The organism is Nonomuraea sp. NPDC050783, assembly GCF_040802095.1.
In the GTDB taxonomy this organism is placed as follows: domain Bacteria; phylum Actinomycetota; class Actinomycetes; order Streptosporangiales; family Streptosporangiaceae; genus Nonomuraea.
The window spans coordinates 54,578-142,912 of the sequence record NZ_JBFAHK010000023.1; the positions used below are offsets into that span (position 1 = coordinate 54,578).

An 88,335-nucleotide genomic window follows, 5' to 3' on the forward strand; every position below is an offset into this window, starting at 1 on the left:
CGCCTGCCGGTAGGCCATGTGCCCGCCCAGGTACGCCCCCACCGTGCCGATGCCCAGCCCGGCGAAGGAGAGCGCCTTGCCGGCCCGCTCGCGCCCGCGCAGGCGGGCCAGCAACGAGGCGGACAACAACCCGAGAGCGGTCAGGTTCGCGGCCATGTGGACGAACCCCACGCGCTGCTGCTCGCGGTGGAGCGAGGACCAGTCGGTGATCCCCGCCGCCGCCGTCGGCAGCGCGTTGGCGATGCCCACGGCCAGCAGCAGCCGCGCCGCCCGCGAATCGGCTCCGGCCGCGTCCAGCACGCCCACCGACACCCAGCAGCCCAGGGTCACCGAGGCCATCGACGGGTGCAGCGGCTCACCGATCGGCACGCCGTGCAGCACGTCGCGCAGCCGGCCGGGCTTGACGCGCTCCCGTACGACCTTGGCCAGCCCCCTGATGGGCCGGTCCAGTGCCTTCGACTTCTCCAGCCGATCGGTCAGAGCGACCGGACCGGCGAACCCCTTCAATTGCCGACGCTTCGCTCGTACTGTCTCTTTCACGACAAGTCCCCTACCCCAGGCGTACGGGGATCACTCGGACAGGTGACCCCTGGCCACGGAGAGTTCCACCAGCTCCAGGGCGTACCTGCCGAGCGTGGGCGAGCCCTCCTCGATGATGCGTACCTTCTCCCGCACCTGCGCGGCCCTGACCTTGAACAGCGGCCAGGTGCCGCCCTCGGTGTGGTGGTTGGCCAGGATCGGCGCGAAGCGGTCGAGCGCCTTGGCGAACCTCGCCTCCGGCGTCTCGCGCGCCTCGAACTCCTCCCACAGCTCCCGCAGCCGCGCCCCCTGGTCGGCGGGCAGCAGGCCGAAGATGCGCTCGGCGGCGGCCCGCTCGGCCCCGGCCTGGGCGGCGACCTCGACCGGGTCGTAGATGAACGTGTCGCCGGCGTCGATCTCCACCAGGTCGTGCACCAGCAGCATGGCCACCACCCGTTGGAGGTCGGTCCCCGGCGGGGCGTGCTCGCCCAGGACCATCGCCAGCGTGCCCACGTACCAGGAGTGCTCGGCGGTGTTCTCCCGGCGCGAGCCGTCGATGAGATGGTTGCGGCGGATGATCCGCTTCAGCTTGTCGATCTCGACGGCGAAGGCGATCTGGGCGTTCAGGCGGTCCTCTTCTGGCGCGATAGTCACGCGCAGCACCCTAATGTGCGGTGATCACCCCGGTTGGTGAAATCGTGACCGGAACTCCGTTGAACACTGCGTTACCACTCGGGACATCGACGGTGCCGTCGTCGGTGAGGACGTTCGCGCTGACGCCCGCGTGCTCGGCCGCCACGCTCTGCGTGCTGCCCGCGTGACCCCAGCCGTGCGGCAGGCTGACCACGCCCGGCATGATCGTGTCCGTGGGCTCCAGCGTCACCGTGAGCTGCCCCCTCGCCGAGCGCACCACCGCCTCGCCGCCGAGGCCGAGCCGGGCCACGTCGGCCGGGTTGATCTGCAGCGTGCAGGTGTTGCTGCCGCCGACCAGCGGGCCCACGTTGTGCATCCAGCTGTTGTTGGAGCGCAGGTGGCGCCGGCCGATGAGGACCATCTCCGGCGGCTCCTCCTCCAGCCGGTCGCGCAGCCGCTCGACGTCCTCCAGGAGTTGCGGCGGGGCCAGCTCCACCAGGCCGGAGGCCGTCCGCAGCACCTCGTCCAGGCGGGGCTCCAGCGGGCCCAGGTCCAGGCCGTGCGGGTGGTCCAGGAGCTTGCGCAGCGACAGGTCGCCCTTGCCCGCCCACTCGCCGTACGGGCCGAGGCGCAGCATGAGGTCCAGCCGGCGCTCGCCGCCGCTGCCGCCCTCCAGCGCCGCGCGCAGCTCGGCCACGTCCCGCCCCTCGACGCCGGAGCCGGGCGTCTCGGTGGCCCTGCGCAGCGTCTCGTCGATCACGAACGCGTCCAGGTCGCCCTCCACGCCGCCCTCCACGCCGCCGGCGATCATCGCCAGCCGGGCCAGGATCTGGGCCTCGGAGGGCCGCTCCTCCAGCGGGAGCAGCGGCGGCGAGTAGCGGGCGTAGTTGCGTACCGCGAAGCCGAGCAGCGCGAAGTCGTAGTGGCCGGACTGCAGCACGCGCGGCGGCGGCAGGATGACGTTCGCGTGCCTGGTGGTCTCGTTCAGGTACGGGTCCACGCTCACCATGAAGTCGAGCCGCGCGAAGGCCGCGTCCAGCCGGGCCCCGTGCGGCGCCGACAGCACCGGGTTGCCGGCGATCGTGAGCAGGAACCTGACCTGGCCCTCGCCGGGCGTCTCGATCTCGTCGGCCAGCGTGGCCACCGGCAGCTCGCCGTTGGCCTCGGGCAGGCCGCGGACCCGGCTGCGCCACCGGCCCACCGCGTACGGCCGCCGCCGCCCCCCGGACTCGGTGGCGGGCTTGGGGAACATCGCCCCGCCCGGGCGGTCGAGGTTGCCGGTGAGCACGTTGAGCACGTCCACCAGCCACTGGGCCAGCGTGCCGAACTCGGCCGTGCAGGTGCCGATCCTGGCGTACACGGCGGCCGTGCGCGCCGCGGCCAGCTCCCTGGCCAGCCGCTCGATCACCGCGGCCGGCACCCCGGTGCGCCGCGCCACCGCCTCCGGCGGGAAGTGCTTGGCCGCCTCGCGTACCTCGGCCAGCCCGTTGACCTCGCGGGCGGGCCTGACCAGGCCCTCCGCGAACAACGTGTGGACCATGCCGAACAGCAGGTAGGCGTCCGTGCCCGGCCGGATGAACACGTGCTCGTCGGCCAGCGCGGCCGTCCTGGTGCGGCGCGGGTCCACCACGACCAGCCGCCCGCCGCGCCCGCGCAGCGCCTTGAGCCGGCCGGGGAAGTCGGGCGCGGTGCACAGCGAGCCGTTGGACTCCAGCGGGTTGGCGCCGAGCATCAGCAGGTGGTCGGTGCGGTCCAGGTCGGGCACCGGGACGGCCATCGGGTGGCCGAACATCAGGCCGCTGGCCACGTGCTTCGGCATCTGGTCGGCGGTGCTGGCGGAGAAGACGTTGCGGGTGCCGAGGGCCTTGATCAGCGGGCCGGCGTAGAGCGCGCCCGCCATCGTGTGGGCGTTCGGGTTGCCCAGGTAGACGGCGACGGAGCGGCGGTCGGCCACCCGGTCGAGGCCCGCCTTGACGGCGGCGAACGCCTCGTCCCAGCCGACCTCGCGCCACAGCTCGCCCTCGCGCACGATCGGCCTGCGCAGCCGGTCCGGGTCCTCGTCGAGCCGGCCGAGGCTGGCCCCCTTCGGGCAGATGAAGCCCTTGCTGAACGGATCGTCCTTGTCGCCGCGGACGCCGGTGACGTGCCCGCCCTCGTCGAGGGTGAGCGTCAGGCCGCAGACGGCCTCGCACAGGGGACAGGTCCGGTGGACGGTCGACGCCATCACGCCTCCTGAGTTCGCCAGATGAACTCATCTTGGCCCGTACCGCGCTCATGGGGAAGCCCCGGAGCCCCCGCGGTCTCCGGGGCTTGCCCCCTGGGGAAGGCCCCTTCATCCCCAGGCTTCTAGCCGATCCGCACCGCCTCCAGAGGGCCGCGCAGATCAGGCGGCTCCTTCAGGTCGGGGCGGACCGGGACCCAGGCACGCCGGCCGAAGAGCCGGCCGAGCCCGGGGGAGAGCGCGCCGGGAGCCTCGTGCCTGCGGACGATCTCCACGACGACGAACTGCGCCCGCCTGCGGTGCCGGTAGACGCTCGCGCTCCTGGCGAAGCAGGCCGCGGCGATCTCCTCGCCGTACGCCTCGAACTCCTCGGCGCAGATGCCCGCCCGCGTCAGGACCAGCGCCTTCTCGCCGACGGCGGTCGGCGTGATCCACAGGATCAGCGGGATGCGCCCGGCCCGGGTGTGCATCGTCGTCTCCAGGCAGACCCGCTGCAGGCGGTGCCGGGAGACCACGCACCAGTAGTGGGCGGCGATCCAGCCGCGGCCGGTCCTGGTGGCCACCGCCGGGACCGAGATCGCGCTGGTCGCCACGGCGAGGGTCAGCAGGTGGCCGCCGTCGGCGGCGCGCAGCAGGAGCAGCGCGAACAGCCCCAGCGCGGCGGCCAGCAGCAGCTCGGTACGCGCCCGCCAGAGCCGGACCAGCGTCCCGCCGCGGCCGGCCGCGGGCAGGTCCCCGTAGGCGGGGTAGATCTGGTTGCGCGGGTTCCTGGACATCTCACGTCACCTCCTCGCGCACCCGGCCGGGCGCGCGGAGCTGGTCGAAACGCGGGTCGCGGTAGCGGCGCGCCCCGAAGCCCGTCCTGGTGACGGTCCAGCCGACGTGGTAGGCGAACTCGTCGGGCTCCATGCAGATCTCGCGGTCGGCCCAAAAGATGAGTTCCCGGATCCGGGACTTGATTCGGCCTGGTCCCTTGGTACCTTGTGAGTACATAGAAGACCCCTTTCGCGGCATTTCTAGAGGTGGCTTCTTCGCCGGCCCGCCGGCTGGTGGCCCGTTCGCCCGCAGGGTGGCAGCCCTGATGCGGGTGGCGGGTCGCCGGCCGCGGTCCGGCATTTTCGTGCTCGGCGGCACAGGTGCGCTGTCTGGGCAGCGCTGCACTCGTCAGGCGGTGGTGCGGTCCTTCCGGCAGGCGGCCTCCCTGGGGGTGAGCTTCGAGTCCGGGACGGCGACGTTGCCGGCGAGACGGCCCGGCGTGCGCGGGCGCGTGGTGACGGGGTGTGCGATGTTCACGGAGCTCGCGGGGGAAAGGCCCGGTGCGTGCGACGGTGTCGTCATGCCCGGCCTCCTCACGTCCGAGAAACCCTTCTGACTTCCGATCGTCCTCCGCGAAAGAGATCGCTTCAATACTTTGTCGGCGGAAGATTTGATTTTCTTGCGAGACTGTTGTCGTGCAAGTTGCACGACGACTCTGATTGCATGAGGTTGTCTTGCCCCCTACGCTCTCTCCGTGACAGCCTTCTGGCAAGGGCGTACGACGCTGCTCATGCAACTTGCAGTGTAAGATTGAACGAACGGCCAGAAAGCCGCACCTCAAACGATCCCCTCCGGCTACACCTTCCTTCCGGACAAGGAGAGCGGACGGTGCCATCGCAGCAGGGCAGTCCGACGGTACGCAGACTCCGGCTGGGTCAGGAGCTACGCCTGCTGCGTGAGCGGAGCAAGCTCACCGGCGCCAAGGCGGCGAAGGAGCTGGGCTGGTCCGCCAGCAAGGTGAGCCGCATCGAGGCCGCCCGCACGATGCCCAGCGCCGACGACATCAAGGCGATGGTGAAGCTCTACCGCGTCGACGACGGCAAACTTGACGAACTCATCGGCCTGTTGCGGGATGCGGAGCAGCGTGGGTGGTGGGAGGATTACGAGGACACCCTGCCCGAGGAATACACCAGATTCCTGGGGCTGGAGGCGGAGGCGATCTACCAGCGATCCTGGGAGCCCCAGATCGTGCCCGGCCTCCTGCAGACCGAGGACTACGCGCGGGAGGTCATCCTGGCCTCCCGGGGCATCGCGCGCATCACGCACAGCGGTGTCCGCAGCCGCGTCGAGGCCCGCCTCGATCGGCAGCGGCGCGTCCTGCACCGTCCGGAGCCGTGCCGGCTCACGGTCGTGCTCGACGAGTCGGTGCTGATGCGCCGGTTCGGCGAGCCCTCGGTGATGCGCGAGCAGATGGAGCACCTGCTGGAGATCTCCCATCTGCCACACGTGAAACTGCACGTCCTGACCCTGGACTCGTTGCACCCGGTCAACACCGGCACCTTCATCCACCTGCAGTTCGCGGCTTTTGACGATGTTGTCTATCTGGAACAGCTCTATACTGCCGATTTCGTCGAGAACCTCCAGCGCGTGGCCGGCTATGAAACGGCCTTCGAGCACGTCAAGTCGGAGGCCCTGGACGAGGACGAATCCCGGGTCCTCATCCAGAGCAAGGCCATGGCGTGGCGGCGGTGACGACGACCACCTCAACAAGGGGCAACGACGCCCCTTCAGCTATTTGGGGAGATAATGCACATCCACCTTTCCGAGGCGTGGCGGAAGAGCACCTTCTGCAATGGCGCAGACGCCTGTGTCGAGGTAGCGCCTCTTTCCGACGGCAACGTCGCGCTACGTGACAGCAAGGTGCAGGACGGCCCCGTCCTCGTGTTCACTCCTGCGGAGTGGGCGGCCTTCACCAGTGGGGTCCGCGAGGGGGAATTCGACCTGTCGACGCTGGCCGGCTCCTGAAAAAAGGAAACGGCCCCGCGACGTTGATGACGGCAACATCGCAGGGCCGCTCCCGTATGGTCCAGGAGAACCACGGTTGAGCTTTCGCGGCCATCATGGCACATCGCCCGCCGGGATGATCAAGCTTTCGATGTGCGACGAGCCGCCCTGCCCGTTCGTGTCGAGCCCTCTCGCGGGCGCGCCGGGCGGGTTTTCCCCTGTCAGGAGCGACGGCGGACCAGGAAGACCGAGCTGAGCCCGGCGAGGACCGCGAGGCAGGCCATGGCGAGGGCGGCGTACAGGGAGGCCGAGGTCGAGCCGGAGCCCTGGCTGAGCGAGATGAACAGGGTGCCGACCGTCGAGACGCCGATCACCTGGCCGAGCTGCATGACGGTGAGCAGCGCGCCGCTGGCGTCCGCCGCGTACGCGCCGTCCACCCGCTCGGTGGCCATGTTGGTGACCGCGACCTGCACGCCCAGCCCCGCGCCGATGAGGGCGCTCATGACCGCGTACGGGAGCCCGCCGCCGGCGGCGAGCCCGATGCCGAAGTAGGCGGGGGCGGCCACCACGTAGCCGAAGGGCACCAGCGGGCGCTGCAACCGGGCCGGCAGGCGCGGCCAGAGCAGCCCGACCAGGCCGAAGGCCAGCGCGCACGGCACCAGCATGAGGCCGGAGGCGAGCGGCGTCAGGTGCAGCTCGCCCTGCAGGTGCAGGGCCGAGGTGAACAGGAACGCGCCCCAGGTGGCCGGGCCGAACAGCAGGACCGCCAGCCCCGGCCGCATGCCGGGGGCCCTGAGCACCCGCGCGTCCACCAGCGGGCGGCCGCCGCGCGCGGTCACCCACCGCTCGATCCGGACGAACGCCGCGAACATCGCCACGCTCGCGCCCATCGAGATCCAGCCCCACACCGGCCAGCCGAGGTCGCGGCCGAGCACCAGCGGCACCACGAACAGCAGCACCGCGGCCGACAGGCTCACCAGGCCCAGCGGGTCCAGCCCGGTGCCGCCGCCGCCCTGGTCGGCGGGGAGCACCTTGAGCCCGGTCGCCAGCAGCAGCGCCCCGACGGGCACCAGCACCAGGAACACCACCCGCCAGCCCGCGCCGAAGCCCAGCAGGATGCCGCCGAGCGCCTGGCCGACCACGATGCCGCCGCTGACCGTCAGCGACCACAACCCGATCGCCCGGCCGCGGGCCGCGCCCTGGTAGTTGCGCTGGATCAGGGTCAGCACCTGCGGCATCATCATCGCCGCGCCGGCGCCCTGGGCCAGCCGGAAGGCGACCAGCCAGCCCGTGGAGGGCGCGAGCCCGGCGGCCAGCGTGGTGAGGGTGAACGCGGCCAGGCCGACGAGGAAGGCGTTGCGGTAGCCGAACAGGTCACCGATCCTGGCCCCGGTGATCAGCAGGACGGCGTAGACGATGGTGTAGCCGGCCACGATCATCTGCAGGCCCGCGCCGGAGGAGTGCAGGTCGGCCTCGATGGTCGGGGTGGCCACGTTGACGATGTTCACGTTCAGGATGGCCAGGAACTGCCCTACGAGGATGATCGTCAGGAGCAGGCCGCTGGCTCGTGCCCGTTCCTGTGGCTTTGTGGGCAAAGAGGAGGGGATAGCAGCGGTTTGCGTCATGATGATCAGTGTGCCGGGCTTCCGGTACCAGTAACGAGAGCCCACTTATACTGGTATTGCCGGTAACTGGATAACAGAAGCCATATCCCGCCATAGTGGAGCTGTGACGGTGGTTGAAGCTAAACGTGCGGATCTGTCGGCCTTCCTGAGAACCCGCCGCGAGCGGATCACGCCGGAGATGGTGGACCTGGCCCCGGGGTCGCGCCGGCGCACCCCCGGGCTGCGGCGCGAGGAGGTCGCGCAGCTCGCCGGGGTCGGCGTGACCTGGTACACGTGGCTGGAGCAGGGCCGGCCCATCAACGCCAGCACCCAGGTCCTCGACGCCATCGCGCGTACGCTCAGGCTCGACCCCGCCGAGCGCCAGCACCTCTACCGGCTCGCCGGGCACTCCGAGGAGCCCGTGCCCGTGGACTCGGGCCAGGTCACGCCCGAGATGCGGGCGATACTCCACCAGCTCGGCGAGATGCCCGCCTGCCTCACCAACAGCCGCTGCGACGCCCTGGCCTGGAACGCCACCTACGCCAGGCTCTTCCCCGAGCTGGTGAACGCCCCCGAGGGGGAGCGCAACTCGCTCTGGCAGCTCTGCGTCAACCCCCGCCCCCGCACCCGGCTGCTCGCCCTCGAACAGGAGCTGCCGCGGACGGTCGCCGTCTTCCGCGGCGCCTACAGCCGGCACTCCGACGACCCGTGCTGGCAGGACTTCGTGCGGCGGCTGAGCGCGGAGAGCGCCGAGTTCGCGCGGCTGTGGGCGCGGCAGGACGTGGCCGAGCCCGGGCCGCGGGTGAAGAGCTTCCAGAACGCGGAGCTCGGCCGGCTGAGCTTCAGCACGACCAGCCTGATGGCCGGCCCGGAGATCCGGATGATCGTCTACACGCCGACGGACGACATGACCAGGTCCGCTATGGCCAGATTGGTACGGTCTGCACCTTAATCCGCCGTGCATGGCATGCTCAATCACTGAAAACCAGGATTCGAGCGGAAGTGCGGCAGATGAGACTCCCCCGTGCCCTCCCGTTGTTCGCCGTCGTGGCCGCGGTGGCCTCGCTGGCCGCGTGCTCCTCGTCGGGCTCCCCGGAGCAGGGGAAGGACCCGCAGGCCAAGCAGGTGGACCGGCAGACGGCGGCCTCGCCGACGGAGAAGCCGACGCCGCAGCGGAGGCCGTACACGATCTCCTTCGGCGGGGACGTGCACTTCGAGGGCGGCCTGCGATCCCGGCTGGCCGACCCGCGCACGGCGCTCGGGCCCATCGCGAGCGTCCTGCGCCGCTCCGACCTGACGATGGTGAACCTGGAGACGGCGATCACCACGGGCGGGACGCCGGCCCCGGGCAAGCAGTTCACCTTCCGCGCGCCGGCCAGCGCGTTCACCGCGCTGAAGGCGGCCGGGGTGGACGTGGTGTCGATGGCCAACAACCACGGCATGGACTACATGGAGAGCGGGCTGGCCGACTCGCTGGCGGCGATCAGGCGCAGCAGGTTCCCGGTGGTGGGGATCGGGAAGGACGCGGCCGAGGCGTACAAGCCGTTCCGGCGGACCGTGAACGGCAACCGGGTGGCGATCATCGGAGCCACGCAGGTGCTCGACGCCGAGTTCATCCAGTCGTGGACGGCCACCGCCGACAAGGGCGGCCTGGCCTCCGCCAAGGACGAGGCGAGCCTGCTGCGGGCCGTGCGGCAGGCGCGCAGGAACTCCGACACGGTCATCGTCCACCTGCACTGGGGCACCGAGATGCAGAAGTGCCCGAACCAGGCGCAGCTCTCGCTCGCCCCCAAGCTCGTCAAGGCGGGCGCGGACGTGATCGTCGGCGGGCACGCGCACATCCTGCTCGGGTCCGGATACCTGGACAACGCCTACGTCAACTACGGCATGGGCAACTTCGTCTTCTACAACTCCAACCCGGCCACCACCGGCCGCACCGGCGTGCTCACGCTGACCATCAACGGCCGCAAGGTCATGAAGGACAGCTGGACGCCAGCCACCATCCAGGGCGGCGTCCCGGTGCCGATGACCGGAGCGGCCAGGACCCGGGCGGTGGCGGACTGGAAGGCGCTGCGGTCCTGCGCCGGGCTCTCCGCGCGGCCGTAGCCGGTCGGTATCCTGGACCGGCCGTCCAACAAGGGGGTCGCGATGCGATGGGTCGAGTCCGGTGACGTGCGGCTGGCGGTCCACACGGACGGCGACCCCGCCCACCCCACGGTGCTGCTCCTGCACGGCTACCCCGACACGCACCGCGTCTGGGACGAGGTCGCCGCGCTCCTGTCCGGGCGCTTCCACGTCGTGCGTTACGACGTGCGGGGCGCGGGCGCGTCCACCGGGCCCCGCGACCACCGCGACTACGGCCTCGACCGCCTGATGGACGACCTGGAGGCGGTGCTCGACGCCGTGCCGGGGCGCGGGCGGAAGGTGCACCTGGTGGGGCACGACTGGGGCTCGGTGCAGGGATGGGAGGCGGCCGGGCGGCCCGGCCTGCGGGAGCGGCTGGCCTCCTTCACCAGCCTGGGCGGGCCGGGGACGCGGCAGGTGGCGGGCTTCGCCCGGCACGGCAGGCCGCGCGACCGGCTCGCGCAGCTCGTCCGGTCCTGGTACATCGGGGCGTTCCTGGTGCCCGTCGTGCCCGAGCTGGCCTGGGGGTCGCTCGTGCCGCGGCTGCTGGCGCGGCGGCTGCGGCGCGAGGGCGCGCCGCCGCGCGACGGCCATCCGGCCCGGACGCTGGTGCGGGACGGGCGCAACGGGCTATGGCTCTACCGGGCGAACCTGCGCCACGGCCCCGCCCGCCCCCCGGATCCGGGCGCCGCCGGGCCGGTGATCGACGTTCCCGTTCAGCTCGTCGAGCCCGCGCACGACGTCTTCGTGACCGAGGCGCTGTCGGAGTGGTGCGGGCGCTCGGCGTCCCGGCTCTGGCGGCGCCGGATCGACGCCGGGCACTGGGCGCACCGCGGCCGGCCCGGGGTGGTGGCGGGGATGATCGCCGAGTTCGTGGCGCACGTCGAGGGCGCGCCCGCGAGCCGCGAGCTGCGGCGGGCCCGGGTGGGGACACAGGCGGAGGCACGGGCGGGGGCGCAGGCGGGGACAGCGGGGGCACCGGCGGTGGCGCGGCGCGGGGTGCGGCGCGGGGCGTTCGCCGACCGGCTGGTGGTGGTCACCGGCGCGGGCTCGGGCATCGGGCTGGCCACGGCGCGGGCGTTCGCGGCGCACGGCGGCGAGGTGGTGTGCGCGGACCTCGACGGGGCGGCCGCGGCGCGGGCGGCGGAGGGGATCCGCGCCGACGGGCTCGGCGCGGCGCGCGGGGGCACGGCGTGGGGCGTCCAGCTTGATGTCGCGAATATCGATCAGATGGAAGACTTTTCGCGAAATATCATCTCGCAATATGGGGTACCGGACATTGTGGTCAACAATGCCGGAATCACCGTCGCCGGCTCCATTCTCGATCACACGGTGGAGCATTGGCGCCGGACGATCGACGTCAATCTCTGGGGCGTCGTCCACGGCTGCCGGCTGTTCGCGGCGGCCATGGTCGAGCGCGGGCAGGGCGGGCACCTCGTCAACGTCGCGTCCGTGGCGGCGTTCGTGCCGACGCGGCTGCTGCCCGCGTACTCGGTGTCGAAGGCGGGCGTGAAGGCGCTCAGCGACGTCCTCAGGGCCGAGCTGGCGGGGCACGGCATCGGGGTGAGCGTCGTGTGCCCCGGGTTCGTGTCCACGCCCATGGCCGAGCACGCCACGTACGCCGGGCCGGACCGCAGGGAGCCGGCCGCGCGCTGGCTGGCGCGCCGCCGCTACCCGGCCGAGCGGGTGGCCGCGCACATCCTGCGGGCCGTGCACCGCGACCAGGCGGTCGTGCCGGTCAACCTGGAAGGCAGAATGGGTTATGCGCTGTCCAGGATTTCCCCCCGGTTGACGCGCGGGCTGGCCTGGCTGGGTTGACCGATGGGAAATCCATAAATGTGCGCCTAACGATCGCCCGTACAGGAGAAGATGAATCCGTGTCTTCCCCGCAAATGGATGATGATTGCGCTCAGCCCCAAGCCCTCAGGCGGCGGCCCGCGCAGCGTCGCAGCGCGCGAAGGGTCGAGCGCATGCTCGACGCCTGCGCCGAGCTGCTCGACGAGTCCGGTTACGAGGCCCTGTCCACCACCCGCATCGCGGAGCGGGCGGGCGTGGCGATCGGCTCGGTCTATCAGTTCTTCCCCGACAAACGGGCCATCACGCAGGAGCTCACCCGGCGCAACGTCGAGGAGTTCGTCCGCAGGGTGGACCGCCGCTTCCTGGAAGAGGACTACCGCGGCTGGTGGGAGGCGGTCGACGCGATCATCGACGTCTACGTCGACATGCACCGCCAGGTCGCCGGCTTCAAGAGCCTGCACTTCGGCGACGCGGTGGACCTCAACCTGCTCGACTCCGACTCCGAGAACAACACGGTCATCGCGGGCCGGTTGCGGGGGCTGTTCCTGACGGGCTTCGGCCTGGCCGACAGCCCGCAGCTCGACCTGTCGGTGCTGGTGGCGGTCGAGGCCGGTGACGCGGTGCTGAAACTGGCCTTCCGCCGCCACCCCGACGGCGACCCCGAGATGATCGAGGCGGCCAGGCAGCTCATCCGCGGCTTCCTGTCCCGCCGGCTGAAATCCTGGTCGCCCGCCACCCCGTAGCGGGGGTGCGGGGTCACTCCTCCCCGATCGCGTTCTCGACGTCGCGCAGCAGGCCGGGCAGCCACTCCGGGACACCCGGGCCCGGCCGCCGCCCGGCGTGCCCGCGCCCGCCCAGAGCGGTCGCGGAGAACTCCTGCAACTGCGGCGTGGACGGCGTGCGCATGCAGGGCGCGGGACGGGACACCGGGCGTGCCTCCCGGGCCTCGCGCAGCTCCAGCCGCGTCTCCAGGGCCCGCAGGTTGCGCTCCGCGGTCTCGATGGCCTCCATCCGGGCCGACAGGTAGCCGGCGACGCCGGGGACGAGGGCCGACAACACGACCGTACAGGCCAGCGCGAAGGTCATCTGCCTGGACATGCCCATCACAGCCCCTTCCGCTCGCGGGGACGCAAAGCATGTCGTATATCCCCGGCGATCAGGGATAACACGCGGAGAGTAGGGATTCCTGGACGAACGGTGACCGAAACTGGAACCGGGTCGCGATGTGCATTGACCGGGCAAAGGCGCACGTGGCTCGGTAGTCTCGCGGTGTGGCGCATGTGACCCGTGAGCACCTTGATCGTCTGCTTGAGCAGGCCCTGCTGGCCGACGACCACGATTCCCTGGCCAGTCGGCTCTACGACGTCGCGCTCGGATACACCTCCGGTGACGTGTCCAGGGCGTCGATCCTGGTCCTCGCCGCCGAGGAGTGGCGGGCGGCCGGACAGCCCGCCCGCGCGATGGAGTGTTTCCAGCGCGCGGTCGAGGACGGCGGAGAGACGGGGTTCGACCCGCGTGCCGGCATCGCCGACACGCTCTTCGAGCTCGACCGGCAGGACGAGGCGAGGGAGATCATCGAGACGATACGCGCTGAGGGCGGCGTCTCCACGGCGACCGCTCACACGATCGCCGAGACGCTGGTGGCGTACGGCGACCTCAAGGGCGGGCTGGAGTGGGCGACCCAGGCCGCCCTGGGGTCCGACGAGAGCGATCCTGAGCACGAGGCGGCCCTGCGTACGCGGTACCGCATCCGGGTCGATCTCGGGCTGCCCGAGGACGAACTGGACGCCCTCGTCCACTGACCGCCCCGCCGGCCCGGGCCCGCCGCCCGGCGCCGGCCGGCGGCCCGGCACGCGCGCCGCTCATGAACGGCGGTGCGCGGGCCATCCCGCCGTGCCCGCCACCCGCCCCGCCACCCGAGAGGCGGGCACCGCCGGCGTCCCGGAGGCAGGCGCTGCCGGCGGCGTCCCGGAGGCGGGTGCTGCCGGCGGCGTCCCGGAGACGGGCGCGGTCAGCGGAGGCCCGGAGACGGGCGCGGTCAGCGGAGGCCCGGAGGCGGGCGTGGTCAGCGGAGGCCGAGGTCCCGCACGAGGCCGGTGAGCCCGGCCACGCCCGGGTCGCGGCCGGGAAGGACCGCGGAGTCGCCGAGGTCACCGACCGCCTGCGGCAGCAGCTCGCCCACGACCCGCGACCCCACCTCGTTCACCGGCTTCTCCAGGCCGATCGGGTCCTTGGCCTGCTTGCCCGCCTTGCCCGCGCTCTTGGTGTGCGCCGGCCCGCCGCCCAGGGGCGTGCCCTGGGACAGCCGCCCCTGCGGCGGCGCCGCGGCGGGCGCGGAGGGCAGCACGGGAAGCGTCGGCAGGGCGGCGACGTGCGCCGCCGTGGACAGGTCCTCCATGCCGGCCGGGCCGGCCGCCGCCGGGAAGAAGCGCGGCGAGGCGGAGGCCAGGGAAGGCATGCCCCAGGTGGCGGCGACGCCGCCCAGATCGGCCATGCCGGGCACCGCCCGCCCCATCGCCAGCCCGGCGAGCCCGAGCCGGCGGGCCAGCCGTCCCATGGTCATGGCGAGGTCGTTGACCTCCGGGGTGATCTCCCGTGTCCCGGGGACGTCGTTCAGATGCAACTCCGTGCGCTCGCCGCAGCCGACCAGGCCGCTCGGCAGAACGGTCCGCTCGGCGCCGCCGCAGGCGTCGGCCCCCGTCGGGCCCGCGGCGAGCCAGGTCACGCCCGCGGCCAGCGCGGCCAGCGCGGTCGTCGCGACGATGCTCCGGATCTGTCGGAATGGCACCGCACGCCCCCTGATCGTTGTCGATGATCTGACGCACGCCGAACGTAGTCGCACCGCGGGCGTGGCGTGCGGCGCTTGTCCGAAGGGTGGGGCGAACCTTACCGAGCGAGGGGCCCGATGACCGTGCCATGACACGCCGGAGCCCGGAGACCGCGACGGGTCCCCGGGCTCTGGAAGCCGCGCTCTGGAAGCCGGGCTCCTGGAAGCCGGGCTCCTGGAAGAGGGTGCCGGGCGTCAGGCGGCGCGCTGGACCAGCAGCTCGTCGTCGCCGAGCTCCACCACCACCTTGTCGCCGTCCACGACCTCGCCCGCCAGCACCGCCCTGGCGAGCTTGTCGCCGATGGCGGACTGGACCAGTCGGCGCAGCGGGCGGGCGCCGTAGAGCGGGTCGTAGCCGGTCAGGGCCAGCCACTCGCGGGCCGCCGGCGTGACCTCCAGGGTCAGCCTGCGGTCGGACAGCCGCCGGGCCAGCCGGTCGACCTGGAGGTCGACGATCTGGGCCAGCTCCTCCGTGCCGAGCGCGTCGAAGAGGATCACGTCGTCGAGGCGGTTGAGGAACTCCGGCTTGAAGGCGGAGCGCACCGCCGCCATGACGGCCTCGCGCTTGGCGTCGTTCTCCAGCTTCGGGTCGATGAGGAACTGCGAGCCGAGGTTGGAGGTGAGGATCAGGATCGTGTTGCGGAAGTCGACCGTGCGGCCCTGGCCGTCGGTCAGCCGCCCGTCGTCGAGCACCTGGAGCAGGATGTCGAAGACCTCGGGATGGGCCTTCTCGACCTCGTCCAGCAGCACCACGGTGTACGGGCGCCGGCGCACGGCCTCGGTGAGCTGGCCGCCCTCCTCGTAGCCGACGTAACCGGGAGGCGCGCCGACGAGGCGGGCCACGCTGTGCTTCTCGGAGTACTCGCTCATGTCGATGCGGGTCATCGCCCGCTCGTCGTCGAACAGGAACTCCGCCAGCGCCTTGCCCAGCTCGGTCTTGCCCACGCCGGTCGGGCCGAGGAAGAGGAACGACCCGGTCGGGCGGTCGGGGTCGGCGATGCCGGCCCGGCTGCGCCGCACGGCGTCCGAGACGGCCCGTACGGCCTCCTGCTGCCCGATGAGCCGCTGGCCCAGCTCGTCCTCCATGCGCAGCAGCTTGGCCGTCTCGGCCTCCAGGAGCCGCCCGGCGGGGATGCCGGTCCACGACGAGATCACCTCGGCGATGTCGTCGGCCCCGACCTCCTCCTTGACCATGGCGTCCTCGGGCTGCTCGGCCTCGGCGGCGGCCTTGAGCGCCTGCTCCAGCCGCGGCACCTCGGCGTACATCAGCCGGGAGGCGGCCTCGAAGTCGCCGTCGCGCTGCGCCCGCTCGGCCGCGCTCTTGGCCTCGTCGAGCTGCTTCTTCAGCTCGCCGACCTTGTTGAGCCCGGCCTTCTCCTGCTCCCAGCGGCCGACGAGGGCGTTGAGCTCCTCCTGGCGGTCGGCCAGCTCCTTGCGCAGCCGCTCCAGCCGCTGGACGGAGGCCTCGTCGGTCTCCTTCGACAGGGCCAGCTCCTCCATCTTCATCCGGTCCACGGCGCGCTGGAGCTGGTCGATCTCCACCGGACGGGAGTCGATCTCCATGCGCAGCCGCGAGGCGGCCTCGTCCACCAGGTCGATGGCCTTGTCCGGCAGGAAACGGCTGGTGATGTACCGGTCGGACAGCGCGGCGGCGGCGACCAGCGCGCCGTCGGCGATCTGCACCTGGTGGTGGGCCTCGTAGCGGCCCTTCAGCCCGCGCAGGATCGCGATGGTGTCCTCGACCGTGGGCTCGCCCACGTAGACCTGCTGGAAGCGGCGCTCCAGCGCCGGGTCCTTCTCGATGCGCTCGCGGTACTCGTCGAGCGTGGTCGCGCCGATCATGCGCAGCTCGCCGCGGGCCAGCATGGGCTTGAGCATGTTGCCCGCGTCCATGGCGCCCTCGGCCGCGCCCGCGCCGACGACCGTGTGCAGCTCGTCGATGAACGTCACGACCTGCCCGTCGCTCTCCTTGATCTCGGAGAGCACGGCCTTCAGCCGCTCCTCGAACTCGCCGCGGTACTTCGCGCCGGCCACCATCGCGCCCAGGTCGAGCGAGATGAGGCGCTTGCCCCGCAGCGACTCCGGCACGTCGCCGGCCACGATGCGCTGGGCCAGGCCCTCGACGACGGCGGTCTTGCCGACGCCGGGCTCGCCGATCAGCACCGGGTTGTTCTTGGTGCGGCGGCTGAGCACCTGCACCACGCGGCGGATCTCGGAGTCGCGGCCGATGACCGGGTCGAGCTTGCCGCTGCGGGCGCGCTCGGTCAGGTCGACGCCGTACTTCTCCAGCGCCTGGTAGGTGTCCTCGGGCGTCTCGCTGGTGACGCGGGCGTTGCCGCGCACCTTCTCGAACGCGTCGAGCAGCGCCTGCGCGGTCGCCCCCTGCGCCTTCATCAGGCCGGCCACCTGGCCGCCGTCGGCCGCCAGGCCCACCAGCAGGTGCTCGGTGGAGACGTAGAGGTCCTCCAGCCGGTTGGCGTGCTGGGCGGCGGTGTTCATGACCGTGAGGAGCTGGCGGGAGCTCGACGGCGCCCCCACCGTCGCGCCCTGCGCCTTCGGCAGCCCGGCCAGCAGCTCCTCCGTACGGGTCCGCAACGCGCGCCAGTCGGCGCCGACGGCCTCCAGCAGCGGCACGGCGGTGCCGCCGGTCTGCGAGAGCAGGGTGGCCAGCAGGTGAGCCGGGGAGATCTCGGGGTTGCCCTCCGCGGCGGCACGCCGCATGGCCCCCGAGAGAGCCTCCTGGCTCTTCTGGGTGAGCTTGTAGTCCATGTCGTTCTCAGGCCCCCGGTGGCAGCTCGTAGCGGATCAGCGCTCTGACCATCCGCATCTCGGCGCGCAGGCGGTGAACCTCTTCGCGCAGACGCAGGGCCTCGTTCTCGAGTTCGAGGATCCGCTTGATGCCCGCGAGGTTGATGCCCTCCTCCTGGGAGAGCCGCTGCACCTCGCGGAGCTGGATGATGTCTCTTGTGGAGTAGAGGCGGCCGCGCCCGGCCGTGCGGCCGGGGCTGACCAGGCCGAGCCGGTCGTACTGCCGCAGGGTCTGCGGATGGAGACCGGACAGCTGCGCGGCCACCGAGATCACGTAGACCGGCGTGTCGTCGGACAGGTCGAAGTAGTTGGCGTCCATCGGCTACTCGCTTCTGGCTCGCTGAATGAGGTCGGCGCGCGGGTCGTCGCCCGCGGTCGCGGTCTGGAACTCGCTGAGGAGCTCGCGTGACTTGTCGTCCAGCGTGTGCGGCACGAGCACCTCGACGGTGGCGAGCAGGTCGCCCTTGGTGCCGTCCTTGCGGGTGACGCCACGGCCCCGCACCCGGAAGGTACGCCCGTTGGGGGTGCCCGGCGGGATGCGCAGCGTGACCGGCATGCCCTTGAGGATGGGCACCTTGATCTCGGCGCCCAGGGCCGCCTCGGTGAACGTCACCGGCACGGTGACGGTGAGGTTGTCGCCCGAGCGGCCGAACACCGCGTGCGGCTTGACGTGCGTCAGGATGTAGAGGTCGCCCGCCGGGCCGCCGTTCTCGCCGGGCGCGCCCTTGGCCTTGAGCTTGACCCGCTGGCCGTCGGCGACGCCGGCGGGGATGCGCGCCTGGATGGTGCGGGTGCTCCTGGCCCGGCCGCTGCCCTCGCACACGGGGCAGGGGTCGTCCACGATCAGCCCGCGGCCCTTGCAGTCGCGGCAGGGCTCGGAGAAGGCGAAGTTGCCCAGGTTACGGCTGGCGGCGCCGGTGCCCTCGCAGGTGGGGCAGACCCTCGGGGTCGTGCCCGCCTTGGCGCCGGTGCCGCTGCACGCGGTGCAGGCGGCCGAGCTGGTGAGCCTGAGCGACACCGTGGTGCCCTCGACGGCTTCGGTGAACGTCAGCGTGACCTCGGACTCGATGTCCTGGCCCCGCCGCGGCCGGGTGGTCGTGGTGCGCGTGGACGCGCCGCCGCCGCGGTTGAACAGCCCGCCGAACAGGTCGCCGAGCCGCTCTCCCGCACCTCCCTGGCCGCTCTGCCCGGTGCCCCCGAACAGGTCACCGAAGTCGAATGTGAAACCGCCGCCGCCGGGCCGCTGGCCGCCCACCCCGGAGCCGAACAACGTGCGCGCCTCGTCGTACTCCTTGCGGCGCTTGGTGTCCGACAGGACGTCGTACGCCTCGGAGACCTCCTTGAACTTGGCCTCCTTGGCGGTGTCGCCCTGGTTGCTGTCGGGGTGGTACTGGCGGGCCAGCTTGCGGTAGGCCTTCTTGATCTCGTCGGCGGTGGCGGTCTTGGGCACACCAAGGACGGCGTAGTAGTCCTTCTCCAGGTAGTCCTTGGTGCTCATCTACGGCCCTTCGTCCTCGTCAGCTTTCGTCTTCGGTTTCGCCCGCGGAGGCCGAGGGGGCCTCCTGGGGCTCGGCGGGCTCGGCGACGGCCACCCGCGCCGGGCGCAGCACCCGCTCGCCCATCCGGTATCCAGGCTGCAACACCTCGATCGCCGTGGGCTCGGTGACGTCCGGCGAGTAGCTGTGCATCAGCGCCTCGTGGACGGTCGGGTCGAAGGGGTCGCCCTTCTGCCCGTAGGAGGTGAGGCCCAGCTTGGCGAGGGCCGCCTCCAGCGACTCCGCCACCTTCGCGAAGCCCCCCGTGAGCTCGCCGTGGTCGCGGGCCCTGCCGATGTCGTCGAGCACGGGCAGCAGCTCGGTCAGCGCGCCGGCCACCGCCTGCTCCCTGACCGCCAGCCGGTCGCGCTCGACCCGCTTGCGGTAGTTCACGTACTCGGCCTGGAGCCGCTGCAGGTCGGCGGTGCGCTCGGCGAGCTGGGCGGCCAGCTCGCCGTCGCCCGCCGAGCCGCCCGCCGAGCCGCCGGCCAGGTCGTCGGCCGGCGCTCCGGCGGACGGCTGGCCGTCCGCCGGAGGAGCGCCCTCGCGGGGCTGCCCCGTCTCCGGGTCGATCTTGCGGTTGTCGCGGATCACCGGCTCGTCGTGCCCGTTGTCGCGCGGCGGCATCACTTGTCCTTCTTCGGCTCGTCGTCGACGATCTCGGCCTCGACCACGTCCTCGTCGGCCTTCTGCTGGCCCGCGTCACCGGCCGAGGCGTCCTGCGGGGCGCCCTCGGGGCCGGCCTGCTGGCCCTGGCTCGCGGCGTAGATGGCCGAGCCCATCTTCTGGCTGACGGTGGCGAGCTTCTCCGCCGAGGTGCGGATGACGTCGGTGTCGGTGCCCTCAAGAGCCTTCTTCAGCTCGGACAGGGCGTCGTTGACCTCGGTCTTGATGTCGGCGGGAACCTTGTCGTCGTTCTCGCGGAGGAACTTCTCCGTCTGGTAGGCCAGTCCGTCGGCGTTGTTGCGGACCTCGGCCTCCTCGCGGCGCTTCTTGTCCTCCTCGGCGTACGACTCGGCCTCGCGCATCATGCGCTCGATGTCTTCCTTCGGCAGCGCGGAGCCGCCGGTGATCGTCATCGACTGCTCCTTGCCGGTGCCCAGGTCCTTGGCGGAGACGTTGACGATGCCGTTGGCGTCGATGTCGAAGGTGACCTCGATCTGCGGGATGCCGCGCGGGGCCGGCGCGATGCCGGTGAGCTCGAAGGTCGCCAGCTTCTTGTTGTAGGCGGCGATCTCGCGCTCGCCCTGGAAGACCTGGATCTGCACCGACGGCTGGTTGTCCTCGGCCGTGGTGAAGACCTCGGAGCGCTTGGTGGGGATCGTCGTGTTGCGCTCGATGATCTTGGTGAAGATGCCGCCCTTGGTCTCGATGCCCAGCGACAGCGGGGTCACGTCGAGCAGCAGGACGTCCTTGACCTCGCCCTTGAGCACGCCGGCCTGGAGGGCGGCGCCGATGGCGACGACCTCGTCCGGGTTGACGCCCTTGTTGGGCTCCTTGCCGCCGGTCAGCTCCTTGACCAGGTCGGTGACGGCGGGCATGCGGGTCGAGCCGCCGACCAGCACCACGTGGCTGATGTCGGAGACCTTGATGCCGGCGTCCTTGATGACCTGGTGGAACGGGCCCTTGGTCCGCTCGAGGAGGTCGGCGGTGAGCCGCTGGAACTCCGAGCGGGTGAGCTTCTCGTCGAGGTGCAGCGGGCCCTCGGAGGAAGCGGTGATGTAGGGCAGGTTGATGCTGGTCTCGGACTGGCTGGACAGCTCGATCTTGGCCTTCTCCGCGGCCTCGCGCAGGCGCTGGAGAGCCATCTTGTCCTTGGACAGGTCGACGCCGTGCGCGTTCTGGAAGCGCTTGACCAGCTCGTCCACGACGCGCTGGTCCCAGTCGTCGCCGCCCAGGTGGTTGTCACCGGAGGTGGCCTTGACCTCGACGAAGCCGTGGCCGTCCTCGGAGCCGACGTCGAGCAGCGACACGTCGAAGGTGCCGCCACCGAGGTCGAAGACCAGGATCGTCTGGTCCTGCTCCTTGTCGAGCCCGTAGGCGAGGGCCGCGGCGGTCGGCTCGTTGATGATGCGGAGCACGTTGAGGCCCGCGATCGTGCCGGCCTCCTTGGTGGCCTGGCGCTGGGCGTCGTTGAAGTAGGCGGGAACGGTGATCACCGCGTCGGTGATCTTCTCGCCCAGGTACGCCTCGGCGTCCTGCTTGAGCTTCTGCAGCACGAAGGCGCTGATCTGCTGCGGCGAGAACTTCTTGCCGTCGATCTCCTGGGACCAGTTGGTGCCCATCTCGCGCTTGACGGAGCGGATGGTGCGGTCCACGTTGGTGACGGCCTGCCGCTTGGCGACCTCACCGACCAGGACTTCGCCGTTCTTCGCGAAGGCGACCACGGACGGCGTGGTCCGCGAGCCCTGCGCGTTGGCGATGACGGTGGGCTCACCGCCCTCGAGGATCGAGACGACGGAGTTGGTCGTCCCAAGGTCGATACCTACCGCACGTGCCATGAGTACGTCCTTGTAGTCAAAGTTGAGTCGGTTGGACTCAACCTACGGATACCTGTCGTCTTTGTCAAACGACTTGAGCCTACTCGACTCAACCCTTGTGAGCGCGCGCGCATTCCCGGATGAGGGCCAGGATTTCCGCAGGACAGCGCGGACCCCCGGGCGGTGGGCGCGCGCCGGGGGTCCGCTGGAGGATGGCAGGAGAGTGAGCGCACGAAAACGGCGCCTGATCGAGGTATCGCAGGAGATCGGCCCGTTGTCAGCAGGGATGTCCGCTGTTGGACATGTCAGACGGGGGACAGGCGTGCTCAGCGCTTGGCGCCGTCCACCAGGGTGCGCTTGCCCAGGGCCTTCTTGAGCTTGACGGTGGTGGTCTTCTGGATGGCGATCATGATGCAGGAGGCGTTCTTGGCCTTGGGGCCGGTGCCCTCGTACAGGGTGATCGTGACCTTCTTCCGGGTCTCCTTGACCTTGACCCTGTCCAGCACCGTGCACGGCGCGACGCCCGACCACCAGGTGAGCCGCACCTGCCTGCCCTTGGAGACCGGCCTGGCCCGGTCCCAGCGGACCTTGTGGACGTTGAGCGCGTTGCCGACCGGCTTGACCTGCTTGGGCTCGTCGGCGGGCGCCGAGGGGGCGGTGGTGACCGGGGACACGGCGACCGGCGGCGGGGGGACGGGGGAGCCCTGGGACGCGGCCGGCCCGGCCGCCGGAGCGGTGGCACAACTCGTCGCGAGCACCAGGGAGCCGGCCAGGAGAGTCGCTTTCGTCATCGTGCGCATACCCTTACGACGGATCACGGGCTCCCGCGGTTCAGCGACCCTGCGGGGATAGTGTGGTTGCCGTGCTCCGTCAGGCCATGCTCGCCGTCTCCAAGAGCCGACGCGCCGAGCGCGTCATCTCCACCTCGCCGCTGACCAGAGACGTGGTCAGGCGGTACGTCGCCGACGACATCGCCGCCGTGGTGGCCGAGCTGACCCGGCGCGGGCTGCTCGTCACCGTCGACCACCTCGGCGAGGAGGTGACCGACCACGAGCAGGCCGAGGCCGCCGTCAGCGCATACCTCACGCTGCTCGGCCTGCTGCCCGCCGGGGCCGACGTGTCGGTCAAGCTCACCGCGCTCGGGCTGCGGCTGTCGCAGCGGCTCGCCACCGAGCACGCGGCCACCATCTGCCGGGCCGCCGAGGGCCGGGGCGTCACCGTCACGCTCGACGCCGAGGAGCACGACACGATCCGCGGGCTGCACGCCGTGCACGCCGCGCTGCGCCGCGAGCACCCCGGCGTGGGCGTGGTGGTGCAGGCCTACCTGCCCGACTCCCTGGAGCGGTGCGAGAAGCTGGACGGGGCCCGGGTGCGGCTGTGCAAGGGGGCCTACACCGCGCCGGGGGCCTACACCGCGCCGGCCGACATCGACCGGTCGTTCGTGCGGTGCCTGAAGGTCCTCATGGCCGGCACCGGGCACCCGATGGTGGCCACCCACGACCCCCGGCTGCTGCGGATCGCCGCCACGCTGGCCGTCCTCGACGGGCGCGACGCGGGCGGGTTCGAATACCAGATGCTGTACGGCGTCCGCCCCGAGGAGCAGGCCCGCCTGGCCGGCCTCGGCGCCCAGGTGCGGGTCTACGTCCCCTACGGCGACGACTGGTACGCCTACCTGATGCGCCGCCTCGCCGAGCGCCCCCGCAACCTGACCTTCTTCCTGCGCTCCCTGGTGTCGCGCCACTGAGTAGGCTGCCAGGATGATTGCGATTCTGGGCACGGGCAAGATGGGCGAGGCTCTGCTGTCCGGGCTGCTGCGGGCCGGGTTCAAGCCGGGTGACGTGCTCGCGACCAGCCGCCGGGCCGAGCGGGCGCAGGCGCTGCGCGAGGCGTACGGCGTCCGCACCGTCACCAACGCCGAGGCGGCCAAGGCGGCCGACACGCTGATCCTGGCCGTCAAGCCGCAGGACATGGCCACGCTGCTGGCCGAGATCGCCCCCTACGTCCCCGCCGACCGCCTGGTGATCACGGCCGCGGCCGGCATCACCACCTCCTTCGTCGAGCAGCGGCTCGGCGTGGACGTCCCGGTCGTCAGGGTGATGTCCAACACGCCGATCAGGTTCGACGAGGCGATGAGCGTCATCTCGGCCGGCGCGCACGCGGGCGAGGAGCACCTGAAGCTGACCGAGAACCTGCTGAAGCCGGTCGGCAAGGTGCTGCGCATCCCCGAGTCCCAGCAGGACGCGGCGACGGCGCTGTCCGGCAGCGGCCCCGCCTACTTCTTCTACCTGGTCGAGGCCATGGTGGACGCCGGCATCCTGCTCGGCATGCCGCGCGCCGCCGCGCTCGACATGGTCACCCAGTCCATCGTCGGCGCGGCCGTGATGCTGCGCGACTCCGGCGAGCACCCGGTGATCCTGCGCGAGGCGGTCACCTCGCCGGGCGGCACGACCATCGCGGCCATCGCCGAGCTGGAGCGGCACAGCGTGCGGGCGGCGTTCCTGGCCGCCATCGAGGCCGCCAGGGACCGCGGCAGGCAGCTCGCGGGCGGCTGAGCCGGCACCCGGGCAGGTGGCCCGGGCGGGCGGGCGGGTCAGGCGGGCGGGTCAGGCGTCGCGGCGCTGCATGAGGACGGCGCCCGACACCACGGCCACGGCGATCCACACCAGGTAGACCCCGAACCCGGCCCACGGGCTCAGCGAGCTGTTGCCCAGGTCGAGCACGACGAGCTGGCCCGCGTTCGTGGTGACGTACTCGGCCACCGTGTGCCCCCACTGGCTGGGGAACTGCTGCGCCACGATGGGAAGCACCAGCATCAGCGCGATGGCGGAGACGATCGCGCCGGGCGTGTGCCGGATCAGCGTGCCGAGCCCCAACCCGAACAGCCCGCACGCGGTCAGGTAGAGGCCGCCGCCGAGGGCCACCCGCGCCACGTCGCCCGCGGTGATCGCCGGCTGGGTGATCGCCAGGCCGGCGCCGAGCGCCGCCGCCGAGGTCAGCGTGCAGACGACCAGCGAGGTCACGGTGAAGACCGCCATCTTGCCGGCGAGCAGGCGCATCCGCCGGGGCACGGCCATCAGCGAGGTACGGATGCCGCCGGTGCGGTACTCGCTGGAGATCACCAGGACGCCCAGGGTGGCCATGGACAACGAGGCGAACATCGTGCCGATCATGCTCATCGCGAGCGCCTGATCGGTGCCGATCGGCCGCTCGGCCTGGGACTGCGCCGAGGCGCTGATGAGGGTGGAGAAGCCGATCATTATCACGGCGGTGGCGACCAGCGTCCACACCGTCGAGCGGACCGAGCGGATCTTGGTCCATTCGGACCGGAGGATGTCGATCATGAGGTGAACTCCAGGCTGTCCTTGGTGAGCTCCATGTACGCGGCTTCGAGCGAGGGCTGCACGTACGTCAGCTCCTCCAGCGGCAGCCCGGCCCGCGCCGTCAGGGTGCCGATCTCCAGCGGGCCCATCGTGGTCACCCGCAGATGGTCGGGGTGCAGCTCGCCCGCCTTGACCAGGTCGGCGACCTCGGCCAGCCGCGGCGAGCGCACCCGCACGTACCCCTGCGAGCTGCGGCCGATGAACTCCCCGACGCTCGTGTCGGCGATGAGCCGGCCCTTGCCGATCACGATGAGGTGGTCGGCGGTCTGGGCCATCTCGCTCATCAGGTGGCTGGAGACGAAGACCGTACGCCCCTCGGCGGCCAGCTTGCGCATCAGCGTGCGGATCCACAGGATGCCGTCGGGGTCGAGGCCGTTGACGGGCTCGTCGAACAGCAGGATCTCCGGATCGCCGAGCAGCGCCGCGGCGATGCCGAGCCGCTGCGCCATGCCCAGCGAGAACCCGCCGACGCGGCGCCTGGCGACCTCCCGCAGGCCCACGGTCTCCAGTACCTGCTCCACCCGGCTCGCGGGCAGGCCGTTGCTCTGGGCGATGGCCAGCAGGTGGTTGCGGGCGCTGCGCCCGCCGTGCACGGCCTTGGCGTCCAGCAGCGCGCCCACCTTGCGCAACGGATGGCGCAGCTCCTGGTAGGGGCGCCCGTCCACGAGCACGGAGCCGCCGGACGGGCGGTCGAGCCCGAGGATCATGCGCATGGTGGTGGATTTGCCGGCCCCGTTGGGCCCCAGGAAGCCCGTCACCTGGCCGGGCTCGACGTCGAAGGACAGATCCGCAACCGCGACGGTGGCGCCGTAGCGCTTGCTCAGGTTGGTTGCTCGGATGGCGGTCATGATCCCAGCGTGCCGTCGCGGGCCGCCGGTTTCGTCCTGCCCGGGAACCGTCTTCCCGCGGGGGTTCTGGGACCTTGCTCCTAGTCTCCAGGGTGGACGAGCGCCGCCTCGTAGGCGACGATCACCGCCTGCGCCCGGTCCCTGACGCCGAGCTTGGCGAACAGGCTGGTCACGTGGTTCTTGACGGTCGAGGGGGAGACGGCCAGCTCGGCGGCGATCTCCTGGTTGGAGCGGCCGCGGGCGATGAGGACGAGGACCTGCCGCTCCCGCTCGGTCAGCCCGTCGAGGCCGGCGGGCACCGGCCGGGGCCGGGCGGCGCGGACGAAGGTGCCGATCAGCCGGGTCAGCAGGCGCGGCGCGACGGCCGACTCGCCCCGGTGCACCACGCGCACCCCCTCGATCAGCTCCTCGGGGGAGACGTCCTTGGGCAGGAAGCCGTCGGCGCCCGCGCGCAGGGCCGCGACGACGTTCTCGTCCAGGTCGAACGTGCTCAGCGCGAGCACCCGCACCTCGGGCAGCTCGGCGGTGATCAGCTCGGTGGCGCGCACGCCGTCCAGGGTGGGCATGTGCAGGTCCATGAGCACCACGTCCGGCCGCAACCGGCGGGACAGTCTCACCGCCTGCGCGCCGTCGCCGGCCTCACCGACCACGGACAGGTCGGGCTGGGCGTCCAGCATGAGCCTGAAGCCCGTGCGCACCAGCTCGTGGTCGTCGGCGAGCAGCACTCGGATCATGGTCTCTCCAGGGGGATGCGGGCGTGTACGCGGAAGCCACCTCCGGGGCGCGGGCCGGTCGAGAGCTGGCCGCCGCACAGGGCCACCCGCTCGGCCATGCCGCCGAGCCCGAACCCCGGCGCGCCGTTGTCCTTGGCCAGCCCGTCGTCCACGACCTCGACCTCGACCGCCTCCGGCCGGTAGGCCAGCCGCACGACGGCCCGGGCACCGGAGGCGTGCTTGCGGGTGTTGGTCAGCGCCTCCTGGACGATGCGGTAGACCGCGAGGTCCACGGGCGCGGGCAGCTCGACGGGGGTGCCGGTCACGGTGAGGCCGGCGGGCAGCCCGGCCGACCTGGCCTCCTTGATGAGCGCGGGCAGGCGGTCGGCGCCGGCCCCGGTCGCGGCGTCAGGGCCGTCGTCGCCCCTGCCGTCGCCGTCGGCGCGCAGCACGTCGAGCAGGCGGCGCATCTCCGTCATCGCCTGGCGGGCGGTCTGCTCGGCGCTCTCCAGGGCGTTCCTGGTGACGTCCTGCTCGGCGGGCAGCGTCGCCCGCGCGCCGCCGACCAGGGCGTTGATGACGGTGATGTGGTGGGCGACGATGTCGTGCAGCTCCCTGGCGATGCGCCGGCGCTCCTCGCGCACGGCGGCGTCGGCGACCTCGCGCCTGTTGCGCGCGGTCAGCTCGGTACGCAGCCGGACGAGCTGGCCGACGCCCACGGCGATCCCGACGGAGAACAGGGAGCCCACCCAGTTGCCCCGGCCGGGCCAGAAGATCTCGCCGGCCGCGGCTTCGGCGGCGTAGGCGGCGAGCGCGGCCAGGGCGGTGGTGCGGCCGGAGGTGTAGCGGCCCACGCTGTAGAGCGCGATGATCGTGGGCAGGCTGGAGATCGAGACGAGGTGGGCGGCGAAGCCGGCGACGTCCAGCGCGGCGACCAGCGCGACGGTCAGGACGGGCCGGCCGCGGCGCATGAGCAGCAGCACCGCGCCCACCAGGTAGTGGGCGGTGCCCAGCGCGGTCTGGACCTCGCCCAGCAGGATCATGGAGATCAGGCCGACGAGCGCCGGGACCGAGATCGCGATCACCAGCGCGGTGTCGAAGACCCTGGGCCGCCGCAGGAACCGCACGGCCCGCATGACCGCCCGCCCCATCCGCACGTCCAAACCCTAAGTCATGAGGGATCGGGTGCGGGCAGCGGTTTTTCGCGACGCGGAGCCGGGCCACGACGCGAACCCGGGCTACAACGCGCGGTCCGCGCTGCGGTACCGTCGGCGGAAGGCGAGCTGGCACGCGGAGGGGTGGGCATGAGCCGGTCGGTACGGGTGATCTGGGACGACGCGCTCACCTCCTACGACTTCGGCCCGGGCCACCCGCTGGCTCCCGTCCGGGTGGAGCTGACCATGGCGCTCGCCCGCCACATGGGCGTCCTCGACCAGGTCGAGCTGGCGGGGTGCGCGCCCGCCGGCGACGACGAGCTGGCCATGATCCACAAGCGCGACTACATCGAGGCCGTCAAGCGCGTGTCCGCCAACGGCTTCCCCGACCTCGGCTGCGGGCTCGGCACCATGGACAACCCGGCCTTCAAGGGCGTGCACGAGGCGTCGGCGCTGATCGCGGGCGCCTCGCTGGCCGCCGCCCGCGCGGTCTGGGAGGGCACGGCCGAGCACGCGGTCAACGTCGCCGGCGGCCTGCACCACGCCATGCCCGCGATGGCCAGCGGCTTCTGCGTCTACAACGACCCGGCCCTCGCCATCGCCTGGCTGCTGGAGCGGGGCGTGAGCCGCGTCGGCTACGTGGACGTCGACGTCCACCACGGCGACGGCGTGCAGGCGGCCTTCTACGACGACCCGCGGGTGCTGACGATCAGCCTGCACGAGAGCCCGCGCACGTTGTTCCCCGGCACCGGCTTCCCGGAGGAGACCGGGGCCGAGGGCACGGCGGTCAACGTGGCGCTGCCGGCCGGCTGCGGCGACGCCGGCTGGCTGCGGGCCTTCCACGCGGTGGTGCCGCCGCTGCTGCACGAGTTCCGGCCCGAGGTCCTGGTGACCCAGCACGGCTGCGACAGTCACGCGCTGGACCCCCTGGCCAACCTCATGCTCAGCGTGGACGGCCAGCGCGCCGCCTACGCCGCCCTGCACCGCCTGGCCCACGAGACGGCGGGCGGGCGCTGGATCGCGGTCGGCGGCGGCGGCTACGAACTGGTCCAGGTCGTGCCGCGGGCGTGGACGCACCTGATCGGCGAGGCGGCGGGCCATCCGATCGACCCGGCCGCGCAGACGAGCGAGGAGTGGCGCCGCTACGTGAGGGAGCGCACGGGAGAGACCCCGCCGCTGACCATGACGGACGGCCGTAATCCGGAATTTCATGACATCTCCGGTGGTTATGACCCTGCGGACCCCATCGACCGTGCGGTCATGGCGACCCGGAAAGCGGTGTTCCCCCTGCACGGCCTCGACCCGTTGCCCTAGCGCTCGACGATCCGCAGCGCTCGACGTTCTGCGAAGGAAAGCTGTGCTGAGCCGCGACCAACTCCGCGATCACCTCGTCCGGACGCGCATTGCCGGCGACGTCGCGACCTCCCGCGAGAACAACCTCGACCACTACAGCTCCCTGGCCAACGGCGATCCCCACTACGCCCTCGGCCTGAGCTTCGACCAGCCGTGGTCCTTCCGCGACGTGCTCGCGCTCATGGCCAAGTCCGCGGGCGTCGTCGCCGACCCCGGCCACCGGTGGGGCCAGGACACCATCGACCCCGACCTGACGATCGACGCGCTCGACGCCATGGCGGAGCGCATCGCGTCGGCGCTGGCCAGGCCGGAGCCGCGCATCCTGTTCGCCACCGGCCACCCCACCGGGCTGCTGGCCGTCCACCTGCCGCTGGCGGCCTTCTGTGCTCAGCGCGGCGCGCGGCTGCTCACGCCCGCCGAGGGCTGGACGTACTCCGGCTCCGGCTTCGGCCGCCCGCGCCGCATCCGCTACCTCCAGGACGTCGCGATGCTCGACGACCGGGGCAGCTTCGTGCACACCCACGACGCCGCGCCGATGCGGCACATGCTGCGCGAGCTGGGCGGCGGGGGGTCGCCGGAGCCGATGCCCGATCTGGTGGTCGCCGACCACGGCTGGGCGGGCGCGGCCGGCGAGGCCGGCGTGCCGACGGTGGCCTTCGCCGACTCCAACGACCCCGGGCTGTTCGTCGGCGAGGCCGAGGGCAAGATCGACGTTGTCGTGCCACTGGACGACAATGTGCTACCCCGCTATTACGCTCCGTTGACCGAACGTTTGGTCACACTGGTCTCACGAGCCCTCTGAGTTCAATTCGGTCCTCCCCATACCGTCTTTTCGCGCCTGCATTCCAAGGGGCTCGCTGTCCCTTTGGCAACTTTTGGTACGGCGCGGGGGACTCTTATGTATGGCAACCTGGACAGTTCCAAGGGGTAGGGGAGGTGCTCGGACCGGCTGCTCACCAGCGACTTCGTCGATTCGGCTGACAGGCGGCTCCGCCAGGAGAGAAACTAGGGGGTTTGCGCACTCGGAGTCCCGACTTACGCTGACGGCAGTACACGTGCGTGAGCAATGGCACCAGTGGGGATAACCCGGTAACACGTGCGGAAGAGGCGTCCGATGGGTGCAGGCGAAAGACCTCTCAGCGAGGTGAAGTTCCTGACCGTCGCAGAAGTGGCGACGGTCATGAGGGTGTCCAAGATGACGGTGTACCGGCTCGTACACTCCGGCGAGCTGCCGGCCATCAGGGTAGGCAGGTCGTTCAGAGTGCCCGAACAGGCCGTACACGACTATCTGCGGGAGGCCTACATCGAGGCAGGTTGACGTAGCGACGTGATGGTCACGCCGTGAGTGCTGTCACGGGAGAAGCCCGGCCGCGCGCGACGCGCGACCGGGCTCTCACCCCCCCACGGCCCGATCCACCGCGGATCGCCGGTAGTCTGTGAGCCGGTGTGCGCTCGCACTCCGTTTCAGACTTGCTATCAGTACCTGGGGGTCCCGTGGGCTCTGTGATCAAGAAGCGCCGCAAGCGGATGGCCAAGAAGAAGCACCGCAAGCTGCTCAAGAAGACGCGCATCCAGCGGCGTAACAAGAAGTAACCGACGCAGCTGCGAGGCGCTGATGACCCACACCGTGCTCGTCACCGGGGTCTCGCGCCACATCGGCGCCCGGGTGGCGAGTGTCCTGGCCGCGGACCCGGGCATCAGCCGTGTCATCGGAGTGGACACCGTGCCACCCCCCTCGCTGACACGTGACGGTGATGTCCTCCTCGGCCGGACCGAGTTCGTCCGGGTGGATCTGCGCAGCCCCGACATCGCCCAGGTGCTCGCGGCCGCGGACATCGACACTGTTGTGCACATGAGCCTGGTCAGCGCTCCCTCGGGGGGCGGTGGCAGGGCCGCCATGAAAGAGCACAACATCATCGGCACCATGCAGCTGCTCGGCGCCTGCCAGCGGTCGGCGACCGTGCGGCGCGTGGTGGTGCGCTCCACCACCGCCGTCTACGGCTCGTCGCCGCGGGATCCGGCGGTCTTCACCGAGGACCTGGAGCCGCACGACGGCCCCAGCCACGGTTACGCGAAGGACGCGTGCGAGGTCGAGGGATACGTGCGGGGCTTCGCGCGCCGCCGTCCCGACGTCACCGTGTCGCTGCTGCGCTTCGCCAACTTCGTGGGGCCTGGCGTCGACTCGCCCCTGACCCGTTACTTCGCCCAGCCGGTGCTGCCGACGGTGTTCGGCTTCGACCCGCGGCTGCAGTTCGTCCACGAGGACGACGCGGTCGAGGTGCTGCGCCGGATGGCCACCGAAGACCACCCCGGCACGTTCAACGTGGCCGGGGCCGGCGCGCTGCTGCTGTCGCAGTGCGTGCGGCGGGCCGGGCGGCTGTCGCTGCCGCTGGCCTCGCCCGTGTTCGAGGCGCTCGGCAACGCCGCGCGCCGGCTCGGGCTGGTCGAATACTCACCCGAGCAGCTCAAGCTGCTGTGCTACGGCCGGATCGTCGAGACCTCCAGGCTGGAGGCCGAGCTCGGCTGGAAGCCCAAGTTCACGACCGGGGCGGCCTTCGAGGACTATCTGCGCTCGCGCGGCCTGCGCCCGCTCGGAGGTGTGCCCAGTTGAGCGTTCCCCGCGAGCCGGACGACGACCGTGTGATCCCCATCACCGCCGCGCCCTCCTTCGAGCACGGCGAGCATGATGAGCACGGCGAGCATGACGAGCACGATGAGCATGGCGAGCACGGCGAGCCCGACCGGCTCGCCGAGCTGCTGGCCTTCCTCCGGCGGCGCGTCACCGGCGACTACGAGATCGACGAGTTCGGCTACGACGCCGAGCTGACCGACAAGGTCTTCCTGGAGCTGATCCGGCCGCTCTACACCCACTGGTTCCGGGTGGAGACGGTCGAGCTGAAGAACGTGCCCCAGGAGGGCGGCGCGCTGGTCGTCGCCAACCACTCCGGCACGCTGCCGCTCGACGCGCTGATGCTCCAGGTCGCCATGCACGACGACGCCGGCCGGCCGCTGCGGCTGCTCGGCGCCGACCTGGTCTACCAGCTCCCGCTCCTCAGCCACCTGGCCCGCAAGACCGGCCACACCCTCGCCTGCCGCGAGGACGCCGACCGGCTGCTGCGCAAGGGCGAGCTGGTCGGGGTGTTCCCCGAGGGCTTCAAGGGCGTCGGCAAGCCCTTCTCCGAGCGCTACAAGCTGCAGCGCTTCGGCCGCGGCGGCTTCGTCGCCTCGGCCATCAGGGCCGGGGTGCCCATCGTGCCCACGGCGATCGTGGGGGCCGAGGAGATCTACCCCAAGATCGGCGACCTCCGGTCGCTGGCCCGGCTGCTCGGGCTGCCCTACCTGCCGATCACGCCGCTCTTCCCGCTGCTCGGGCCGCTCGGGCTGGTGCCGCTGCCGTCCAAGTGGATGATCGAGTTCGGCGAGCCGATCCGCACCGACGAGTACGAGCCCGAGGCCGCCGACGACCCCATGCTCGTCTTCAACGTCACCGACCACGTGCGCGAGGTCATCCAGCAGCTGCTCAACGAGCTGCGGCTGCGCCGCGGCCACGCCTTCTTCTGATTCCCGCCGCAACCGCCCGGACGTCCGCGGTGTTCTCGATGGCGCATTGTCGTGAACACCGAAAGGACCCATCGATGGACCTCCAGCTTTCCGGGCGGGTGGCGATCGTCACCGGCGCGTCCAAGGGCATCGGGCTGGCCGTGGCCCGCACGCTGGCCGAGGAGGGCGCGCACGTCGTGGCCGTCTCGCGCAGTGCGGGCGGCGAGCTGCCCGGCAAGGCCCTGCACGTCGCGGCCGACCTCATGGACCCGCAGGCCCCGGCGCGGGTCGTGGCCCGGGCCGTCGAGGAGTTCGGCGGGGTGGACGTGCTGGTCAACAACGCCGGCGGGCCGCCGCCCGGGGCGACGCTGCCCCGGGTCGGCTTCCTCACGCCGGACGAGGAGGACTGGCAGGCCATGTTCGCCTTCAACCTGTTCTCCGCCGTACGGATGATCCGCGCCGCCGTGCCGGTGATGGTGGGCAGGGGCGGCGGCTCGATCGTCAACGTCTCGTCCGGGGTCGCCCGGCAGCCGGGGGCCATGAACGTCGACTACGGCGCCGCCAAGGCCGCGCTCAACCACGTGAGCAAGGCCGTGTCGGAGGAGTTCGGCGGGCAGGGCGTGCGGGTCAACACCGTCTCGCCGGGCCCGGTGCTCACCGACTGGTGGACCAAGGAGGGCGGGGCCGCCGAGGTCATCGCGGGCATGGCGGGGGCGTCCAAGGAGGCCGTCGTCGCCGAGGTCGCCCCCAGCATGATGAAGCTGGTCACCGGCCGGCTGGTCCACCCGCAGGAGATCGCCGACGTCGTCGCGCTGCTGGCCTCCCCGCGCTCGGCCAGCACGACCGGCGCCGACTTCGCCGTGGACGGCGGTTTCCGCAAGGAGCTGTGAACCCGGGTGGCGGGTTGTGGCAAGACATGCGTGACCGATCCCCCCAGAGAAGGGCGGAGATGATCCTGCAACCCGCCACCCGAGGTGCGGACGCGGAGCTGGTGAACGCCTCGTGGACCGAGCCCGAGGCGTTCGCCGAGCTGTTCGACCGCTACGCCGGAATGCTTTACCGCTACGCCTCCAAACGGCTCGGCCCCGAGCCCGCCGAGGACCTCGTCGGGGAGACCTTCTTGGTCGCCTTCTCCCGAAGGAGGAGCTACGACCTGTCCTACCCGGACGCCCGCCCCTGGCTGTTCGGCATCCTCACCAAGCTCGTCTCCCGGTACCACCGCAAGGAGGCCGCCCGCTACCGGGCGCTGCTGCGCGCGCCGGTCGAGTCCGCCGTCGAGTCGCCCGCCGACCGGGTGGCCGCCGGCGTCACCGCCCAGGCGGTGCGCGGGGAGCTGGCCGGAGCGCTCGCGGCCCTGCCCGCCAAGGACCGGGACGTGCTGCTGCTCATCGCATGGGGCGACCTGACGTACGAGGAGGTCGCGCAGGCGCTCGGCATCCCCATCGGCACCGTGCGCTCCCGCCTCAACAGGGGCAGGCGGAAGGTGCGGGCCGCGCTGGGCGAGACCAACCCGATGGAGGAGGAGTGATGATGGACGACCTGAAGCTGCTCCGCGAGCTCGGCGGAGAGCTGGAGCACCAGCCACCCGCGACCCTGGTCCGCCAGCGCGAGCGCCTGCTGCGCGCCCAGCCGCGCCGCCGGTGGGCGAACTGGCGGGCCGCCGGCCTGGTCGCCGTCGCCACCGCCGCAGCCGTCGCGGTGCCCACGGTGCTGCTGGCCGGGCGGCAACCGGCCACCCCGCCCGCCGCCTCCCAGGACATCGACGTGAGCGGCGCCAGGAACATCCTGGTGATCGGCTCGGACAGCGTGGAGGGCGAGAACGCCGAGTACGCCCCCGTACGGGCCCGCCAGCCCGGCGCGGGCGGCCGGCGCGCGGACACCATCATCATCCTGCACGTGCCCGCCGACCGGCGCGCGGTGACGGCGGTCAGCGTCCCCCGCGACTCGCTGGTGAGGATCCCGAGCTGTTCGGGCCGTCCCGCCGGGACCGGAATGATCAACTCCGCCTACGACAAGGGCGGCCTGCCCTGCATGCGCGACACCCTGCACAAGCTCACGGGGCTCACCTTCCAGCACACCGTCGAGGTGGACTTCACCGGCTTCAAGGGCCTGGTGGACGCGCTCGGCGGCGTGGAGGTCACCGTGCCCCGCCCGGTGGACGACCGGAGGGCGAAGCTCAAGCTGCCCGCGGGCAGGACCGTGCTGAACGGCGAGGCGGCACTCGGATGGGTACGCACGCGCGCCCTCGGGGACGGCTCGGACATCTCCCGCATCCAGCGGCAGGCGCAGCTCCTGCGTGCCATGGTGAAGAAGGCCAGGAGCCTGATCGGGGACGAGGACCGGCTCAGGAGCCTGCTGGCCGAGATGCGCAAGTCGGTGCACACCAACCTGAGCGTGGCGGAGATGGCCGAGCTGGGGGGCGAGCTGGCGCGGGCCGAGCTGACCATGAAGGCCGTCCCGTGGAAACCGGCCGAGATCGACCGGCACCGCGTCCAGTGGAAGCAGCCGGAGGCACGCGAGCTGTTCGACTCGCTGAAGTAGCGGCGAGCCACCGGAGCCCGCGCCGAGAAGGACGGCGGGTCAGCGGTGGCGGTGGCGGGATGGCGAGGGCAGCGGTGGCGGTGGCGGGATGGCGAGGGCAGCGGCGGCAGGAGCGGGCGGCGGGGTCAGCGGCGGCGGTAGAGGCGGCGCAGGGCGATGCCGGCCGCGACGCCGCCCGCGACCGCCCCCACGCCCGCCGCGATGGGCAGGGCCGTCATCGTGGCCTTGCGGCCCGTACGGAAGTCCTTGATCGGCCAGTCGTGCTTCCTGGCGTGCTCGCGCAGCTCGCTGTCGGGGTTGATGGCCACCGCGTTGCCGACCAGGGACAACATGGGCAGGTCGTTGGCCGAGTCGCTGTAGGCGGTGCAGCGCGTCAGGTCGAGGCCCTCGCGCCGGGCCAGCGCCCGCACCGCCTCGGCCTTGGCGGGCCCGTGCAGCAGGTCGCCGACCAGGCTGCCGGTGTAGACGCCGTTGCTGGTCTCGGCGACCGTGCCGAGCGCGCCGGTCAGCCCGAGCCGCTGCGCGATGACCCTGGCCAGCTCGACCGGCGTGGCGGTGACCAGCCAGACCCGCTGGCCGGCGTCGAGGTGGGACTGGGCGAGCGCGCGGGTGCCGCCCCAGATGCGGTCGGCCATGACCTCGTCGTAGATCTCCTCGCCGAGGCGTACGACGTCGTCGACCTTGGCCCCGGCCACGAACGCCAGCGCCGTCTCCCTGGCCACCGCGATGTGCTCGGCGTTCTCGCTGCCGCGCAGCCGGAACACCGCCTGGCCCACCGCGAACTTCAGCAGGTCGGACGTGGTGAACATGCCGCGCGTGGCCAGCCCCCTGGCGAAGTGGTAGATGGAGGCCCCGCGCATCATCGTGTTGTCCACGTCGAAGAAGGCCGCCGCCTGCAGGTCGGGCTCGACCGGCGCGGGTGGCGGGACGGTGACCGCCGCCCGCGCCGCGGCCTCGCCGGCAACCTCGGGCTCGACCTCGTGTCGTTGTCGAAACAGCCGCATGGACCTCAGCTTAACCACCTACTGGGGAGCGGCCAGACCTTCGATGTAGTCGAGGTAACCCTCCGCCTGGGCCTGCTGATCGCCGTTGAGCTGCGGGAGCATGGGGCCGATCATCTCCCTCTGGTCCCGCGCGAATTTCTTGATCTTCGGCGAGCGCGGCTGGGTCCGTTCCAGGCGGCTGATGCCCGAGCGGGTGGACTCCTCCATCTCCTTGAGCGTCCTGCTGACCAGCGGCCCGTCCTCGGAGCTGCCGAGCAGGCTGGCGACCTCCTTGGCGCGGGTCTTGGCGGAGTCCAGCTCGCGTTCGCCGCGCTCGGCGTCGTCGGTGCTGAGCCGCACGAGCGTGCTCTCGGCGGCCCGCTTGAGCGGGTAGAGCGAATCGCCGGGCACCGACTGGTACGTGGCGAACGTCGAGATCATCATGGCCGCCGCCAGCCCGAACGAGGCCAGGTGGGACAGCAGCGGCCGCCGCCGGGCCCGCGCCCTGCCCCGGCCGAGGGGCCGCGCGTGCCGCCCGGGCACCCGCTCGGCCCGGTGCCGGCGCTCGGTGTGCGGCCCGGTGGGGCCGACGCCCAGGCCGGTGCGGAGCCCGCGCTCGACCCGGGGCGTGCGGGCCGCCCGCTCGGTCCGGGACGCCTGCTCGCCCAGGTGACCCTCGCTCAGGTGGCCCTCGCTCAGGTGGCCCTCGCCCAGGTGACCCTCGCCCAGATGACCGGAGATCAGCTCGGCGCGCAGCCGCTCGCGGAAGGCCGGCTCCGGCGCGCCTCCGATGGGCAGGCTCCGCAGCTCGGTGAGGTGTTCGAGCACGCGTTCCTGCCGCCTGCGCGCCCTACCCATGACAGTCGCTCCCGTCTGGCCCTGACGTCTGCCTAACGAGGAGCGGACGGTGGAGGTTACGCCAGGTCGTGCTTGAGCGCCCTGGCAAGCGCGCGGACGGCCCGGAACTGCAGCGCTTTGATCGCTCCACTCTTCTTCCCCATGATCAACGCGGTTTCCGCGAGCGAGAGTCCGTGCAGGAAACGCAGGACGACGCATTCCTGCTGCTCGGGATTGAGCTCTCGTACGGCCCGCAGCACCCGGTCGTTGATGATGGCCGTGACCACGGCGTTCTCCGGGATGTGCGAGCCGTCGAGCGGAACGTCGATGATCTCCCCGGTGGGGATCTCCAGCCGATACCGCCCGGATTTGAAGTGGTCCGTCACCAGGTTCCGGGCGATCGTCACGAGCCAGGCGCCGAAGTCGCGGCCCTGCCAGGTGAAGTCGGCGATCCTGCGCAGCGCCCGCAGGAAGGTCTCGCTGGTCAGGTCCTCGGCGAGCTGATGGGAGCCGACGCGGAAGTAGATGTAGCGGTAGACCAGATCCACGTAGCGGTCGTAGAGCGTGCCAAACGACTCCGTGCAGCCGTTCTTGGCGTGCAGGACCAGCGTCCGCAGGTCCACGTCCTCGGCGGTGTCGGTGCCGTCGGGAGCGATCTCCACAGCGGTGTCCACGGCTCCGTCCGCACCCCCGTCCGCGGCGCGGCCGGTCTCCGGCTCCGGCGCGTCTTCGCGCACGACGAACTCGCCCGTCCGGGCAGGTCCAGCGAACGCTGGCGCAAGCAGCCCGGCGAACGGTGACGAGTCAGGCATCCGGTATCCCTAGGGGTAAGGGGTGCGGCGTGCTCGAACACTCTAGAAATCAACCGTAAATTCCACAATCCACGAGATGCTGGCATGACTAGGCGTAACCGCCGGATACCGTGAGGTCCAACCTGTTCCCTCTTCGGCTACCGGCTGGGAGGCATCGTCCGGCAGCATTGGAGTCACCATGGAGATCCTCGTTGCTGTCATAGGTTTCGCCGGTGCGCTCCTGGCCGCCTTCGCCACGGCCGCCCTGATCAAGCGGCTGCGCGAGGAGCCCGAGGGCTGGCTGATCGGCTGGCTCGTCGCGGCCGCCGCGCTGTGCCTGTCACTGGCGGTGATCGGGATCGGCGGCCTGCTCGGGTTCGGGCCGCTGACGTTCCGGCTCTATCAGGTGACGGGGTCGCTGCTGGCGCCGCTCTGGCTGGCCGTCGGCATGATCCAGCTCCTGGCCGAGCGGGTGCCGCCGCGTTTCCTCGCGTGGCTGATGGGCGTCGCGCTGACGATCGTCGCCGGCGCCATCATGATCTTCGACCCGCTCAAGAGCGACGAGATGGGCAAGACCCTGCCCGCCGGGTCGTCCTACTGGGGCATCTTCCCCGGCTACCTGCTGATCGGCGTGCACGCGATCGCCGTCCTGATCATGCTGGCCATGCTCGTGGCCGCGGCGCTCAAATGGCGCAACGGCGACGAGTACGACACCGACAACCTGCACGCCTCCCTGGTCATCGCGCCCTCCGGCATCGCCCTGGTGGGCGCGATGCGCTTCTCGGTGCCGGGGCTGTTCACCACGGCGCTGCTCGCGGTGGCCGCGGCGGCGATCTGGTACACCGTGCTGCGGCCGCTCGCGCCGTACGACGACGAGGACGAGGACGACTTCGACGAGCGCGAGCCCGCCCGGCACGCCTCCGCCGAGCGCCCGCCGCCGCCCGACCAGCACGACCGCACGGTCCCGCGCGGGCGCCGGGCCATGCCCGAGCCCGTCCCGGCCGCCGCCGCCGACCTGCCGCCCGCCCCGCCGCGCCGCGCCGGCGGCCTCGGCGACCTGGTGGCCGAGTACCGCGCCGGCGAGCGCGAGGTCGACTACGCCGCCCGCATGGCCCCGCCGCCCCCCGACGACGGCCCGGCCACCGGCTACATCATGAACGGCGGCCAGCCGGCCTCCCAGGGCTTCGGCGGCCCGCCCGGCCCCGAGGGCTTCGGCCCGTCCGGGCCGCAGGGTTTCGGTGGTCCGTCCGGGCCGCAGGGTTTCGGTGGTCCGTCCGGCCCGCAGGGTTTCGGCGGCCCGTCCGGCCCGCAGGGTTTCGGCCCGTCCGGGCCGCAGGGCGCGTCCGGGCAGCGTCCTGAGTACGCGATGCCGCCCACCCCGCCGCCGCCCGGCCCCGCCACCGGCATGCTCTTCTCCGGCGCCGACCTGTTCTCCCCGTCCCAGCCCCAGCCGCCCCAGCCCCAACCCCAGCAGCCCCAGCAGCAGCCCGCCCCCGCCGGGGGCCGCCCGTCGCCGAGCATCTACGGCCTGCTCACGGTCTTCACGATCATGGACGGCGCGGGCGAGGCGTTCGACCGCCTGGCCGAGGCCACGGTGGAGGCCGTGGGCCGCGGCGAGCCCGACACCCTCGTCTACGTCTGCCACGCCGTCAAGTCGGCCCCGCTGCAGCGCATCGTCTACGAGCTCTACCGCGACGAGGTGGCCTACCGCGACCACCAGCGCCAGCCGCACGTGGAGAGGTTCGTCACAGAGCGGCAGTCGATGGTGCTGGCCACCAACGTCATCGAGCTCGACGTCAACGCCGCGAAGGTGGTGCCGCTGCCGACGGTCAGGTACTGAGCGCCGCCCGCAGGCGGGCCTCGTCCACCCGCCAGAAGTCGTGCTGCACGCCGTCGATGAGCGTCACCGGGATCATGTCCCAGTACTTCTCCCTCAGCTCCTCGGAGGAGTCGATGCTGACCTCTTCCCAGGGCACGCCCAGCTCGCCCGCCACCCGGGCGATGACCGCCCGGGCGTCCTCGCACAGGTGACAGCCCGGCTTGCCGACCAACGTGATGCGGTGCATACGGCAACCGTACCGCCGCGACTTTGTGCATCGGTTCACAAAGGGATTAACCTGAAAGACGGTTCTCAGCCGTTTGAGCGTCTCGTCCGTTCGGCGGCTCATCCGTCCCCGCGGCTCCCCGGCCGCCCGTCCCCTGGAGCTCCGGCACGTGAAGAGCCCGTCCCAGCCCCGTGACCGTGGCATTCCCGAGGCGACGGTGGCCCGGCTCCCGTTGTACCTGCGGGCGCTGCACGGCATGGCGGAGCGGGGCGTCGCGACGGTCAGCTCCGAGGACCTGGCCGTGGCCGCCGGGGTCAACTCCGCCAAGTTGCGCAAGGATCTGTCGCACCTCGGCTCGTACGGCACGCGAGGCGTAGGCTATGACGTGGAGTACCTCGTCTACCAGATCTCCCGCGAGCTGGGCCTGACGCAGGACTGGGCGGTCGCCATCGTCGGCGTCGGCAACCTCGGCCGCGCGCTGGCGAACTACGGCGGTTTCGTCTCCCGTGGCTTCAGGGTGGCGGCACTGATCGACGCCGACCCCGAAGTGGTGGGCGACACCATCGCGGGGTTGAATGTTGAGCACATCGACGCACTGGAAGCCGTCATCACGCGGCGTGGAGTCTCGATCGTGGTTCTGGCGACACCGGCGGAAGCGGCACAGGCGGTCTGTGACCGCGTGATCGCCGTGGGCGTCACCAGCATCCTGAACTTCGCCCCTGTCGTGCTTTCCGTGCCGGACACGGTGGACGTCCGTAAGGTCGATCTATCTATCGAACTACAGATTCTCGCGTTCCACGAGCAACGCAAGGCTGGGGGGCCACTCATGGCGGTGGACGGTCAATGAGTGTTCTGGCTGTAGGACTCAGTCACCGGACCTCGCCGGTGGCGCTCCTCGAACGTGTCTCCATCACCGGCGACGCGCTGATCAAGCTGCTGCACGACGTGCAGGACGACCCGTCCGTGGCCGAGGCCATGGTGGTCTCCACCTGCAACCGGGTCGAGGTCTACGTCACGGTCGACCGCTTCCACGCCGCGGTCACGGCCGTCACCCGCCTGCTGGGCCTGCACTCGGGCGTCCCCGTCGAGGAGCTGACGCCCCACCTGTACGTGCACTACGAGGAGCGCGCGGTCGAGCACCTGTTCTCCGTGGTGTGCGGCCTCGACTCGATGGTCGTCGGCGAGGGCCAGATCCTCGGCCAGGTCCGCCAGGCGCTCAAGCTGGGCCAGCGCCAGGGCACCGTCGGCGCCACCCTCAACGAGCTGGTGCAGCAGGCGCTGCGGGTCGGCAAGCGGGCCCACACCGACACCGGCATCGACCAGGCCGGGGCCTCCCTCGTCACGGCCGGGCTGGCGCTGGCCGGCGACCTGGCGGGCAAGCGGGCGCTGGTCGTCGGCGCGGGCTCCATGAGCTCGCTGGCGGCTGTCACGCTCCAGCGCGCCGGGGTCACCGACATCGTCGTGGCCAACCGCACCTACGAGCGGGGCGCCCGGCTGGCGGCCAACGTCGGCGGCCGGGCCGTCGAGTTCGCCGCCGTGGCCGACGAGCTGTCCGGTGCGGACATCGTGGTCACCTGCACGGGAGCGGGGCGGCACATCATCACGCCGGATATGCTGGACGGGCCCGCGTTCCTGCTGGACCTGGCGTTGCCGCACGACGTCGATCCGGCCGTGCGGCGGGTGCCCGGCGTCCGGCTGGTCGACCTGGAGACCATCCAGGAGTCCGGCATCGGCTCGCGGGAGGGCGACGCGGTGGCGTCCGTGCGCGCCCTGGTCGCCGAGGAGTTGCGCGCCTACCTCGACGCCGAGCGCGCCGCCAGGGTCACCCCGACCGTGGTCGCCCTGCGCAGCAAGGCGGCGGGGGTGGTCGAGTCCGAGCTCGGCCGCCTGATGATGCGGGTGCCCGATCTGGACGAGCGGGCGCGCGACGAGGTCGCCATGACCGTGCAGCGGGTCGTGGACAAGCTGCTCCACGAGCCGACTGTGCGTGTCAAGCAGCTCGCCACCTGCCCGGGGGGCGATCATTATGCGGAAGCGCTGCGCGAGCTGTTCAACCTGGACCCGAAGATGCCCGAGGCCGTGAGAGAGGTGGAGTTGTGACGTCCGAGCCCCTGCGGCTGGGCACGCGCCGGAGCATGCTGGCCATGGCCCAGTCCCAGATGGTGGCCGACGACTACACCGCGCGCACCGGGCGGCGGGTGGAGCTGGTCGGGATCACCACGTTCGGTGACGTCACCAAGGCCCACCTGGCGCAGCTCGGCGGCACCGGCGTGTTCGTCAGCGCGCTGCGCGACAAGCTCTCCGACGGCGAGATCGACTTCGCCGTGCACTCGCTGAAGGACCTGCCCACCAAGCAGGACCCGCGCTTCACCCTGGCCGCCATCCCGGCCCGCCACGACCACCGCGACGCGCTGGTCGCGCACGCCAAGTTCGCCGACCTGCCGCCCGGCGCGCGGGTCGGCACCGGCTCGCCGCGCCGGGTCGCCATGCTGAGCGCGCTCCGCCCCGACCTGGAGTACGTCCCGATCCGCGGCAACGCCGACACCCGCATCGGCAAGGTCGCCTCCGGCGAGCTGGACGCGGTCGTGCTGGCCTCGGCCGGGCTCAACCGGCTCGGCCGCGGCGCCGAGATCGCCCAGATCTTCGAGGTCGAGGAGCTGCTGCCGGCCCCCGGCCAGGGCGCGCTGGCGGTCGAGTGCCGCGCCGACCGCGCCGACCTCGTGGCCTTCCTCGGCGTCCTCGACGACCCGCGCACCCGCTCCGCGGTGACCGCCGAGCGCACCGTGCTGTCCGCGCTGGAGGCCGGTTGCGCCGCGCCCGTGGGTGCGTTCGCGGCCGATGACGGGCACACTCTGAACCTGACCGCCACGGTCGTCGCGATCGACGGCCGCGAGGCGGTCCGCAAGTCCGCCGCCGGCTCTCCTTCGGAGGCTGTCCAGCTCGGCCGCCACCTCGCGGCCGAGATGATCGCCGAAGGGGCCGACAGATTGATGGGGGAGCATTCCCATTGAGCGCCGATAGTCCAACCTCCGGTTTCGTCGCGTTCGTGGGCGCGGGTCCCGGCGACCCCAACCTGCTCACGCTCCGCGCCGCCGAGCTGCTCGGCAAGGCCGACGCCGTGGTGCTCGGCGAGGAAGCGCACCGCGCGCTGCTGCGCCATGCCCGCGGCGGCGTGCAGGTCGCCGAGGGCGAGGGCGCGCTGGCCGGGCTCGTCAAGCGCGCCCAGGACGGCGGGCTCGTGGTGCGCCTGTGCGCGGGCGACCCCATGCTGTTCTCCTCCATCACGGAGGAGGTCGCGGCCTGCGCCGCGGCGGAGGTGGACTTCGAGATCGTGCCCGGCGTGCCGCCCGCGACCGCGGTGCTCACCTACGCCGGCATCCCGCCGGCGACGGCCGTCCCGGAGTTCCGCATCGTGGACGCCGCCCAGGAGCAGGACTGGTCCTCCCACGCCGCCTGCCCCGGCACGCTGGTGATCTACAACGGCATCGGCGACGCGGTGGCCATCGGCAAGGCGCTCATCGCCGGCGGCAAGCCCGACAGCACGCCCGTCGCGGTCAGCAGCGGCGGCACCACCACCGAGCAGTACACCGTGGTCTCCTCGCTCGGGCGGCTGCAGGCCGACCTCAAGCACGCCGGGTTCACCGAGCCCGCGCTGATCGTGGTGGGCGAGGCCGTGGGGCAGCGCGAGAAGCTGTCGTGGTTCGAGACCAAGCCGCTGTTCGGGTGGCGGGTGCTGGTGCCGCGCACCAAGGAGCAGTCGCGCAGCCTGTCGGAGCAGCTTGTGGCCTACGGCGCGGTGCCGGAGGAGGTGCCGACCATCTCGGTCGAGCCGCCGCGCACGCCGCAGCAGATGGACCGCGCCATCAAGGGCCTGGTCACCGGCCGCTACGAGTGGGTGGCCTTCACCAGCGCCAACGCGGTCAAGGCGGTGCGCGAGAAGTTCGAGGAGTACGGCCTCGACGCGCGTGCCTTCGCCGGGCTCAAGGTGGCCGCCGTGGGCGACGCGACCTCCCGCGCCCTGGTCGAGTTCGGCGTCAAGCCCGACCTGCTGCCCTCGGGCGAGCAGTCGTCCGAGGGGCTGGTGGCCGAGTGGCCGCCGTACGACTCGATGCTCGACCCGATCAACCGGGTGCTGCTGCCCCGGGCCGACATCTCGACCGACACCCTGGTGGCCGGGCTCACCGAGCTGGGCTGGGAGTGCGACGACGTCACGGCCTACCGCACCGTGCGGGCCGCGCCGCCGCCCGCGCCCATCCGCGAGGCGATCAAGGGCGGCGGCTTCGACGCCGTCCTGTTCACCTCCTCCTCCACGGTGCGCAACCTCGTGGGCATCGCGGGCAAGCCCCACAACGTCACCGTGATCGCGGTCATCGGGCCGCAGACGGCCAAGACCGCCGAGGAGTTCGGGCTCCGGGTGGACGTCATGGCCGACAAGCCATCCGCCTCCGCGCTGGCCGCCGCCCTGGCCGAGTACGGAGCCAAGCAGCGCCAGGCGGCGCTGGCTGCGGGCGACACGCCCCGCCGGCCCTCCCAGAACCGCCGCGGCGCGAGAAGGAGACCCAGATGAGTGCCCACTCGGGTGCGCGGTTCCCCGTCGCGCGGCCCCGCCGGCTGCGGCGCGACCCCGTCCTGCGGCGGATGGTCGCGGGCACCCGGCTGCACCCCGCCGACCTGATCCTGCCGCTGTTCGCCAAGGAGGGCATCGACGAGCCGCAGCCGGTGGCCTCGATGCCCGGCGTGTTCCAGCACACCCGCGACTCGCTGCGCAAGGCGGCCCGCGAGGCGGCCGAGGCGGGCGTGGGCGGGCTGATCCTGTTCGGGATCCCGGCGGTCAAGGACGCGCGCGGCTCGGCCGCCGACGACCCCGACGGCGTGCTGCAGAAGGCGCTGCGCGACGTGGTGTCGGAGGTCGGCGACGCGATCGTGGTCATGGCCGACACGTGCCTCGACGAGTTCACCGACCACGGGCACTGCGGCATCCTCACCCCGTCCGGCGACGTGGACAACGACGCCACCCTGGAGCGCTACGCCTCCGTCGCGGTGGCCCAGGCCGAGGCCGGCGCCCAGATGATCGCCCCGAGCGGGATGATGGACGGCCAGGTGGGCGCCATCCGCGCCGCCCTCGACGGCGCCGGCCACGCGGGCGTGCCGATCCTGGCCTACTCCGCCAAGTACGCCTCCGCCTTCTACGGCCCCTTCCGCGACGCGGCCGAGTGCGCGCCGCAGTTCGGCGACCGCAGCACCCACCAGCAGGACCCCGCGGGGCGGGTGGAGGAGGCGCTGCGCGAGGTCCGGCTCGACCTGGCCGAGGGCGCCGACGCCGTCATGGTCAAGCCCGCCCTGGCCTACCTCGACGTGATCGCCGCCTTCCGCCGCGAGGTGGACGTGCCGGTCGCCGCCTACCAGGTGAGCGGCGAGTACGCGATGATCGAGGCCGCCGCGGCCAACGGCTGGGTGGACCGCGACCGGATGATCATGGAGTCGCTGATCGCGATCAAGCGGGCCGGCGCCGACCTGATCCTGACCTACTGGGCCACCGAGGTGGCGCGGACGCTCTAACCACGGGGTTTCCCGTCAACTGCTGGGGCCTGTGCGTTAGAGTGCGATGAGAAGTGCTGGTGTGTCCCGCGTGTGCGAACGCCCGCCCTGAGCCGGGACCTCCTCAGGCGCGGGACTCGACGGGAGACACCAATGGTGGGGGTACCTCTGGCTCGGCGTACCAAAAAGCGGGCCCGGAAAGGGACGCGGCCGACGCGCATCGCGACCGTCCTCGACTACGCCGGCATGGGGTGGCCCGTGGTGCCCGGCGCCTACCCGCTGCCGGCCGGGCCGCGCGCGTGCTCCTGTGACCGCCTCGGCTGTCCCGACCCGGGCGCCCATCCGCTCTCCCCGGCCTGGCCGCTGCTGGCCACGACCGACCCGGCCCAGCTCACCCGCTGGTGGCAGGCCGACCCCGAGGCGGGGGTGATCCTGCCCACCGGCCGCGTCTTCGACGTCTTCGACGTACCGGCCGCCACCGGCCTGTCGGCCCTCACGAGGATCGACGAGGTGGGAGCCCACTCCGGCCCGGTCGCCGCTCAAGGCGACCGGGTCTTGTTCTACGTGGCCACCCGCGGCAACCCCGAGGACGAGGACGAGTGGTGGTCCTGCCACCTCGACTGCGACCCGGCCACCATCGACGACACGCCGGGCCTGCGCTGGCACTGCCGCGACAGCTACGTGCTCGCGCCGCCCTCGCTCCTGCCCTCCGGCCGGCCGGTCACCTGGCTGCGCCCGCCGGACGGCCGGCCGCTGCCCGACCCGCTGCGCGTCCTGGAGTGGCTGGCCGACTGACCGGGGGCCGGGCGGGGCTGACGCGGGACCGGGCCCCGTCCCGACTAACCTGGTCGGGTGAGCCGCATAGAGAAATCCGAGGACCTGTTCGCCCGCGCCCGCCGGATCGTGCCGGGAGGCGTCAACTCCCCGGTGCGCGCGTTCGGCGCGGTCGGCGGCACGCCGCGCTTCATGGCCGCCGGGCAGGGCCCCTACATCACCGACGTGGACGGCAACCGCTACGTCGACCTCGTGTGCTCCTGGGGGCCGATGATCCTCGGCCACCGCCATCCCGCGGTCGTCGAGGCGGTCTCGCAGGCGGCCGCCCGCGGCTTCTCGTACGGCACCGCCACGCAGGGCGAGGTGGAGCTGGCCGAGGAGATCGTCTCCCGGGTCGCGCCGGTGGAGAAGGTGCGCCTGGTCAGCTCCGGCACCGAGGCGACGATGAGCGCGGTGCGGCTGGCCCGCGGCTTCACCGGCCGGTCGAAGGTGATCAAGTTCGCCGGGTGCTACCACGGGCACGTGGACGCGCTGCTGGCCTCGGCCGGGTCGGGCGTGGTGACGTTCGGGCTGCCCGACACGCCGGGCGTGACCGGCGCCTCGGCGGCCGACACCCTGGTGCTGCCCTACAACGACCTCGCGGCCGTGGAGGAGGCGTTCGCGCAGGCCGACATCGCGTGCGTGATCACCGAGGCGTGCCCGGCCAACATGGGCGTGGTGCCGCCGCGCGAGGGCTTCAACCGGCGGCTGCGCGAGCTGTGCACCGCGCACGGGGCGCTGCTCGTGGTGGACGAGGTGCTGACCGGCTTCCGGGTCTCGGCGGCCGGCTGGTACGGCCTGGACCCGGTCGAGGCCGACCTGATGACGTTCGGCAAGGTCATGGGCGGCGGGCTGCCGGCGGCGGCGTTCGGCGGCCGGGCCGAGGTGATGGCGCACCTGGCGCCGGAGGGGCCGGTCTACCAGGCGGGCACGCTGTCGGGCAACCCGCTGGCCTGCGCGGCGGGCCTGGCGACGCTGCGGGCGCTGGACGCGGAGGCGTACGCGAGGGTGGACGCCGCCGCGCTCGCGGTGGGCGAGGCCGCGTCCGAGGCGCTGGCCAAGGCCGGGGTGCCGCACCGGTTGCAGCGCGCGGGCAGCTTGTTCTCGATCTTCTTCACCGAGGCGGAGGTGACGAGCTTCGCCGAGGCCAAGACCCAGAACACCGCGGCGTTCACCGCGTTCTTCCACGCGATGCTCGACCAGGGGGTCTACCTGCCGCCGTCGGCGTACGAGGCGTGGTTCCTGTCGGCCTCCCACGACGACGAGGCGCTCAGCCGCGTCGCGGAAGCGCTGCCGGCCGCCGCCGAGGCAGCCGCAGCCGCACTGTAGTGCCGGCGTAGAGCACGCCGCAGACGATGAGGGCCGCCGCCCCCAGCTTGACGGGGGTGAGCGGCTCCCCGGTCACCAGGGCGGCCGACGACATGCCGAAGACCGGCACGAGCAGCGTGTACGGCGCCACGGTCGAGGCGTCGTAGCGCCGCAGCAGCCAGCCCCACACGCCGAACCCGCCGAGCGTGGAGACGAAGGCCACGTACAGCAGCGACAGCCATCCCTCCAGAGGGGAGGCCAGGCGCGGCACGCCCTCCAGCCACAACGACAGCAGCAGGAGCGGCGGCGCCGACAGGGCGCTGACCCAGACCATGAACCGCAGCGAGTCGGGCGGCGCGGCCCGGCGCTGCGCGACGTTGCCGAGGCCCCAGGCGGCCGCGGCGGCCACGCAGAGCGCGAACGCGCCGAGCGGGCCCGACAGGCCGAAGTCGTAGGCGACCAGGGCCAGGCCGCCGAACGCGACCGCCAGCCCGAGCACGCGGCGGGCGGTGAGCCGCTCCCCGAGCAGCGTCACCGCGAACACCACGGTGAACAACGCCTGCGTCTGCAGGACGAGCGAGGTCAGCCCGGCCGGCATGCCGGCTCGCATGCCCACGAGCAGCAGGCCGAACTGTCCCACGCCGAGGGTGACCGCCACCCCTGCGACCCAGCGCCACGGCACCTGGGGACGCCCTGCCAGCAGCAGGGCGGGGAACGCGGCCAGGGCGAACCTGAGGCCCGCGTAGAGCAGCGGCGGGAAGTGCCGCAGCCCTACCTGCATGACCACGAAGTTGAAGCCCCAGATGGCGGCGAGGCCGACGGCGAGGGCGAGGTGGCGGGGGCGCACTCAGCGCGCGGGCTTCTGGTAGCGGATGCGCTGCTCGCGAGCCTGCTCCGCCAGCTCCTTCAGGTAGGAGGGACCGGTGGACTGCTGCTTCTTCGTCTTGAGGATTCTCATGCATCTATTTTCATCTGCTACACATTCAACGACAAGCGAGACTTTCTACGCTAAACCCTTTAGTCTGGCTTACATGTTGGACCTGAACCGGCTCAAGGCGCTTCACGCGGTGCACGTCTACGGCTCGGTGGGCGCGGCCGCCGACGCGCTCATGGTCACCCCGTCGGCCGTGTCCCAGCAGATCGCCAAGCTGGAGCGCGAGACCGGCGCCCGGCTCATGGAGCGCAACGGCCGCGGCGTGCGGCTGACCGACGCGGCCGGCCTGCTCGCCGAGCACGCCGAGCGCATCCTCGCCCTGGTGGAGACGGCCGAGGCCGACTTCGAGGCGCTGCGCGGCGAGGTCGTCGGCCGGCTCAACATCGCCGCCTTCCCCACCGCCACCCGCGGCCTCGTGCCCGGCGCCCTGGTCGCGCTGCGCGAGCGCCATCCCGACCTGTGGATCCAGCTCAACGAGCGCGAGCCCGAGCGCGTCGTGCGCGACGTGGCCAGGGGCGAGCTGGACCTCGGCATCATCCAGGACTGGATGAACCGGCCGATGGCGCTGCCCGACGGGCTGTCGAGGGCCACGCTGCTCGACGACATCGCCGACGTGGCGGTGCCGGCCGCCCATCCGCTGGCCGGTTCGCGCGAGATCGAGCTGGCCGCGCTGCACGGCGAGCGGTGGATCAGCTCCTCGCCGGGCACGGTCTGCCACGACTGGCTGGTGTTCACCCTGCGCAACGCCTCGCTGGAGCCGGAGATCGCGTACATGGCCGACGAGTACCCGACCCAGCTCGCGCTGGTCGCGGCCGGGCTCGGCTGCGCGATCGTGCCGCGCCTGGGCCGCCAGGTGCCCGAGGGCGTCAGCATGGTGCCGATCCGGCCGCGCCAGTCGCGCCGCATCTACGCCGTGTGGCGCGCCGACGCCGCCCGCCGCCCCGCGATCCGCGCCCTGGTGGACGCCATCATGGAGGTCAGCAAGGAGCAGGAGAACGCCTGGGCCGTGCGGTAGGGCCCCTCTCTTGGCGCCTCGCTAGCTCAGCGCGATGGCCACCACCCCGCCGAGGATCACCCCGGCCGCCAGCAGCCGCCGCGCCAGGTCGCCCTCGGCCAGCAGCCTGCCGCCCAGCACCACCGCGATCAGCACGCTGATCTCCCTGGCCGGCGCCACCACGGTCACCGGCGCCAGGGTGAAGGCCACCAGCACCAGCAGGTACGACACGAAGATCAGCACCGCCGCTCCCGCGATGCGCCACCGGTGCTCCCGCCACACCGGTGCGACCAGCTCCCGCCGCCCGCCCAGCACGACCGGCGCCAGCACCAGCGCCCGCCCGACCTCGCCCAGGTAGATCAGCGCGATCGGCGCCACCGCGAACGGCCCCACCACCTGCGAGTCCCACACCGTGTACGCGGCGATGAACAGCCCGATGACCACCCCGGGCAGCACCGCCCCCAGCCCGCCGCGGGCCGCGTCCCCGCCCATGAGGAACACCCCCGCCCCGACCAGCACGATGCCCGCCACGTTCGCCACGGACGGCCGCTCGCCGAGGAACAGCACCGCCACCAGGCTCGCCAGCATCGGGCCGGTGCCGCGCGCCACCGGATACACCAGCGACAGGTCGCCGCTGCCGTACCCGCGCTGCAACAACACGAAGTAGCACAGGTGCAGGGTCGTGCTGCCGGCGATCGCCACCAGGTCCCGCCAGCCCGGCACGTCGCCCGTCACCAGCAGGAACCCGGCGAACAGCGGTGCCCACACCACTGCCGAGACCACCGCCACGAGCCAGACGAACACCACCCCGTCGGCCTGCGAGGAACGCTTGCTCAGCAGGTTCCAGGTGGCGTGGGTGACGGCGGAGACGATCACGAGGAGCAGGGCCCAGGGACTCACCCCGGGACCCTATCCCCGGGCGAGCGGATAGGCTTGTGCCCACCATGGCTGAAACCACCGTCGTTCACCTTCTGCGCCACGGTGAGGTGCACAACCCGAAGGGCATCCTCTACGGCAGGTTGCCCGGATACCACCTGTCCGAGACAGGTCAGCTCATGGCCGAGACGGTCGCCAAGGCGGTCGGCGGCCGTGACATCGTCGCCCTGTTCAGCTCGCCGCTGGAGCGCGCGCTGGAGACGGCGGCCCCGCTCGCCGACAAGCTCGGCCTGGAGATCCAGCAGGACGACCGCCTCCTCGAAGCGGGCAATCTGCTGCAGGGCCGTCCCGTCGCCCAGGGGGTCGGGCTCTTTCGTGACTGGCGTAACTACCGCTACTTCTGGAACCCGCTCCGGCCGTCCTGGGGCGAGCCCTACCCGGTGATCGTCCAGCGGATGAAGTCGATGATCGACGACGCGCGGGCGGCGGCGCGCGGGCACGAGACGGTGCTCGTCAGCCACCAGCTCCCCATCTGGGCGATCAGGATGGCCGCCGAGGGGCGCCGGCTCTGGCACGACCCGCGGCGCCGGCAGTGCGCGCTGGCCAGCCTCACGACGTTCACCTTCGACGGCGACCGGCTCATCAGCATCGGCTACAGCGAGCCGGCCGGCTCCCTGGACACCGGGCCGTCCGTCCCGGGCGCCTGAGCCCGATGTCGGGAGCGCCGGGCCGCACCGGTAGAGTTGCAAGCTCTACCGGTTGTAGTACAAGGAGATCTTCCTCCGTGCGCGCCAAGTCCCTCTCCCTCGTCCTCCTGGCCCTGCTGGCCGGAGGTTGCGCCGGCAACCAGAGCGGGCAGCCGCAGGCGGGCGACACCCGGTTCGTCGCGGGCGACGGGAAGATGCAGGTGTTCGCCGCGGGCGAGCGCAAGCCCGCGCCGGCCGTCGAAGGGCCGACCCTCGACGGCGGCACGGCCTCGCTGGCGGCGCACAAGGGCAAGGTCGTGGTGCTCAACTTCTGGGCGTCCTGGTGCGGGCCGTGCCGGGCCGAGGCGCCGGTGCTCAAGGAGGTCGCCTCCCGCACCAAGGACGGCGGCGTGGAGTTCATCGGCGTCGACTTCAAGGACCGCAAGGCCGACGCGCTGGCCTTCGAGCGCACCGAGCGGACCGGCTACCCGTCGATCTTCGACCAGCCGGGCAAGGTCGCGCTGGCCTTCCAGGGCACGGTGCCGCCCGCCGCCATCCCGTCCACCCTCGTCATCGACAAGCAGGGCCGCGTCGCCGCCCGCGCGCTGGGCGCGGTCAAGTACACCGATCTGATGAACACCGTCACGAGGGTGCGCGATGAGTGAGGGTGCGCGATGAGCGGCGTCGTGGCGTCGGGGTCGCTGCTGCTGGCCGTGCCGATCGCGGTGCTCGCCGGGGTGGTGTCCTTCCTGTCGCCGTGCGTGCTGCCGCTGGTGCCCGGCTACCTGTCGTACGTGACCGGCATGAGCGCCGACCCCAGGCGGGGGCGGCTGGTGCTCGGGACGGTGCTGTTCGTGGCCGGGTTCGGGCTGGTGTTCATGCTCAGCGGGGCGCTGTTCGGCGGGCTCGGCTCGGCGCTGCTGGACAACGCCGAGGTCATCACGCGGGTGATCGGCGTGCTGACCATCGTGCTCGGGCTGGCGTTCCTGGGCGTGGTGCCCGGGCTCATGCGCGACGTGCGCATCCACCGGCTCCCGGCGGCGGGGCTGGCCGGGGCGCCGCTGCTCGGCGTGGTGTTCGGGCTCGGCTGGACGCCGTGCATCGGGCCGACGCTGGCCGTGGTGCTGGCGCTCGGGCTCAACGAGGGCAGCGCCGCGCGCGGCGCCCTGCTGGCCGTGGCGTACGCGCTCGGCCTGGGGCTGCCGTTCGTGGGGGCGGCGCTGGCCTACAGCAAGGCGTTGCGCACGTTCCGGGCCATCCGCAGGCACTCGCGCCTGATCACCAGGATCGGCGGCGCGATGCTGGTGGCCGTCGGCGTGCTGCTGGTGACCGGCCTGTGGGGGGAGATGATCGCGGCCATGCAGGGTGTGATCGGCGCGTTCGAGCCGGTGATCTGATGAGCGTGGACGAGCTGGAGCGCGAGCAGGCGTCCAGGCAGGCCGGGCTCGGCCCGGTCGGCTGGCTGCGCTGGGCCTGGCGCACGCTCACCTCGATGAGGACCGCGCTGATCCTGCTGTTCCTGCTGGCGCTCGGCTCGGTGCCCGGCTCGCTGGTGCCGCAGCGCGGCGTCGAGCCCGACAAGGTCGCCCGCCTGTACGAGCAGAACCCCACGCTGGCCGAGTGGTACGACCGCTTCCAGCTCTTCGAGGTCTTCACCTCCACCTGGTTCGCCGCCGTCTACCTGCTGCTGTTCACCTCGCTCATCGGCTGCATCATCCCGCGCACCCTGACCTACGTGCGCGAGCTGCGCCGCAAGCCGCCCGCCGCCCCGAAGAACCTCACCCGGCTGCCCCACGCCGCCTCCTTCGAGGGCGCGCTGAGCGTCGAGGAGGCCGCCAGGCGCCTGCGCCGGCTGCGCTTCCGCGTGGTCACCGGCGACGGCTGGGTCTCGGCGGAGAAGGGCTACCTGCGCGAGACCGGCAACCTGTTCTTCCACGTCGCGTTGCTCGGCATCCTGCTCGCGATCGGCGCGGGCTCGCTGTACGGCTACCGCGGCAACGTCCTGGTCGTCGAGGGCGACGGCTTCGCCAACACGGTGGCCGCCTACGACCGCTTCATCCCCGGCAGCCAGGTGTCGGCCGAGTCGCTGGAGCCGTTCTCGTTGCAGCTCGACCGCTTCGACGTCTCCTACCAGGTGGCCGGCGACAAGCGCGGGCAGGCGCTCGACTACACCGCCCACCTCAAGGTCAACGACACGCCCACCGCGCCCGCCCGCGACGTCCAGCTCAAGGTCAACTCGCCGCTGGAGGTCGGCGGCACGCAGACCTACCTCATCGGCAACGGCTACGCGCCGGTCTTCAAGGTCACCGACGGCAAGGGCCAGGTGGCCTTCGAGGGGCCGGTGGCCTGCCTGATCGAGGACAAAGCCACGATGACCTCGGGCTGCGTGGTCAAGGTGCCCGACGCGCAGCCGTCGCAGCTCGGGTTCCTGCTGCGCTTCCTGCCGACCAGTGTGCCGCTCACCGACGGCACCTACGCCTCCGCCTTCCCCGGCGAGCTCAACCCCGAGGTGCAGCTCCTCGGCGCCTTCAGCGGCGACCTGGGCCTGCGCGACGGGCGGCCGCAGTCGGTCTACGAGCTGGCCCCGCCGGAGACGCTGAAGAAGCTCAAGCCGCTGCTCATGGGCACCAGCGTGCCCAAGCCGCTGGCGGTCGGGCAGTCGGTCGAGCTGCCCGGCGGGGCGGGCCGGCTGGAGTTCACCGGCGTCAAGCAGTGGATGACGCTGCAGGTCGCCTACGACCCCGGCCGGCTGCCCGCGCTGCTGTTCGCCGGCACGGCCGTCGTGTCCATCGCGCTGTCGCTGCTCGTCCGGCGGCGCAGGGTGTTCGTCAGGGTCAAGGACGCGACCGTGGAGGTCGGCGGTCTCACCCGCACCGAAGGCTCCGCGGCGGGCTTCGCCGAGGAGTTCGCCGACATCGTCAAGGTTCTATCAGCAGGAGACAAGGATGTCCGCTGAGCAACTCGCCGGGCTGAGCGACCTGACCGTCGTCGCCGCGGTCCTGCTCTACGTCCTCGGCATGGTCGCCTTCGCGACGGAGCTGGCCTTCGGGCGCTACAACGCCGGCCGGAGGGCCGGCAGGGCCGCACCACGGCCGGCCGCCAGGCAGCCGGTGACGGTCGGCGCCGCCGAGGCGGGCACGCCGGCCGCGGAGAGCGTGGAGGCCGGCGCGGCCGGAGAGATCGCGGAAGCCGGGGAATCCTGGGAGACCGGGGAGACCGGGGAGACCGGGGAATCCGTGGAGACCGGGGAGCCGCCCGCCGTCAGGGAGGCGTCGCCGCTGGCCGCGCGGGCCGGGACGCTGGCGCTGGCGCTCGGGTGGCTCGGCTGGGCCGCCAACCTGGCCGCCATCGTGACCCGGGGCCTCGCCGTGGGCCGCTGGCCGTGGGGCAACATGTACGAGTTCGTGGTGGCGATCTGCTTCGCCGCGGTCTCGGCGTTCCTGCTCACCCAGCTCCGGCACAACGTGCGCTTCCTCGGCGCGTTCGTCATGGTCACGGCCGCGCTCGGGCTGGGCCTGGCGGTCAAGGTCTTCTACACCGCCGCGGGGCCCGTGGTGCCGGCGCTGAACTCGTACTGGATCGCCATCCACGTCACCGCCGCCATCGTCGCCAGCGGCCTGCTCACGATGGCGGGCGTCGCGGGCGTGCTCTACCTGCTGCGCGGTGACGGCATGTCGCGCCTGCCGGCCCGCGAGGACCTGGAGCGGGTGGCGCACCGGGCGATCGTGTTCGCGTTCCCGCTGTGGACGTTCGCGGTCATCGCGGGCGCGCTGTGGGCCGACCGCGCCTGGGGGCGCTACTGGGGCTGGGACCCCAAGGAGGTCTGGTCGTTCATCACGTGGGTGGCCTACGCCGCCTACCTGCACGCCCGGGTGACGGCCGGATGGAGGGGGAAGGCCGCCACGGTGGTGCAGCTCGTGGCGTTCGGCTGCCTGATGTTCAACCTGATCGGCGTCAACATCTTCATCACCGGCCTGCACAGCTACGCCGACGTCTGAGCAGGCCCGCCGGGGAGCCCGGTCCGGGGGAGCCGGGCTCAGAGGTCGTCGCCGCCGCCCCGCAGGCGCCGGTCGAGGTCACGCAGGAAGTCGGGGTCGTCGTCGGGGCCCTTCGGCATGCCCGGCCCGTGGGTGACCGGCCAGGCCTGCCGCGGCGCCTGCGGACGGCCGCGCGCCATCCAGATCAGGCCGCCGACCAGCGGAATCAGGACGACGATCAGGATCCAGAGGGTCTTTGGTACGTTCCGAACCTCATCTTCCGGGGTAGTGACGACGTCGAAGAGCGAGAAGAGCCAGAAGGCGAGCAGCGCCAGGCCGATCACAACACCTGCCATGTCCGAACTGTAAGCCATCCGAGACGTGGTCGTGCTGCTCGATGTCCTCTTTCGGGTGACTAGGGGAAGATCCACGTCGTACCGTGGAACCCGAAACGGCGGAGCCCGCAGGGGGCTCCACGGCGTTGCGAGGTGCGATGGCCTTTTCCCAGGACAGGAGTTCCCGGGGCAAAGGTTCCTGGGGGAGGGGTTCCTGGGGGAGGGACTCCCCGGACAAGGGCCGGCATCGCCGTGGCCGCTGGTGGCGGCGCGGCTCCTATCTCTTCTCCCGCCGCGCCGACGCGCCGAGCGGCGCGGACCGCTCCTTCTGGTCCGGCGCGCGTGAGAGGCCCGGAGAGGGCCTGGACGGCCATACCGAGAACCGGAGGGCCAACGGGGCCGCGCGAGGCCGTGAAAGGGGCGCTGAGCGGCCGGAACGGCGTTCCTGGCCCGGCGCCGACGATCGGCCGGACGCCTTCGCCCCGCGCGAGCGGCACGAGCGGCTGCCCGCCGCGGTCCTCGACCGCCCCCGCTACACCTGGTATGACTTCGAGCTCGACGACCGCCCGCCGCGGGCCGAGCCGCACCGCCCGGACGCGCCGTCCATGGGCGACGGCTTACGCCACTGCGGGAAGCTGGAGTCCATCCTGCACCGCCAGTGGGACGCCTGGCAGGGCCCGCCGCCGCCCGACGTCGTCCGGGCCGTGGAGAGCCTGGCCCGGCTGCCCGACCGGCTGAAGGAGCGGCTCGTGGCCGGCCTGGAGGGCATCTACGTCGGCCCCGGCGGCGTTCCCGACCTCGACGACATGGGCTACCTGCGCGGCGCCCCGCTGCCCTCGGGCCGCGCGACCTGGGACATCTGCGCCGGCGCGTACGGCGACCGCAAGATCGTCGTCGGCGACCGCCCCTCGCCGACCCCCGACGTGATGATGCACGAGGTGGGCCACGCCCTCGACGACATCGACGCGCCCCACGGCTCCTGGGTGTCCGACTCGCCGGAGTTCGCGCGTCTCTACGAGAAGGCCCGGCCGATCCTGGTGTCCGCCTTCCACCGGCAGGGCGGCGGGCTCGGCCGCAAGGAGTTCTTCGCCGACGCCTTCGCCGCCATCGCCGCCCGCCGGCGTCCCGCCCTGGTGGACATGCTCGGGGGTGACACGCGGATGGCGCTCGACGTCATGCTGTTCTTCAACCGGCGCTACGGAATCTAGGTGATCCGCCCATGTACGTCATCCGGCTCGCGGACGGGACCCTGCGCGTGCCGCGGAGCCTGACCAGCGAGGACGGGCGCCTGATCGGCAACGCCTACGCGGAGGTGCGGCCGGGCGACCCCGGCTACGAGCGCTGGCTGGCGGAGTCGCTGACGGAGGAGGAGCTGGAGCTGCGCCGCCGGCGCTGGGAGGAGGAGAACGACGACCTGGAGCGCGAGTTCCTGGCGTTCAAGGCGGAGCAGGAGGCATCAGGGGCGCGGCAGGAGGACACCTGAGCTGCGGGTGACGAGCCGGAGCGGCTGACGGCGGGCCCGGGGCGGAACGACGGACAGGCGCCAGCCACGGTCGGCGGTTGGCGCCGCCCCGTGCTTGCCCTACGGCAGTGTGGCCGGGAAGCACGCGAACCTCGGGTTCCGCAGGCGGTGACCCTGCCGGATCGCAGGATCACCGTCTTGACGGAACGTCAGACGCGCGGGGACTCACCTGCTGGCCTGTCGGCCGTGAGAACATCCTCGCCTCGGAGAAGGGCGTGGACTTCCGACTCGCGGAAGCGCCGGTGCCCTCCGGGGGTGCGGATACTGCTGATGCGGCCTGCCGCAGCCCAGCGCGTAACCGTCTTTGGGTCTACCCGGAAGAGGGCGGCAACCTCTCCAGGGGTCAGCAGACGCTCGCTGCTACTCTCCACCAATCTCTCCCCCTCGCATCCCGCTTCCTGCCAGCGGGCGGACAGGTAACCAGTGTGTCGAGCGAAGCCTGATTTATCCGTGGTTTTCGGAGAAGATCACGGGTTGTTATCAGCTGACTGCCCGATTGTTATATGATAGAGCCTCTTTGGGGCTCTCGTGGGTGTTTCTTTACGAAACTCCCTAACTGGGAACAGTAGCAGCGCACGCGCCCGATGCGAAGAGCGACCGGGACACAGGTCCGAGTAACCTCGAAGCCGTGCATCCCGTTCTCGTTTACACCGCGTCGCGCATCGGCCTGTTCGTCGTGACCCTCGGGGTCTTGTACCTGCTCGGCCTGCAGAACCCGCTCGTGCTGATCGCCGCGTCATTCCTCATCAGCGGGGTGGCCAGCTACGTCCTGCTGTCGAAGCAGCGCGACGCCATGAGCGCGCGGATCAGCGACAAGCTCGACCGCCCACAGCCGCGGGACGACTAGGGCAAGGGGAACATGCCAATCCGGGCATGGTACTCCCGTCCGAGTCCGGTTGTGTCACTACCGACAAGTAGTCCGGCGGGTTGCGCCGAAAACGCCTTCACGCCGATGCCGCGCTCCCGCGTGGGATTCCACGCGAGCGCCTTTCCCGTGACCGGATGAATGGCGCCGATGCCCGGCCGCGCCACCGCCCCGGGGCCGGCCGTGTCGCGCCCCCGCGGATTGTCCAGCCAGCGCAGATGCCCGCCGACGTACACCGCGGCCCCGGTCGCCGCGACCGCGTACAACGAGTCCCCGCCGGTCGCGTTGACCCAGGTCGGGCGGATCGCCGAGCCCCTGGCGTAGGTCTCGAAGCGGGCCGCCGTGTCGCACATCCCGCCGCGCGCGCCGCCGGTGGTCACCACCACGAAGTAGCTCCCGTCGGGGGAGAAGTCGAGGCCCCGGACGTACGACGGGAACGCCTCGGCGCACTCGCGGGCGTAGGCGTCGCTGCGCCACGGCGCGACCCGCGCCACCGGCCCGCTGACGTCGATCAGCCCGAGCTGCGGACGGGAGTGCCCGTCGAGCGTGGTGAACGAGCCGTCCACCGCCAGCCGCCCGCGGGACAGCGCCAGCGCCTGGACCTTGACCCCGGACGTCAGCGGCGCCCCCGGCGTGACCGCGAAGCGCGGGTCGGCCGCGCCGGTGGCCGCGTCGAGCCGGGCCAGGCCGGTGCGCGGGCCGGAGAAGTCGCCGCCGACGTAGAGGTGGCCGCCCTGCCGGGCGAGGGTGCTCACCGAGCCGCCGGTGAGGCGCGGCTCGAAGCCGGGCTCCAGGGCGCCGTCGGCGAGCCGGACCCGGGCCAGCCCCCGGGCGCGGGCGCCGTCCACGCCGTGGAAGTCGCCGCCGACGTAGACGGTGCCGCGCTCGCCGGCGGCCAGCGCGTACACGGGGCCGCCGACCACCGGCGCGAACTCCCGCAGGAGGCGGCCGGTCAGCAGGTCGAAGGCGAACAGGTTGTCGCGCGGCAGGGACTCGGTGCGGCCGGCGTCGCTCACCTCGCTGAAGGAGCCGCCGACCACGACGGTGCGGCCGGCGACGGCGATGGCGTTGACGATGCCGTCGAGGACGTGGGGGGTGTAGTCGACCGGGTCGGCCGACACGACGCGCGTCTGCGCGTACGAGCCGTGAGCGGAGGGGACCGAGGGGGCCGATGCGATGAGCGCCGCGAGGGCGACACGGGCAAGCATTCCCCAAGAACTAGCAGACGTTCGGTAACCCGTCAGTCACTTTCCGTTGATTGTCCCGATAGCCATAAGCTTTCCCGCATGACGCGTGCTCAGCTGGACAAGCAGCCGGACCAGGTCGCCGCGATGTTCGATCGCACCGCCCGGCGCTACGACCTCGTCAACGACGTGATCTCCCTCGGGCAGGTGCGGCTCTGGCGCAGGGCGGTGGCCGCCGCCGTGGACGCCGGCCCCGGCGAGGTCGTGCTCGACCTGGGCGCGGGCACCGGCACCTCCACCGACACCTTCACCACGCTCGGCGCCCGGGCCATCGCCTGCGACTTCTCGCTCGGCATGCTGAGCACCGGCGTGCGCCGCCACGGCGGCAACGCGCTGAGCGGCGAGGGGGTGCCGTTCGTCGCGGGCGACGCGCTGCGGCTGCCGTTCGCCGACGACGCCTTCGACGCGGTGACGATCTCGGTGGCGCTGCGCAACGTCCACGACACCGAGCAGGCGCTGCGCGAGATGCTCCGCGTCACCAGGCCGGGCGGCAGGCTGGTGGTCATGGAGTTCTCGCACGTCACGGTGGGGGCGTTCGACACGGTCTACCGCGAGTACCTCATGCGGCTGCTGCCGAGGGTGGCCAAGGTGTTCGGCTCCAACGACGACTCCTACGAATACCTCGCCGAGTCGATCCGCGCCTGGCCCGACCAGCCCACCCTGGCCGAGACGATCCGGCGGGCCGGCTGGGAGCGGGTGGCCTGGCGCAACCTGACGATGGGGATCGTGGCCATGCACCGGGCCTTCAAGGCGGGCTGACAGGCGGCTGGATATCGCAATATCAGCAGGTATTACGCGTCTGCCAGATTTCTCTCATGTCGATGTCCCCCTCGCCACGACCGGCACGCCGTCCCCAGGGATCACAGAACGGTCCCCCGACTGCCACTATGTACAGCAAAAGCAGTAGACTGCGGGCCGATAAGTTTGTGAAGGGGTTCACAAAGGAACGAAGGCGCACAACACCCCGAGGCCTTCGCGTGTGTAGGACAGGACAGTCCAGTGACCGTGCCCACAGCCCTCCAGGCTGACGCCGACGTCATCGTCGTCGGCGCCGGTCCCGCCGGTTCCGCAACCGCCTTTTACCTCGCCCAGGCCGGTCTCGACGTGTTGCTCCTGGAGAAGACCAGGTTCCCGCGCGAGAAGGTCTGCGGCGACGGCCTGACCCCGCGGGCGGTCAAGCAGTTGCTGAACATGGGCGTCGACATCGACGCCCCCGGCTGGATCAGGAACAAAGGCCTGCGCGTCGTCGGCGGCGGCCTCCGCTTCGAGCTGGACTGGCCGCAGCTCGAACGCTTCCCCGACTTCGGCCTCGTCCGTACCCGCCAGGACTTCGACCAGATCGTGGCCGCCAACGCGGTCAAGAACGGCGTGCGCCTGATGGAGGGCGTCACCGTCACCGAGCCCGTGCTCGACGACCGCAGCGGCCACATCGTCGGCGTCCGTACCAAGGACGGGCGCACCTTCCGCAGCCGCCTGGTCGTCGCCGCCGACGGCAACAGCACCCGCCTCGCGCTCGGCATGGGCCTGCACAAGCGCGAGGACCGCCCGATGGGCGTGGCCGTGCGCACCTACTTCGAGAGCCCCCGCCACGACGACGACTACCTGGAGATCTGGCTGGAGCTGTGGGACGGCGACACCCTGCTGCCCGGCTACGGCTGGATCTTCGGCGTCGGCGACGGCACCGCGAACGTCGGTCTCGGGCTGCTCAACACCAGCGCCCAGTTCAAGAACATCGACTACCGCGACCTGCTGCGCCGCTGGTGCCGGTCCATGCCGGCCGACTGGGAGTTCACCGAGGAGAACATGACGGCCCCCATCCGCGGCGCCGCGCTCCCGATGGCCTTCAACCGGCAGCCCCACTACACGCGCGGCCTGGTGCTCGTCGGCGACTCGGGCGGGGCCATCAACCCGTTCAACGGCGAGGGCATCGCCTACGCCATGGAAACCGGCGAGATCGCCGCCGAAGTCATCGCCAAATCCCTCAAGGGAACCACCCCCGCCCAGCGGGAGCGGATCCTGCGCACCTATCCTCAGACGCTGAAGGACGCCTACGGCGGCTACTTCACGCTCGGCAGATGGTTCGTCGAGGCGATCGGAAAACCGGGAGTGATGAGCTTCGGGACCAGGCACGGGCTGCCTCACCCTAGGCTGATGCGCTTCGCCATCAAACTCCTTGGTAATCTCACCGACCGGCGAGGCGATGCGTCGGACCTGATCATCAACGCGCTTTCGAAGGTCGCTCCGTCAGCATGAATCCCGCAATCAACAGATCCGGCTGCGCGCCCGCGCGCGCGGCGACTCCAGAGGAGGCGTAGCGATGGACCTTTACGTGCCCATCCTGGTGCTCGCCGTTCTCGCGGGGGGCTTCGCGATCTTCTCGGTCGCCATCGCTCCCTTCACCGGCCCCAAGCGCTGGAACCGCGCCAAGCTTGACGCCTACGAATGCGGCATCGAGCCGACGCCCCAGCCCGTCGGTGGTGGACGGTTCCCGCTCAAGTACATGGTCACCGCGATGCTCTTCATCGTGTTCGACATCGAGATCATCTTCCTCTATCCGTGGGCGGTCTCGTTCGCGCCGCTGCGGAACGACGCGGGCGGGGTCATCGTGCCCGGCCTGGGGCTGTTCGCCCTGGTGGAGATGTTGCTGTTCATCGTCACCGTGCTCGTCGCCTACGCGTACGTGTGGCGCCGCAAGGGTCTGGACTGGGACTGAAAATGGGACTTGAAGAGAAACTCCCCAGCGGGTTCATCCTCAGCACCGTCGAGGCGGCGGCCGGATGGGCGCGCAAGAACTCCGTATGGCCGGCCACCTTCGGCCTCGCCTGTTGCGCCATCGAGCTGATGGCCACCGGCGGCCCCCACTACGACCTGGCGCGCTTCGGCATGGAGCGCGCTTCGGCGTCTCCCCGCCAGGCCGACCTCATGATCGTCGCCGGACGGGTCTCGCAGAAGATGGCGCCCGTGCTGCGGCAGATCTACGACCAGATGGCCGAGCCCAAGTGGGTCATCGCGATGGGCGTGTGCGCCTCCAGCGGCGGCATGTTCAACAACTACGCGATCGTCCAGGGCGTGGACCACGTCGTGCCGGTCGACATCTACCTGCCCGGCTGCCCGCCGCGGCCGGAGATGCTCATCGACGCCATCGTCAAGCTGCACGACAAGATCCAGAACATGAAGTTCGGCGCCCACCGCGCCAAGCAGATCGAGGAGCTCGAACTGCAGGCGCTGCGCACGCTGCCGGTGATCGACCAGGGGGCCGCGAAGTGACCTCGCCCGACAACCTCCCCGAGGTTCCCGACGCGCAGGTGCCCGACGTCCCCAAGGCTCCCGAGCCGCCGGTCGTCCGGCGCGGCATGTTCGGCGCCCAGGACTCCGGCGACACCTCCGGCTACGGCGGCCTCGTCGTGCGCCGCGCGCCGCAGCTCTCCACGCCCCGCCCGTACGGGGGCTACTTCGACGAGATCGTCGACACCCTGGCCCTCGACGACGCCATCGAGCGCGTCGTCGTCGACCGCGGCGAGCTGACCCTGCACGTCAAGCGCGAGCGGCTGGTGGAGGTCGCCCAGAAGCTGCGCGACGACCCGGCGCTGCGCTTCGAGCTGTCGCTCGGCGTCTCCGGGGTGCACTACCCGCACCTGGTGGGCGAGGAGCTGCACGCCGTCTACCACCTGTGCTCGATCACCCACAACCGGCGGGTGCGGCTGGAGGTCAGCTGCCCCGACGCCGACCCGCACATTCCATCCACGGTCGGCGTCTACCCTGGTCACGACTGGCACGAGCGGGAGACGTACGACTTCTTCGGCATCGTCTTCGACGGCCACCCCGGCCTGACCCGGATCATGATGCCGGACGACTGGGACGGCCACCCGCAGCGCAAGGACTATCCGCTCGGCGGCATCCCGGTCGAGTACCGCGGCGCCACCATCCCCTCGCCCGACCGGAGGAGGTACTACTCGTGAGCACGTCTTACGACGAGGCGACCGAGGGCAAGGTCTACTCGGTCAACGGAGCCGACTGGGACCAGGTCGTCACCGGCGTCCGCGACTCCGAGGAGGAGCGGCTGGTCGTCAACATGGGCCCGCAGCACCCGTCCACGCACGGCGTGCTCCGCCTGGTCCTCACGCTCGACGGCGAGACGGTGACCGAGGCGCGCGGCGTCATCGGCTACCTGCACACCGGCATCGAGAAGAACATGGAGTACCGGACGTGGACCCAGGGGACCACGTTCGTGACCCGCATGGACTACCTCTCGCCGATCTTCAACGAGACCGCCTACTGCCTCGGCGTCGAGAAGCTCCTCGGCATCACCGACCGCGTGCCCGCCAGGGCGCAGGCCATCCGCGTGATGATGATGGAGCTCAACCGCATCTCCTCGCACCTGGTGGCGATGGGCACGTTCGGCATGGAGCTGGGCGCGACCACGCCGTTCCTGTTCGGGTACCGCGACCGTGAGATGGTCATGGACCTGTTCGAGTACATCACCGGCCTGCGCATGAACCACGCCTACGTCCGCCCCGGCGGCGTCAGCGTCGACCTGCCGGCCGGCGCGGTGGACAAGGTCGGCGAGTTCCTCAAGGAGATGCCCAAGCGGATCAAGGACATCCGCAAGCTCCTCGACGAGAACCCGGTCTACGTGCGCCGCACCAAGGACGTGGCCTACCTCGACCTGACCGGGTGCATGGCGCTCGGCGTCACCGGCCCCATCCTGCGCGCCGCGGGCCTGCCGTGGGACCTGCGCAAGTCGCAGCCCTACTGCGGCTACGAGACCTACGAGTTCGACGTCGCCACCGAGCGCGGCTGCGACGTCTACTCGCGCTACCTCGTGCGCATGAAGGAGATGGAGGAGTCCCTCAAGATCATCGAGCAGGCCCTCGACCGGATCGCCGGCGACCTCAAGGGCCAGCCCGTCATGATCGAGGACAAGAAGATCGGCTGGCCCGCGCAGCTCGCGCTCGGCCCCGACGGCTACGGCAACTCGCCCGACCACATCGCCCACATCATGGGCACCTCGATGGAAGCCCTCATCCACCACTTCAAGCTGGTCACCGAGGGCTTCCGGGTGCCGGCCGGGCAGGCGTACGCCAGCATCGAGTCGCCCAAGGGCGAGCTCGGCGCCCACGTGGTGAGCGACGGCGGCACCCGGCCCTACCGCGTGCACTTCCGCGAGCCGTCCTTCTGCAACCTGCAGAGCTTCCCCGCCATGGCGGAGGGCGGCCAGGTCGCCGACGTGATCGCCGCGGTGGCTTCTATCGACCCCGTCATGGGAGGTGTGGACCGGTGACCTACTCGCCGGACATCCGCGAGCGGCTCGAACGAGACGCCAAGGAGATCATCGGCCGCTACCCGAAGACGCGGTCGGCCCTGCTGCCGCTGCTCCACCTCGTGCAGTCCGAGGACGGCTACGTCTCCGACGACGGCCAGGAGTTCTGTGCCGAGATGCTCGGCATCAGCAAGGCCGAGGTCACGGGCGTGGCGACCTTCTACACCATGTACAAGCGCAAGCCGGCCGGCGAGTACCACGTCGGCGTGTGCATCAACGCGCTGTGCGCGGTGATGGGCGGCGACCAGATCTGGGAGGAGCTCAGCGAGCACGCCGGCGTGGGTCACGAGGAGACCACCGCCGACGGCAAGATCTCCCTGGAGCGCCTGGAGTGCAACGCCGCCTGCGACTTCGCGCCCGTCATGATGGTCAACTGGGAGTTCTTCGACAACCAGACCCCCGAGTCGGCCAAGCAGCTCGTCGACGACCTGCGCGCCGGCAAGGACGTGGCGCCCACGCGCGGCCCGAAGAAGCTGTGCACCTTCAAGGAGGCCTCGCGGGTGCTCGCGGGCCTGCCCGACGAGCTGGCGGGCGAGGGCCCGTCGGCGGCCGGCCCCTCGCTGGAGGGCCTGAAGGTGGCCAAGGCCAAAGGATGGAAGGCCCCAGAGGCATGACGACCACGCTCACCCCGGTCCTGACCGCCAACTGGGACCGGCCCGACTCCTTCACCCTCGACGCCTACGGCGAGTACAAGGCGGCCAGGAAGGCGCTCGGCATGGACCCCGACGCCGTCATCCAGGCGGTCAAGGACTCCGGCCTGCGCGGCCGCGGCGGCGCGGGCTTCCCCACCGGCATGAAGTGGGGCTTCATCCCGCAGGGCGACGGCAAGCCCCACTACCTCGTCGTCAACGCCGACGAGTCGGAGCCGGGCACCTGCAAGGACATCCCGCTCATGATGGCCAACCCGCACGCGCTGGTCGAGGGCGTCATCATCACCTCGTACGCGATCCGGGCCAGCCACGCCTTCATCTACGTGCGCGGTGAGGTGCTGCACGTCATCCGCCGGCTGCACGCGGCCGTGCGGGAGGCGTACGAGAAGGGCTACCTCGGCAACGACATCTTCGGCTCCGGCTTCAACCTGGAGCTGGTGGTGCACAGCGGCGCCGGCGCGTACATCTGCGGCGAGGAGACCGCGCTGCTCGACTCGCTGGAGGGCTTCAGAGGTCAACCGCGACTCAAGCCCCCGTTCCCCGCCGTGGCGGGCCTGTACGCCTCGCCGACTGTGGTGAACAACGTCGAGTCGATCGCGAGTGTTCCCTCGATCATCGCCAACGGCGCCGACTGGTTCGCCGGCATGGGCACCGAGAAGTCGAAGGGCTTCGGCATCTTCTCGCTCAGCGGCCACGTGACCAGGCCCGGCCAGTACGAGGCCCCGCTCGGCATCACGCTGCGCGAGCTGCTCGACATGGCCGGCGGCGTCCGGGCCGGGCACCAGATCAAGTTCTGGACCCCGGGCGGCTCCTCCACGCCGATCTTCACCGACGAGCACCTCGACGTGCCGCTCGACTTCGAGGCGGTCGGCGCGAAGGGCTCCATGCTCGGCACCCGGGCCCTGCAGATCTTCGACGAGACCACCTGCGTGGTCCGCACCGTGCTGCGGTGGACGGAGTTCTACGCGCACGAGTCGTGCGGCAAGTGCACGCCGTGCCGCGAGGGCACCTACTGGCTCAAGCAGGTGCTCAAGCGCCTGGAGGCGGGCCAGGGCACCGAGGATGACCTCGCCACCATCACCGACATCGCGGACAACATCCTGGGCCGCTCGTTCTGCGCCCTCGGCGACGGCGCGACCAGCCCGATCCACTCCTCGGTGAAGTACTTCCGCGAGGAGTACCTCAAGCACTTCGAGATCGGCGGTTGCCCGTTCGACCCGAAGAAGTCCACTCTCTGGGGTGAGCAGTGACCGTCGTAGAGACCGAAACGAACCTGGTGACCCTGACCATCGACGGGTTCCAGGTCAGTGTCCCCAAGGGCACTCTGATCATCAGGGCCGCCGAGCTGCTGGGCATCCAGATCCCGAGGTTCTGCGACCACCCGTTGCTCGACCCGGCGGCCAACTGCCGCCAGTGCCTGGTCGACATCCCCGACGCGGGCAACGGCCGCGGCTTCCCCAAGCCGCAGCCGTCGTGCGCGATCGAGGTCGCCGAGGGCATGGTCGTGCAGACGCAGCTCACCTCGCCGGTGGCGGAGAAGGCGCAGCGCTCGGCGATGGAGTTCCTGCTCCTCAACCACCCGCTGGACTGCCCGGTCTGCGACAAGGGCGGCGAGTGCCCGCTGCAGAACCAGGCGATGTCCAACGGCCGCGGCGAGTCCCGCTTCCAGGAGCAGAAGCGGACCTTCCCCAAGCCGCTGCCGCTGTCCACGCAGGTGCTGCTGGACCGCGAGCGCTGCGTCCAGTGCGCGCGCTGCATCCGCTTCTCCGACCAGATCGCCGGTGACCCGCTCATCGAGTTCTTCGAGCGCGGGGCCAAGGAGCAGGTGCGTACGGCCGACGGCAAGCCGTTCAACTCCTACTTCTCCGGCAACACCGTGCAGATCTGCCCGGTCGGCGCGCTCACCGGCGCCGCCTACCGGTTCCGGGCCCGCCCGTTCGACCTGGTGTCCACGCCGAGCGCGTGCGAGCACTGCGCCTCCGGTTGCAGCCTGCGCACCGACCACCGGCGCGGCCGCGTCACCCGCCGCCTGGCCGGCAACGACCCGCAGGTCAACGAGGAGTGGAACTGCGACAAGGGCCGCTGGGCGTTCACCTACGCCACGCAGCCCGACCGGCTCAAGACGCCGCTGGTCCGCAACGAGGAGGGCGTGCTCGTGCCCACCTCGTGGCCGGAGGCGCTGGCGGTCGCCGCCGAGGGCCTGGCCAAGGCCCGCGGCAAGGCCGGTGTGCTGGTCGGCGGCCGGGTCACGGTCGAGGACGCCTACGGCTACGCCAAGTTCGCCCGCCTCGCCCTCGCCGGCAACGACGTGGACTTCCGCGCCCGCCCGCACTCCGCCGAGGAGGCGCAGTTCCTGGCGCACGCGGTGGCCGGCAAGGGCATCGAGATCAGCTACGCCGACCTGGAGAACGCCCCGCACGTGCTGCTCGTCGGGTTCGAGCCCGAGGAGGAGTCGCCCATCGTCTTCCTGCGCCTGCGCAAGGCGGCGATGAAGAAGGGCCTCAAGATCAGCGCGATCGCCCCGTTCGCCACCCCCGGCCTGGCCAAGATGGGCGGCCTGCTCGTCCGCACCGCGCCGGGCGCCGAGGCCGACGCCATCGGCGAGCTGGTCGGGCGGCTGCCCGAGGGCACGATCGTGCTGGCCGGCGAGCGCCTGGCCACCTCGCCGGGCGCGCTGTCGGCGCTGGTCCGGCTGGCCAACTCCACCGGCGCCCGGCTCGCCTGGGTCCCGCGCCGGGCCGGTGAGCGCGGCGCCGTCGAGGCGGGCGCGCTGCCCAACCTGCTGCCGATCGGCCGCCCGGTCGAGGACGAGAGCGCCAGGGCCGAGGTCGCCCGGGTGTGGAACGTCGCCTCGCTGCCGGCCACTCCGGGCCGCGACACGGCCGGCATCCTCGCCGCCGCCCGCGCCGGCGAGCTGGACGCGCTGGTCGTGGCCGGCGTGGACCCCTACGACCTGGCCGACCCGGCGGCGGCGCTCGACGCGCTGGAGCACACGCCGTTCATCGTCAGCCTGGAGATCCGCGCCAGCGCCGTCACCGACCGCGCCGACGTGGTCCTGCCCGTCGCCGCCGTGCAGGAGAAGAGCGGCACGTTCGTCAACTGGGAGGGCCGCGGCCGTTCCTTCGACGCGCCGCTCAAGGTGCCCGGCCTGCTGAGCGACCTCGCGGTGATCGCCAACCTGGCCGACCGCATGGACGTGCACCTCGGCCTGCCGGACGCCAAGGCCGTGCGCCGCGAGCTGGCCACGCTCGGCTCCTGGCGCGGCACCCGGCTGCCCGCGCCGCAGGTCGCCACCCGCCCCCAGGCCGTCCCGGCGGCCGGCGAGGCGCTGCTGGCGACCTGGCACCTGCTGCTCGACGAGGGCAGGCTGCAGGACGGCGAGCCGTACCTCGCGGGCACCGCCCGCCCCGCCGAAGCGCTGGTCTCCGAGAGCACGGCCGCCGAGCTGGGCGTCGCGGACGGTGACAAGCTGGTGGTGGGCGGCAACGTCACCCTGCCCGTGCGCGTCGCCGACCTGCCGGACCGCGTGGTCTGGGTGCCTGCGAACTCCGGCGGCTGCTCGGTCACCCGTGACCTGCACGCGGTGGCCGGCGACATCGTCACCATCGGGAGCGCCTCATGACCCTCGTTCTCGCGGCCGATCCCACCCTCGCCAACTTCGGCAAGGACCCGCTGTGGATCACCATCATCAAGGCCGTGATGCTGTTCCTCTTCCTGATGCTGGGCATCCTGTTCGGCGTCTGGTACGAGCGCAAGCTGATCTCGCGGATGCAGCACCGCTACGGCCCCAACCGGGCCGGCAAGTTCGGCCTGCTGCAGTCCGTGGCCGACGGCCTGAAGATGGGCCTCAAGGAGGACATCTTCCCGCGGACCGTGGACAAGGTGCTCTACCTGCTGGCCCCGGTCATCATGGTGGTCCCGGCGTTCCTGGCCTTCTCGATCGTGCCGTTCGCGCCGATGGTCAACCTGTTCGGCGTGCAGACGCCGCTGCAGCTCGTGGACCTGCCGGTGGCGGTGCTGTTCATGCTGGCCATGGGCGCGGTGTCGGTCTACGGCGTGGTGCTGGCCGGCTGGTCGTCGCGCTCGCCGTACGCGCTGCTCGGCGGACTGCGGTCGGCGGCCCAGGTGGTGTCGTACGAGATCGCCATGGGCCTGTCGTTCGTGGCGGTGTTCATCTTCGCCGGGACGCTGTCCACGTCCGAGATCGTCAAGGCGCAGGCCGACACCTGGTACGCGGTGCTGCTGATCCCGTCGTTCCTGATCTACGTGGTCTGCATGTTCGGCGAGGCGGCCCGCATCCCGTTCGACCTGCCCGAGGGCGAGGGCGAGCTGGTCGGCGGCTTCCAGACCGAATACTCCTCGTCGCTGAAGTTCGCGCTCATCATGATGGGCGAGTACCTGCACACCTTCACCGCCTCCGGCATCGCGGTCACGCTGTTCCTGGGCGGCTGGCGGGCCCCGCTGCCCATGTCCTGGACGTGGGCGCACACGGGCTGGATGCCGGTGTTGTGGTTCTTCATCAAGTTCGTGCTGACCTTCAGCTTCATCGTGTGGGTGCGGGCCTCGCTGCCGCGCGTGCGCTACGACCAGCTCATGTCGCTGGGCTGGAAGGTGCTCATCCCGGTCAACCTGGCCTGGATCCTGCTGGTGGCCGCGGTGCGCAACATCGTGGTCAACGAGGACAACCGGATGATCGGCATCGCGCTCGGCGTGGTCATCGTGGTCGGCGCGCTGGCCATCTGGATGCGCTTCGACACGGTCAACCAGCGGCGCAAGGAAGCCAAGAAGGCCGAGGCCGACGCCGAGTTCGAGCAACTGTCCAACGAGCCCGCGGCAGGTGGCTTCCCGGTGCCGCCGCTCGATCTGCCGCACTACCACGGGGCGCAGCACAAGGAGATTCCCAGTGGGACTAACTGATTGGCTGAACCCCGTCAAGGGCTTCGGGGTCACCTTCCACACGATGTTCAAGAAGCCCGTCACGACGAACTACCCGGAGGAGAAGAAGCCGACGGCTCCGCGCTTCCACGGGCGTCACCAGCTCAACCGCTGGCCGGACGGGCTGGAGAAGTGCGTCGGGTGCGAGCTGTGCGCCTGGGCGTGTCCCGCCGACGCGATCTACGTCGAGGGCGCGGACAACACCGAGGAGGAGCGCTTCTCGCCGGGCGAGCGCTACGGGCGCACCTACCAGATCAACTATCTGCGGTGCATCCTGTGCGGCCTGTGCATCGAGGCCTGCCCCACCCGCGCGCTCACCATGACCAACGAGTACGAGCTGGCCGACAGCAGCCGCGAGAGCCTCATCTACACCAAGGAGATGCTGCTCGCGCCGCTGACTCAGGGCATGGAACAGCCTCCGCACCCCATGCGGCTCGGTGAGACCGAAGAGGACTACTACCGGCTGGGGCGGACCAATGGGTGAGACCATCACGTTCTGGGTGCTCGCCGTCGTGTCCGTCGGCGCCGCGCTCGGCATGGTCTTCAACCGGAAGGCCGTCTACTCGGCGCTCATGCTCGGCACGGTCATGCTCTGCCTCGCGGTCCTGTACGCGGTGCAGGACGCGCCGTTCCTGGCCGCGGTGCAGATCATCGTCTACACCGGCGCGATCATGATGCTGTTCCTGTTCGTGCTCATGCTGGTGGGCGTCGACTCCTCCGACTCCTTCGTCGAGACGCTGAGGGGCCAGCGCTTCTGGGCGATCCTGGCCGGCATCGGGTTCGCGGTGCTGATCGTGGTGGCCGTGGGCAACGCGATCTTCACCCCGCAGGCCGGGCTCCAGCAGGCCACCCAGGGCTCGGGCGGCTACATCCGCTCGATCGCGATGGCGCTGTTCACCAAGTACGTGTTCGCCTTCGAGATCACCTCGGCGCTGCTCATCACCGCGGCGCTGGGCGCGATGGTGCTCGCCCACCGCGAGCGCCTGACCGAGAAGCCGACGCAGAAGGACCTGTCCAAGGCCCGCTTCCTCGGCGACCACCCCTCGCCGCTGCCGGGCCCCGGCACGTACGCCAGGAACAACGCCATCGACATGCCGGCCCGGCTGCCCGACGGGTCGGTGGCCGAGTCCTCCGTCAACCGCTACATCGCCCGCTACGACGTCGAGCACGACCGCCTTCCCGCCGACCCCCAGTTCGCCGAGGCCATCAGGCACCGGGCCGAGCAGGAGGAGGCGTCCCCGGAGGCCGAGCAGGACGCGACCGAGCACGGCAGTGAGGTGACCAAGTGACCACGCACTACCTCGTCCTGTCCGGCCTGCTGTTCGCCATCGGCGCCATGGGCGTGCTGATCAGGCGCAACGCGATCGTGGTGTTCATGTGCGTCGAGCTGATGCTCAACGCCTGCAACCTCGCCTTCGTCACCTTCTCCAGGCAGGTCGGCAACCTGGAAGGCCAGATCATCGCGTTCTTCGTGATGGTGGTGGCCGCGGCCGAGGTCGTGGTCGGCCTGGCCATCATCGTGACGATCTTCCGAACCCGCAGGTCCGCGTCCGTCGACGACGCGAACCTGCTGAAGTACTAAGAGGTGACTGGTGGAGTCTGAAATCGCTCAGATCACCCAGCACACCGGCGGTGTGATCGGCAACGCCTGGCTGATGATCGCTCTCCCGCTGGCCGGGGCGTTCATCCTGCTGGTGTTCAACAAGCTCACCAACCGCTGGGGCCATCTGCTGGGCGTGGCCATGTCCCTCGCCTCGTTCGTCGTGGCGGTGCTGGCGTTCTTCGAGCTGATCGGGTTCGGGGAGGCCGAGCGCCGCCGGGCGGTGCACCTGTACGAGTTCATCCCCAACCTGAACCTGGACATGGGGCTGCTGATCGACCCGCTGTCGATCAGCTTCGCGCTGCTGATCACCGGTGTGGGCTCGCTGATCCACATCTACTCGATCGGCTACATGGCCCACGACGAGCACCGCCGCAGGTTCTTCGCCTACCTGAACCTGTTCGTCGCGGCGATGCTCCTGCTGGTGCTGGCCGACAACTACGTGGGCCTGTTCATCGGCTGGGAGGGCGTCGGCCTGGCGTCCTACCTGCTCATCGGCTTCTGGCAGTTCAAGCCGTCCGCGGCGGTCGCCGCCAAGAAGGCGTTCATCGTCAACCGCGTCGGCGACTTCGGCCTGCTGGTCGGCATGTTCGTCATCTGGACGTCGTTCGGCACGCTCGCCTTCAAGGACCTGGCGGCCAAGACCACCGGCGTCGAGAACGGCACCACGCTGGCCATCGGCCTGCTGCTGCTGCTCGGCGCGTGCGGCAAGTCCGCCCAGCTCCCGCTGCAGTCCTGGCTCCTCGACGCGATGGAGGGCCCGACCCCGGTCTCGGCCCTCATCCACGCCGCGACGATGGTCACCGCCGGCGTCTACCTCGTGGTCCGCTCCGGCGCGTTCTTCTTCCACGAGGGCTCGGGCGCGGCGCTGGCCGTCGCGATCGTCGGCGCGGCCACGCTGCTCGCCGGTGCGATCATCGGTTGCGCGAAGGACGACATCAAGAAGGGCCTGGCCGGCTCGACGATGTCGCAGATCGGCTACATGATGCTCGGCGCGGGCCTCGGCCCGGCCGGGTACGCCTTCGCCATCGGGCACCTGATCACGCACGGCTTCTTCAAGGCCGACATGTTCCTCGGGGCCGGCTCGGTCATGCACGGCATGAACGACGAGGTGAACATGCGCAAGTACGGCGCGCTGCGCAAGGTCATGCCGATCACGTTCATCACGTTCTTCATCGGCTACCTGGCGATCATCGGGTTCCCGCTGCTGTCCGGTTACTTCACCAAGGACGGCATCATCGAGACCGCGGTCCACCACCAGCCGGTGCTCGGCTGGCTGGCCGTGCTCGGCGCGGGCATCACCGGCTTCTACATGTCGCGGATGGTCTTCATGACCTTCTTCGGCGAGAAGCGGTGGGCCGAGGACGCGCACCCGCACGAGTCGCCGGCCGTCATGACCGTGCCGCTGATGATCCTGTCGCTCGGCTCGCTGGGCCTGGGCGCCTACCTGGTGCTCAACGGGACGCTGTACCACTTCCTGCGCCCGGCCGTCGGTGGCTCGGCCGCCCACGCGCCGGAGTTCGCCCCGTTCACCCCGCCGGGTCTGGTGACGCTGGCGCTGGTGGCCGTCGGGGCGGGCCTGGCCTGGATGAGGTACGGCAGGGTCGAGGTGCCGGTCGTGCAGCCGCGCGGGTCGTTCCTCACCACGTTCGCCCGCCGCGACCTCTACGGTGACGCGCTCAACGAGTCGCTGTTCATGCGCCCCGGCCAGTGGCTGACCCGCATCGCGGTGTTCTTCGACAACCGCGGCGTCGACGGCCTGGTCAACGGCCTGGCCGCGGGGATCGGCGGCAGCTCCGGCCGCCTCCGGCGGATCCAGACGGGCTTCGCCAGGACGTACGCGTTGTCCATCTTCATCGGTGCCGCCCTGCTGACCGGCGCCCTGTTCCTCGTTGGGACCATCTGATGTCACCCTGGCTTCCGATACTCATGGCGGTGCCCGTGGTGGGCGCCATCGTGGTGGCCCTGCTCCCCAAGGGCAGCGACAAGCTGGCCAAGCAGGTCACGCTGCTGGTCTCGCTCGCGGTGCTGGTGCTCACGGGCGTGATGGCGGCCGGGTTCGACCCCAAGGGCGACCGGTTCCAGTTCACCGCCGCGTACGACTGGATCCCGAGCTTCGGCGTGAAGTTCGGGGTCGGCGTGGACGGCGTGGCCCTCGTGCTCATCGCGCTGTCGGCGGTGCTGGTGCCGATCGTGGTGCTGGCCTCCTGGCACGACGCCGACGGCGTGAGGACCGCCGACGGCACCCTGATCACGCCCAAGCGGTCGGTGAAGACCTACTTCTCGCTGCTGCTGGTGCTGGAGACGATGATGATCGGCGTCTTCGCGGCGACCGACATCTTCCTCTTCTACGTGTTCTTCGAGGCCATGCTGATCCCGATGTACTTCATGATCGGGTCGTACGGCGGTGCCCAGCGGTCCTACGCGGCCGTCAAGTTCCTGCTGTACTCGCTCTTCGGCGGCCTGCTCATGCTGGTCGCGGTCATCGGGCTGTACTTCGTGGCCGGCAAGTCCACGTTCATGTTCCCGCAGCTCGTCGGGGCCATCCAGGACCCGACGACGCAGAAGTGGCTGTTCGGCGGCTTCTTCATCGCCTTCGCCATCAAGGCGCCGCTGTGGCCGGTGCACACCTGGCTGCCCGACGCGGCCGCCCAGGCCCCGGCCGGCGCCGCGGTGCTGCTGGTGGGCGTGCTGGACAAGGTCGGCACGTTCGGCATGCTGCGCTTCTGCCTGGAGCTGTTCCCGGACGCGGCCAAGGCGTTCACGATGCCGATCGTCGTGCTGGCGGTCATCAGCATCATCTACGGCGCCATCGTCGCCATCGGGCAGACCGACATGAAGCGCCTCATCGCGTACACGTCGATCTCGCACTTCGGCTTCATCGTGCTGGGCGTGTTCGCCATGTCGTCCACCGCGTCCTCGGGCGCGGCGCTCTACATGGTCAACCACGGCTTCGCCACCGGCGCGCTGTTCCTGGCCGCGGGCTTCCTCATCGCCCGCCGCGGCTCGCCCTTCATCGGCGACTACGGCGGCGTGCAGAGCGTGGCCCCGGTGCTGGCCGGCTTCTTCCTGGTCGCCGGCCTGGCCGGGCTCTCGCTGCCGGGCCTGTCGTCCTTCGTCAGCGAGTTCATGGTCATGATCGGGACGTACCAGAGCGAGGCCCACGGCTCCGGTGCCCTGACCGCCGCCGCGGTGATCTCGGCCCTGGCCGTCATCCTGGCCGCCGTCTACATCCTGTGGATGGTGCAGCGGACCATCAACGGGCCGACCGCCGAGCCGGTCAAGGCGTTCAAGGACCTCAACGCCCGCGAGATCTGGGTCCTGGCCCCGCTCGTCGCCCTGATCATCGGGTTCGGCTTCTTCCCCAAGCCGCTGCTCGACGTGATCAACCCGTCCGTGCACCAGACGCTGACCAACGTGAAGGTGCCGGTCTCCACCATCGCTGAGAAGGGGACAGGTCAGTGAACCCCGCCATTGACGCACCGACGATCGAGTACGGCACGCTGGCGCCGCTGCTGGTCGTGTTCGGCGCGGCCATCATCGGCGTGCTCGTCGAGGCGTTCGCGCCGCGCTACCTGCGCAAGTCCGTCCACGTGCCGCTCACCCTGCTGAGCCTGGCCGGCGCGTTCGCGCTGGTGCTGGTGCAGGTGCTGCGCGGTCAGGTGCCCACCGCCCCGTCCGCGATGGGCGCGGTGGCCGTGGACGGGCCCTCGTTGTTCATCTGGGGCGTCATCCTCGTCCTGTCGTTCGTGTGCGTGCTGCTCATCAACGACGAGGGCCACTTCGTCGCCTCGGCCGCGGCCGTGCCCGGCAGCGCCGACGAGGAGGAGGCCGAGGCCGCCGACAGCGGGTCCGGCCACACCGAGGTCTACCCGCTGGTGTTGTTCGCGGTGGGCGGCATGCTGCTGTTCCCGGCCGCGCACGACCTGCTGATGATGTTCGTCGCCCTTGAGGTCATGTCGCTGCCGCTGTACCTGCTGTGCGGCCTGGCCCGTCGCCGCCGCCTGCTGTCGCAGGAGGCGTCGATGAAGTACTTCCTGCTCGGCGCGTTCTCCTCGGCCTTCTTCCTGTACGGCACCGCCATGATCTACGGGTACGCGGGCACCGTCTCGCTGCCCGGCATCAACCAGGCCCTGTCGGCCGGCTCCGGGCTCGAACCGCTGCTGATGATCGGCTTCGCGCTGCTCGGCGTGGGCCTGCTGTTCAAGATCGGCGCGGCGCCGTTCCAGGCGTGGAAGCCGGACGTCTACCAGGGCGCCCCGACCCCGATCACCGCCCTGATGGCCTCCGGCACGCTGATCGCGGCCGTGGGCGCGGTGCTGCGGGTGTTCTGGGTCGGCCTCGGCAACCTGGACTGGAACTGGCGGCCGGTCATCTGGGTCGTGGCGGCGCTCACCATGATCGTGGGCTCGGTGCTGGCGATCACGCAGACCGAGATCAAGCGGATGCTGGCGTACTCGTCGATCGCGCACGCGGGCTTCCTGCTCGTCGGCGTGATGGCCACGTTCGGCACCGCCCAGCAGAACGCGGTCTCGCTCAAGGCGATCCTGTTCTACCTGGCGGTCTACGGCTTCACCACGGTCGGCGCGTTCGCGATCGTCACGCTCGTGCGCGACCCGGGAGGCGAGGCCGGGCACCTGTCGCGGTGGGCCGGGCTCGGCAAGCGGGCCCCGCTGCTGGCCGGCACGTTCGCCTTCTTCCTGCTGGCCTTCGCGGGCATCCCCCTGACCAGCGGCTTCTTCGGCAAGTACGCCGTCTTCGCGGCCGCGCTCGACAGCGGCACGCAGGCCGGCGACCCGATCGGCGGCTGGATGGCCGGCCTGGTCGTGGTGGGCGTGATCGCCTCCGCGGTGGCCGCGTTCTTCTACGTCCGCGTCATCGTGCTGATGTTCTTCAGCGAGCCCGCGGCCGACGGCCCGGCGATCGCGGTGCCCAGTATGGGGACCGTGGCCGTCATCGCCGTTTCGCTGCTGGTTACCGTAGGAGTGGGGCTCTACCCGGAGTCCGTGCTCGGCATCGCCAACGACGCTGCTCGCAGCCTGTTCATCAGATAGATAAGGGGAATCTCTATGTCTGCGCCTCCCGTTGTTGACCTTCCCATTGAGGACGACCGGCTGGCGCAGGACGTGGCCAACGGTCTGGCCGCGGTCGAGAAACTCCTGCGCTCGTCGGTGGAGAGCGAGGACGCCTTCGTCACGGAGGCGTCCAAGCACCTCATCGAGGCGGGCGGCAAGCGGTTCCGTACGCTGATGGTGCTGCTGGCCGCCCAGTTCGGCGATCCGTCCGCGCCCGGGGTGGTGCCCGGCGCGGTGGTCATCGAGCTGACCCACCTCGGCTCGCTCTACCACGACGACGTCATGGACGAGGCCCCGGTCCGCCGGGGCTCCCCCTCCGCGAACGCCCGGTGGGACAACACCGTGGCGATCCTCACCGGCGACTACCTGTTCGCCCAGGCCTCCGACCTGCTGGCCGACCTCGGGCCCGAGCTGATCCGCATCCAGGCCCAGACCTTCTCCCGGCTGGTCCAGGGCCAGATCCGGGAGACCGTGGGGCCGCGCGACGGCGAGGACCCGATCGCCCACTACCTCGACGTCCTGGCCGACAAGACCGGCTCGCTGATCGCCGCCTCCGGCCGCTTCGGCGCGCTGCTGTCCGGCGCCCCGGCCGACGTGGAGGAGCGGCTGAGCCGCGCCTGCGAGGCCATCGGCGTGGCCTGGCAGCTCGGCGACGACCTGCTGGACGTGGCCTCCTCCGGCGCCGAGTCCGGCAAGACGCCGGGCACCGACCTGCGCGAGGGCATCAAGACCCTGCCGGTCCTGTACGCGCTGGCCGCCGGCGACTCCCCGCGCCTGACCGAGCTGCTGTCCGGCCCGGTCGCCGAGGAGGACGTGGCCGAGACCCTGGCCCTGCTGCGCGCGCATCCGGCGATGGCGCGGGCGCGGGCGGAGCTGGAGGCGTGGGTGGACCGGGCTCGGGCCGACATCTCGGGCCTGCCGGACATCCCTGCCCGGGACGCGTTCCTAGCCCTGTGCGACTACGTGGTCCGGCGCTCCGGCTGACCGCGCCTCCCGCCTGACCCGGGCGGCCTGGCGGGCCGTCCGGAGGCTGTCGTACGTGAAGATCGCCAGGGCCAGCCACACGATCGAGAACCCGATCCACCGGCTGGACGGCATGACCTCCTTGGCGATCAGCACCCCGCACCCGAACTGCAGGATCGGCGCGATGTACTGCAGCAGCCCCATCGTGCTGAGCGGCACCCTGATGGCCGCCGCGCCGAAGCAGATCAGCGGCAGCGCCGTGATGATCCCGGCCCCGACCAGCAGCAACGCATGCCCGGCCCCGTGCCGCGCGAACGTGCCCTCGCCGCTCACCTGCAGGTACACCAGGTAACCGAGGGCCGGCAGCAGCAGCACCAGCGTCTCGACGGCCAGGCTCTCGGTGGCCTCGACGTTGGCCTTCTTCTTCACCAGCCCGTAGATGCCGAAGCTGAACGCGAGCGTCAGCGCGATCCACGGCAGCCGCCCGTAGTCGAAGGTCAGCACCAGCACCGCCAGCGCCCCGAACCCGACGGCCGCCCACTGCAACGGCCGCAGCCGCTCCCGCAGCAGCAGCACCCCGAACAACACGCTGACGAGGGGGTTGATGAAGTACCCCAGCGCGCTCTCCACGACGTGGCCGCTGTTGACCGCGTAGATGTAGGTGCCCCAGTTGAGGGTGACCGTGACCGCGGCGAGGGTCAGCAGCGCCAGCTTGCGCGGCTGCCTGCCCAGCTCCCTGATCCAGGCCCAGTGGCGGCGGACGGCGAGCGCGGCGAGCACGGCCACCAGCGACCACACCATGCGATGGGCGAGGATCTCGACGGCTCCGGAGGGCTTGAGCAGGGGCCAGTAGAGGGGGAAGAGCCCCCACATGGTGTAGGCGGCGATACCGAACAGCACTCCGCGCCGAGAGTCAGGCATGTAACCCATCCTCGTTGATTACCACCCTTTACCACAAATTCCAGGCTCTAAGTGGAAATGTGTAGACCTGCTAAAGCGTTGGGCGGAACGAGGCCCGCGTAACCCGGGAGGACCGCTGGGTAGGCTGACAGGAGAGCGCGGGCGCACCGATGGAGGGAGAGCGCGATGGGCTGGCTGTTCGGCGGAAACAAGACATCGATGGTCCGGCCGGAGGACGCGCTGCCGGGGCGTACGGAGCAGATGCCGGTGGCGCCGCGCCACGCGGTGCTGGACGCCCCGCTGGCCCCGCCGTACCCGGAGGGCCTGGAGGTGGCCGACTTCGGCCTGGGCTGCTTCTGGGGCGCCGAGCGCAAGTTCTGGCAGACCCCGGGGGTCGTCACCACGGCGGCCGGCTACCAGGGGGGCTACACGCCCAACCCGACGTACGAGGAGGTCTGCTCCGGCCTCACCGGCCACGCCGAGGTCGTCCGCGTGGTCTTCGACCCGGCGCGGATCTCCTACGAGGAGCTGCTGAAGGTCTTCTGGGAGGCCCACGACCCGACCCAGGGCATGCGCCAGGGCAACGACGTCGGCACCCAGTACCGCTCGGCGATCTACTACCACTCGCCCGAGCAGCAGAAGGCGGCGGAGACGTCGCGGGACGCGTACCAGAAGGTCCTGAAGACGGCCGGCTACGGCGACATCACCACCGAAATCGCCCAAGCAGGCCCGTTCTACTACGCAGAGGACTATCACCAGCAGTATCTCCACCGCAACAAAAACGGCTACTGCGGGATCGGCGGGACAGGCGTGGCCTGTCCGGTGGGCCTGACCTCCGGCGAGGCGTAGACCTGCGGAGATAGCTAGATCCTGGCTTATGGTCGCCCGGCACGTCCGGCGGCGATCATGAGCCAGAGTCGTCTTCGGCGACAACCTTCACTACAGGTTCAAGCCGCCGCCCGATGGGCGGCCGGGCGGTCCGGGCGGGCGTGCGGCCTCTCCGGGCCGGTCCCGCCCGGCCACCCCGCCGCACCATCATGCGCAGATTGCGTACAGCCGGTTCTCTGTCCCGCCCGTGTTGATGTGAGCTCAGCGGACCTACAGCGCGCGAAGTCTTGTCGGCGATGGGGAACCCTCACGTTCTGGCTCTATCCGGTATGTAGTGGTGGCAGAATGCGCACATGGAGGTTGGTGAACTCAGGATTCCAGATCGCTTTGAGCGGTTGCGCGACCTAGACTCAGGCACTCTAGGGGCGATCGTGGTCCCGGTCGAGTCGATGCTTGCCGTAATCGACGAACGTTTTATGGACATGCATGCGGCCGATAGAGGATCTTTCATGATCTTGCGCGGCCAAACGGGCGCAGGCAAGTCCACCTTCTTGGATACGGTGTCGTTCTTCCGCGTTGGTGTGGAGACGCAAAGAATCCCTCAGAATCAGGACCTTGCTTCCGGCTTGCCATTGGAGCCAGTGTCTCATCCCCGAATCGTAGTCCTAGAAGGCCGCGAGGCGCTGGGACAAGTTTCGCGACAAGAGATCGAAGCGACAATGCATGCCGTGAATCAGTTCATTCGATCTGAGGCCGGTTGTACGTCCCTTGTTGTATGGCCAGCGAACACGGATGATCTAACTAGCCTCCTGAAAGAGCTTGGAAACAACCTCGGAGGGGAAGCTCTCTTTGGCTTGACTGGCCCTATAACGATGTTCGAAGGTCCAGCCAAAGCTGATTACGTGAGAATTGCTCAGCAAACCGTCGCGACTTTAAACGATGGAGCATCCCTTGACGCGCTCGGTGTCTCGCTTGAGCATGCGGAGAAGTTGGTTGGCGAGAGCGAGACCATCGGTAGTTACCTTGCTCGCATCCGTAAAGCGTCGGTGCAAGCAGGGGATCGGGTTAGGCGCCTCCTTGTAAAAGAGCGATATCGGCTATGGACGGTAGTGGTGGCCGGAAATGAGCCTGAAGGTGATGTTGCCGCACTGACGCGAGGTGGGCAAGCCTACGCCGATATCGATAGGCTTGTTAATTCTACAGGCGCAAATATAGTCAACGAGCTTAAGCAATATCCGGAGATGCTGGGCATCCTTGGGACTGTGCTTGATGCTCGTATTGTTCATCTCGACATGGTCTGCATCAACGCAATAGCCCGCACCTTTGGTTCTCCTGCCCTCCATGCTGCAATGCAGAGCCAAGGAATGCAGACTAGTGCAGACTCCTCGGCGATCCGGAGAATACAAGAAAGCGATTTGGGTATTCTGCTACAAGGCGCCCCCCTTCGAACTCGGAAGCGCGGCCCTAAGCCGGGTCAAAATACTAAGGACGCTTTCGTGAAGCTGGCAGAAATCTCACGCACAAGCGATGGTCTCTTGAATGAGGCTATCGGGCAAGCCCTTGTTGCTGCTGGGCTGGTTGAGCAGTTCAAGATTGAACAGTCCTTGGGGACTGACCTCTCCTTCTTTAGTGATATTTATTGCATAAAAGAAGGGGTTCCCATTCGCCTTGAATTTATGTGGAGAACGAGGACGGGCCGCGCAACAATCGCAAATTATGTACTCGGCAAGCTTAATAATTATGGTAAGGCCATTGGTCTAATGACTTAGAAAGGAGGTTCGCCGACCGTAGGAGAGTAGATTCTCCTGTAGTCGGACGCCCATGCTGCTGCGCCGCTTCCGTCGCTCGGGCATGGCGGTCTTGCGTTGCGGGTCGGTTTGCTGCCAGATGCGTCGGCTACTGTGATCCGTTGACCAGCCGCGAAGTGCAGCGATGTCTCCTTGCGCAGCATGATCATCAGACGGCGCCACACGGTTGAGCGGTCGCGCGAGATCCTGCCCGCTGTTCTCCGCTTCACCCGTGATGAAGTGTTCCCGGCGGAGGCCGTGACGATCGCCGACCTCGAATTTCCCGCACGTGGCTGGGGCGATCGGCTGCCGCGGCCCTCCTTCGTCGGGCCTTGCCACTGGATATCTCTGGCCGGGGTGACAGATGGGATGACAGCAACGTTCCCCACGCGTCAACGCATCCAAGTCACCTTCCACGTGCGTCTGACCAGGGTGGCAATCAGCCGAGCGGGATGATTGGTCCGCCTGAAGGGCGGAAGCTTGGGCTGCCGCAACGTATCCGCAGTCGGACATGAAGATCCTCGCTCTTGGTCAGCTTGCCATCGAGTTACCTGCTACCGATGCCCGTGACTTCTGGAGCCTGGTCTCGGCATGAAGATTGCCGGCCAGTTCCTCCAAGTTTTCTCCACAACGCACGTTGGAGAGACCGCTGGCTATCGGCATGAAGTTGATTCGTATGGCGACCCAGCCTCCGGACATGTCGATGATCTGCCAGCCAGGAAATCGCCTGAGCACTTGCTGCACGGTTAGAGACACGCCTGTGCTCCGGCGAGCAGTGACGAGAGCGGATGCGACATGCGTAGTTGCGTGTAGCGGAGGGCGACTCGGTGGGCGGCGCGGGCCGGCTGGGTGAAGGGGTGTCCTGCGTAGATCGGTCGGTGTCTGCGTGGGTTCCAGCCGGTGCGCCACCAGTACGTGCCGTCCGCGCACCAAACGATCAGACCGACCCAGACCGACACCATGGGCATGCCAAAGTCGTGATGGACGTCGGCAGTGATTCCTTCGTCCGCAAGGGCGGCGGCTAGTTGTTGTGCGGCGGTCAAGGGGTGAGGCGGTAGTTCGTTCATGTACTGAGCGTTGCCGTCATGAAACAGCAGGTGAACGGCCTAGTCCTGCTGGTGGTACGGGTATTCCCGTCACGAATATCGGTACGGCCGAGGGCGGCGGCTTAACCTAGCGTTGTGACCCAGATACCGCCGCAGTTCTGGTCCGGGCCAGTCGTGGCCGCCGCTCTCGCCGAGTGCGATCTACCAATCATCCTCGAAGAGGTGCGGCGGGCGCACGGTTGGACGCAGGGCCAGCTCGCTGAGGCGGTCGGCTACTCCCAGAGTTGGGTGTCCAAGGTGTTGCGTGGTCGTCAGCCGCTCACTGTGGACCAGGTTCGGGAGATATCCATCCAGATCGGGGTGCCGCTTCACTTGCTCCGATTCGGAGCCCGAGGGGATGACGATCCGACGAAGCGCAGAGATTTCGGCAAGGCGCTGGCGTTGACCGCGCTGGCGGGGGTGGCCCTGCCCAAGCGTCCCGATGTGGATGAGACAACGGCTGCCACGCTGACCAGCATCACCGGCGCCCAGCGTCGGTTGGAGTCCGTCACGCCTGCGCGGGTACTCGCCAGGCCAGCTGTGGCGCAGGTCGATCTCGTGAGCCGGGTTCTTGGCCGCGCGTCGCGGTCTCCGCATGCTGACGAGATCCGGGCCGGTCTGAGCGAGGCGGCAGGCTTCGCGGCTTGGGTGCACGCCGATATGCAGGACACCGGTTCGGCGCGCCTCTACTACCGTCGCGCCGTCGACAGTGCACGACAGGCCAACCATGCGCTGCTGGCCGCGTACATGATCGGCAGTCTGGCCGCGTTCGAGATCGACGCCAACGACCCGCTTATCGGACTGAATCTCTTGGCGCGGGCGCGGCGGGAGATCGGTGAGCGGCCACCGGCCATCGCCCGCGCGTGGCTGTCGAGCCTCGAAGCGCTCGGACATGCGACCGCGCGGGACGACGCGGCGGCGCTTCAGGCGTTGAGTGCGGCTGAGGCGGCGGTACGGGCTGGTGAGCGGGCCGCCGCACCGCCCTGGCCATGGGTGTTCCCGTTCGATCACGCCAAATTGGCGGGGTATCGGGCTCTGACGATGGTACGGCTCAAGCGGCCGGTTGAAGCCGTTGCTGCGTTCAATGAGTCGCTTTCTTCGGCCCAGCCCGGCGCGAAGCAGCGGGGTGTGCTCATGACGGAAGTGGCGACGGCTGAGGCGATGTCGGGACGCTACGAGGAGGCGCTGTATCTGGCGTCCAACGCGCTCACTGTGGCGACGACGTATGGCTCCGAGCGTGTCCTGCACCGGGTCAAGAACTTCCGGCGATCGTATGCCGGGCCGTTGTCCGGCGCTTTGCGCTCGTTCGACGAGCGTCTTCACGCCACCCTGATCTAGGGGGATCATGGTTCGCATCGCTGTGTCCGGTCATCGGGGCTTGCCGGAGGAGACCGCCGTACTGATCGACGGGGCGGTACGCCAGGCGCTCGCGGAGTACGGTCCTGAAGTCGCCGGGTTGTCCTGCCTGGCGGACGGGGCTGATCAGATCTTCGCTCGTGCGGTACTCGACCTCGGCGGCGTGCTGGAAGCCGTGATCCCTGCCAAGGAGTATCGGGATGGGTTGCCGGGCGAGTGCCAGGATGCTTACGACGAGTTGCTGGGCCGGGCGATCCGAACTCACAGGCTGGACTTTGTGGAGTCCACCGCGGAGTCGCACATGACGGCCAGCGCGCGGATGCTGGACGACGCCGATGTGTTGTTCGCCGTCTGGGACGGGCAGCCGGCGCGAGGCTATGGCGGCACCGCTGACGTGGTGGCGGAGGCGCGGCGGCGGGAGGTGCCTGTTCGAGTGATCTGGCCCGATGGAGCCCGGCGAGATTAGGAGCCTCTAGACGCTAGGTGCCTGGTCAGGCGGCTGATGAGCCTCTAGGTGTGCCTCTAGACCTAGAGGTGATCTCTCTAGGTTTAGAGGCACGGGCCCTATCGCTTCTTGTCTGCTTGTTGTCGGGCGATCCTGCGAGCGGTAGCGATCCGTTGGCGAGCTACCTCGGCCCAGAAAGCTTCTCCGTGGCGGTGGCCGCTTCCGGCATAGTGCCATTCGCCTACCGTCACGGTCTTCTCTGGATCGGGAGGCGGAGTGCCCGTGATCAGCCGGGCTTGCTCGGCACGGAAGTCGGCGCGGGCCTGTCGGATGTCCCCGAGTCTGATCGAGTAGTGGCGGGACTTGGTGGAGAAGTGTCCCCGGTAGCCCATCATGTGCGCCCACTGTCGCAGGAGCAGGGTTCGATAGGGCTGGAACTCGGCGAGGCTGAAACAGGTGTAGATCATGCGGCGAGCGTGCTCGGTGACCTTCAGACCGGCGATCTGTCCGGCATGCCGAATCGGACGGTCTACGGTGCCTGCGGACTCGGCTCCCTTGGTGGCGTACTTGGCCACGTACGCGGCGACTCGCTGATCGCTCAGTTCACCCAGCTCGGCTGAGACGTAGACCGGTCGTACGTCGAGCTGATCACCCCACCGGGCGGGCGAGGGCGGTCCGTTCTCTATTCGGACCGTGACCTGACCGGCGGTCCGGCGTATGGCCCGGTCGAGCAGGTCGATCGTGATGTGGTCCGGAGGGCGGTCGGCGGGTCCGTTCGGTCCGTCGAGTCGGACGACGGCATGGAAGTGGACCAGGCCGCGAGCTTGGTACTCGGCGACCTTGGCGTACGAGAGGCGGACCGTCCGGCGCAGCTCCGTTCGGGTGATGCCGAGCAGGCGGGCCAGGACGCTCGGCACGGTCTTGGTGAACTCCCGCCAGAGCATGCCTGCGTGGGCGTTCCACAGGACGGCCCCGATGTAGTCGTAGCAGTCCACGCACAAGGGCTGCCCGACCTGGACGTCATCGCGCTCGTGACGCGCACCGCAGCCCTTCGGCCGGCCATGCTCGCAGACGGGACGCTCCCGGCGTGGACGGCATGGGAGCGTCCGGCCGGACTGCTCGCGGTGGGCGTGAACCGCACCGAAGGATGGAGCGGTGAAGGTGACGAACGCTCGGGGGTGCTGGCTGACCTCCTCCGGAACGCCCTTGCCACCGCGTAGGCCAGTGATGATCAGGCGGTACGTGTCGTCCCTGTAGACCGCCGAGCAGGCGGGGCACCTGGACGCGCGCCGGTTGCCGCAGGCTGTGAGCAGGAAGCCGGTCGGCTCGTCGGCGGTCCGGTACATGTCGAGGACTTCGCCCGTCCGGCTGTCCAGTGTGTACCTCTCGCCGTGCAGCCGGACCGGTTGGGCGCAGCCGCCCGTGGCGTGGACCATCTGTTGCCAGCGGGCGAAGTCGGGCATGGCCGCTCGCTGCATCACGGCCAGCATCTCGGGTGACAGGTGAGGAACCTTGCTCATGCGGCGTCCTTCCCGGAGGAGCCGTCGGGCGAGGTTTGGCGGGCGACGCATACGCCGAGCACCGTGGCGATGCGCTGCCACTTCTCTTCTGACCAGCGAGGGGATCGTGCGGCTTGCTGCTTGCCCCACTCCTGGGCAGACAGCTCGTTCGGTTGGTTCAGGTGGCCTCCTCAGCTCGTGGGCGGGAGCCACCGCCGTACCTGACGGGCACGACCAGACGCCAGCGCCAAGGCAGCCTGAAGACAGCCGTTGGCGGTGGTACCAGCAGCGAGAGAACAGGAATGGAGTGCGGCGAGGAGGTGAATGGCGCGCTCTTTGTGGACACCTGCCGTCGGGCCGGGAAATCCGACGGGTCATCGGTGGTCGTGGATGTGCTTGCCCGGAATCGTCTATGCGCCTTGAGGTGATTCGCCGAGATGTTCGCTGCGGTCGTGCTGTAGAGGGACGGTGGCTTTTGGTGTGAGTACGTTGTACCACTCGAAGAACGTGTTTACGCAGGTCGGAGTTCCGGTGGCGACGCGAACGCAGACGTCCGGTACGTACCGTGGGCGTCCGGGGGTGTCCGTAGAAGTCCGGTTGTCACCGATGGTCCCGAGGGCAAAGTAAGAAGGCTGTCGCCCTTGGGTAAGGGAGACAGCCTTCTAGGGACGTCCTGGACGTCCTGTGCTCAGCCTTCTCGCCAGATCGGCTCAAGCAGATCCGGGTTGAACTTCCTGCGCCCCTTGCCAGAGGGATAGATGATCACTGCCAGGAGGGCCTCGCGGATGTAGGACCGCTTGATGGTGAGGGGCAGCCCGCCGTCCTCCTCTGGCAGGTACCAGCGCCGTCGGATCTCGGCGATGTCGGTGTCGGAGCGGGCTTGGCGGCGTTGGGCGGCAGCGGTGAAGTTCTGCGCCTCGGTACGGAGGCGGGCGATCCGCTTCTCCAAGTCCGGGGCCACCGAGAAGAACAGTTCGTTGGTGATGTTCCCTGCGGTCCACTGGACCCGAAGCTCCTCCAGGCGGGACTTCGCATCGTCGTACTCCGCATTTCCAGACCATTCGACGGGATCAGCGGAGGCGGCGAGTTGGACTCCTTCCAGCTTGGCGAGGACCGCCTCCGAGATGTAGAGATCGACCATGTCACCGCGCCGGCCGACGCCGCCGCAGCCGCCGGCTGTCTTGGTCGGGCAGAGGTAGATGTGCTGAACGCAGTCCTTGCTGTGGGTGACGCGGAGGGACGCGTTGCAGAGGGAGCCATCGGGCTTGGAACGGCCGCAGCGCAGGAAGCCTGTGAGGAGGTAGTTCGGCTCGCGGAAGTCTGGCGTGAGGATGTGGCCGACTCGCCCGTCTCGGTAGATGTAATGGCCCTTTCGGGCGTCGAAGATGTTCTTGACCGCCATCCACTGCTCAGGTGAGACGATCGGCTCCCACTGCCCGACCACGGGATTTCCTGTCGAGTCGCGGACGAGTTCGCCGTTGATCTCTCGCCAGCCGCAGACCCGAGGGTTCTGTACCGTCAGCTTGAGCGAACTGGGCAGCCATTCATTGCCGAGCGAGGTCTTTACACCCTCCTGGCGCCACTGGTTGGTGATGGAGTACAGCGAGCGTCCAGCGATCAGGTCGAGGATCGCCTGCCGTACGAGCGGTGCTTCTTGGGGGTCGAGGGCGAGCCGGTCAGGCTTCCAGCCGAACGGGCGTGTGCCGCCGACGGGTAGACCCTGCTCAGCGCGCATACGGTGCGAGCGGCGCATGCGGCGCTGCATTTTGCGGACCTCCATCTTGGAGATCACGGCGCCGAAGAGCCCCATGCTCTCTGTGTCCTCGCTGTAGAGGTCCTTCATGCCGCGAACGTCGGCGAAGACGCGCCCGTCCTGGTACGTGATTGCCTCTACGAAGCGCTCGTAGTCACCGGGACGCCGAGCGAGACGGTCTTCGGCGACGATCACGACGCCTTGGACCGCCGTACCGTCGGGGAGTTCGCCGGCCCGGAGAACCCGCAGCATGGCCTCGAAGTCGTCGCGTACGACGTCGGCCTTCGCTGCTGATTTGTCGTTGTCCGTGTACTCGTGGACGACCGTCCACCCGTGCCGTTCCGCCGTCTCCCGGTTGAGGCGGTGCTGGTCCTGCACCCCGTGCTCATCCCGTCTGATGTCGGCGGAAATGCGAGCGTAGGAGACGACCGGGACAATGGTCATGTAACTCTCCTCACATAAATTGTTGCGGAGAGTCAAGTTCTACCACCAGCAGTACCTGTACAAAGTGCCCAACGGCTACTGCGGCATCGGGGGGACTGGAGTCGCGTGTCCAGTGGGTCTGACGTCCGGCGACGCATGAGCCGATGTTCGGCCATCGGCGCTGCGGTTCTGTACAGAAAGATGTACAGTTGATGCATGACTGTTCTGCACGACGCTACTGAGCTGAGCGTCACAGAGGCGGCCCAGCGAGGCGTTGCCCGCCTGGTGGCTGATGCGGAGCAGGGGACCGATCTGGTGGTTACCCGTCGGCATCAGCCAGTGGCCGCCGTGGTGAGTATCCGCCGGCTCAATGAGCTGGAGGAGGCGGCGGCTGATCTGCGTGATCTGGCCCTGGTGCTGGCCCGGTCAGTCACGGACACGGGGGAGCGGGTCTCACTCGATGAGGTGCTTGCCGCGTTCGGGCATACTCGCGAGTCGCTGTCCGCCATCCCGGACGATGAGTGAATCGTGTCCGACGTCGTCTTCACGGCGCCGGCAGTCGACGACCTCCGGCGCATTGGCCCAGACGCGGTACCCAAGGTACTCAAGAAGATCCTTCTCCTGCTGGACAACCCTGAAGCTGGTTACCCCCTTGGCGGGGAACTGACCGGCTTCCGGAAGCTGGTGGTCGGTCGCAACACCTGGCGTGTCGTCTACCGCATCACTGAGGACAAGTCGGTGGAAATCTGCGAGGTGTGGGCTGTCGGTGAGCGTGCCGACGCGGAAGTTTACGCGGAGGCGACAGCAAGGGTTCGCGAGGCGGAGGCAGGCCGTCCCGAGATCGTCCAGCTCGGCCAGGTGATCGAACGCCTCGGCACGCTCGCCGATCATATTCGGGTGGAGGAGGCGCCTCCTAGGGAGCCGGTTCCAGATTGGCTCGCGGACCGGTTGATCTACACGGTCGGGGTGGCGCGTGAGGACGTTGCGGCTCTTGACCTTCAAGAGGCGGTCGACATGTGGGCTGAGTACCGGTCCATGAGCTTGCTCCGCTTCGACGGACACCATTGTTGTGGTGGTCAGGCCACTGCGGCGGCCTCGTAGTCGGCAGGGCTACGGTAGCCCAGGCTGCTG

90 protein-coding genes and 2 pseudogenes (1 of these 92 running past the window's edge) are annotated in these 88,335 nt (G+C 70.4%); 60 read left to right on the top strand and 32 right to left on the bottom strand.

All coding sequences use genetic code 11. The annotated features are described in order from the left end of the window. From AB0H75_RS40760 to AB0H75_RS40785, 6 genes are all read right to left on the bottom strand, one after another. Nucleotides 1-507, bottom strand: the 5' portion of a protein-coding gene (locus AB0H75_RS40760) for a Rieske 2Fe-2S domain-containing protein (protein WP_367805549.1). 369 nt of this gene lie to the left of the window's left edge; only the first 507 of its 876 coding nucleotides appear in the window; it begins with the start codon at nucleotides 505-507; its stop codon lies beyond the left edge, outside the window. A 63-nt stretch (nucleotides 508-570) separates the two neighbouring features. After that, a complete protein-coding gene (locus AB0H75_RS40765) occupies nucleotides 571-1,182 on the bottom strand; it encodes an HD family hydrolase (protein WP_367805551.1) in 612 nt (203 codons plus the stop codon). Between the two features lies 1 nt (nucleotide 1,183). After that, entirely contained in the window at nucleotides 1,184-3,376 is a 2,193-nt protein-coding gene (locus tag AB0H75_RS40770; protein WP_367805553.1) for a molybdopterin-dependent oxidoreductase, read from the bottom strand. Between the two features lie 122 nt (nucleotides 3,377-3,498). Continuing rightward, on the bottom strand, nucleotides 3,499-4,149 hold the full coding sequence (locus AB0H75_RS40775; protein ID WP_367805555.1) for a hypothetical protein: 651 nt from the start codon (nucleotides 4,147-4,149) through the stop codon (nucleotides 3,499-3,501). A 1-nt stretch (nucleotide 4,150) separates the two neighbouring features. Further along, a complete protein-coding gene (locus AB0H75_RS40780) occupies nucleotides 4,151-4,282 on the bottom strand; it encodes a hypothetical protein (RefSeq protein WP_367805557.1) in 132 nt (43 codons plus the stop codon). A 255-nt stretch (nucleotides 4,283-4,537) separates the two neighbouring features. Further along, nucleotides 4,538-4,666, bottom strand: a complete 129-nt coding sequence (locus tag AB0H75_RS40785; protein WP_367805559.1) for a hypothetical protein — start codon at nucleotides 4,664-4,666, stop codon at nucleotides 4,538-4,540. A 351-nt stretch (nucleotides 4,667-5,017) separates the two neighbouring features. Here AB0H75_RS40785 and AB0H75_RS40790 point away from each other — a divergent pair, with 351 nt between their 5' ends. Both AB0H75_RS40790 and AB0H75_RS40795 read left to right on the top strand, forming a co-directional pair. Continuing rightward, complete coding sequence (locus AB0H75_RS40790; RefSeq protein WP_367805561.1) at nucleotides 5,018-5,881, top strand: helix-turn-helix domain-containing protein; 864 nt, start codon at nucleotides 5,018-5,020, stop codon at nucleotides 5,879-5,881. A gap of 54 nt (nucleotides 5,882-5,935) precedes the next feature. Further along, nucleotides 5,936-6,154 carry a DUF397 domain-containing protein gene (locus tag AB0H75_RS40795; RefSeq protein WP_367805563.1) on the top strand — a complete coding sequence of 73 codons (219 nt, stop codon included), beginning with the start codon at nucleotides 5,936-5,938 and terminating at the stop codon, nucleotides 6,152-6,154. A 200-nt stretch (nucleotides 6,155-6,354) separates the two neighbouring features. Here the strand turns inward: AB0H75_RS40795 and AB0H75_RS40800 are convergent, their stop codons facing one another. Next, nucleotides 6,355-7,728, bottom strand: a complete 1,374-nt coding sequence (locus tag AB0H75_RS40800; RefSeq protein ID WP_367805565.1) for an MFS transporter — start codon at nucleotides 7,726-7,728, stop codon at nucleotides 6,355-6,357. A gap of 139 nt (nucleotides 7,729-7,867) precedes the next feature. Here AB0H75_RS40800 and AB0H75_RS40805 point away from each other — a divergent pair, with 139 nt between their 5' ends. From AB0H75_RS40805 to AB0H75_RS40820, 4 genes are all read left to right on the top strand, one after another. Beyond that, a complete protein-coding gene (locus AB0H75_RS40805) occupies nucleotides 7,868-8,689 on the top strand; it encodes a helix-turn-helix transcriptional regulator (protein ID WP_367805567.1) in 822 nt (273 codons plus the stop codon). A gap of 59 nt (nucleotides 8,690-8,748) precedes the next feature. Beyond that, the gene (locus AB0H75_RS40810) at nucleotides 8,749-9,843 is read left to right on the top strand and encodes a CapA family protein (RefSeq protein WP_367805569.1); all 1,095 of its coding nucleotides are present in this window, start codon (nucleotides 8,749-8,751) and stop codon (nucleotides 9,841-9,843) included. 42 nt (nucleotides 9,844-9,885) lie between these two features. Continuing rightward, nucleotides 9,886-11,679: an SDR family NAD(P)-dependent oxidoreductase gene (locus AB0H75_RS40815; protein ID WP_367805571.1), complete on the top strand. Its 1,794-nt coding sequence runs from the start codon at nucleotides 9,886-9,888 to the stop codon at nucleotides 11,677-11,679. Nucleotides 11,680-11,831: 152 nt separating this feature from the next. Continuing rightward, nucleotides 11,832-12,401, top strand: a complete 570-nt coding sequence (locus tag AB0H75_RS40820) for a TetR family transcriptional regulator (RefSeq protein WP_367805573.1) — start codon at nucleotides 11,832-11,834, stop codon at nucleotides 12,399-12,401. Between the two features lie 13 nt (nucleotides 12,402-12,414). On the opposite strand, the gene AB0H75_RS40825 is transcribed toward AB0H75_RS40820, so the two are convergent. Then, a complete protein-coding gene (locus AB0H75_RS40825; protein ID WP_367805575.1) occupies nucleotides 12,415-12,756 on the bottom strand; it encodes a hypothetical protein in 342 nt (113 codons plus the stop codon). Between the two features lie 173 nt (nucleotides 12,757-12,929). On the opposite strand from AB0H75_RS40825, the gene AB0H75_RS40830 reads away from it, so the two are divergent. Next, nucleotides 12,930-13,460, top strand: coding sequence for a hypothetical protein (locus tag AB0H75_RS40830; RefSeq protein WP_367805577.1), 531 nt, complete (start codon nucleotides 12,930-12,932; stop codon nucleotides 13,458-13,460). A 263-nt stretch (nucleotides 13,461-13,723) separates the two neighbouring features. On the opposite strand, the gene AB0H75_RS40835 is transcribed toward AB0H75_RS40830, so the two are convergent. The 7 genes and pseudogenes from AB0H75_RS40835 to AB0H75_RS40865 all read right to left on the bottom strand — a co-directional run bounded on the left by AB0H75_RS40835 (nucleotide 13,724) and on the right by AB0H75_RS40865 (nucleotide 22,099). Further along, complete coding sequence (locus AB0H75_RS40835; RefSeq protein ID WP_367805579.1) at nucleotides 13,724-14,446, bottom strand: hypothetical protein; 723 nt, start codon at nucleotides 14,444-14,446, stop codon at nucleotides 13,724-13,726. A gap of 234 nt (nucleotides 14,447-14,680) precedes the next feature. Next, complete coding sequence (gene clpB / locus AB0H75_RS40840) at nucleotides 14,681-17,254, bottom strand: ATP-dependent chaperone ClpB (protein ID WP_367805581.1); 2,574 nt, start codon at nucleotides 17,252-17,254, stop codon at nucleotides 14,681-14,683. Between the two features lie 76 nt (nucleotides 17,255-17,330). Beyond that, nucleotides 17,331-17,612: pseudogene (locus tag AB0H75_RS40845) on the bottom strand (helix-turn-helix transcriptional regulator); the annotation flags it as partial. A 3-nt stretch (nucleotides 17,613-17,615) separates the two neighbouring features. Continuing rightward, nucleotides 17,616-18,791, bottom strand: a complete 1,176-nt coding sequence (dnaJ, locus tag AB0H75_RS40850) for a molecular chaperone DnaJ (protein ID WP_367805583.1) — start codon at nucleotides 18,789-18,791, stop codon at nucleotides 17,616-17,618. A 19-nt stretch (nucleotides 18,792-18,810) separates the two neighbouring features. Beyond that, entirely contained in the window at nucleotides 18,811-19,455 is a 645-nt protein-coding gene (gene grpE / locus AB0H75_RS40855; protein WP_367805585.1) for a nucleotide exchange factor GrpE, read from the bottom strand. After that, on the bottom strand, nucleotides 19,455-21,329 hold the full coding sequence (gene dnaK, locus AB0H75_RS40860) for a molecular chaperone DnaK (RefSeq protein WP_367805587.1): 1,875 nt from the start codon (nucleotides 21,327-21,329) through the stop codon (nucleotides 19,455-19,457). Before dnaK ends, grpE begins: the two co-directional genes overlap by 1 nt. 305 nt (nucleotides 21,330-21,634) lie before the next feature. Beyond that, nucleotides 21,635-22,099, bottom strand: coding sequence for a hypothetical protein (locus tag AB0H75_RS40865; protein ID WP_367805589.1), 465 nt, complete (start codon nucleotides 22,097-22,099; stop codon nucleotides 21,635-21,637). Between the two features lie 71 nt (nucleotides 22,100-22,170). On the opposite strand from AB0H75_RS40865, the gene AB0H75_RS40870 reads away from it, so the two are divergent. Together AB0H75_RS40870 and proC are read left to right on the top strand one after the other, a co-directional pair. Then, the gene (locus AB0H75_RS40870; protein WP_367805591.1) at nucleotides 22,171-23,052 is read left to right on the top strand and encodes a proline dehydrogenase family protein; all 882 of its coding nucleotides are present in this window, start codon (nucleotides 22,171-22,173) and stop codon (nucleotides 23,050-23,052) included. Nucleotides 23,053-23,065: 13 nt separating this feature from the next. Further along, nucleotides 23,066-23,860 carry a pyrroline-5-carboxylate reductase gene (gene proC, locus AB0H75_RS40875; RefSeq protein ID WP_367805593.1) on the top strand — a complete coding sequence of 265 codons (795 nt, stop codon included), beginning with the start codon at nucleotides 23,066-23,068 and terminating at the stop codon, nucleotides 23,858-23,860. Between the two features lie 51 nt (nucleotides 23,861-23,911). Here the strand turns inward: proC and AB0H75_RS40880 are convergent, their stop codons facing one another. The 4 genes from AB0H75_RS40880 to AB0H75_RS40895 all read right to left on the bottom strand — a co-directional run bounded on the left by AB0H75_RS40880 (nucleotide 23,912) and on the right by AB0H75_RS40895 (nucleotide 27,400). Then, nucleotides 23,912-24,649 (bottom strand): ABC transporter permease subunit, encoded by a 738-nt coding sequence (locus tag AB0H75_RS40880; RefSeq protein ID WP_367805595.1) that lies wholly within the window; start codon nucleotides 24,647-24,649, stop codon nucleotides 23,912-23,914. Beyond that, the gene (locus AB0H75_RS40885; protein ID WP_367805597.1) at nucleotides 24,646-25,536 is read right to left on the bottom strand and encodes an ABC transporter ATP-binding protein; all 891 of its coding nucleotides are present in this window, start codon (nucleotides 25,534-25,536) and stop codon (nucleotides 24,646-24,648) included. Before AB0H75_RS40885 ends, AB0H75_RS40880 begins: the two co-directional genes overlap by 4 nt. Before the next feature lie 80 nt (nucleotides 25,537-25,616). Continuing rightward, nucleotides 25,617-26,270 (bottom strand): response regulator, encoded by a 654-nt coding sequence (locus AB0H75_RS40890; RefSeq protein WP_367805599.1) that lies wholly within the window; start codon nucleotides 26,268-26,270, stop codon nucleotides 25,617-25,619. Further along, nucleotides 26,267-27,400, bottom strand: coding sequence for a sensor histidine kinase (locus AB0H75_RS40895; RefSeq protein WP_367805720.1), 1,134 nt, complete (start codon nucleotides 27,398-27,400; stop codon nucleotides 26,267-26,269). The genes AB0H75_RS40890 and AB0H75_RS40895 overlap by 4 nt, the downstream gene beginning before the upstream one ends. Before the next feature lie 153 nt (nucleotides 27,401-27,553). Between AB0H75_RS40895 and AB0H75_RS40900 the strand changes: the two genes are divergently transcribed. The 9 genes from AB0H75_RS40900 to AB0H75_RS40940 all read left to right on the top strand — a co-directional run bounded on the left by AB0H75_RS40900 (nucleotide 27,554) and on the right by AB0H75_RS40940 (nucleotide 34,837). Further along, nucleotides 27,554-28,717, top strand: coding sequence for an acetoin utilization protein AcuC (locus AB0H75_RS40900; RefSeq protein WP_367805601.1), 1,164 nt, complete (start codon nucleotides 27,554-27,556; stop codon nucleotides 28,715-28,717). Nucleotides 28,718-28,760: 43 nt separating this feature from the next. Further along, the gene (locus AB0H75_RS40905) at nucleotides 28,761-29,558 is read left to right on the top strand and encodes a phosphatase (RefSeq protein ID WP_367805603.1); all 798 of its coding nucleotides are present in this window, start codon (nucleotides 28,761-28,763) and stop codon (nucleotides 29,556-29,558) included. A 312-nt stretch (nucleotides 29,559-29,870) separates the two neighbouring features. Further along, complete coding sequence (locus AB0H75_RS40910) at nucleotides 29,871-30,074, top strand: helix-turn-helix domain-containing protein (RefSeq protein ID WP_026214222.1); 204 nt, start codon at nucleotides 29,871-29,873, stop codon at nucleotides 30,072-30,074. 176 nt (nucleotides 30,075-30,250) lie between these two features. Then, nucleotides 30,251-30,349 carry an AURKAIP1/COX24 domain-containing protein gene (locus AB0H75_RS40915; RefSeq protein WP_018654693.1) on the top strand — a complete coding sequence of 33 codons (99 nt, stop codon included), beginning with the start codon at nucleotides 30,251-30,253 and terminating at the stop codon, nucleotides 30,347-30,349. A 22-nt stretch (nucleotides 30,350-30,371) separates the two neighbouring features. Next, a complete protein-coding gene (locus tag AB0H75_RS40920) occupies nucleotides 30,372-31,367 on the top strand; it encodes an NAD-dependent epimerase/dehydratase family protein (RefSeq protein ID WP_367805606.1) in 996 nt (331 codons plus the stop codon). Further along, on the top strand, nucleotides 31,364-32,317 hold the full coding sequence (locus tag AB0H75_RS40925; RefSeq protein ID WP_367805608.1) for a lysophospholipid acyltransferase family protein: 954 nt from the start codon (nucleotides 31,364-31,366) through the stop codon (nucleotides 32,315-32,317). Before AB0H75_RS40920 ends, AB0H75_RS40925 begins: the two co-directional genes overlap by 4 nt. A 74-nt stretch (nucleotides 32,318-32,391) precedes the next feature. Continuing rightward, a complete protein-coding gene (locus tag AB0H75_RS40930; protein ID WP_367805610.1) occupies nucleotides 32,392-33,186 on the top strand; it encodes an SDR family NAD(P)-dependent oxidoreductase in 795 nt (264 codons plus the stop codon). Between the two features lie 59 nt (nucleotides 33,187-33,245). Next, nucleotides 33,246-33,824, top strand: a complete 579-nt coding sequence (locus AB0H75_RS40935) for an RNA polymerase sigma factor (RefSeq protein WP_367805612.1) — start codon at nucleotides 33,246-33,248, stop codon at nucleotides 33,822-33,824. Beyond that, complete coding sequence (locus tag AB0H75_RS40940) at nucleotides 33,824-34,837, top strand: LCP family protein (RefSeq protein ID WP_367805614.1); 1,014 nt, start codon at nucleotides 33,824-33,826, stop codon at nucleotides 34,835-34,837. Before AB0H75_RS40935 ends, AB0H75_RS40940 begins: the two co-directional genes overlap by 1 nt. Nucleotides 34,838-34,962: 125 nt before the next feature. Here AB0H75_RS40940 and AB0H75_RS40945 read toward each other — a convergent pair whose 3' ends face one another. The 3 genes from AB0H75_RS40945 to AB0H75_RS40955 are packed head-to-tail and all read right to left on the bottom strand — an operon-like array spanning nucleotide 34,963 to nucleotide 37,394. Then, the gene (locus tag AB0H75_RS40945; protein WP_367805616.1) at nucleotides 34,963-35,841 is read right to left on the bottom strand and encodes an HAD family hydrolase; all 879 of its coding nucleotides are present in this window, start codon (nucleotides 35,839-35,841) and stop codon (nucleotides 34,963-34,965) included. Between the two features lie 18 nt (nucleotides 35,842-35,859). Next, complete coding sequence (locus AB0H75_RS40950; protein ID WP_367805618.1) at nucleotides 35,860-36,678, bottom strand: DUF5667 domain-containing protein; 819 nt, start codon at nucleotides 36,676-36,678, stop codon at nucleotides 35,860-35,862. Nucleotides 36,679-36,734: 56 nt separating this feature from the next. Next, on the bottom strand, nucleotides 36,735-37,394 hold the full coding sequence (locus AB0H75_RS40955) for a sigma-70 family RNA polymerase sigma factor (protein ID WP_367805620.1): 660 nt from the start codon (nucleotides 37,392-37,394) through the stop codon (nucleotides 36,735-36,737). Nucleotides 37,395-37,647: 253 nt separating this feature from the next. Between AB0H75_RS40955 and AB0H75_RS40960 the strand changes: the two genes are divergently transcribed. Continuing rightward, nucleotides 37,648-39,288, top strand: coding sequence for an antibiotic biosynthesis monooxygenase (locus AB0H75_RS40960; RefSeq protein ID WP_367805622.1), 1,641 nt, complete (start codon nucleotides 37,648-37,650; stop codon nucleotides 39,286-39,288). Here AB0H75_RS40960 and AB0H75_RS40965 read toward each other — a convergent pair. After that, nucleotides 39,278-39,514 (bottom strand): glutaredoxin family protein, encoded by a 237-nt coding sequence (locus AB0H75_RS40965; RefSeq protein WP_367805624.1) that lies wholly within the window; start codon nucleotides 39,512-39,514, stop codon nucleotides 39,278-39,280. The genes AB0H75_RS40960 and AB0H75_RS40965 overlap by 11 nt on opposite strands. A 148-nt stretch (nucleotides 39,515-39,662) precedes the next feature. Between AB0H75_RS40965 and AB0H75_RS40970 the strand changes: the two genes are divergently transcribed. The 7 genes from AB0H75_RS40970 to hemL all read left to right on the top strand — a co-directional run bounded on the left by AB0H75_RS40970 (nucleotide 39,663) and on the right by hemL (nucleotide 47,173). Further along, entirely contained in the window at nucleotides 39,663-40,340 is a 678-nt protein-coding gene (locus tag AB0H75_RS40970) for a redox-sensing transcriptional repressor Rex (RefSeq protein WP_367805626.1), read from the top strand. Further along, nucleotides 40,337-41,593, top strand: a complete 1,257-nt coding sequence (locus AB0H75_RS40975; RefSeq protein ID WP_367805628.1) for a glutamyl-tRNA reductase — start codon at nucleotides 40,337-40,339, stop codon at nucleotides 41,591-41,593. Before AB0H75_RS40970 ends, AB0H75_RS40975 begins: the two co-directional genes overlap by 4 nt. Further along, entirely contained in the window at nucleotides 41,590-42,504 is a 915-nt protein-coding gene (hemC, locus tag AB0H75_RS40980) for a hydroxymethylbilane synthase (RefSeq protein WP_367805630.1), read from the top strand. Before AB0H75_RS40975 ends, hemC begins: the two co-directional genes overlap by 4 nt. A gap of 35 nt (nucleotides 42,505-42,539) precedes the next feature. Next, complete coding sequence (locus AB0H75_RS40985) at nucleotides 42,540-44,060, top strand: uroporphyrinogen-III synthase (protein WP_367805632.1); 1,521 nt, start codon at nucleotides 42,540-42,542, stop codon at nucleotides 44,058-44,060. After that, nucleotides 44,057-45,052: a porphobilinogen synthase gene (gene hemB / locus AB0H75_RS40990; RefSeq protein ID WP_367805634.1), complete on the top strand. Its 996-nt coding sequence runs from the start codon at nucleotides 44,057-44,059 to the stop codon at nucleotides 45,050-45,052. Before AB0H75_RS40985 ends, hemB begins: the two co-directional genes overlap by 4 nt. Nucleotides 45,053-45,184: 132 nt before the next feature. Further along, on the top strand, nucleotides 45,185-45,826 hold the full coding sequence (locus AB0H75_RS40995) for a bifunctional DNA primase/polymerase (protein WP_367805636.1): 642 nt from the start codon (nucleotides 45,185-45,187) through the stop codon (nucleotides 45,824-45,826). Between the two features lie 57 nt (nucleotides 45,827-45,883). Continuing rightward, a complete protein-coding gene (hemL, locus tag AB0H75_RS41000) occupies nucleotides 45,884-47,173 on the top strand; it encodes a glutamate-1-semialdehyde 2,1-aminomutase (RefSeq protein ID WP_367805638.1) in 1,290 nt (429 codons plus the stop codon). On the opposite strand, the gene AB0H75_RS41005 is transcribed toward hemL, so the two are convergent. Next, nucleotides 47,115-47,999: an EamA family transporter gene (locus AB0H75_RS41005; protein WP_367805640.1), complete on the bottom strand. Its 885-nt coding sequence runs from the start codon at nucleotides 47,997-47,999 to the stop codon at nucleotides 47,115-47,117. The two genes, hemL and AB0H75_RS41005, sit on opposite strands and share 59 nt — an antisense overlap. Nucleotides 48,000-48,183: 184 nt before the next feature. On the opposite strand from AB0H75_RS41005, the gene AB0H75_RS41010 reads away from it, so the two are divergent. Beyond that, nucleotides 48,184-49,101: a LysR family transcriptional regulator gene (locus AB0H75_RS41010; protein WP_367805642.1), complete on the top strand. Its 918-nt coding sequence runs from the start codon at nucleotides 48,184-48,186 to the stop codon at nucleotides 49,099-49,101. Nucleotides 49,102-49,122: 21 nt separating this feature from the next. On the opposite strand, the gene AB0H75_RS41015 is transcribed toward AB0H75_RS41010, so the two are convergent. Beyond that, nucleotides 49,123-49,980, bottom strand: a complete 858-nt coding sequence (locus AB0H75_RS41015) for an EamA family transporter (protein WP_367805644.1) — start codon at nucleotides 49,978-49,980, stop codon at nucleotides 49,123-49,125. Nucleotides 49,981-50,024: 44 nt separating this feature from the next. On the opposite strand from AB0H75_RS41015, the gene AB0H75_RS41020 reads away from it, so the two are divergent. The 5 genes from AB0H75_RS41020 to ccsB all read left to right on the top strand — a co-directional run bounded on the left by AB0H75_RS41020 (nucleotide 50,025) and on the right by ccsB (nucleotide 54,640). Beyond that, the gene (locus tag AB0H75_RS41020; RefSeq protein WP_367805646.1) at nucleotides 50,025-50,663 is read left to right on the top strand and encodes a histidine phosphatase family protein; all 639 of its coding nucleotides are present in this window, start codon (nucleotides 50,025-50,027) and stop codon (nucleotides 50,661-50,663) included. A 77-nt stretch (nucleotides 50,664-50,740) separates the two neighbouring features. After that, entirely contained in the window at nucleotides 50,741-51,307 is a 567-nt protein-coding gene (locus tag AB0H75_RS41025; protein WP_367805648.1) for a TlpA family protein disulfide reductase, read from the top strand. 9 nt (nucleotides 51,308-51,316) lie between these two features. After that, a complete protein-coding gene (locus AB0H75_RS41030; protein ID WP_367805650.1) occupies nucleotides 51,317-52,039 on the top strand; it encodes a cytochrome c biogenesis CcdA family protein in 723 nt (240 codons plus the stop codon). Then, nucleotides 52,039-53,598 carry a cytochrome c biogenesis protein ResB gene (locus tag AB0H75_RS41035; RefSeq protein WP_367805652.1) on the top strand — a complete coding sequence of 520 codons (1,560 nt, stop codon included), beginning with the start codon at nucleotides 52,039-52,041 and terminating at the stop codon, nucleotides 53,596-53,598. Before AB0H75_RS41030 ends, AB0H75_RS41035 begins: the two co-directional genes overlap by 1 nt. Further along, nucleotides 53,588-54,640 carry a c-type cytochrome biogenesis protein CcsB gene (gene ccsB, locus AB0H75_RS41040; protein WP_367805654.1) on the top strand — a complete coding sequence of 351 codons (1,053 nt, stop codon included), beginning with the start codon at nucleotides 53,588-53,590 and terminating at the stop codon, nucleotides 54,638-54,640. The genes AB0H75_RS41035 and ccsB overlap by 11 nt, the downstream gene beginning before the upstream one ends. Before the next feature lie 38 nt (nucleotides 54,641-54,678). On the opposite strand, the gene AB0H75_RS41045 is transcribed toward ccsB, so the two are convergent. Beyond that, nucleotides 54,679-54,975: a PLD nuclease N-terminal domain-containing protein gene (locus AB0H75_RS41045; protein WP_367805656.1), complete on the bottom strand. Its 297-nt coding sequence runs from the start codon at nucleotides 54,973-54,975 to the stop codon at nucleotides 54,679-54,681. A gap of 137 nt (nucleotides 54,976-55,112) precedes the next feature. Here AB0H75_RS41045 and AB0H75_RS41050 point away from each other — a divergent pair, with 137 nt between their 5' ends. Next, a complete protein-coding gene (locus AB0H75_RS41050) occupies nucleotides 55,113-56,162 on the top strand; it encodes a hypothetical protein (protein ID WP_367805658.1) in 1,050 nt (349 codons plus the stop codon). A gap of 11 nt (nucleotides 56,163-56,173) precedes the next feature. After that, on the top strand, nucleotides 56,174-56,437 hold the full coding sequence (locus tag AB0H75_RS41055) for a hypothetical protein (RefSeq protein WP_367805660.1): 264 nt from the start codon (nucleotides 56,174-56,176) through the stop codon (nucleotides 56,435-56,437). A 188-nt stretch (nucleotides 56,438-56,625) separates the two neighbouring features. Here AB0H75_RS41055 and AB0H75_RS41060 read toward each other — a convergent pair whose 3' ends face one another. Continuing rightward, nucleotides 56,626-56,847, bottom strand: a complete 222-nt coding sequence (locus tag AB0H75_RS41060) for a BldC family transcriptional regulator (protein WP_026214226.1) — start codon at nucleotides 56,845-56,847, stop codon at nucleotides 56,626-56,628. Between the two features lie 257 nt (nucleotides 56,848-57,104). Between AB0H75_RS41060 and AB0H75_RS41065 the strand changes: the two genes are divergently transcribed. After that, nucleotides 57,105-57,323 carry a DUF4229 domain-containing protein gene (locus AB0H75_RS41065; protein WP_367805663.1) on the top strand — a complete coding sequence of 73 codons (219 nt, stop codon included), beginning with the start codon at nucleotides 57,105-57,107 and terminating at the stop codon, nucleotides 57,321-57,323. On the opposite strand, the gene AB0H75_RS41070 is transcribed toward AB0H75_RS41065, so the two are convergent. Continuing rightward, nucleotides 57,320-58,549: a hypothetical protein gene (locus AB0H75_RS41070; protein WP_367805665.1), complete on the bottom strand. Its 1,230-nt coding sequence runs from the start codon at nucleotides 58,547-58,549 to the stop codon at nucleotides 57,320-57,322. The two genes, AB0H75_RS41065 and AB0H75_RS41070, sit on opposite strands and share 4 nt — an antisense overlap. A gap of 78 nt (nucleotides 58,550-58,627) precedes the next feature. On the opposite strand from AB0H75_RS41070, the gene AB0H75_RS41075 reads away from it, so the two are divergent. The 17 genes from AB0H75_RS41075 to AB0H75_RS41155 all read left to right on the top strand — a co-directional run bounded on the left by AB0H75_RS41075 (nucleotide 58,628) and on the right by AB0H75_RS41155 (nucleotide 77,149). Then, entirely contained in the window at nucleotides 58,628-59,344 is a 717-nt protein-coding gene (locus AB0H75_RS41075; RefSeq protein ID WP_367805667.1) for a demethylmenaquinone methyltransferase, read from the top strand. A gap of 240 nt (nucleotides 59,345-59,584) precedes the next feature. Then, nucleotides 59,585-60,838 (top strand): geranylgeranyl reductase family protein, encoded by a 1,254-nt coding sequence (locus AB0H75_RS41080; RefSeq protein ID WP_367805669.1) that lies wholly within the window; start codon nucleotides 59,585-59,587, stop codon nucleotides 60,836-60,838. Between the two features lie 64 nt (nucleotides 60,839-60,902). Continuing rightward, nucleotides 60,903-61,298, top strand: a complete 396-nt coding sequence (locus tag AB0H75_RS41085; protein ID WP_367805671.1) for an NADH-quinone oxidoreductase subunit A — start codon at nucleotides 60,903-60,905, stop codon at nucleotides 61,296-61,298. Nucleotides 61,299-61,300: 2 nt separating this feature from the next. After that, nucleotides 61,301-61,852, top strand: a complete 552-nt coding sequence (locus AB0H75_RS41090; protein WP_367805673.1) for an NADH-quinone oxidoreductase subunit B family protein — start codon at nucleotides 61,301-61,303, stop codon at nucleotides 61,850-61,852. Between the two features lie 86 nt (nucleotides 61,853-61,938). Continuing rightward, entirely contained in the window at nucleotides 61,939-62,544 is a 606-nt protein-coding gene (locus AB0H75_RS41095; RefSeq protein ID WP_367805722.1) for an NADH-quinone oxidoreductase subunit C, read from the top strand. Further along, nucleotides 62,541-63,866, top strand: a complete 1,326-nt coding sequence (locus tag AB0H75_RS41100) for an NADH-quinone oxidoreductase subunit D (RefSeq protein ID WP_367805675.1) — start codon at nucleotides 62,541-62,543, stop codon at nucleotides 63,864-63,866. The genes AB0H75_RS41095 and AB0H75_RS41100 overlap by 4 nt, the downstream gene beginning before the upstream one ends. Then, nucleotides 63,863-64,519: an NADH-quinone oxidoreductase subunit NuoE gene (gene nuoE, locus AB0H75_RS41105; RefSeq protein WP_367805677.1), complete on the top strand. Its 657-nt coding sequence runs from the start codon at nucleotides 63,863-63,865 to the stop codon at nucleotides 64,517-64,519. Before AB0H75_RS41100 ends, nuoE begins: the two co-directional genes overlap by 4 nt. Next, complete coding sequence (gene nuoF / locus AB0H75_RS41110; protein ID WP_367805679.1) at nucleotides 64,516-65,805, top strand: NADH-quinone oxidoreductase subunit NuoF; 1,290 nt, start codon at nucleotides 64,516-64,518, stop codon at nucleotides 65,803-65,805. The genes nuoE and nuoF overlap by 4 nt, the downstream gene beginning before the upstream one ends. After that, on the top strand, nucleotides 65,802-68,177 hold the full coding sequence (locus AB0H75_RS41115; protein ID WP_367805681.1) for an NADH-quinone oxidoreductase subunit G: 2,376 nt from the start codon (nucleotides 65,802-65,804) through the stop codon (nucleotides 68,175-68,177). The genes nuoF and AB0H75_RS41115 overlap by 4 nt, the downstream gene beginning before the upstream one ends. After that, nucleotides 68,174-69,472 carry an NADH-quinone oxidoreductase subunit NuoH gene (gene nuoH, locus AB0H75_RS41120; protein ID WP_367805683.1) on the top strand — a complete coding sequence of 433 codons (1,299 nt, stop codon included), beginning with the start codon at nucleotides 68,174-68,176 and terminating at the stop codon, nucleotides 69,470-69,472. Before AB0H75_RS41115 ends, nuoH begins: the two co-directional genes overlap by 4 nt. Then, entirely contained in the window at nucleotides 69,459-69,974 is a 516-nt protein-coding gene (gene nuoI / locus AB0H75_RS41125; RefSeq protein ID WP_367805685.1) for an NADH-quinone oxidoreductase subunit NuoI, read from the top strand. Before nuoH ends, nuoI begins: the two co-directional genes overlap by 14 nt. Continuing rightward, nucleotides 69,967-70,779 (top strand): NADH-quinone oxidoreductase subunit J, encoded by an 813-nt coding sequence (locus tag AB0H75_RS41130; protein WP_367805687.1) that lies wholly within the window; start codon nucleotides 69,967-69,969, stop codon nucleotides 70,777-70,779. Before nuoI ends, AB0H75_RS41130 begins: the two co-directional genes overlap by 8 nt. Then, nucleotides 70,776-71,072, top strand: coding sequence for an NADH-quinone oxidoreductase subunit NuoK (gene nuoK, locus AB0H75_RS41135; RefSeq protein ID WP_020542667.1), 297 nt, complete (start codon nucleotides 70,776-70,778; stop codon nucleotides 71,070-71,072). Before AB0H75_RS41130 ends, nuoK begins: the two co-directional genes overlap by 4 nt. 73 nt (nucleotides 71,073-71,145) lie before the next feature. After that, nucleotides 71,146-72,996 carry an NADH-quinone oxidoreductase subunit L gene (nuoL, locus tag AB0H75_RS41140; RefSeq protein ID WP_367805724.1) on the top strand — a complete coding sequence of 617 codons (1,851 nt, stop codon included), beginning with the start codon at nucleotides 71,146-71,148 and terminating at the stop codon, nucleotides 72,994-72,996. Then, on the top strand, nucleotides 72,996-74,555 hold the full coding sequence (locus AB0H75_RS41145; RefSeq protein ID WP_367805690.1) for an NADH-quinone oxidoreductase subunit M: 1,560 nt from the start codon (nucleotides 72,996-72,998) through the stop codon (nucleotides 74,553-74,555). The genes nuoL and AB0H75_RS41145 overlap by 1 nt, the downstream gene beginning before the upstream one ends. After that, nucleotides 74,552-76,144 carry an NADH-quinone oxidoreductase subunit NuoN gene (gene nuoN / locus AB0H75_RS41150; RefSeq protein WP_367805692.1) on the top strand — a complete coding sequence of 531 codons (1,593 nt, stop codon included), beginning with the start codon at nucleotides 74,552-74,554 and terminating at the stop codon, nucleotides 76,142-76,144. The genes AB0H75_RS41145 and nuoN overlap by 4 nt, the downstream gene beginning before the upstream one ends. A gap of 15 nt (nucleotides 76,145-76,159) precedes the next feature. Further along, on the top strand, nucleotides 76,160-77,149 hold the full coding sequence (locus AB0H75_RS41155) for a polyprenyl synthetase family protein (protein ID WP_367805694.1): 990 nt from the start codon (nucleotides 76,160-76,162) through the stop codon (nucleotides 77,147-77,149). Here AB0H75_RS41155 and rarD read toward each other — a convergent pair. After that, the gene (gene rarD, locus AB0H75_RS41160; protein ID WP_367805696.1) at nucleotides 77,111-78,049 is read right to left on the bottom strand and encodes an EamA family transporter RarD; all 939 of its coding nucleotides are present in this window, start codon (nucleotides 78,047-78,049) and stop codon (nucleotides 77,111-77,113) included. The genes AB0H75_RS41155 and rarD overlap by 39 nt on opposite strands. Nucleotides 78,050-78,214: 165 nt before the next feature. On the opposite strand from rarD, the gene msrA reads away from it, so the two are divergent. The 3 genes from msrA to AB0H75_RS41175 all read left to right on the top strand — a co-directional run bounded on the left by msrA (nucleotide 78,215) and on the right by AB0H75_RS41175 (nucleotide 81,099). Then, complete coding sequence (gene msrA, locus AB0H75_RS41165) at nucleotides 78,215-78,877, top strand: peptide-methionine (S)-S-oxide reductase MsrA (RefSeq protein WP_367805698.1); 663 nt, start codon at nucleotides 78,215-78,217, stop codon at nucleotides 78,875-78,877. Between the two features lie 332 nt (nucleotides 78,878-79,209). Then, nucleotides 79,210-80,625: a hypothetical protein gene (locus tag AB0H75_RS41170; protein ID WP_367805700.1), complete on the top strand. Its 1,416-nt coding sequence runs from the start codon at nucleotides 79,210-79,212 to the stop codon at nucleotides 80,623-80,625. 180 nt (nucleotides 80,626-80,805) lie between these two features. Further along, nucleotides 80,806-81,099, top strand: a complete 294-nt coding sequence (locus AB0H75_RS41175) for a hypothetical protein (RefSeq protein WP_367805702.1) — start codon at nucleotides 80,806-80,808, stop codon at nucleotides 81,097-81,099. Between the two features lie 75 nt (nucleotides 81,100-81,174). Here AB0H75_RS41175 and AB0H75_RS41180 read toward each other — a convergent pair whose 3' ends face one another. Next, entirely contained in the window at nucleotides 81,175-81,399 is a 225-nt protein-coding gene (locus AB0H75_RS41180) for a hypothetical protein (RefSeq protein ID WP_367805704.1), read from the bottom strand. Nucleotides 81,400-81,824: 425 nt separating this feature from the next. Between AB0H75_RS41180 and AB0H75_RS41185 the strand changes: the two genes are divergently transcribed. Beyond that, complete coding sequence (locus tag AB0H75_RS41185; protein ID WP_367805706.1) at nucleotides 81,825-83,066, top strand: helix-turn-helix domain-containing protein; 1,242 nt, start codon at nucleotides 81,825-81,827, stop codon at nucleotides 83,064-83,066. Nucleotides 83,067-83,073: 7 nt separating this feature from the next. Beyond that, entirely contained in the window at nucleotides 83,074-83,550 is a 477-nt protein-coding gene (locus AB0H75_RS41190; protein ID WP_367805708.1) for a hypothetical protein, read from the top strand. A gap of 98 nt (nucleotides 83,551-83,648) precedes the next feature. Here the strand turns inward: AB0H75_RS41190 and AB0H75_RS41195 are convergent, their stop codons facing one another. Together AB0H75_RS41195 and AB0H75_RS41200 are read right to left on the bottom strand one after the other, a co-directional pair. Next, nucleotides 83,649-85,049 (bottom strand): replication initiator, encoded by a 1,401-nt coding sequence (locus AB0H75_RS41195; protein ID WP_367805710.1) that lies wholly within the window; start codon nucleotides 85,047-85,049, stop codon nucleotides 83,649-83,651. Nucleotides 85,050-85,716: 667 nt separating this feature from the next. Further along, nucleotides 85,717-87,225, bottom strand: coding sequence for a recombinase family protein (locus AB0H75_RS41200; RefSeq protein ID WP_367805712.1), 1,509 nt, complete (start codon nucleotides 87,223-87,225; stop codon nucleotides 85,717-85,719). A gap of 34 nt (nucleotides 87,226-87,259) precedes the next feature. Here AB0H75_RS41200 and AB0H75_RS41205 point away from each other — a divergent pair. The 3 genes and pseudogenes from AB0H75_RS41205 to AB0H75_RS41215 all read left to right on the top strand — a co-directional run. Further along, nucleotides 87,260-87,364, top strand: a pseudogene (locus tag AB0H75_RS41205) (peptide-methionine (S)-S-oxide reductase); the annotation flags it as partial. 56 nt (nucleotides 87,365-87,420) lie between these two features. Next, on the top strand, nucleotides 87,421-87,729 hold the full coding sequence (locus AB0H75_RS41210; protein ID WP_327586293.1) for a type II toxin-antitoxin system prevent-host-death family antitoxin: 309 nt from the start codon (nucleotides 87,421-87,423) through the stop codon (nucleotides 87,727-87,729). A gap of 3 nt (nucleotides 87,730-87,732) precedes the next feature. Beyond that, nucleotides 87,733-88,305 carry a type II toxin-antitoxin system RelE/ParE family toxin gene (locus tag AB0H75_RS41215; protein ID WP_367805714.1) on the top strand — a complete coding sequence of 191 codons (573 nt, stop codon included), beginning with the start codon at nucleotides 87,733-87,735 and terminating at the stop codon, nucleotides 88,303-88,305. Nucleotides 88,306-88,335 lie beyond the last annotated feature (30 nt).

Coding starts and splice junctions, on each gene's coding strand:
- AB0H75_RS41075 (WP_367805667.1), top strand. CDS start 58,628: ATGACGCGTGCTCAGCTGGACAAGCAGCCGGACCAGGTCGCCGCGATG.
- AB0H75_RS40960 (WP_367805622.1), top strand. CDS start 37,648: ATGGAGATCCTCGTTGCTGTCATAGGTTTCGCCGGTGCGCTCCTGGCC.
- clpB (WP_367805581.1), bottom strand. CDS start 17,254: ATGGACTACAAGCTCACCCAGAAGAGCCAGGAGGCTCTCTCGGGGGCC.
- AB0H75_RS41195 (WP_367805710.1), bottom strand. CDS start 85,049: ATGAGCAAGGTTCCTCACCTGTCACCCGAGATGCTGGCCGTGATGCAG.
- AB0H75_RS40885 (WP_367805597.1), bottom strand. CDS start 25,536: ATGACCGCCATCCGAGCAACCAACCTGAGCAAGCGCTACGGCGCCACC.
- AB0H75_RS41035 (WP_367805652.1), top strand. CDS start 52,039: ATGAGCGTGGACGAGCTGGAGCGCGAGCAGGCGTCCAGGCAGGCCGGG.
- AB0H75_RS40880 (WP_367805595.1), bottom strand. CDS start 24,649: ATGATCGACATCCTCCGGTCCGAATGGACCAAGATCCGCTCGGTCCGC.
- AB0H75_RS40940 (WP_367805614.1), top strand. CDS start 33,824: ATGATGGACGACCTGAAGCTGCTCCGCGAGCTCGGCGGAGAGCTGGAG.
- AB0H75_RS40780 (WP_367805557.1), bottom strand. CDS start 4,282: ATGGAGCCCGACGAGTTCGCCTACCACGTCGGCTGGACCGTCACCAGG.
- AB0H75_RS41130 (WP_367805687.1), top strand. CDS start 69,967: ATGGGTGAGACCATCACGTTCTGGGTGCTCGCCGTCGTGTCCGTCGGC.
- AB0H75_RS40935 (WP_367805612.1), top strand. CDS start 33,246: ATGATCCTGCAACCCGCCACCCGAGGTGCGGACGCGGAGCTGGTGAAC.
- AB0H75_RS41145 (WP_367805690.1), top strand. CDS start 72,996: ATGTCACCCTGGCTTCCGATACTCATGGCGGTGCCCGTGGTGGGCGCC.
- AB0H75_RS41055 (WP_367805660.1), top strand. CDS start 56,174: ATGTACGTCATCCGGCTCGCGGACGGGACCCTGCGCGTGCCGCGGAGC.
- AB0H75_RS40820 (WP_367805573.1), top strand. CDS start 11,832: ATGCTCGACGCCTGCGCCGAGCTGCTCGACGAGTCCGGTTACGAGGCC.
- AB0H75_RS41210 (WP_327586293.1), top strand. CDS start 87,421: ATGACTGTTCTGCACGACGCTACTGAGCTGAGCGTCACAGAGGCGGCC.
- AB0H75_RS41170 (WP_367805700.1), top strand. CDS start 79,210: ATGGAGGTTGGTGAACTCAGGATTCCAGATCGCTTTGAGCGGTTGCGC.
- AB0H75_RS41085 (WP_367805671.1), top strand. CDS start 60,903: ATGGACCTTTACGTGCCCATCCTGGTGCTCGCCGTTCTCGCGGGGGGC.
- AB0H75_RS40895 (WP_367805720.1), bottom strand. CDS start 27,400: ATGGGGCGGGCGGTCATGCGGGCCGTGCGGTTCCTGCGGCGGCCCAGG.
- AB0H75_RS41045 (WP_367805656.1), bottom strand. CDS start 54,975: ATGGCAGGTGTTGTGATCGGCCTGGCGCTGCTCGCCTTCTGGCTCTTC.
- AB0H75_RS40965 (WP_367805624.1), bottom strand. CDS start 39,514: ATGCACCGCATCACGTTGGTCGGCAAGCCGGGCTGTCACCTGTGCGAG.
- AB0H75_RS40910 (WP_026214222.1), top strand. CDS start 29,871: ATGGGTGCAGGCGAAAGACCTCTCAGCGAGGTGAAGTTCCTGACCGTC.
- grpE (WP_367805585.1), bottom strand. CDS start 19,455: ATGCCGCCGCGCGACAACGGGCACGACGAGCCGGTGATCCGCGACAAC.
- ccsB (WP_367805654.1), top strand. CDS start 53,588: ATGTCCGCTGAGCAACTCGCCGGGCTGAGCGACCTGACCGTCGTCGCC.
- dnaK (WP_367805587.1), bottom strand. CDS start 21,329: ATGGCACGTGCGGTAGGTATCGACCTTGGGACGACCAACTCCGTCGTC.
- msrA (WP_367805698.1), top strand. CDS start 78,215: ATGGGCTGGCTGTTCGGCGGAAACAAGACATCGATGGTCCGGCCGGAG.
- AB0H75_RS40815 (WP_367805571.1), top strand. CDS start 9,886: ATGCGATGGGTCGAGTCCGGTGACGTGCGGCTGGCGGTCCACACGGAC.
- AB0H75_RS40770 (WP_367805553.1), bottom strand. CDS start 3,376: ATGGCGTCGACCGTCCACCGGACCTGTCCCCTGTGCGAGGCCGTCTGC.
- AB0H75_RS40795 (WP_367805563.1), top strand. CDS start 5,936: ATGCACATCCACCTTTCCGAGGCGTGGCGGAAGAGCACCTTCTGCAAT.
- AB0H75_RS40900 (WP_367805601.1), top strand. CDS start 27,554: ATGAGCCGGTCGGTACGGGTGATCTGGGACGACGCGCTCACCTCCTAC.
- AB0H75_RS41010 (WP_367805642.1), top strand. CDS start 48,184: ATGTTGGACCTGAACCGGCTCAAGGCGCTTCACGCGGTGCACGTCTAC.
- AB0H75_RS40930 (WP_367805610.1), top strand. CDS start 32,392: ATGGACCTCCAGCTTTCCGGGCGGGTGGCGATCGTCACCGGCGCGTCC.
- AB0H75_RS41050 (WP_367805658.1), top strand. CDS start 55,113: ATGGCCTTTTCCCAGGACAGGAGTTCCCGGGGCAAAGGTTCCTGGGGG.
- AB0H75_RS40950 (WP_367805618.1), bottom strand. CDS start 36,678: ATGGGTAGGGCGCGCAGGCGGCAGGAACGCGTGCTCGAACACCTCACC.
- AB0H75_RS41095 (WP_367805722.1), top strand. CDS start 61,939: ATGTTCGGCGCCCAGGACTCCGGCGACACCTCCGGCTACGGCGGCCTC.
- AB0H75_RS41030 (WP_367805650.1), top strand. CDS start 51,317: ATGAGCGGCGTCGTGGCGTCGGGGTCGCTGCTGCTGGCCGTGCCGATC.
- AB0H75_RS41200 (WP_367805712.1), bottom strand. CDS start 87,225: ATGACCATTGTCCCGGTCGTCTCCTACGCTCGCATTTCCGCCGACATC.
- AB0H75_RS40810 (WP_367805569.1), top strand. CDS start 8,749: ATGAGACTCCCCCGTGCCCTCCCGTTGTTCGCCGTCGTGGCCGCGGTG.
- rarD (WP_367805696.1), bottom strand. CDS start 78,049: ATGCCTGACTCTCGGCGCGGAGTGCTGTTCGGTATCGCCGCCTACACC.
- AB0H75_RS40920 (WP_367805606.1), top strand. CDS start 30,372: ATGACCCACACCGTGCTCGTCACCGGGGTCTCGCGCCACATCGGCGCC.
- proC (WP_367805593.1), top strand. CDS start 23,066: ATGATTGCGATTCTGGGCACGGGCAAGATGGGCGAGGCTCTGCTGTCC.
- AB0H75_RS41070 (WP_367805665.1), bottom strand. CDS start 58,549: ATGCTTGCCCGTGTCGCCCTCGCGGCGCTCATCGCATCGGCCCCCTCG.
- nuoF (WP_367805679.1), top strand. CDS start 64,516: ATGACGACCACGCTCACCCCGGTCCTGACCGCCAACTGGGACCGGCCC.
- AB0H75_RS40890 (WP_367805599.1), bottom strand. CDS start 26,270: ATGATCCGAGTGCTGCTCGCCGACGACCACGAGCTGGTGCGCACGGGC.
- AB0H75_RS40945 (WP_367805616.1), bottom strand. CDS start 35,841: ATGCGGCTGTTTCGACAACGACACGAGGTCGAGCCCGAGGTTGCCGGC.
- AB0H75_RS41020 (WP_367805646.1), top strand. CDS start 50,025: ATGGCTGAAACCACCGTCGTTCACCTTCTGCGCCACGGTGAGGTGCAC.
- AB0H75_RS41155 (WP_367805694.1), top strand. CDS start 76,160: ATGTCTGCGCCTCCCGTTGTTGACCTTCCCATTGAGGACGACCGGCTG.
- AB0H75_RS40825 (WP_367805575.1), bottom strand. CDS start 12,756: ATGTCCAGGCAGATGACCTTCGCGCTGGCCTGTACGGTCGTGTTGTCG.
- nuoH (WP_367805683.1), top strand. CDS start 68,174: ATGACCCTCGTTCTCGCGGCCGATCCCACCCTCGCCAACTTCGGCAAG.
- dnaJ (WP_367805583.1), bottom strand. CDS start 18,791: ATGAGCACCAAGGACTACCTGGAGAAGGACTACTACGCCGTCCTTGGT.
- AB0H75_RS41190 (WP_367805708.1), top strand. CDS start 83,074: ATGGTTCGCATCGCTGTGTCCGGTCATCGGGGCTTGCCGGAGGAGACC.
- hemB (WP_367805634.1), top strand. CDS start 44,057: ATGAGTGCCCACTCGGGTGCGCGGTTCCCCGTCGCGCGGCCCCGCCGG.
- AB0H75_RS40975 (WP_367805628.1), top strand. CDS start 40,337: ATGAGTGTTCTGGCTGTAGGACTCAGTCACCGGACCTCGCCGGTGGCG.
- AB0H75_RS40775 (WP_367805555.1), bottom strand. CDS start 4,149: ATGTCCAGGAACCCGCGCAACCAGATCTACCCCGCCTACGGGGACCTG.
- AB0H75_RS40995 (WP_367805636.1), top strand. CDS start 45,185: ATGGTGGGGGTACCTCTGGCTCGGCGTACCAAAAAGCGGGCCCGGAAA.
- AB0H75_RS41090 (WP_367805673.1), top strand. CDS start 61,301: ATGGGACTTGAAGAGAAACTCCCCAGCGGGTTCATCCTCAGCACCGTC.
- nuoL (WP_367805724.1), top strand. CDS start 71,146: ATGATCGCTCTCCCGCTGGCCGGGGCGTTCATCCTGCTGGTGTTCAAC.
- AB0H75_RS41175 (WP_367805702.1), top strand. CDS start 80,806: ATGATCATCAGACGGCGCCACACGGTTGAGCGGTCGCGCGAGATCCTG.
- AB0H75_RS40865 (WP_367805589.1), bottom strand. CDS start 22,099: ATGACGAAAGCGACTCTCCTGGCCGGCTCCCTGGTGCTCGCGACGAGT.